The sequence below is a fragment of the Tannerella forsythia 92A2 genome (assembly GCF_000238215.1).
GTDB lineage: Bacteria > Bacteroidota > Bacteroidia > Bacteroidales > Tannerellaceae > Tannerella > Tannerella forsythia.
On sequence record NC_016610.1, the window covers coordinates 115,343 to 230,685 of the forward strand.

At 45.1% G+C, this 115,343-nt stretch carries 91 protein-coding genes, 1 tRNA gene and 4 pseudogenes (2 of these 96 running past the window's edge); 54 read left to right on the top strand and 42 right to left on the bottom strand.

The window, feature by feature from the left end:
* The 18 genes and pseudogenes from BFO_RS00465 to BFO_RS00550 form a co-directional block, all read left to right on the top strand.
* Positions 1 to 1,426 carry the 3' portion of a radical SAM peptide maturase gene (locus tag BFO_RS00465; protein ID WP_014223578.1) on the top strand. The gene continues 35 nt to the left of window position 1, outside the view, so only the last 1,426 of its 1,461 coding nucleotides appear in the window; its start codon lies beyond the left edge, outside the window; its stop codon occupies positions 1,424 to 1,426.
* Positions 1,427 to 1,438: 12 nt separating this feature from the next.
* Positions 1,439 to 2,614 (top strand): TIGR04150 pseudo-rSAM protein, encoded by a 1,176-nt coding sequence (locus BFO_RS00470; protein ID WP_014223579.1) that lies wholly within the window; start codon positions 1,439 to 1,441, stop codon positions 2,612 to 2,614.
* Between the two features lie 3 nt (positions 2,615 to 2,617).
* Positions 2,618 to 3,832 (top strand): annotated as a pseudogene (locus tag BFO_RS00475) (cysteine peptidase family C39 domain-containing protein); the annotation flags it as partial.
* Positions 3,833 to 3,961: 129 nt separating this feature from the next.
* Positions 3,962 to 4,597: a lanthionine synthetase LanC family protein gene (locus BFO_RS00480; protein ID WP_041590995.1), complete on the top strand. Its 636-nt coding sequence runs from the start codon at positions 3,962 to 3,964 to the stop codon at positions 4,595 to 4,597.
* Positions 4,594 to 5,838, top strand: a complete 1,245-nt coding sequence (locus BFO_RS00485) for a TIGR04157 family glycosyltransferase (protein ID WP_014223582.1) — start codon at positions 4,594 to 4,596, stop codon at positions 5,836 to 5,838. The genes BFO_RS00480 and BFO_RS00485 overlap by 4 nt, the downstream gene beginning before the upstream one ends.
* Before the next feature lie 47 nt (positions 5,839 to 5,885).
* Positions 5,886 to 6,206, top strand: coding sequence for a class I lanthipeptide (locus BFO_RS00490; RefSeq protein WP_041590503.1), 321 nt, complete (start codon positions 5,886 to 5,888; stop codon positions 6,204 to 6,206).
* Positions 6,207 to 6,268: 62 nt separating this feature from the next.
* Entirely contained in the window at positions 6,269 to 7,393 is a 1,125-nt protein-coding gene (locus BFO_RS00495; RefSeq protein ID WP_014223583.1) for a lanthionine synthetase C family protein, read from the top strand.
* 19 nt (positions 7,394 to 7,412) lie between these two features.
* The gene (locus tag BFO_RS00500) at positions 7,413 to 8,384 is read left to right on the top strand and encodes a TraB/GumN family protein (RefSeq protein ID WP_157755260.1); all 972 of its coding nucleotides are present in this window, start codon (positions 7,413 to 7,415) and stop codon (positions 8,382 to 8,384) included.
* Positions 8,385 to 8,393: 9 nt separating this feature from the next.
* On the top strand, positions 8,394 to 9,515 hold the full coding sequence (locus BFO_RS00505) for a quinone oxidoreductase family protein (protein ID WP_080561752.1): 1,122 nt from the start codon (positions 8,394 to 8,396) through the stop codon (positions 9,513 to 9,515).
* A gap of 216 nt (positions 9,516 to 9,731) precedes the next feature.
* The gene (locus BFO_RS00510; RefSeq protein ID WP_041590506.1) at positions 9,732 to 11,954 is read left to right on the top strand and encodes a lantibiotic dehydratase family protein; all 2,223 of its coding nucleotides are present in this window, start codon (positions 9,732 to 9,734) and stop codon (positions 11,952 to 11,954) included.
* The gene (locus BFO_RS00515) at positions 11,951 to 12,835 is read left to right on the top strand and encodes a thiopeptide-type bacteriocin biosynthesis protein (protein ID WP_041590507.1); all 885 of its coding nucleotides are present in this window, start codon (positions 11,951 to 11,953) and stop codon (positions 12,833 to 12,835) included. Before BFO_RS00510 ends, BFO_RS00515 begins: the two co-directional genes overlap by 4 nt.
* Positions 12,828 to 15,035 carry a peptidase domain-containing ABC transporter gene (locus BFO_RS00520; RefSeq protein ID WP_014223587.1) on the top strand — a complete coding sequence of 736 codons (2,208 nt, stop codon included), beginning with the start codon at positions 12,828 to 12,830 and terminating at the stop codon, positions 15,033 to 15,035. The genes BFO_RS00515 and BFO_RS00520 overlap by 8 nt, the downstream gene beginning before the upstream one ends.
* A gap of 10 nt (positions 15,036 to 15,045) precedes the next feature.
* A complete protein-coding gene (locus BFO_RS00525; protein WP_014223588.1) occupies positions 15,046 to 16,359 on the top strand; it encodes an HlyD family secretion protein in 1,314 nt (437 codons plus the stop codon).
* 1 nt (position 16,360) lies between these two features.
* Positions 16,361 to 17,062 carry a lanthionine synthetase LanC family protein gene (locus tag BFO_RS00530; protein ID WP_014223589.1) on the top strand — a complete coding sequence of 234 codons (702 nt, stop codon included), beginning with the start codon at positions 16,361 to 16,363 and terminating at the stop codon, positions 17,060 to 17,062.
* Positions 17,053 to 17,823, top strand: coding sequence for a galactosyltransferase-related protein (locus tag BFO_RS00535; RefSeq protein WP_014223590.1), 771 nt, complete (start codon positions 17,053 to 17,055; stop codon positions 17,821 to 17,823). The genes BFO_RS00530 and BFO_RS00535 overlap by 10 nt, the downstream gene beginning before the upstream one ends.
* The gene (locus BFO_RS00540) at positions 17,820 to 18,380 is read left to right on the top strand and encodes a hypothetical protein (RefSeq protein WP_014223591.1); all 561 of its coding nucleotides are present in this window, start codon (positions 17,820 to 17,822) and stop codon (positions 18,378 to 18,380) included. The genes BFO_RS00535 and BFO_RS00540 overlap by 4 nt, the downstream gene beginning before the upstream one ends.
* A gap of 433 nt (positions 18,381 to 18,813) precedes the next feature.
* Complete coding sequence (locus tag BFO_RS15415) at positions 18,814 to 19,038, top strand: hypothetical protein (RefSeq protein ID WP_141728938.1); 225 nt, start codon at positions 18,814 to 18,816, stop codon at positions 19,036 to 19,038.
* 36 nt (positions 19,039 to 19,074) lie between these two features.
* On the top strand, positions 19,075 to 19,755 hold the full coding sequence (locus BFO_RS00550) for a glycosyltransferase family 25 protein (RefSeq protein WP_014223593.1): 681 nt from the start codon (positions 19,075 to 19,077) through the stop codon (positions 19,753 to 19,755).
* A gap of 119 nt (positions 19,756 to 19,874) precedes the next feature.
* On the opposite strand, the gene asnS is transcribed toward BFO_RS00550, so the two are convergent.
* The 6 genes from asnS to BFO_RS00580 form a co-directional block, all read right to left on the bottom strand.
* A complete protein-coding gene (gene asnS, locus BFO_RS00555; RefSeq protein WP_014223594.1) occupies positions 19,875 to 21,272 on the bottom strand; it encodes an asparagine--tRNA ligase in 1,398 nt (465 codons plus the stop codon).
* A gap of 22 nt (positions 21,273 to 21,294) precedes the next feature.
* The gene (locus tag BFO_RS14690; protein WP_014223595.1) at positions 21,295 to 22,593 is read right to left on the bottom strand and encodes a pseudouridine synthase; all 1,299 of its coding nucleotides are present in this window, start codon (positions 22,591 to 22,593) and stop codon (positions 21,295 to 21,297) included.
* 85 nt (positions 22,594 to 22,678) lie between these two features.
* Entirely contained in the window at positions 22,679 to 24,022 is a 1,344-nt protein-coding gene (gene purB / locus BFO_RS00565) for an adenylosuccinate lyase (protein ID WP_014223596.1), read from the bottom strand.
* A gap of 264 nt (positions 24,023 to 24,286) precedes the next feature.
* Positions 24,287 to 25,267 (bottom strand): helix-turn-helix domain-containing protein, encoded by a 981-nt coding sequence (locus BFO_RS00570; protein ID WP_041590510.1) that lies wholly within the window; start codon positions 25,265 to 25,267, stop codon positions 24,287 to 24,289.
* A gap of 136 nt (positions 25,268 to 25,403) precedes the next feature.
* The gene (locus BFO_RS00575; RefSeq protein WP_014223598.1) at positions 25,404 to 26,618 is read right to left on the bottom strand and encodes a YncE family protein; all 1,215 of its coding nucleotides are present in this window, start codon (positions 26,616 to 26,618) and stop codon (positions 25,404 to 25,406) included.
* A gap of 20 nt (positions 26,619 to 26,638) precedes the next feature.
* Positions 26,639 to 29,014 (bottom strand): TonB-dependent receptor, encoded by a 2,376-nt coding sequence (locus BFO_RS00580; RefSeq protein WP_014223599.1) that lies wholly within the window; start codon positions 29,012 to 29,014, stop codon positions 26,639 to 26,641.
* Between the two features lie 199 nt (positions 29,015 to 29,213).
* Between BFO_RS00580 and BFO_RS00585 the strand changes: the two genes are divergently transcribed.
* A complete protein-coding gene (locus tag BFO_RS00585) occupies positions 29,214 to 30,959 on the top strand; it encodes an ABC transporter ATP-binding protein (RefSeq protein WP_014223600.1) in 1,746 nt (581 codons plus the stop codon).
* 2 nt (positions 30,960 to 30,961) lie between these two features.
* A complete protein-coding gene (locus BFO_RS00590) occupies positions 30,962 to 32,659 on the top strand; it encodes an ABC transporter ATP-binding protein (RefSeq protein ID WP_014223601.1) in 1,698 nt (565 codons plus the stop codon).
* 200 nt (positions 32,660 to 32,859) lie between these two features.
* Here the strand turns inward: BFO_RS00590 and BFO_RS00595 are convergent.
* Positions 32,860 to 32,932, bottom strand: a tRNA-Phe gene (locus tag BFO_RS00595).
* A gap of 301 nt (positions 32,933 to 33,233) precedes the next feature.
* On the opposite strand from BFO_RS00595, the gene BFO_RS00600 reads away from it, so the two are divergent.
* Positions 33,234 to 34,538: an anaerobic C4-dicarboxylate transporter family protein gene (locus BFO_RS00600; protein WP_014223602.1), complete on the top strand. Its 1,305-nt coding sequence runs from the start codon at positions 33,234 to 33,236 to the stop codon at positions 34,536 to 34,538.
* Positions 34,539 to 34,593: 55 nt separating this feature from the next.
* Here BFO_RS00600 and BFO_RS00605 read toward each other — a convergent pair whose 3' ends face one another.
* Complete coding sequence (locus BFO_RS00605; RefSeq protein ID WP_014223603.1) at positions 34,594 to 34,992, bottom strand: ketopantoate reductase family protein; 399 nt, start codon at positions 34,990 to 34,992, stop codon at positions 34,594 to 34,596.
* Positions 34,993 to 35,004: 12 nt separating this feature from the next.
* Positions 35,005 to 35,595 (bottom strand): anthranilate synthase component II, encoded by a 591-nt coding sequence (locus BFO_RS00610; RefSeq protein ID WP_014223604.1) that lies wholly within the window; start codon positions 35,593 to 35,595, stop codon positions 35,005 to 35,007.
* A 58-nt stretch (positions 35,596 to 35,653) separates the two neighbouring features.
* Between BFO_RS00610 and BFO_RS00615 the strand changes: the two genes are divergently transcribed.
* The 12 genes from BFO_RS00615 to BFO_RS00670 all read left to right on the top strand — a co-directional run bounded on the left by BFO_RS00615 (position 35,654) and on the right by BFO_RS00670 (position 48,366).
* Positions 35,654 to 36,625 carry an aminodeoxychorismate synthase component I gene (locus BFO_RS00615; RefSeq protein WP_014223605.1) on the top strand — a complete coding sequence of 324 codons (972 nt, stop codon included), beginning with the start codon at positions 35,654 to 35,656 and terminating at the stop codon, positions 36,623 to 36,625.
* 27 nt (positions 36,626 to 36,652) lie between these two features.
* Positions 36,653 to 37,285, top strand: coding sequence for an aminotransferase class IV (locus BFO_RS00620; RefSeq protein WP_014223606.1), 633 nt, complete (start codon positions 36,653 to 36,655; stop codon positions 37,283 to 37,285).
* Between the two features lie 313 nt (positions 37,286 to 37,598).
* On the top strand, positions 37,599 to 40,310 hold the full coding sequence (hpdB, locus tag BFO_RS00625) for a 4-hydroxyphenylacetate decarboxylase large subunit (RefSeq protein WP_014223608.1): 2,712 nt from the start codon (positions 37,599 to 37,601) through the stop codon (positions 40,308 to 40,310).
* 46 nt (positions 40,311 to 40,356) lie between these two features.
* Positions 40,357 to 40,620: a 4-hydroxyphenylacetate decarboxylase small subunit gene (gene hpdC, locus BFO_RS00630; RefSeq protein WP_014223609.1), complete on the top strand. Its 264-nt coding sequence runs from the start codon at positions 40,357 to 40,359 to the stop codon at positions 40,618 to 40,620.
* 81 nt (positions 40,621 to 40,701) lie between these two features.
* Positions 40,702 to 41,976: an MFS transporter gene (locus BFO_RS00635; protein WP_014223610.1), complete on the top strand. Its 1,275-nt coding sequence runs from the start codon at positions 40,702 to 40,704 to the stop codon at positions 41,974 to 41,976.
* Between the two features lie 107 nt (positions 41,977 to 42,083).
* Entirely contained in the window at positions 42,084 to 43,031 is a 948-nt protein-coding gene (locus BFO_RS00640; protein WP_041591001.1) for a glycyl-radical enzyme activating protein, read from the top strand.
* 219 nt (positions 43,032 to 43,250) lie between these two features.
* A complete protein-coding gene (locus BFO_RS00645; RefSeq protein WP_041590511.1) occupies positions 43,251 to 44,180 on the top strand; it encodes an RluA family pseudouridine synthase in 930 nt (309 codons plus the stop codon).
* Between the two features lie 58 nt (positions 44,181 to 44,238).
* The gene (locus tag BFO_RS00650) at positions 44,239 to 44,622 is read left to right on the top strand and encodes a co-chaperone GroES (protein ID WP_041590512.1); all 384 of its coding nucleotides are present in this window, start codon (positions 44,239 to 44,241) and stop codon (positions 44,620 to 44,622) included.
* Positions 44,623 to 44,637: 15 nt separating this feature from the next.
* Entirely contained in the window at positions 44,638 to 45,450 is an 813-nt protein-coding gene (locus tag BFO_RS00655; protein WP_041590513.1) for a sulfide/dihydroorotate dehydrogenase-like FAD/NAD-binding protein, read from the top strand.
* On the top strand, positions 45,447 to 46,946 hold the full coding sequence (gene gltA / locus BFO_RS00660; protein WP_046472569.1) for an NADPH-dependent glutamate synthase: 1,500 nt from the start codon (positions 45,447 to 45,449) through the stop codon (positions 46,944 to 46,946). Before BFO_RS00655 ends, gltA begins: the two co-directional genes overlap by 4 nt.
* A 106-nt stretch (positions 46,947 to 47,052) precedes the next feature.
* Entirely contained in the window at positions 47,053 to 47,487 is a 435-nt protein-coding gene (locus BFO_RS00665) for a copper resistance protein NlpE (RefSeq protein WP_014223614.1), read from the top strand.
* A gap of 252 nt (positions 47,488 to 47,739) precedes the next feature.
* The gene (locus BFO_RS00670) at positions 47,740 to 48,366 is read left to right on the top strand and encodes an NUDIX hydrolase N-terminal domain-containing protein (protein ID WP_014223616.1); all 627 of its coding nucleotides are present in this window, start codon (positions 47,740 to 47,742) and stop codon (positions 48,364 to 48,366) included.
* On the opposite strand, the gene mscL is transcribed toward BFO_RS00670, so the two are convergent.
* The 4 genes from mscL to BFO_RS00690 all read right to left on the bottom strand — a co-directional run bounded on the left by mscL (position 48,363) and on the right by BFO_RS00690 (position 52,133).
* Complete coding sequence (gene mscL / locus BFO_RS00675; RefSeq protein WP_014223617.1) at positions 48,363 to 48,779, bottom strand: large-conductance mechanosensitive channel protein MscL; 417 nt, start codon at positions 48,777 to 48,779, stop codon at positions 48,363 to 48,365. The two genes, BFO_RS00670 and mscL, sit on opposite strands and share 4 nt — an antisense overlap.
* Positions 48,780 to 48,839: 60 nt before the next feature.
* Positions 48,840 to 50,198 (bottom strand): Na+/H+ antiporter NhaA, encoded by a 1,359-nt coding sequence (gene nhaA, locus BFO_RS00680; protein ID WP_014223618.1) that lies wholly within the window; start codon positions 50,196 to 50,198, stop codon positions 48,840 to 48,842.
* Between the two features lie 178 nt (positions 50,199 to 50,376).
* A complete protein-coding gene (locus tag BFO_RS00685; RefSeq protein ID WP_014223619.1) occupies positions 50,377 to 51,126 on the bottom strand; it encodes a LytR/AlgR family response regulator transcription factor in 750 nt (249 codons plus the stop codon).
* On the bottom strand, positions 51,114 to 52,133 hold the full coding sequence (locus BFO_RS00690) for a sensor histidine kinase (protein WP_014223620.1): 1,020 nt from the start codon (positions 52,131 to 52,133) through the stop codon (positions 51,114 to 51,116). Before BFO_RS00690 ends, BFO_RS00685 begins: the two co-directional genes overlap by 13 nt.
* 174 nt (positions 52,134 to 52,307) lie before the next feature.
* Here BFO_RS00690 and BFO_RS00695 point away from each other — a divergent pair, with 174 nt between their 5' ends.
* Positions 52,308 to 53,279, top strand: coding sequence for a hypothetical protein (locus BFO_RS00695; protein ID WP_041590514.1), 972 nt, complete (start codon positions 52,308 to 52,310; stop codon positions 53,277 to 53,279).
* A gap of 306 nt (positions 53,280 to 53,585) precedes the next feature.
* On the opposite strand, the gene BFO_RS00700 is transcribed toward BFO_RS00695, so the two are convergent.
* The 9 genes from BFO_RS00700 to BFO_RS00740 form a co-directional block, all read right to left on the bottom strand.
* On the bottom strand, positions 53,586 to 55,958 hold the full coding sequence (locus BFO_RS00700; protein ID WP_014223622.1) for an ABC transporter permease: 2,373 nt from the start codon (positions 55,956 to 55,958) through the stop codon (positions 53,586 to 53,588).
* 228 nt (positions 55,959 to 56,186) lie between these two features.
* Positions 56,187 to 56,423 (bottom strand): hypothetical protein, encoded by a 237-nt coding sequence (locus tag BFO_RS15420; RefSeq protein WP_041590516.1) that lies wholly within the window; start codon positions 56,421 to 56,423, stop codon positions 56,187 to 56,189.
* A gap of 144 nt (positions 56,424 to 56,567) precedes the next feature.
* Entirely contained in the window at positions 56,568 to 58,928 is a 2,361-nt protein-coding gene (locus BFO_RS00715) for an ABC transporter permease (RefSeq protein WP_014223624.1), read from the bottom strand.
* Positions 58,929 to 59,281: 353 nt separating this feature from the next.
* Entirely contained in the window at positions 59,282 to 59,956 is a 675-nt protein-coding gene (locus BFO_RS00720) for an ABC transporter ATP-binding protein (protein ID WP_014223625.1), read from the bottom strand.
* Between the two features lie 281 nt (positions 59,957 to 60,237).
* Positions 60,238 to 62,568: an ABC transporter permease gene (locus BFO_RS00725; protein ID WP_014223626.1), complete on the bottom strand. Its 2,331-nt coding sequence runs from the start codon at positions 62,566 to 62,568 to the stop codon at positions 60,238 to 60,240.
* Between the two features lie 307 nt (positions 62,569 to 62,875).
* Complete coding sequence (locus BFO_RS15980; protein WP_244262930.1) at positions 62,876 to 63,931, bottom strand: ABC transporter permease; 1,056 nt, start codon at positions 63,929 to 63,931, stop codon at positions 62,876 to 62,878.
* A gap of 84 nt (positions 63,932 to 64,015) precedes the next feature.
* Positions 64,016 to 65,251 carry an ABC transporter permease gene (locus BFO_RS15985; RefSeq protein ID WP_244262931.1) on the bottom strand — a complete coding sequence of 412 codons (1,236 nt, stop codon included), beginning with the start codon at positions 65,249 to 65,251 and terminating at the stop codon, positions 64,016 to 64,018.
* Between the two features lie 320 nt (positions 65,252 to 65,571).
* Positions 65,572 to 66,825, bottom strand: a complete 1,254-nt coding sequence (locus BFO_RS00735; protein WP_014223627.1) for an efflux RND transporter periplasmic adaptor subunit — start codon at positions 66,823 to 66,825, stop codon at positions 65,572 to 65,574.
* Positions 66,826 to 66,986: 161 nt separating this feature from the next.
* On the bottom strand, positions 66,987 to 68,330 hold the full coding sequence (locus tag BFO_RS00740) for a TolC family protein (protein ID WP_041591003.1): 1,344 nt from the start codon (positions 68,328 to 68,330) through the stop codon (positions 66,987 to 66,989).
* 279 nt (positions 68,331 to 68,609) lie between these two features.
* Here BFO_RS00740 and BFO_RS00745 point away from each other — a divergent pair, with 279 nt between their 5' ends.
* From BFO_RS00745 to BFO_RS00760, 5 genes and pseudogenes are all read left to right on the top strand, one after another.
* On the top strand, positions 68,610 to 72,131 hold the full coding sequence (locus tag BFO_RS00745) for an RNA-binding domain-containing protein (protein WP_014223630.1): 3,522 nt from the start codon (positions 68,610 to 68,612) through the stop codon (positions 72,129 to 72,131).
* Entirely contained in the window at positions 72,128 to 73,486 is a 1,359-nt protein-coding gene (locus BFO_RS00750; RefSeq protein ID WP_014223631.1) for a sigma-54-dependent transcriptional regulator, read from the top strand. Before BFO_RS00745 ends, BFO_RS00750 begins: the two co-directional genes overlap by 4 nt.
* Positions 73,487 to 73,491: 5 nt before the next feature.
* Positions 73,492 to 74,805 (top strand): sensor histidine kinase, encoded by a 1,314-nt coding sequence (locus BFO_RS00755; protein ID WP_014223632.1) that lies wholly within the window; start codon positions 73,492 to 73,494, stop codon positions 74,803 to 74,805.
* 151 nt (positions 74,806 to 74,956) lie between these two features.
* Positions 74,957 to 75,004, top strand: a pseudogene (locus tag BFO_RS16510) (hypothetical protein); the annotation flags it as partial.
* Between the two features lie 9 nt (positions 75,005 to 75,013).
* The gene (locus BFO_RS00760) at positions 75,014 to 75,349 is read left to right on the top strand and encodes a methylated-DNA--[protein]-cysteine S-methyltransferase (RefSeq protein ID WP_014223633.1); all 336 of its coding nucleotides are present in this window, start codon (positions 75,014 to 75,016) and stop codon (positions 75,347 to 75,349) included.
* 473 nt (positions 75,350 to 75,822) lie between these two features.
* Here BFO_RS00760 and BFO_RS15910 read toward each other — a convergent pair whose 3' ends face one another.
* The 3 genes from BFO_RS15910 to BFO_RS15915 form a co-directional block, all read right to left on the bottom strand.
* Positions 75,823 to 76,083 carry a hypothetical protein gene (locus tag BFO_RS15910; RefSeq protein ID WP_244262932.1) on the bottom strand — a complete coding sequence of 87 codons (261 nt, stop codon included), beginning with the start codon at positions 76,081 to 76,083 and terminating at the stop codon, positions 75,823 to 75,825.
* A gap of 352 nt (positions 76,084 to 76,435) precedes the next feature.
* The gene (locus BFO_RS15780; protein ID WP_167536494.1) at positions 76,436 to 76,666 is read right to left on the bottom strand and encodes a hypothetical protein; all 231 of its coding nucleotides are present in this window, start codon (positions 76,664 to 76,666) and stop codon (positions 76,436 to 76,438) included.
* A gap of 356 nt (positions 76,667 to 77,022) precedes the next feature.
* On the bottom strand, positions 77,023 to 77,253 hold the full coding sequence (locus BFO_RS15915; protein WP_208854693.1) for a hypothetical protein: 231 nt from the start codon (positions 77,251 to 77,253) through the stop codon (positions 77,023 to 77,025).
* 337 nt (positions 77,254 to 77,590) lie between these two features.
* Between BFO_RS15915 and BFO_RS00770 the strand changes: the two genes are divergently transcribed.
* The 4 genes from BFO_RS00770 to BFO_RS00785 are packed head-to-tail and all read left to right on the top strand — an operon-like array spanning position 77,591 to position 81,337.
* Entirely contained in the window at positions 77,591 to 77,992 is a 402-nt protein-coding gene (locus BFO_RS00770; RefSeq protein WP_014223636.1) for a DUF2141 domain-containing protein, read from the top strand.
* A gap of 28 nt (positions 77,993 to 78,020) precedes the next feature.
* A complete protein-coding gene (locus tag BFO_RS00775) occupies positions 78,021 to 80,411 on the top strand; it encodes an outer membrane beta-barrel family protein (protein ID WP_014223637.1) in 2,391 nt (796 codons plus the stop codon).
* A 42-nt stretch (positions 80,412 to 80,453) separates the two neighbouring features.
* On the top strand, positions 80,454 to 81,065 hold the full coding sequence (locus tag BFO_RS00780) for a hypothetical protein (RefSeq protein WP_041590519.1): 612 nt from the start codon (positions 80,454 to 80,456) through the stop codon (positions 81,063 to 81,065).
* Positions 81,050 to 81,337, top strand: a complete 288-nt coding sequence (locus BFO_RS00785) for a winged helix-turn-helix domain-containing protein (protein ID WP_014223639.1) — start codon at positions 81,050 to 81,052, stop codon at positions 81,335 to 81,337. The genes BFO_RS00780 and BFO_RS00785 overlap by 16 nt, the downstream gene beginning before the upstream one ends.
* A gap of 101 nt (positions 81,338 to 81,438) precedes the next feature.
* Here BFO_RS00785 and BFO_RS00790 read toward each other — a convergent pair whose 3' ends face one another.
* The 11 genes and pseudogenes from BFO_RS00790 to BFO_RS00840 form a co-directional block, all read right to left on the bottom strand.
* Complete coding sequence (locus BFO_RS00790; protein WP_041591006.1) at positions 81,439 to 82,761, bottom strand: glycoside hydrolase family 57 protein; 1,323 nt, start codon at positions 82,759 to 82,761, stop codon at positions 81,439 to 81,441.
* 13 nt (positions 82,762 to 82,774) lie between these two features.
* Positions 82,775 to 84,043, bottom strand: coding sequence for a glycosyltransferase (locus tag BFO_RS00795; RefSeq protein WP_014223641.1), 1,269 nt, complete (start codon positions 84,041 to 84,043; stop codon positions 82,775 to 82,777).
* 15 nt (positions 84,044 to 84,058) lie between these two features.
* Positions 84,059 to 85,993: a glycogen debranching enzyme N-terminal domain-containing protein gene (locus tag BFO_RS00800; protein WP_014223642.1), complete on the bottom strand. Its 1,935-nt coding sequence runs from the start codon at positions 85,991 to 85,993 to the stop codon at positions 84,059 to 84,061.
* 502 nt (positions 85,994 to 86,495) lie between these two features.
* Positions 86,496 to 88,169, bottom strand: coding sequence for an AMP-binding protein (locus BFO_RS00805; protein WP_014223646.1), 1,674 nt, complete (start codon positions 88,167 to 88,169; stop codon positions 86,496 to 86,498).
* Between the two features lie 42 nt (positions 88,170 to 88,211).
* Positions 88,212 to 88,766 (bottom strand): helix-turn-helix domain-containing protein, encoded by a 555-nt coding sequence (locus tag BFO_RS00810; RefSeq protein WP_014223647.1) that lies wholly within the window; start codon positions 88,764 to 88,766, stop codon positions 88,212 to 88,214.
* Positions 88,767 to 89,042: 276 nt separating this feature from the next.
* A pseudogene (locus BFO_RS13940) lies at positions 89,043 to 89,471 on the bottom strand (DUF5606 family protein); the annotation flags it as partial.
* 96 nt (positions 89,472 to 89,567) lie between these two features.
* The gene (gene coaE, locus BFO_RS00820; RefSeq protein ID WP_014223650.1) at positions 89,568 to 90,152 is read right to left on the bottom strand and encodes a dephospho-CoA kinase; all 585 of its coding nucleotides are present in this window, start codon (positions 90,150 to 90,152) and stop codon (positions 89,568 to 89,570) included.
* Positions 90,149 to 91,153: a CdaR family protein gene (locus tag BFO_RS00825; protein ID WP_014223651.1), complete on the bottom strand. Its 1,005-nt coding sequence runs from the start codon at positions 91,151 to 91,153 to the stop codon at positions 90,149 to 90,151. The genes coaE and BFO_RS00825 overlap by 4 nt, the downstream gene beginning before the upstream one ends.
* 10 nt (positions 91,154 to 91,163) lie before the next feature.
* Positions 91,164 to 91,502 (bottom strand): preprotein translocase subunit YajC, encoded by a 339-nt coding sequence (gene yajC / locus BFO_RS00830; protein WP_014223652.1) that lies wholly within the window; start codon positions 91,500 to 91,502, stop codon positions 91,164 to 91,166.
* Between the two features lie 81 nt (positions 91,503 to 91,583).
* Positions 91,584 to 92,510 (bottom strand): transcription antitermination factor NusB, encoded by a 927-nt coding sequence (nusB, locus tag BFO_RS00835; protein WP_041590520.1) that lies wholly within the window; start codon positions 92,508 to 92,510, stop codon positions 91,584 to 91,586.
* 153 nt (positions 92,511 to 92,663) lie between these two features.
* On the bottom strand, positions 92,664 to 93,704 hold the full coding sequence (locus BFO_RS00840; protein WP_014223655.1) for an asparaginase: 1,041 nt from the start codon (positions 93,702 to 93,704) through the stop codon (positions 92,664 to 92,666).
* A 161-nt stretch (positions 93,705 to 93,865) separates the two neighbouring features.
* Here BFO_RS00840 and BFO_RS00845 point away from each other — a divergent pair, with 161 nt between their 5' ends.
* Positions 93,866 to 94,819 (top strand): CPBP family intramembrane glutamic endopeptidase, encoded by a 954-nt coding sequence (locus BFO_RS00845; RefSeq protein WP_080561753.1) that lies wholly within the window; start codon positions 93,866 to 93,868, stop codon positions 94,817 to 94,819.
* A gap of 168 nt (positions 94,820 to 94,987) precedes the next feature.
* Here BFO_RS00845 and BFO_RS00850 read toward each other — a convergent pair whose 3' ends face one another.
* From BFO_RS00850 to BFO_RS00870, 6 genes and pseudogenes are all read right to left on the bottom strand, one after another.
* Positions 94,988 to 95,863, bottom strand: a complete 876-nt coding sequence (locus BFO_RS00850; RefSeq protein WP_014223657.1) for a glycoside hydrolase family 16 protein — start codon at positions 95,861 to 95,863, stop codon at positions 94,988 to 94,990.
* An 83-nt stretch (positions 95,864 to 95,946) separates the two neighbouring features.
* Entirely contained in the window at positions 95,947 to 97,479 is a 1,533-nt protein-coding gene (locus BFO_RS00855) for a SusD/RagB family nutrient-binding outer membrane lipoprotein (RefSeq protein ID WP_157755261.1), read from the bottom strand.
* A 14-nt stretch (positions 97,480 to 97,493) separates the two neighbouring features.
* Positions 97,494 to 100,649: a SusC/RagA family TonB-linked outer membrane protein gene (locus BFO_RS00860; protein ID WP_244262933.1), complete on the bottom strand. Its 3,156-nt coding sequence runs from the start codon at positions 100,647 to 100,649 to the stop codon at positions 97,494 to 97,496.
* 12 nt (positions 100,650 to 100,661) lie between these two features.
* Positions 100,662 to 100,901 (bottom strand): annotated as a pseudogene (locus tag BFO_RS16515) (hypothetical protein); the annotation flags it as partial.
* A 126-nt stretch (positions 100,902 to 101,027) separates the two neighbouring features.
* Positions 101,028 to 102,005, bottom strand: coding sequence for a FecR family protein (locus BFO_RS00865; RefSeq protein ID WP_041591008.1), 978 nt, complete (start codon positions 102,003 to 102,005; stop codon positions 101,028 to 101,030).
* A gap of 67 nt (positions 102,006 to 102,072) precedes the next feature.
* A complete protein-coding gene (locus BFO_RS00870; RefSeq protein WP_041590522.1) occupies positions 102,073 to 102,654 on the bottom strand; it encodes an RNA polymerase sigma-70 factor in 582 nt (193 codons plus the stop codon).
* A 475-nt stretch (positions 102,655 to 103,129) separates the two neighbouring features.
* Here BFO_RS00870 and BFO_RS00875 point away from each other — a divergent pair, with 475 nt between their 5' ends.
* From BFO_RS00875 to BFO_RS00930, 10 genes are all read left to right on the top strand, one after another.
* Positions 103,130 to 106,009 (top strand): PD-(D/E)XK nuclease family protein, encoded by a 2,880-nt coding sequence (locus tag BFO_RS00875; RefSeq protein ID WP_041591009.1) that lies wholly within the window; start codon positions 103,130 to 103,132, stop codon positions 106,007 to 106,009.
* A 125-nt stretch (positions 106,010 to 106,134) separates the two neighbouring features.
* The gene (gene serC / locus BFO_RS00880; protein WP_041590523.1) at positions 106,135 to 107,205 is read left to right on the top strand and encodes a 3-phosphoserine/phosphohydroxythreonine transaminase; all 1,071 of its coding nucleotides are present in this window, start codon (positions 106,135 to 106,137) and stop codon (positions 107,203 to 107,205) included.
* A gap of 27 nt (positions 107,206 to 107,232) precedes the next feature.
* Entirely contained in the window at positions 107,233 to 107,607 is a 375-nt protein-coding gene (locus BFO_RS00885; protein WP_014223665.1) for a four helix bundle protein, read from the top strand.
* Positions 107,608 to 107,633: 26 nt separating this feature from the next.
* Positions 107,634 to 108,554: a 3-phosphoglycerate dehydrogenase gene (locus BFO_RS00890; RefSeq protein WP_014223666.1), complete on the top strand. Its 921-nt coding sequence runs from the start codon at positions 107,634 to 107,636 to the stop codon at positions 108,552 to 108,554.
* Positions 108,555 to 108,647: 93 nt separating this feature from the next.
* Entirely contained in the window at positions 108,648 to 109,892 is a 1,245-nt protein-coding gene (locus BFO_RS00895; RefSeq protein WP_014223667.1) for a DUF1015 domain-containing protein, read from the top strand.
* A gap of 58 nt (positions 109,893 to 109,950) precedes the next feature.
* The gene (locus BFO_RS00900; protein WP_157755262.1) at positions 109,951 to 110,574 is read left to right on the top strand and encodes an HAD family hydrolase; all 624 of its coding nucleotides are present in this window, start codon (positions 109,951 to 109,953) and stop codon (positions 110,572 to 110,574) included.
* Between the two features lie 137 nt (positions 110,575 to 110,711).
* Positions 110,712 to 111,260, top strand: a complete 549-nt coding sequence (locus tag BFO_RS00905) for an RNA polymerase sigma factor (protein WP_014223670.1) — start codon at positions 110,712 to 110,714, stop codon at positions 111,258 to 111,260.
* 683 nt (positions 111,261 to 111,943) lie between these two features.
* On the top strand, positions 111,944 to 113,164 hold the full coding sequence (locus tag BFO_RS00920; RefSeq protein WP_231964389.1) for a spondin domain-containing protein: 1,221 nt from the start codon (positions 111,944 to 111,946) through the stop codon (positions 113,162 to 113,164).
* Between the two features lie 428 nt (positions 113,165 to 113,592).
* The gene (locus BFO_RS00925; RefSeq protein ID WP_014223674.1) at positions 113,593 to 115,155 is read left to right on the top strand and encodes a Cas10/Cmr2 second palm domain-containing protein; all 1,563 of its coding nucleotides are present in this window, start codon (positions 113,593 to 113,595) and stop codon (positions 115,153 to 115,155) included.
* A gap of 2 nt (positions 115,156 to 115,157) precedes the next feature.
* Positions 115,158 to 115,343 carry the 5' end (the start) of an RAMP superfamily CRISPR-associated protein gene (locus BFO_RS00930; RefSeq protein WP_041590526.1) on the top strand. It continues 378 nt past the right edge of the window, so the window shows 186 of its 564 coding nt (coding positions 1-186); it begins with the start codon at positions 115,158 to 115,160; its stop codon lies off the right edge, out of view.

Below are 115,343 nucleotides of genomic sequence, written 5' to 3' on the forward strand. Positions count from 1 at the left end.
GAATACGTATTTGTTTGTTAACAGGGGTGATTTTAAATATGTTATGGCTGTTCATCCCAAGATGATAAGATATCTCTTCGGAGATGAAATAAAAACTAAAGGATGTGCCGATACATCTGATGATATTTATTATAAAAGAAAGGCAGAGTACATAAAATCAAAATTACCTGATGAGAATCATTCATTCTCAGGAAGAATACATCCGAGTCAAGTAGAAGAAGCGTTCTTGAATGTAAATCAAATTGTGTTTGAGGTTACTGATAGATGCAATTTAAATTGTACATATTGTGGATATGGAGGGTTATATGGAAATTATGATAAAAGAGAGAGCGGCCTTTTGAAAATAGAAGATATAGCTCCTCTATTCTCTTTTCTTGATAATTTACAACAAAAAAAGAATAAATCCATAAATGATATAATCTATATTAGTTTTTATGGGGGAGAGCCTCTGCTTAATATGACATTTATCAAGAATGTAGTTTCATATATACGAAATCACAGGAAGGATGAGCATAAATATGAGTTCAGTATGACAACAAATGCTGTCTTACTACATAAATACATGGATTATTTAGCTGCAAACAAAGTGCATCTTCTTATTAGTTTGGATGGTGATGAAAAAAATAATTCATATAGGGTAACGAAAAGTGGACTAAATTCTTTCAAAAGTATAGTTGAAAATATTGATTTATTACAGAGCAACCATCCTGAGTACTTTAAAGACTTTGTGAATTTTAATGCTGTTTTGCATAACCGTAATTCAGTGGAAGACATCTATAATTATATTTATACTCGGTATAAGAAAATATCAAGGATTGGTGAACTTAACAATACAGGAATCCTGCCGGAAAAAAGAGAAGAGTTTGAAAGAATGTATCGAAATACTTCTGAAAGTCTTTATCAATCGGAGAATTATACAAGATTGGAGCATGAGTTTTTCACCTTGGTTCCTTCATATTATAATGCTTGTAATTTCTTACACACCTATAATCTTGGAGTAATAAATACATATAATGATTTTTTTTCAAGTCATAAGAAGAAGAATTTTATTCCGACAGGGACATGTATGCCTTTTTCAAAGAAAATTTTTGTAACAGTTAATGGAAAAATACTGCCTTGTGAGCGCATAGGACATAATTATACATTGGGACAATTGTCTAAAGCAGGTGTTGATATTGACTTTGAGAAAATAGCATTAAAATATAACTCTTATTATGATAAACTAAATAAACAATGTTCTAAATGTTATCAATTAGGAGCTTGTTATCAATGCATCTTTAATATTGATGACATGGAAAATAATCCTATTTGTCATGGGTTTATGAATAAGAAAAACTTTGTGAGTTTTTTGGCGACTAATATGATTTTCTTTGAATCTCACCCTCTTGATTACTATAGAATCATGGAAGAGGTTGTCTTAAAATAATAATTTCCCATAATGAATATAGATATTAATCAAAATTATTGGCTGACTGTTGAGCCTTACGTATATATAAATTTTGCTCATTCATCTGTACTTCTATATAATACCTTGGATGCACAATACATTGAATCCACCAATCCATTAATAGTTCGATTGGTGCATAAAATTTCAGAGAAGAAAAATTGCGGAGTATGTCTATTGACGAGAAGAGACCTCAAGATTGATGAAGTAAGAGAGTTTGTTATAGATATTCGTCAAAAATTCATTGGAGATATTATTCCCGTTAAATTTTCCGAAAGCAAACCGGTTCAGCTTATTCCGTTTTTGAATTTTCAACAAGATAGAACAAGATTGAGTCTGCAGCCTAATATATCAATTGGAGATAATGTATTGGATTATCTTCATGAGATCAATTTTCTTTTTGATAAGCATAATGAGTTAAAAATAGAAAGACTTAATGATGTTATAGAGCAGGTCGAAAATGTTCCAGTGGTTAATCTATGTGGTAATATTTGGAAGTACTCCTCTTTTTCCAAGTTGCTTCAATTATTAAATAAGATAAGTGGTAGAAAGATTATTATCAATAATTATGAAGAAATAAATGTTGATAATGTTTTGTCATCTAATATAGGAGAAGAGTATACTTTTCTTATAAATATTCGCTTCCCAATCAATAAGGAAAAATGGAAGTCACTTGTTTCTTTGATGACGTTGTCCAAATGGAAAATTAAATTTGTTTTTGGTGTAGAGAGCGAAAAGCACTTAAAAGACGCTGAGAGACTAATTAATGAGTATAAAATAGAAAACTATCAACTTTTACCGGTATATAACAATAAAAATATTGCTTTTTTTAAAAAAAGTGTTTATTTGAATAGGGAGGATATCTTTTCAGCCCCTTTGTCTATGAGAGAAATATTTGCTAATAAAACACTGAATATATATAACTTTGGGAAGCTTTTTGTAAAATCTAATGGAGATGTCTTTGTTAAGGGAAGTAGCGAAATAATAGGGAATGTGGAGAAAGATACAATAAAAGAAATTATCTATAATGAAATTTCTAATGGAGAATCATGGTTAAGTATACGAAATAAACAACCCTGTACAATGTGTCTTTATCAATGGTTATGTCCCTCACCATCTGATTTTGAGCTGTCTATTGGAAGACCGAATCTATGCCATGTTCACCCATAGCGAATGAATTCTTTCCTAATATTCACTCAGCTTGACTCCATGGACTGCGGTCCTAGCTGTTTGCGCATGGTTGCCAAGCATTACGGAAAGCATTACAGTCTGGAAACGCTCCGTCAACATTCGTTTATTACACGTGAAGGAGTTTCCATGTTGGGTATAAGCGATGCGGCAGAATATATCGGGTTTCGCACATCGGGGGTCATGATTTCGTTTGAACAGTTAGTCGAAGAAGCACCGTTGCCCTGCATTGTCCACTGGAAGCAGAATCACTTTGTGGTGGTTTATCATATCAAAAAAGATAAAAAAAACAGGCACCGCATTTACGTGGCAGACCCCGCCTTAGGATTGGTAACTTACGATGAAGCCGATTTCAAAAAATGCTGGCTGAGTACGAAGCAAGAAAATGAAGACAAAGGAGCAGCTCTGCTTCTGCAACCCGGACCGGAGTTTTACGATCGCGAGGATGAAAAAGAAAACCGCAATCGCAGTCTCCGGTATTTCCTTCGATACTTGACACCTTATAAGAGTGAGCTTGTCCAACTAATATTGGGAATGGTTGTAGTGAGCATCCTTCAACTGATCTTCCCGTTTTTGACCCAGTCGCTGGTGGATATCGGCATCCGTGACGGGAACCTGAGTTTTATCACGCTGATTCTGATTGCTCAACTCATTATTTTTATCGCCCGCCTTTCCGTGGAGTTTATCCGCAGCTGGATATTGCTGCATATGAATACACGGATAAACATCGCCTTGATTTCGGATTTTTTAGCCAAATTGATGAAATTGCCTCTTCGCTATTTCGATACGAAAATGACAGGAGATATCATGCAACGCATCGGCGACCACGGACGCATTGAGTCGTTCCTTACCGGCAATTCCATCAGCACACTTTTTTCGTTCGTCAATTTCTTTGTGTTCGCTTTTGTATTGGCTTATTATAAATTAGTTGTTCTTGGTATTTTTCTTGTCGGTAATGCTTTGTATGTGGCATGGATACTCTCTTTTATGAGGTATCGCCGCGAGTTGGATCACAGACGTTTTGCCCAATCCGCCGGAGAACAGAGTAATATCATACAGCTAATCACCGGCATGCAGGAAATCAAACTCAACAACTGTGAAAAACAAAAACGCTGGCAATGGGAACGTATCCAGGTAAAGCTGTTTAAGATTGGGGTGAAAGGATTGGCCGTGGGACAAGTGCAACAGGTCGGCTCGGTGATATTGTTCGAGAAGTGCATATTAAAAAGTTAAATAAAGTTACTATGAGGCGTTTTTTCACTTGGGGAATTTGCATGTGTGGAAAATATATTCTAAATTTGCAACCAGATGTTTTATGGTAATTATGCTATGCAATTACAACATGAAAAAGTACATTTACTTGAAAGAATTGCTAACCACTTGATAATAAATAGCAGTTTTTTGGATGACCTTGGATTATTCCACGGGAAGATGGGTATTGTGATTTTCTTTTACCATTATTCACGCTATACAAATGAACCTATGTACGAACTATTAGGTGAAAATCTGATCGAGAATATTTATGAAAATATTCATGAAAATATGCCTGTGACGATGGATAAAGGGCTTTGTGGCATTGCTTGGGGACTATGTTCTTTGTTGGAGGATAATTTTTTGGAAGGTGACGTAGATGAAATATTAAGTGATATTGACAATAAAATCATGGAGCGAGATCCTATTCGCATTACTGATTTGTCATTTAACACTGGTCTTGAGGGGATTTGGTGCTATGTGCAGAAGCGAATTGCTTATGCGAAAAAAACTCAAAGAGTTCTTCCTTTTGATGAAAAATATAGAGATAAGATTGGAAAAAGTATTCAAAAAACGGGGGTATCATTGAAGGCCTCTTCACCTTTAGATGTTATTACAATAGCGAATGTTGACTCAACAATGAACTTTTTGAAATTTCCATTGGGCTTGGATAATGGTTGTGCTGGAGTTTTATTAAAACATATATTGAAATGAAGCACATATATATATTTAATACAGATAGTCAAGCCGGAGATTATGGAATTGGTACCTATTTGAGAGAACTCAAGGCCTGTTTACGTTCTGATCCTGAGATAATTCTTACACTTGTTGAGTTGCAATCTACTCAAAAAGAATTTTCAGTGGTAGAAATAGTAGGAGTGAGGTGTATTAAAATCCCTTCTCCTCAAGCACACCCATCTTGGCAGTTTCACACAAAAAAGATGAAAACTTACAATTTGGCAGTTTGTATTTTGCTGAAAAAATATGTGAATACGGAGGAAGAGAATGTATTTCATTTAAATTATTTACAGCATGACTCGTTAGTGCCGTATTTGCGTGAGATGGTTCCTCTGTGTAAAATTATTTACACAATTCATTATTTAAGTTGGTTCCCAAATAATGAAAATGCTTATCATAATAAAATTAGTAAACAGATATATGATCAGGTAGATTCTGCCGAAAAGTTTGTGTATGACAGTTACTCCAGAATGAAGGCAATGTGCCAATCAGTAGACAAAGTAATTTGTTTGTCATTACATACTTTCAATCTATTGCAAACTGAGTATGGACTATCTCAGAATAAGCTGTTTTTTATCTCAAATGGATTGCAGGATGAAGCGCGAATGTTGGATGAAGAACAGAAGCGAGCCATTAAAAAGGAATTGTCTTTTGTTGTCAATGAGAAAGTTGTTCTTTTTGTAGGAAGGTTGGACGCAGCAAAAGGACTTTTGTTACTTATAAGAGCTTTTAAGAAAGTAGTTGCTCATTTACACGATGCTCGTTTAATTATTGTAGGAGATGGCAGGTATGATGAACTGTTAAAAGAATGTTCATCGTTTTATGGTAAAGTTACATTTACCGGCAGGGTTGATAAGGATTTCTTATATCGATTATATCAAATAACCGATGTGGGAGTTCATCCATCTCTTAATGAACAATGTAGCTATGTGGCAATTGAGATGATGATGCATGGAATTCCCTTAATAGGATTCGATGTAATAGGAGTCGGAGAAATGATAAAATCAGGGTATAATGGATATAAAGTGCATATTGATGATAAAATTCTTCCTATTTCTGAAAACACTTTATTGGTAGAGCAATTGGGGAATTGTATAATAAAAGTGTTACAAAATGGTAAGCTGCGAAGAGAATTAGGTAAAAATAGCAGGGAGGCTTATCTGAATCGATATGACGAAGCGAGAATGAAAAATAAAATATTGGAGGTCTATCATTGATAGATCCCTTTAGATTAAATAATTATTAATTTAAAACAAGTGAGATTATGAATGAGAAAAAAAAGCTTAAGAAGTTAGTTCTTAAAAAAGAGGAGATCGTGAATCTGAATGATTATCAGATGGGACAAATGAAAGGAGGATCATCAGTGCCTTGTTCATCAGTGGGGTGTGCTATAGCCTCTGCTATTTCTATTTATGAAATAGGAAAAGACATATACAATGCTGGAAAAGATGCCAGCAAATGGCATTGTCCTTACTCAAAGCAAGCAAACTGCATGACTAATGTATCGGATAAATGGGTACATTTTCCTGATGGCAGTAAATCATGCGAAATTCCAGAAGTCGATATTTATGGACATCGACCATAAGGCAATTGGTAGGCTATGTGCATATCGAAAGATGTCACATAGCTTACGCTATGAGGTGAATTATGAAAAATTCTGCGTTGCTGGAAAGTTTTGATCTATGTGCCCAATACAGAAAGGGTAATTCGACATATAAAAGTATTGGGTTAGTTTCCGGAAGTAGTGCTTATCTTTTGTATTTCTACTATTTGCATGAAATAGCAAATGATCATAAGTATAAGGAACAATTGCTTCAATTGATAGAAGAACAATTGGAAGGTGTAAATAGTAACTTCAGTTTAAGCTCCGGATTGTCTGCATTGTGTTTAGTGCTTTATTGGATAAAACACGATCACTTATTAAGCGAACAAATGGAAGAAATAGATTGGCTAATTGAAAAGGAGTATAATTTGTCACTAAGCAAGAATGATATGGACTATTTTCAGGGTGCTTCCGGATACATGTTCTATTTCATGATGACAAAAAGGTGTAAACGAATTGATCGATTGATTGCACAATACATTCAACAGGTTAACGAGAACTTTGAGAAAAATGATTGGTACACGCCTTTTTATCTGAAAGATGCTAATCCTGTTATGGTTGTAAATATGGGTACTCCGCATGGAATGACCGGAATTTTATTATTGCTTTTAATCGTGTTTGAAAACGGATATCGAATAGTTGCTCCTACTATATTGAAAGTTTGTAAATTTCTGTTAGAGAATCGCTTCACCAAAAGGGAAACATCTTTTTTTCCTTCGGTTATGAAGCGTGACGGGGAAAAGATAGATAGTGGAATTGCCTGGTGTTATGGGGACTTAATGGCTTCGTATGCAATATTAAAAGCGGGTATTCTCTTAAAACACTCTTATTACAGGGAGGTAGGATATCAAATGTTGCTTCAGTTGAATGAGCGTACTGACTATGTAAAGAATGATTTGTGTTTGTGCCATGGACACTCTTCACTGATATTGATATATAAAAGAATCTACGAACTTACTTGTGACAAATCGTTTCAGCAACGTCATCTCTTTTGGCAGGAGAAAACAAAAATGTTACTTGAAGCGAAGCTCACAGAATATAGACAAGGAATATATTCGGATTTGTTTTTAGAGAATCTTTCGCTGTTTACAGGTTTTCCCGGAAGTTTTTTATCCCTGTTTGCTTCCGATATAGAAAATGACAGGTGGTCTAAAATCCTTTTGTTATAATGATAAAAATATAGAAAAAATGAAGAGAATCATAATTGCCCTATTTTTACTTTCGTCCTTTTCAACAGGGATTTGTTCGGCTCAATCGACACAAGAGGCCGAATTGGATAACAATGAAAACAGCTTACTTTGGAGAATTTCGGGCAACGGTTTACAACATGATTCATATCTTTTGGGAACGATGCACAATGTTGGTCGCACGTTCTTGGATAGTATTTCGGGATTCAGAAAAGCTTTTAAGGCGGCTAAACAGGTGGCAATTGAATGTGATGCTTATGCTTTGGATAATCAGGGAATGGATCTTGCTGAATATGTTTACATGCCCCAAGACAGTACTTATGCAACATTATATAGCGATAGTGACTTTCAGTTTGTCGATTCAATACTAAGAGAAGGGAATCCTCAATATTTCAAATACAAACCAATGTTCTGGTGTTCGTTCTTCACGAGTATGATAGCCTTTCAAAATATTAGAGGGAAAGAGACGGGTATGGATCGATTTATTTTACTAATCGGGGAGCAAAATTACAAAAAGACACTCTTTATGGAAACCTTAGAGGAAGTAAATAAGAGAACCGTTTATTTGGATTCTCTTAGATATTCGATCAATCTGAAATACCAAGCCGCCTCTTTAAAAGCAATATTGCAATATCCTGAAACGTTTTCTGCTTCGATGAATCTTGCATCCAAATTATATAAAGAGCAAAGCATGAGCAGCTTGATGGCTATTGATTCGCTGAATAAACAAAACATGAATTTTTCAGAGCTCGAAAACATTCAAAATGAAGAGAAACAACATTTCAAAAAAATGATGGAACACTTTTTTGAAATATTAGGCTCCAGACGCAATGAACAATGGATGAAAAATATTATTCCGATGATTCATGAAGATTCTTCGCTAATCGCGGTCGGAGTGGCACATCTGATTGGCCCCGACGGATTAATTGCCAAGTTAAGAGATCGTGGATACAAGGTTGAACCGATGAGATAATGCTAAGTTATGAAAACAGTTGCGATATGTAATTCCTGTATGCAAGATGTTGCTTGTGATAGTTTCTTTGATAAATTTCTCATCGATGAACATAAACTTACTGTATCTTTATTAGAAGTGCCTGATCCGGATTTTACGTCTTTATTCACCTCACACTCTGTTGTGGTTAAAGTACAAGCTTTTTCGTGTAATTACCGTGATCGTTCATTAATGCATTATTTTGGAGAACAATGTATGGCTTTGAGTGGCAATCAGAAATATTTTTATTCACCAGTCGGGTCGGAATTTGTAGGCCAAGTGGTAAAAGTCGGCTCCGAGGTTCGTTCGTTACATCCCGGTGATCGTGTTATGTCAGATAATAGCTATCCATTTAAACCGGATGGGAGTATCGGTGGCGTAAGTACAAACTTTGCATCGCAAAGATTTTTACTGCTTTTGGAACATCAACTAATAAAAGTTCCGGATACAATGTCGGATGAAGTTGCAGCGGCTTTCTCTCTTTCTGCACAAACAGCATATAGCATGGTAAGAAAGGCTGATCTGAAAGATGGTGATAATGTTTTGATTACTGCATTAACTTCTAATACATCATTAGCAATAGTTGAAAGGCTCAAGTCGTGCAATGCGAATATAAATATATATGGGATGTCTTCTAAAGCCATATCACTGAGAAAATATATAAAAGAATGGGGATTAAAGGATATCTATCTCCCTCCTTTTTTACAAGACAGTCAATTCGGTGAGAATGATTGTATCGATAAGAAATTTGATGTTATCTTTGATCCATTCATTGATTTGTATTTCACGGATTTATTAAATCACATCAATTTTAACTCCAAATACATATTCTGCGGTTTTTACCAGCAACATCCTTCATACAAAGGAATGAAGGTATTGCCCCGGAACTCTCTTTCAACAATGTATGGATCATGTATAATACATAATATGTCCTTAATAGGCAACTGTTTGGGAGGTAGAGAAGACTTGGAAAAGGCCCTTTCTGATTTTTCAGACGGCAGATTTTGTATGAATATAGATTCTGTGTACACAGGCAATCAGTTGGTAGAATTCTTTCAGAAATCTTTTCTTAAAGAAAGAATCGGGAAGGTAGTATATAAGTATATGGATTGATAAGTTGTTGATTGAATTAATTTATTGTTATGTTCACTTTGCATATGATGTATGGAAAGTATTTGCGGATTAAAAAAATGGAAGAATGAAATAAAATATATTGCTCCATGATACGAACGATTTATCTACTTATACATCTTTATTGACTCTAATCGGCAGTGGATAAATGCTGTTCTGCTGTTATCTACCCGATGTCATTTACATAAGAAACCCAAAATGGAATATAATGACCTTTTACAAAAAAAAGATATGATATTTCGGCCTTTTGATAGATTTATTTACCGATTGCCTACATTTCCTTTAACTTATTTAAGAAACATTCTTGAGGGGAAAAAAAGTATGTCTGCATGTTTCTCTGATAACCGTGTCAAAGAAGCTGTTTATATAGGTTCTTCTGATTTATATAAGGAGTTGGAAAAATTATTTAGCAGTAAAGTAAAGGACGAGGATCGGAAAAATGGTATTGAAATTTCTTTTATGAAGTATTTGAGTAGAATGTCAACTCGTTGTACCCCATTCGGACTATTTGCCACTTCTTCTGTAGGCAATATAGGAGAGGTTACTCAATTTTCTTTAGACGATGAGATAAGCAGGTGCACTCGATTGGACATGTACTATCTGTGTGCATTGGTACAGAATATATTAAGTTTACCGGATGTGAAAAGAGGAGTATTATATTATCCGAATAATACACTTTACAAAGTGGGCAAGTACATGCGCTATATCGAATATAAATATTCAGATAAGAGACGAATGCATACTATTTCGTCTGTTGAACGATCGAAATATTTAGATACAATATTGAAGAATGCGGCTAAAGGAGTAATGATTGGGGAATTATTAAGTTATTTCAGTGAACAAGGAATAGATGAAGAGGAAAGTTTATGTTTTATTGATGAGCTGATAAAATCTCAATTGTTAGTCAGTGAATTGGATGTAATGGTAGTGGGTGAAGAATATTTGAAAAAGTTCATAATGACTTTATGTAAGATGCGTTTAGAAGATAGCACCCGAGAATTAGTCGATTCTCTATGTTGTATAAATAGCTGGTTGGAAGAGATGGATACGGGAAAACTTAATCCGTTGCATGGTTATCACCAAATAAGGCAAATGGTTAATCAAATGCCCGCTACTTATACTGAAAATTTTCTTTTTCAGGTAGATGCAACAAGAAAAAATACAGTAGCAACATTAGGAGAATCAGTAATTGCTGAATTAAAATCAGTTATCTCTTTTTTTAGTAAGCTGGGAAGTACAGAGGTATCACCATTGGATAGTTTTAAAACGGCTTTCTACAATAGATATGAGGAACGTGAGGTTCCTTTGGCAATAGCATTAGACTCCGAATTAGGAATTGGTTATCCGTTGGGGCACGGAATAGGAGACATTTCTCCTATTGTGGACAACCTGATTTTGCCTCCTCAAAAGAAACAAGTTGCGAATATTGCCAATGTGCAAACGGTGTTGTTGGAAAGACTGATAAAAGCTGAAAGAGAAGGAGCAAGCGAGATTGTGTTTTATCCTGAAGAGTTTAAATCGGTGCCGGAAAACTGGAATGGATATCCCGAAACCTTATATGCATTATTTCAAATAATCAGTGTAAAGAATGATAAACCTCTATTAAATATAAGAACCATAGGAGTATCTGCCGCTAACCTGCTGTCGCGCTTTGCTCATTTAGAACCTGAAATAGATAAGTTGGTAAAAGATATTTCAAGGAAAGAGAGTGAATTAGTGGCAGACGGCATATTGGCGGAAATTGTACATTTGCCCGGATCACGAGTTGGCAATATTCTGTCACGACCACATTTGCGAGAATATGAGATCGTGTATCTTGCTAATTCGGATTTGGTAGAAGAAAAGAAAATATATATTGATGATCTGATGCTTTCGTATAGAGGAGGAGAATTAGTTCTGCGTTCTAAGAGATTGAATTGTCGCATAATACCGAGGTTAACAAGTGCGCATAATTATTACAATGACACATTGCCTGTTTATCGCTTTCTATGCGATATGCAACATCAGGGTAAGCGCACTTTTTTGGGGTTTGATTGGGGGGGCTTGGCTGATAAACTTTCTTATAGACCAAGGGTACGATATGGAAACTCCATCCTGTCTTTAGCCGCATGGAATATTAAGCAAGAAGAGATTGCAGCGTTTTATCAAGTCTTTGATAATGAATTGGTAATTAAGGTGTTGAATTGGCGCAAAAAAAGGAATATTCCGGTATATGTGCTATTATCTGAAGGTGATAACGAACTTTATATAGATTTTGAGAGCCCGATTAGTATTCGTGCTTTCTTGTCTACGGTCAAAAAACGTACGACCTTTCAACTATTGGAGTTCATTTTCCCTCCAGATAATCTAATCGTTGAAGGAAGAGATGGAAAGTATTTGAATGAATGTATTGTTGGATTTTATAGAGATTCAAAAAAATGAAAGAGGTTCAAAGAACATTTATACCCGGGAGTGAATGGGTATATATAAAGGTATATACTGGCAGTAATACGGCAGATAAAATGTTGGTTAATGAATTGTCGAAGTTCATTTCGGCGTTGAGTAGGAAAAAATATATTGAAAAATGGTTCTTTATTCGATATTCAGATCCGGATTTCCATCTGCGTGTTAGAATAAAAGTGAGAGATTGTATGTTTATAGGAGAGGTTATTCGATTATTTTATCATTATTTTAAAAAAAGAGTAACTGACGAAAGTGTTTGGAAAGTTCAGTTGGATACATATAATCGTGAATTGGAAAGGTATAAAAAGCATTTAATGGAGTTGACCGAAACAATGTTTTGCATTGATAGTAATTATATGCTGAAAATATTGAAAATATTGGATGGAATGCCTCAGTCTACCAGATGGCTAATCGCTGTAAAGATGATTGATGTTTTACTTATAGATTTCGGTTATGACTTACAACAAAAAAAAGAACTGTTGGAGCGAATGGATAAATCATATAAAATGGAATTTGGCTTTACTGAGTTTAACTCCAAACAATTTAATGTGATGTATCGAGAACATTCTCATGAATTAGAAGAAGTACTTTGGAATAAAAAAAAAGATGAAAACTATCAAACATTGTATGAGATAATAGAATTTCGCTCAAAAGAACTGAAAAAGATCGCGTTGCAACTAATGAAAGAGGATAAGAATAGAGAGATGGCAACACTGATTGGCAGCTATATTCATATGATGTTAGTTCGTTTGTTTTGTTCGAAAAACAGGATATATGAATTGATCGTGTATAATTTTATGCATAGGCTTTATGCAAGCCATATGGCTCGTATGAAATGTTTAGTCAATGCTCATGATTAAGAAGTTCCCTCATTATCTTCAACCTGACTCCATGGACTGTGGCCCCACATGTTTGCGTATGATTGCCAAACATTACGGGAAGAACTTTTCATTACAAACACTTCGGGCTCGCTCATTTATTACTCGCGAAGGAGTATCTATGCTTGGTATTAGCGATGCTGCGGAATTTATTGGTTTTCGTACAACAGGCGTACGAATATCTTTTGCTCAATTGCTTGAAGACGTTCCGTTGCCCTGCATATTACACTGGAATCAGAATCATTTTGTAGTATGTTATGCTATAAAAAAAGTGCAAAAGGAATATAAAATTAGTGTTGCAGATCCAGCAAACCAATTGATTACTTATACAGAACAAGAGTTTAAAAAGTGTTGGTTAATGACTAAAGAAGGCGGTGAGGATAAAGGAGCCGCTTTGCTTCTTGAGCCTGGTCCCGAATTCTATGAGCAAGAAGATGAGAAGCAAGAAGGTATGAAGGGATTGTTATTTTTTGCAAAATATCTGACTCCTTATAAGAAGCAATGGATTCAACTGCTGTTGGCAATGATAACAGTAAGCGGATTACAGCTTATTTTCCCATTTTTGACCCAATCCTTGGTTGATATTGGAATACGAAATAGCAATTTGAACTTTATTACATTGATTTTGATTGCTCAAGTGGTAATATCAATATCTCAATTATCAGTGGAATTCATCCGTAGTTGGATACTGCTGCACATGAACACGCGTATTAATATCGCTTTGATTTCCGACTTCTTAGCTAAATTGATGAAGTTGCCACTCCATTTTTTTGATACGAAAATGATTGGAGATATCATGCAAAGGATAGGTGATCATAATCGGATCAAGTCATTTCTAATGGGTTCATCCATTGGTACTCTTTTTTCTTTTGTTAATTTTTTTATTTTTGCTTTCATTCTTGCTTATTATAACCTGGTGATACTCCTTATTTTCTTAGCTGGTAACACCCTCTATGTTTGTTGGATTCTTGCTTTTATGAAGTTTCGCAGGGAGCTTGATGTTCGCCGCTTCGCACAAGCTGCTAGTGAACAAAGTAGCTTGATTCAATTGATTACTGCCATGCAGGAAATCAAATTAAATAATTGTGAAAAACAAAAGCGCTGGCAGTGGGAGCGGATTCAAGTGAAGTTATTTAAAATAAGTGTTAAGGGATTGGCCGTGGGACAAGTGCAACAGGTCGGCTCGATCTTCTTTAATCAAACCACTAATATTGTTATCTCGTTTTTGGCAGCTAAATCTGTCGTAGAAGGGCAGATGACACTCGGTATGATGATGTCTTTGACTTACATCATAGGGCAGTTGAGTGGCCCGATTGGTTCGTTTATCGGTTTTGCACAACAGTCGCAAGATGCCAAAATTAGTTTGGAGCGGTTGAACGAAGTGCACGGCAAGGAAGATGAAGAAAAAGCGATTGAAAATAAACTGGCCCTTCTGCCCGACAAACGAGACATTACATTGGAAAACGTGTCGTTCAGTTACGACGGTGCCGACCGTGATTATGTATTGGACGACATCAGTCTGCATATTCCACAGAACAAAGTTACGGCTATTGTGGGGGCCAGCGGCAGCGGGAAAACGACCCTCATTAAGCTCTTGCTGGGTTTCTATGAACCCAATAAAGGGAGCATTAAAATCGGTGAGACCCCGCTGACCGTTATCAATCCGCACCTCTGGCGCAGTAAATCGGGCTCGGTGATGCAAGACGGATTTATATTTTCCGACACCATCGCACAGAATATCGGTGTGGGCGACGATTATGTGGATATTGAGAAACTGCGTCATGCGGTTACCGTGGCCAATATCCGGGACTTTATCGACTCTCTGCCGTTGGGATACAACACTAAAATCGGGATGGAAGGAAACGGCATCAGTCAAGGACAGCGTCAACGTATCCTGATCGCCCGCGCCGTGTATAAGAACCCCGAATTTATCTTTCTCGATGAAGCCACCAACGCGTTGGATGCCAATAATGAAAAAGAAATCATGAAACACCTGCACGAGTTTTACAGGGGTAAGACGGTTGTGGTGGTTGCGCATCGATTAAGTACCGTAAAAGATGCGGATAAGATCGTGGTGCTTGATCAAGGTAAAGTAGCTGAAGAAGGTACACACGAAACATTGACGGCATTGAAAGGGAAGTATTATGAATTGGTGAGAAATCAGTTGGAGCTGGGGAGATAACGAATGGAGTATGGAAAAGGAAGAGAAGAAATACAAAGAGATCGAGCTTCGTAGCGAGGAGGTGCAGGAAGTTATGGGCGAAATTCCACCGTGGATTCTCCGATGGGGGATTACCACACTTTTTGCTATCGTGATGGCTCTGTTGACCGGCAGTTGGTTTTTCAAATACCCCGACACCATAAAAGCAGAAATAACGGTAACCTCGTCCGACCCGCCCGTCAGCATTATTGCTCGCTCTTCGGGGAAAATAGATGATATCTTTATCAAAAACAATGAGGCGGTTGAATGTCAGGCGATATTGGCAGTGATCCAAAATCCGGCAAAAACCGAAGACATGCTGGAACTGATAAGTAGGATGAATGCATGGAATATCTACGGATATTCGGAAGAAACCGTGCGAAGATTCTTTAACGGCCCCTCCTTGTCATTAGGGAATATTCAGGCTGCTTACGCCTCTTTTTTAAGCAGTTTAAATGATTATCGAAACTACAAAACGCTGAACTATTATCCTCAAAAGATCGCATCCCAAAAAGAGCAGTTGGTTACTCAAAGAGAATATTATAATCGCATTCTCAAACAGGCGCCTGTCATGAGCGAACAGTTTCGGACATCAAGGAATATCTTTGACAGGGATTCTATTCTTTTGGCTAAAAACGTTATTTCGGAGAATGAATATGACGTCTCCAAAAACAGTTTCCTGCAAAACAAACAGTCTTATCTCTCCTTCAGCGCTTCATTGAAACAGTCGGAAGTTCAATTGATGAAGGGAGAAGAGAATTTGCTCGATTTGCAGCAACAGGCAACCGAATTGGAACGGAAATACCGGCTATCGCTCCAAAATGCCGTAGAAGCATTGAGTGCGCAAATCAAAACGTGGGAGCAGAATTATTTATTGGTAAGCCCCATTGCAGGTACTGTTAATCAAATGGGTGTGTGGAGCAACAACCAGAACGTAAATACGGGAGAAACCGTTTTCACGGTTATTCCCGTACGACAAGACCAACCCAAAGGTAAAGCGTTGCTACCCGTTCAGGGAGCAGGGAAAGTAAAAGTCGGTCAACGGGTCAATGTGCGCATCAACAATTTTCCCGACCAGGAGTTCGGTTATCTTATCGGGAGAGTGGAGAGTGTTTCAAATGTCCCTACGGCAGAGGGGTTTTATGTGGTGGAAATAGATTTTCCGAAAGGAATGGATACGAATTACGGAAAGACGCTGCCCATCACCCGCCAGATGTTGGGAAGTGCGGATATTATTACCGAAGATTTGCGGTTAATCGAACGCCTCCTTATGCCGATAAAGAAATTATTAAAAAATCAACAATAACATGGAAAAACAACGTGGGTTCTTAAAGAATTATACCGATCGTCTGATAGAGAAAGGAAAATGTTTCCCCAATATCGGCCTTTGGGACGGTAAAATGGGGATTGCCGTTTATCTGCTGCATCTTGCCCGGATAACGGGAGAGGAGAATTACGAACATCAGGCAGATGAATTTATGGATACGGTTTACGAACAACTGGCCGAACGAATTTCTATCTTTTACGGTGACGGATTGTTGGGGATCGGATGCGGTATCGAATATATGATCGAACACGGATTCATCGAAGGAGACAGTGATGAAATTCTTGCGGAGATAGATATTGTCGCACGAAATATCGTCGACAGAAGACCGATAGAATCCCTCCCTTTGCAAGACGGCGTTTGCGGTGTGGGATATTATTTATACCGGCGGCTGAAAAAGAAACCGGACAATGATGAGAGCATGATAACACTTAAACTCAAAGAATATTTGATTTATCTGATTGATTGGGTAGAGGAATTATTGCTGAAAACGAAAGATAAAAATGACTACAACGATGTTTATTTCTTGTTGTGCCGATTGCATAAGTTGGATGTGTTTAACCATAAGATAAAGAGGATGATGAGTTTTTGTCTCCGGAAGTTTGTCGATTTTAACATTCCCGTATCCGATCGCTATGAATTATTGGGAATAGAATCATTGAAAATTTTAAAGCCATGGATATAACCTCGGAACTTACGATTGTCATTCCCGTACGTGTTGATTCCTATGAGCGGAAAGAAAATCTGGATATGGTTTTATTGTCTTTGCTTGAGATGACAGAGGCGTCCATAATTATTTTGGAAGCGGATATGGAAAAAAGATATTTTTTCGATGAATGGAAAGAGAGAGTAAAATTTATTTTTATTCATGATAAAAATATTGTTTTCCATAGGACACATTATCTGAATAAACTCATACAAATGTCCGGAACAGATATTGTCGGAGTGTGGGATGCGGATGTTATTTTGCATCCATCACAAATAAAAGAAGGGACAACGGTGGTTAAAAATGGTACAACATTATGTTATCCATATGATGGACGTTTTCTTTTTTTAGATATAGAACAAAGCAATAATGTTAGAAATAACATTCTCTCTTTTTCTTATGACAAAAATAAAGAAAGTATGACGGTACCTGTTTGGGGCCGTCCCTCTGTCGGAGGAGTATTTATCATAAATAAACAGCGTTACCTGCAGGCCGGCGGTGAGAATGAAAACATTTACGGATGGGGGCCTGAAGATGTCGAACGTGTCAAACGCATGGAGATTCTGGAGGAACCTGTGGAACGGGTCTCCGGTCCTCTGTTTCATCTATATCATCCGAGAGGGATCAATTCGACCTTTGGACACGATGAGAGGGATAGGAACAATCTGAAAGAACTCATAAAAGTGTGCAAAATGAATACCGAAGAGCTTCGTAAATATATCAAAACATGGAAGTCATGAAAAAGACACTCATCTTAGTGGGAAATAAGCCTCCGTATAGAATCGGATTGCATACATTGATCGATTCTTTCGATTATGTACTCCGGATAGGACGGATGAATAACCTGGGTGTAGCCGGCCGTAAGATCAACGGCATATACATAGAGGCAAATAATGTGTTTAAATACATTTTTCATGGTGGAGAAAACAAGGATGAAATCAAAAAAGCTCAAAATATCTTTATGCATAAATATTGGTATGAGCATTTTCGGGAATGGGACACTTTCTTGACAAAAAGGCAATACGAATCGGTTGAAATTATAAATGATGAAGATGCGATTAAAGCAATCGGTTTTGAACGCCCGACGAGTGCCGTCTTTATGTTGGCTTACCTGCTGAATTCACGATGGAAGGAATATTATGACATTCATATTACTTGTCTCGATGTAGAAGGTCGGGCTGAACTAATCGATCATAATCCGTATTGGAATTGGCACAAGGGAGCGGGAGTATATGAAGAAAATTACCTGAAGAAATTAATCGATCATGGAATTATTACACGAGTCAGAGATGAATAATATTCCGATATTGATTCCTGTAAAAGGAATCAGCCGGAGATGTCCCGGTAAAAATCGAAAACTTCTTCCGTATACAGCCGATTATCTGTTACGACAAAATTTAATAAAAAATGCTGTTGTTATATCTGATGATCAAGAATTGGGTGATTTTGCTTCGAGATTGGGATTCAAGACGAATGTAGAGATAAGGAAAGAGGGACAAGACGAGTTGAGTTCCTGCCGTAACGTTATTAAAAATTCGGATTATGAGGCATTTATTCTTCTTCCCGTTACACAGCCATTCAGGGAAATAGATTTGATTCGGAAGTGTTGTTCGTTATATGCCCAAGTGAAAAATGAGATTGATTTTGTTACGTCTTTTGTCGAAGTCCCTGACAGGGAACGGTTTTATTTGGAGTTTGCCGGAAGCGTTCCGGCATTCAGAAATAAAGACATGAAGAGAAAAGGAGCCTTATGCGAAACCATTCCCATGATAGACGGAGCGATATATCTGATTAAGTCGGCTTTTATTTGTGAGGTCGCTATGTCGACAGATCCGAACAAAGCCTTTTGGACAGGGCGTTTCCGTTGCATAAAGAATAATGTTCCGTTCATGGATATCGATACCCCGGATGATATGGCAAAGTTCCAATTCCTTAAAGAATATTTTACCTATTGAGTATTACACAAATCGTACATGTTAATAAAGAATGCTATGGAGGCAATGAAAAAAGGATCGGATTTCTATATTCCGACTTATGTCATTAATATGAAAGAGCGTCTCGACCGCAAAAAACATATCATAGGCGAATTCAAAGGGCGGGATGAATTTGACGTGACATATATCGATGCATGTACGCATACGATCGGAGCGGTCGGACTTTGGAACAGTATTGTGAGGATTATCAGGCTTGCTATAGAAAACGAAGATGATGTAATCGTTATCTGTGAGGATGATCATTATTTTACTGAAGATTACTCTAAGAACTTTTTAATTGAAAATATTCTTGAAGCACATGAACAAGGAGCTGATGTTCTCTCCGGCGGTATCGGAGGTTTCGGCTATGCTGTTCCCATCGCAAGAAACCGTTACTGGGTAGACTGGTTTTGGTGTACGCAGTTTATCGTTGTGTATAAAAAGTTCTTCCGGAAAATTCTGGATTATGCGTTTAAAGAAAATGATACGGCGGATGGAGTGATCTCGCAAATCTCAAACAATAAAATGGTGCTTTATCCGTTTATATCCAGACAAAAAGAGTTTGGGTATTCTGATATCACACAGAATAATAAAGATAATCCCGGTTTAATCACGCAGCTTTTTCAACAAGCAGATGCTTATCTTTCTGCCATTCATAAGGTTTCGAACTTCTATAATTACTCGAATTCTTTTGAATGATAAGATTTAAAGGTTGGGAGCACTGAATGAATGTATTAGCTAAAAGATAAATTTCTCTCCCCCCTTATTTTATTCGTGTTCTTCCGAACACAAGAAGAGAATAAGGGAGGGGGATTTTCTTAAAACTCTGCGTTCTTCGGGGTGCGTGGGAACGGCATTACATCGCGGATGTTAGACATTCCGGTGACGAACAGTAATAACCGCTCGAAGCCCAGTCCAAATCCGGCATGAGGACAAGTTCCGAATTTACGGGTGTCGAGATACCACCACATATCCTTCATCGGGATGTGGAGCTCTTCGATGCGTTGGAGCAGTTTGTCGTAGTCTGCTTCACGCTCCGACCCTCCGATGATTTCGCCGATCTTCGGAAACAGTACATCCATGGCACGAACTGTCTTCCCATCTTCGTTCTGTTTCATATAGAACGCCTTGATCTCTTTCGGATAATCGGTCAGAATGACGGGACGTTTGAAATGCTCTTCCACGAGATAGCGTTCATGCTCCGAGGCCAGATCGGCTCCCCAATACACGGGGAATTCGAATTGATGTCCTTTGGCCACAGCGTCTTCGAGGATGCGTACCCCTTCCGTGTAAGCCAGACGTACGAAATCGTCTGTCAACACGCTTTCCAGTCGGTTGATAAGTCCCTTGTCGAACATATCGTTGAGGAATTGAATATCGTCGCGGCAATGGTCTAAAGCCCATTGCACACAATATTTGATAAACTCTTCCGCAAGGTTCATGTTCTCTTCAATTTCGTTAAAAGCCACTTCCGGCTCAATCATCCAGAACTCGGCCAAGTGGCGCGGAGTGTTCGAATTTTCAGCACGGAACGTAGGCCCGAACGTGTAGATGGCTCCTAATCCCATGGCCGCTAATTCACCTTCCAACTGTCCGGAAACCGTTAAGCTCGCCTGCTTGCCGAAGAAATCGTCGTCGTAATTGACAGACCCGTCTTCGTCCTTTTTTACCTGCTTCAGGTCTTGTGTCGTAACCTGAAACATTTGCCCTGCGCCCTCGGCGTCGGAGGCCGTGATAATAGGCGTATGGAAGTAGAAGAAGCCTTTCTGATGGAAGAACGTGTGAATGGCCATGGCCATGTGGTGGCGGATGCGGAATACGGCGCCGAAGGTGTTGGTGCGGGGACGCAAGTGAGCGATCTCCCGCAGGAATTCGAGTGAATGTCCTTTCTTCTGCAACGGGTATGAGTTCGGGTCGGCAGCGCCGAGCAGTTCGATCCGATCGGCCTGCACCTCGACATGCTGTCCTTGTCCCTGCGACGGCACGAGTTTTCCGCTGACACGGATACATGATCCGGTCGTGACCTGCTTCAGGTTTTCTTCACCCAGCTTCTCGATATCTGCAACCACTTGCAGGTTATGGATCGTCGTGCCGTCATTCAGTGCGATAAAAGTCACCTGCTTACTGCCTCTTCGCGTACGTACCCAGCCGCAGACATCTACGTCTGCGCCGCACGCATCGCTTTTTAATAAGTCTGTAATCTTTGTTCGTTTCATTGTTAGTTACCTCCTGTAATACTTATTCAAATGCTCCCATACGCAGAGCATTTACTTCCTGTTCGTTCAGATAGCGCCATTTGCCGCGGCCCAGATTCTTCTTCGTCAGCCCGGCAAAATACACGCGGTCAAGTTTGGTCACGTGATAGCCGAGTGCCTCGAACATACGACGAACGATACGGTTTCGTCCCGAGTGAATCTCGACCCCGACCTGTTTTCTGTCGGTCTCGCTGGCGTAGCTGATCGCATCGGCATGGATTTCACCGTCTTCCAGCTCTAATCCGGTGGCCAGCTTTTCCATGTCTTCTACGGCCACTTCCTTATCTAACCACACGTGGTAGATTTTCTTCTTCTTGAACGACGGGTGCGTCAGTTTCGAAGCCAGATTGCCATCGTTCGTCAACAGCAGTACACCGGTCGTGTTACGATCCAGACGGCCGACGGGGTAGATACGTTCATGGCAGGCATTTTTGACAAGGTCCATGACCGTTCGGCGATTTTGCGGGTCATCGACGGTGGTCATGCAGTTTTTCGGCTTGTTGAGTAAAAGGTAGATTTTACTTTCGATGCGTACCGGCTGGTCGTGGAACATGACCTGGTCTTTCCGTGTAATCTTTGTGCCGAGTTCTTTCACTGCTTCACCGTTTACTTTTACGACGCCGGCCTGGATAAATGCATCTGCTTCGCGGCGTGAACATACACCGGCATTGGCCAGAAATTTGTTCAAACGGATCGGTTCGTTCGGATCGGTCAGTTCTTCTTCATATTTCACCTGTTTCTGGAAGTTGAACTTCATGTTCGGGCGTGCACCTTTCTTCGTTTGTTTCTTCGGCTTGCCTCCCGGTCGGTTGTTGCTTCCGGGTACTCCGGGACGCCGTTCGTTATTTTTCGGTGCACGGAAATGCCCGCCTTCATTCCCTGTATTCGGCACATAGGGACGATGTGGCCGGCCTTCGGGCGACTGCGAATAGGACGGCATATAAGGATGGCGTTCGTTCCCCTCCGTATCGGCGCTGTGAAGCGGCCGTTCTTCTTCCTGCGAATAAAGGTCGGCCTGCCGATAAGAAGTTCTTTCCGTGAAAGGGCTACCGTACGAAGGTCGGTTATAATCAGCCATACGACTGTCTCTGATACGCGGACGGCGTTTAGCGACCGGGCGGTTTGCTCCCTCCATCTGATAGCCTCCGCCATCTCTCGTAGCGCGGTAAGCAGGCCTCCGTTCTTCCTTTTCGTTACGCGAAACACTGTCCCGTTGATTTTGATTTTCCGGGTTTTCACTTTCTGGACGAGGTTGGCGTCCGTCTTTTTCTTCTAAATCCATACTAAATAGTAATAATTGATTGTTAAACGTATTTGTACAGTCTCCCGACTGTTTTTTAATGGTTATTCTGTTTTTTGTTTCTGTTTTATATTCCTGTATAATTATGTGGAGTCACAGCTCTCAACTCTTGTTTTACGGTCTCACTCAGATCGAGCGAGTCGATAAACTGTGCAATCGATGAGGCGGTGATCGTTTCGTTGGTGCGTGTCAATGCTTTCAGTGCTTCATACGGTCGGGGGTACCCCTCACGGCGCAGAAGGGTTTGAAGGGCTTCGGCCACGACGGCCCACTGCGTATCCAGCTCGCGCGATATGGCCGGTTCGTTCAGCAGCAATTTGCCGAGTCCTTTCATCAAGCTCTTGAGTGCGATCTCGATATGAGCCAGCGGCACGCCGATGTTACGCAATACGGTCGAGTCTGTCAAGTCTCTCTGTTGCCGAGAGATCGGCAGCTTCATACTCAGATGTGTAAGTATGGCATCGGCCATGCCGAGATTTCCTTCGGCATTTTCGAAATCGATCGGATTGACCTTGTGCGGCATCGCCGACGAGCCGACCTCACCCTCTTGGATCTTCTGCCTGAAATATTCCATCGAGATGTACTGCCACATGTCTCGACAAAGATCGATCAGGATCGTATCAATGCGTCGCAAGCCGTCGCAAAGTGCTGCCAGATTGTCGTAGTTCGATATTTGGGTTGTCCATGCTTCGCGCTTCAGTCCGAGTGTTTCTTCTACAAACCGATGTCCGAATTTCTGCCAATCATACTGCGGATAAGCCACATGATGCGCGTTGAAGTTGCCCGTTGCTCCGCCGAACTTGGCCGAGATGGGTACGGCCTTGAGCAGCGTCAATTGCTGCTCCAACCGATAGACAAACACTTGAATCTCTTTCCCCAGACGGGTAGGAGAAGCGGGTTGTCCGTGCGTTTTCGCGAGCATCGGAATGTCTTTCCATGCTTCAGCATAGTTTTTCAGCTTGGCGATCACTGCTTCGATACCGGGGAAATAGACCGCCGTCAACGCCTCTTTCAACGAAAGAGGAACGGCGGTATTATTTATATCCTGTGAAGTCAGTCCGAAATGAATAAATTCTTTATATGCCTGTAACGAGAGCGTATCGAATTGTTCTTTGATAAAATATTCGACGGCTTTCACATCATGGTTTGTCGTCTGCTCAATTTCTTTCACCCGTCGCGCATCGTCGTACGAGAAATCAAGATAAATCCTCCGCAAGGCCGTTTTGACATGGTCCTTATTCAAAGCTTGTACAGGTGGCAGAACCTCCGCCAACAAACAGAGGTATTCGATTTCTACGCGTACACGATACCGAATCAGCGCAAACTCCGAAAAATAGGCAGCCAGCGCTTCTACCTTGTTCCGATAGCGTCCATCTATCGGAGATATAGCTGTCAAAGCAGAAAGAGTCATTCCTTATGAATAAAATTAAGGTACAAAGATAGTGCTTTTCTGTAAATAACAACGACCGTATGCCATAAAAATCGGGGGCGGCACGGTCGATTTTCAGTGGTCCAATCAATATTTTGTGGCATGAGACTTTTTCGAGACTATACGCATTGCATGATTGCCGTAGCACGCGAAATGTCGGATGAACCTTTTTGCAGGCAAAGTTTGGAAGACTGTTTAGGGTAAAATAACCATTAAATGGCAAGCAATATCCCTATTACATTAAACTCACAGGGAATCGAGATATTGCTTGGGTTTTATTCTGTGATATTTGTGGAAAGCCTCCGTGAAGTGGCTGAGATTGGCATATCCAATCTTATAACCGACTTCAGATACAGAGTAAAGACGAGTGGAAAGCAATCGTTTTGCCCATTCCATCTTTTCGGATAGGGCATACTCGGCAATCGCCTTTCCGATAACCTGCTTGAAGCATTTTTGTAGTTTGGAACTGCTCATGGCAGCTTCACGTGCCAACTCGGGAATACTCGGTACGTTGCTCAAGCTTTGTAAAATCTGACGACGGACACGGAAGACAGCCTCCACATCGTTCAAATTTAAGTTGGAAAGAGATTTTACTTCCGAACGCTTTTCGAGTTTTTCAAGGAATATCGTCAGCAGTTCTATTGCCTTTCCGTGCAGATGGAGGGGAGAGAAAGGTGCATCGCTTTTGGCTATCGCCTTGATGCCATACAATACTCGTTGCATCGCAGGTGTGATAGTCTCGAAGAGATAAAAAGACTTGTCCGACTGGAGCAATCGCCCTATGTAGGTTCCGTGAGCTGTATCCATTTGCTCTATCCAATCCTTGTTAAAAGTCAATGTGATATTTTCATACTGTCGTTTGGGTGCGAAAGTCCACTCCGTGGGGATATTACTTGAAGGCATAAAGATACCATCGAGTGTATCCACCCCGACCGTCTTCGTGCTTGTCCCGATAATCTGCTCGTGTTTATGCTCGTTGATATAGAACATCACAGGAATCCATTTCGAGTTTTCCACGGAGCGACGCACCATTGTCATCGATTCGTATGATAGGAAACTAATGTAGGTCAATGTGAGCCACGGCAACGGATAGTATTGTTTGAAAAAACCGCTGCCCACCGAAGATGGAACGGTAAAACCGTTATCCGTTACCGATGTGCCGAATTGTTCAGCAACCATCTCAATCCAATCTTCAGGTTTATTGATCGCACAAAATTCTATTGTCATATGTTTTTTTTGCAAAGATAATGATCAATCAGGATAAAAGATGAAGAATTTGCTGATTTTTACCCGTACTGATAATATAAAGATAAAACAAAGAGGGAGATAGAACCACTAAGCAACAATCTCCCTCTTTTGTTCATTATTCGAATACGAGTAGACTTGACGGTACACCAACAGTCGTAACCACAGGTTTAGGTGAGCATGCGCCTGTTGTTGGATTATAGGTATAGTAACCTGTTCCTTCCTTGCAAGTCATGCCAAAAACTATTTCATCTTTCCATTTACCATAAGTAAAGCATCCCATACTTGTAGTTAGAGGAAGATTGATTTTCTCAATGGTTTTATTCCGTACATCAATTTTGACAGGTTGATAATTAAAGTCAAGAATAGATGATTGCATAGGGTCGTCGTGCGTTGTAAGAGAAGGGATATTAACACATGCGTACACAATCCCATTACCTGCATAGTGATAATAGAGTATCCAACTGTGTGGTTTGTCAATACCTGTTGCAGGGGTTTTTGAAAGTTGGAAGTGGTAATCCTTATCCCATTCATCTGTTCCATTCTTGATACGTACAAAACCATCCTTCAAAGGATTATTGCCTTCCATGCCGAGGCTGTAGAAATATATATCTCCCAATTCGTCAGTGAAAGCAATCGTGTGTCGGAACAAACCAACAAATCCTACACGGTCGTCTTTTATAACTTTCTCTACTTGATTAGTTTTCAAATTGATGATGGCTACTTCCGCTCCAATGCCCGGATAGGCAGTATATCGCGTTTGCTTCTGTTGAAGTGCCACATAGAGTTTATCCTTTGATTTGGAGAGAACTGCACAGCCAGGATCTGGATTATTATCTTTATAAGCATACTCAGAGAGATCGATTTCTGCCGTTTGCTTCATCGTTTGGATGTCGAGAATGCTGATTTTACCACGTTGGCTGAGTACGACATAAGCTTTCCCATCATTAGAAAAGGTGATTTCTCCGGGAGCTGACCCCTGTCCGAAAGTCACGGATTCTCCCCTCATGAGATAACCATTAGCATCACGTGTGAATTTATGAACTTTATCACCTCCGTTTCCATCAGCGACAAGCACCGTATTTCCTTGTGCAAAAGGGTAGGCGCCGAAAGCAAATTCAAAAGCTTTTTTGTTGTCCACTGCCTTTTGAGTAAGGTCTGCAAATGTACCTAAGTAATCGATTTTCTGATCGACCGTGTTGAAACAAACAAAATGCTGTTTCGTTTCTTCAGGTTTTGGGGTTGGCTCATCATTCTTATCGCATGATGTTAAACCGAATGCTCCGATAAACATAGCCCACAAAGCTATGTGCTGAAATGTTGTTGTTTTCATTGACTTTATTATTTATTGAGTTAAAAAATCCCTTTTGAAAATACATATCTAAATTTGATGTGAAAGGTGCGTCCTGCCAATGGACGCCGGAACTGATCCCACACTTCTTTGTCTGCGATATTATGGCATTCCAAGGCAATGGAATATCTATTCTTATAGGTCATTAAAACACCGATGTCATTGGTGAAACTACGAGGAATACGACGCTTCTGTTGTTCAGTCAGTTCCCAGAAATAGAAGAATTCTTCAGTGAATTTTCCATCCCAAAAAGCTTTGACATGCCAATTTTTCAACAAGTTATCACTGTGATACTCTGCTCCGAAATTGGCAAATAAATAGGGAATGTTTGGCACACGCATCCCCTTTGTTGGATTCGGAGTAGTGCTATGAGGCAAATAGTCAAGCACGTCACGTACGTCCTGATAGGTAAAGTTGGCATAAGCGTATACTGATGGAGTAATATCTGCTTTCAATTCTGTTTCAAAGCCTTTAATACGGACTTTTTCTGCATTGACGTATCCTGCTGCCATGTGCTGATGTATGAGTTTTATCATATCGCTAACTTGCATATAAAAACCGTTTACTTCGAATTGAAGTCTTGACATCCCAAAAACCTCGTTTTTATCTATCAGGAATCCCAAGTTAAAGTTGTGGCTTTTTTCAGGTTTCAATCCCGCAGCAGGGAATGTAATAATACCATCCCCGAATAACTCTTTTGAATTGGGAAGGCGTATTGCCCGTTGGTAAGATGCTTTTAGATGAAATCCGTTGAAAGGTTCGTATTTCATCGCCTCAATCCAGCCGAACTGCAAAGCTGTGTTCTCTTTTTGTTTTGGAGGTGTTGAAATTTCATATGAAGTCAAATCGTCTATTTTCGAATGCAAATAATAATGTTTTGCAGATAACATGTTAGTTAGTTTACTATTGAATAGTTTTGCTTCATAAGTAAGCCCAGACACAACACTTGTTTTCTTTCTTGGAAAGCCAGCCACTTCAAATCCTGCATGTTTGCTGGCAAGGTCATCCTTCGGTTTTTCATGTGCGTAATTGAGCAAGACATTGAGGTTGAGATTGTGATTGGACGAAATTCTGTAATCGAAATTGATACGTTCATTGAGTTCAAAAAACTTATCGTCTGAAGCATGAGGAACACTTCCCGTCTCTCCTTGACCGTTGGGAGCGGGATAAACATTCCCTTCGAAGTCATGATTTACCCGTGCAGTATCCACAAAATTGTTCGTCGTATGCGAGAGGGAGAAATGCGATTCGAAGTTAAGACGATTGTTCAGCATTCCACTTTTTATCAGCTTGTTTTCGAGCATAAACATACCAGATTTGTTTTCAGCGTGCTGGATATTCTTCAATACTCCTTGTATCTCATTGAAACGGTTGTAATACCCGAACTCGGTACTAATCTCATCGAACCAAAGTTTTGTGAAAGCGACTTTCCCTTTCAGCATATACGAACGAAAACGGTCGTGGTCTCGCTTCACCAACAGGTTCTCTCTTTCAGGAACTCTAAATGAGTAATCATTCTTTGCCGATGTATAATAACCTCCCGCACCGAGCAGAATACCGCTCTTCGGAAAGTTCTTGCGCGAGAAAACACTTCCTTTGTGTGTCTGGTAAGAACCCTGTTCGTACGAAGTATCCAAATAGTCCGTACTGAACTCTTTCGTAACGATATTGACCGCACCACCTAATCCATCGCAACCGAAACGTGCAGGGATAATGCTTTTATATACCTCTATCCGTTCGATAATGTCTATTGGAATCTCATCAAGAGAAAAGACTCCGTCCGAAGTATTCATCGGAATACCATCCCAAAGAATCTGAATGCGGTTTCCCTCCAAACCGTGAACGATAATCCTCGAACTGCTTCCCAATCCACCTGTCTGCCCGACTTTCAAACCAATGGTCTTGTTCAAGATGGTTTCTAAAGAAACAGAGCGACCTTGCAATTCCTTAGCGTTTATCACTGAAACCGCTTCGGGCGACTCTCTGATAACCTGTACTTTCGTTTTTCCGAAGACCTCCACATTTGCCAACTCTGTTGCATTTGGGTAAAGTTTTATGATGTAACGTTCCCCATTTGCCGTAATCGTTTCGGTAATTGTCTGATAACCTACATAACTCACTCTTAGTACAAGTTTTTGATGGGCAGGGATATTTAGTCTCGCCACTCCTTTTCTGTTGGTGGTTGTACCGTTCTTGTACGAAGGGTCGTTCAGACCTTTCCATTGCACCGTGGCAAATTCTATACTGTTTCCATTCTCTGCATCAATAACTTTTATTTCGATGGAATGCTGTTGTGCGAACATCGGATAAGCCCACAGCAATAGGATGCTGACGATGAGCACTTTTTTGTATAAATGAACTATTGAGTCGATTGACATATCTTATCTGTTTATGAAAACCCGTGCAAAATTACCCACCTATAAAACAGATAAATAACCCTACTATTCACACCTATACCCCTATTGAGTCATTCTGCTTTCAATATGTCGTTTTCGGGCAGTATTGTATTCATTCGGGGTATTTTACCCATGTATGTCTCCGTACTTTTGCTCCTCAGAAAATCAAAACGACAGATATATGGATAAACAAAAAATCAAACCTCTCGAAGAGGAACGGGAGAGCCGCAGTCTGCTCTCCAATGCTGTGGTCGTACTGCATCTTGTCTTCGGTACGCTGCCTTTACTGCTTGTGGTGTGGGCGGTGGATAGTCTGATGGATGGTACGCTCACTTCTACAATGATTTTGGGTGTCGGAGCAACAATGGTACTGTTTGCCTTGTTTCATGGCATCTTCTACGGAACTTCGATTTGGAGGGCGCATCGTTCGGCTTATAACGCGCTCACCCGATTAAGAATGCGCATCGTGAGCCATCTCGGACGGCTGCCTCTCGGTTTCTTTCAGGAACGGAAAGTGGGTGATTTGGTGAACATTATCAATCATGACGTGGAGCAAATCGAGATTTATTTGGCACATGGACTGCCTGAAATCCTCTCGGCAACGCTTTTTCCCGCCTTACTTTGGGTGATTGTCATGGTATTGGATTGGCGGCTGGGACTATCACTCGTATCACTTCTTCCATTGGCGTTTCTCTTACAGATAGCGGTCAAGAGTCTGTGGAGTAAAAGCTTTCACCATTTCATGGAAAGCACGAAAAAGATGTCAGAAGACCTTTTGGAATATGTGGCTACAATACCGGTCGTCAAGGCATTCAGCCACGAGGAGACCCGAACAGAGCGAGTTCTCGGTGGTATGCGCGACTATATCCGCTGGGTGAAGCGGAGTATGTTCAGCGTTACCATGCCGATGACGCTCATCACGATGTTTTTAGAGGGCGGTATTGTGATGATGACGCTTGTCGGTCTATGGCTGATGAGTTCGGGCGAACTGACCGTGGCACGTTTTATTCTCGCCCTGATATTGGGCGGACTGTTCTCGTCTTCCTTTGCCAAACTAGCTACGTTCCAGCATTTCAGGATTGTCTATGGGCAATCTTTGGCAAGGGTGGAGACGATTACAGAAAGACAAGCAAAAGATATGGTAGACAGGGATACGGACTTCATGCATACCGATGTCAGTTTCGAACACGTTACATTCGCCTACCCGAATAAGAAAGACAGAGCCTTGTGTGATATAAGTCTGCAGTTTCCCAAAGGAAGCCATACGGCTATTGTGGGCGAATCGGGTTCAGGCAAAAGCACATTGGCAAGTCTAATGATGGGTTTTTGGCAACCACAGTCGGGAACCGTTCGACTGGGCGGAGAAAATCTCGCAGAACTCTCCGAGCGCAACATTGCGGATTCCTTCTCAATGGTACAGCAGGAAGTCTTTCTTTTCAATACGAGCATTCGGGACAATATCCGTATCGGCAAACCCTCCGCCACGCAAGAGGAGGTGGAAACAGCGGCGCGAAGGGCACGCATACACGACTTTATCGTGGGACTGCCCAATGGTTACGATACGTCGGCAGGTGAAGCGGGTGTAAAATTCTCCGGTGGAGAGAAACAGCGCATTTCCATTGCCCGAATGCTGCTCAAAGACTCGCCGATTGTCATTCTCGACGAAGCCACCGCTGCCTTAGATGGAGAGAATGAAAAACTCATCCAAGAGGCTTTGGGCGAGTTGCAACATAACAAAACCGTCATCACTATTGCCCATCGTCTCAATACGATTCAGGATATGGAGCGTATTGTTGTGATGGACAAAGGGCAGGTTGTCTCAAAAGGAACACACCAAGAACTGATGAAAGACTGTTCTCTGTATCGTGACATGACGGAAACGCAGGAACGAGTAAGCAAATGGCAATTGAAAGAAGAGGAGGAATAAGAATGATACGCAATATACTGAATGAATTGACCGCCTGCGGAGTGCGGCATCTGATAATCTCCGCACTGTTTTTCGTGGTTTATGCTCTTTGTGGCACGGCAATTATGCTTACCGTCCTATTTCTTATCGACCGCCATATTTCGGGCGAAAGCGTTTCCCTCGTTTCGGCAGCGTGGATACTTGGTAGTCTTCTGGTTTTGAAAACCATATCCAATGCCGTAGCCGATATGAACAAGCACTTTGCCGGCTTCGACCTCGTGGAGCGTATTCGCGAGAAAATCATATTGAAACTGAAAATGTTCTCGCTTGGTTTCTACACCAATGAACGATTGGGTGAAATAAGTACCATCATCCATAAAGACGTGGATAATATGGAAATGGTAGTGGGACACCTATGGACACGAATGTCCGCCGATTTCATCGTGGCACTGATACTCGGCATTGGGCTGTTCTGTGTGGACTGGCACATGGGGTTGGCGATGATTGCCATCCTTCCTGTTGCCCTCTTCTCCTTGTATCGGGGCATCCGTTCGGGAATGAAAGCGCAACAGGAGGCACAAGACGGTCTGGCGGATATGGTAAGCCTTTTTGTTGAATACGTCAAGGGTATACCTGTACTGAAAATATTCGGAGGAAAAGGAATGTTCAGGGACAGGCTTGACCATTCCGTCAGCGAGTTCGGTGAATGCAGCAAGAAGACTTCACGTTTAGCGGCTGTAAGTGTGGGCAGATATGTCTTTCTCATTGAGCTGGCTTTCGCACTGATGGCTACACTCGGTCTTTGGTGGGCTTGGCGCGGCGAACTTTCCCTTTTCGCTTACCTGATGTTCGTCATCGTCTCGAAGGAATTCTACAAACCTTTTGTCAATATGGAGAGCCATTGGCTGAATTACATCAAGGTTAAGGACAGCTACGGACGTATTTCCCATCTTTTGGAGGCTTCTGTCATTGCCAATCCCGATCAACAGAAAATGGTGGAACGCTTCGATCTCTCGTTTGAAGGTGTCGCTTTCCATTATGAGAAAGAAGGGTTTGAGATGAAAGACCTTTCTTTCAGTGTCCCCGAACGGACAGTAACTGCACTTGTTGGTTCTTCAGGGTCGGGAAAAACCACCATTACCAATCTGCTGCTCCGTTTCTGGGAACCTATGGCTGGCTGTATCCGTATCGGCGGTGTGGGCATTCGGGAGATGGACTACGATTATCTGCTCGGCAAAATCAGCGTAGTGATGCAGAATGTCATCCTCTTCTCCGATACTATTTCTAATAATATCAAGGTGGGCAATCGCGATGCCACACAGGAAGAAGTTGAGAAAGCTGCACGTCAAGCTATGATACACGATTTCATCGTCAGTTTGCCCGATGGTTACGAAACGAAAATTGGGGAGAACGGTTTGGGACTCTCGGGTGGACAGAAACAACGCCTCTCCATCGCTCGCGCCTTCCTCAAAGACGCTCCCATCCTCCTGTTGGACGAGATAACAAGCAATGTCGATCCCGTCAATGAGTACAAAATACAGCAGGCGATGTCCGCCCTTATCCGAAACCGCACGGTCTTAGTCATTGCCCATCACCTGCAAACCATCCGCAATGCCCATCAGATTATCGTGATGGACAAGGGACTGCTCTCGGAAAAGGGTACGCATGCTGAACTCGAGGCAATAGGTGGGATGTATTGCAAACTGCTGGCAATGCAGTAAGCTCGTAACAAACAACAGGCAGTAAGAAAAATACTCTTTACTGCCTGCTTTTTCTTGTTCGAACGAATTGTCTTTAATTTGCTCTCCAAACCACCTAAGCTTTTTCTTGATTACTCCTAATTTTGCGTAAACGAAGAAAACAAAAACTCCCGACTTCGTTTAGAAATCAGGAGTCTACACCATTTTGCTTTTCTTCAAAGTGGTGCCACCAGGAATCGAACCGGGGACACAAGGATTTTCAGTCCTTTGCTCTACCAACTGAGCTATGGCACCTTGTCTTTTGACGGGTGCAAAGATAAGACAAATTTTAATTTCCACAAACTTTTTATCAAGAAATGTTAGATCATAAAGTTAAAAATTCTACGAATATCAAGATTTCGTGAATATTATACACATTTCCAAGAAAACGCTCTCTCTTGTTAGGACACCGATTGAGTCGAACAGACCGTTTCTTACCACCCCTAAAGGAAGAATAGCCATCTCGGACCGGAGGCATAGAAAATACCCATTCAACAGACGTACGCACAAACAAAATATCATGTACATTTGCACTTTCGAATAGAAAAAGCAAACTATGATTTTCCAGTTACTTATTGTATTGGCGGCAATTGTCATAGGAGCGCGCAAAGGAGGGATCGGCCTCGGAGTTGCCGGCGGTCTCGGATTGGCAGTACTCACGTTTGGATTCGGGCTTCGTCCTACCTCCCCCCCTATCGACGTGATGCTGATGATTGCTGCAGTCATTGCGGCTGCAAGCTGCATGCAGGCGGCGGGCGGGTTAGATCTGATGGTGAAATGGGCGGAACGTCTGCTGCGACGTCATCCGCAACATATCACGCTGCTAAGTCCTCTTGTGACCTACCTGTTCACACTTCTTGCAGGAACAGGCCACGTCGCCTATTCCATACTGCCGGTGATTGCCGAAGTGGCCACAGAGACTAAAGTTCGTCCGGAGCGTCCGCTTAGCATTGCCGTTATCGCCTCACAGCAAGCCATCACAGCCAGCCCCATCTCAGCGGCAACAGTTGTTCTGCTGAGTATGCTGGCAGGATATGATATCACCTTGATCGACATCATGAAAATCGCCATACCTTGCACCATGGCAGGGGTACTGCTCGGCGCACTCTATTCGATGAAGATCGGGAAAGAACTTGCGGACGATCCGGAATACCGACGGCGACTTGCCGAAGGCGCTTTCGAAAGCAAGCATCGTCATACACGCGAGGTGGAGAATCCTCGTGGAGCCTTACTTTCAGTCGTTCTGTTCCTGGTCGCCACCGTCGGCATCGTCATCTTCGGTTCGTCGGAAGCACTGCGTCCCGTATTTCATACCAACGAAGGAACAGTCCCGATGCAGATGTCCCATATCATTGAGATTCTGATGCTTTCGGCAGCCGCCCTGATGCTTATCGGCACCCGCACCAACGGTATCCGGGCCGTGCAAGGGTCTGTCTTTTCGGCCGGTATGCAAGCCGTTATTGCCATATTTGGTATCGCATGGATGGGCGACACGTTTATTTCGGGCAATATGGCTGCACTGAAAGGCGGCATCGAACAATATGTGACGACAATGCCGTGGCTGTTCGGGCTGGCATTGTTTATGATGTCCGTTCTGCTATTCAGTCAGGCGGCCACCGTTCGCACCATGCTCCCGCTCGGTATCGCACTGGGCTTATCGCCGTGGATGCTGATCGCATTGTTTCCGGCCGTCAACGGTTACTTCCTTATCCCCAATTATCCGACAGTGGTGGCAGCCATCAATTTCGATCGCACCGGCACGACGCATATCGGCAAATACATCCTGAACCATTCGTTTATGATGCCTGGACTGATTGCCACCGGAGTATCCGTCGGACTCGGCCTGTTGTTAGTCCTCTGACAAAACCGGAAAGTATCTGAACTTAAAAAATATTTATCACCTGTTAACCATACAGTTATTTCAAAAGAAGCACCTGATAAACCATGCGATATGTCGGCACCGGAATGCCCAGTCGGGCACTCTCTCTAACGAGGTATCCGCAAAGACTCTCGAGTTCCGTCTTCCCCCCCGCCATAAAATCGCGGTGCATCGAGGTCGTCGTCGTCAAGTCATTTTTCCAGAAACGGTCGAGTACCTGCCGACATATCTCCTCCGAGACATCAATACCATTCGCTTGAGCTACAGCAATAGCCTCTCTCAGAAGCACAAGAAACATCCCGGCCTCGGTCTCGATAACCACCCGTGTAGGTTTGTCGAAAATGGAAACATCTTTGCTATCAGCATATGCCAAAGCTAATTTGGCACCATAATAACCACCCACGCCTCCTAATCCTGAAATCAATATATTTGTCATAGAATAAGTGTATTATAAAGATGTTATCCAGTTTTCGATCATTTTTATTCCTGCTACGGTCATGATCGATTCGGGATGAAACTGAAGGCCTCGAACAGGATAACAGCGGTGACGGATAGCCATGATCAAACCCTTGTCATCTACGGCTGTCGTCAGCAATTCTTCGGGACAACTCTCCCGATCAATGATCCAGGAATGGTAGTGTCCGATCGGACTTCCATCCTCGACATCTCGGAACAGCACCTCCTCTGGGTCGGTAATAAAGAGAGGTGACCTATGCCCGTGAAGCGGTTGAGTAAGCCTTGTCAGCCGCGCACCGAACACTTCGGCAATGGCCTGATGTCCGAGACAAATACCGAGTATCGGCGTATGCCTGTATGTTTCCTCAATCAGCCGACAGAGTTTACCGGCCTCTCCGGGAAGTCCCGGACCTGGCGAAAGCAGGATACCCTTATAGCCGGTGATATACTCCGGAATAATGCAATCGTTCCGGACAATATCGTACATGCAATGCCCGTTTTCTTCGACCATTTGCACAAGATTATACACAAACGAATCGTGATTGTCGACAATCAACAGATGTTTCGGTTCTATCGCTTCCACTGTGCAAAAGTAAAACCAAAACGTCTACAAGTCCAAGTTTTTTCGATATTTTTGCAACATGAAAAAAGAAGCGAAAGAAGTCATTCGGATGATGAATCAGGCAGGGGCTGAAGGAAGCCCATTTGTTTTCGGGCTGGACTTTGAGCTGTGCCGGGGGTTCTTTATCCCCAACCCATTCGAACAGCAGGAAGTACTCTTCGATTTTCACGGCTTCTCCAACTGCCGACCGAGAGCAACAACCTCCTCCAGCTATCGGTTTAATAAATATCCCGAAACGCAAGCTGAATACGCTCGCCGCTTCTCCATCATACGTGAAGGTTTACTTCGGGGCGATTCCTTTCTGACTAATCTGACAGTCCAAACGCCCATCGAGACCGATCTATCTCCCGAGGAAATTTTTCATCGCTCCGATACATTATATAAGGTATATGTTCCCGGCACTTTTGTCTGCTTTTCTCCCGAGCGGTTTGTGAAAATAGAAAAAAGCGTCATCTCATCCAACCCGATGAAAGGTACGATCGACGCACATATCCCCGACGCGGAGACAAAAATATTAAGTGATTACAAAGAACTTTCCGAACATTATACCATTGTTGACCTGATACGGAACGATCTCTCGATGGTAGCCTCTCTGGTGCGGGTAGAACGATTCCGCTATATCGACCGTATAGAAACGTCGAATGGTCCTATCCTCGAAGTCAGCTCCGAGATAAAAGGAGACCTACCGAGCGATTGGAAAAATCGTTTAGGAGAGATCATTCGAACGCTCTTGCCTGCCGGTTCCATCTCCGGTGCACCCAAAGAAGCAACTCTCAAGCTGATTCGGAAAGCCGAGGCAGCTCCTCGTGGGTTTTACACCGGCGTATCCGGCTATTTCGATGGCAAAAGTTTTGACTCTGCCGTGCTTATCCGTTTTATCGACCTGGAGAGTTCGCCGTATGTGTACCACAGTGGAGGAGGAATAACAGTCAACAGCAGCTTGAAAGACGAGTACGACGAAGTGGTGAAAAAAGTATATCTACCGTTTTAAACAACGCAACCCCACAAAACGAATACGATGGAATTTATTGAAACAATCGCTATCCGAGACGGTCGTGTGATCAACCGGGACGGCCATCTGACACGAATGCAAGAAACAGCCGCACACTTCGGATTCCCTCTACCCGATTTCCCTAACCTTACACGCATCATACCGACTTCACTGAAATCAGGTCTGGTAAAGTGCAGACTGCTTTACGACCGTCTTATCCGCGATATTACTTTCGAGGTTTATACCCCCAGAAAGATATCCTCCCTGATTGCCGTCCATGCCGACAAGCTCGATTACGCTTTCAAATACGCCGACAGAAAAACTCTGGAATATGAGGAGTGGAAGCACAAAGGCTTCGATGAGGTCATCTTTTTAAAAGACGGTTTCCTCACCGACAGTTCCTTTTCCAATATCGTACTCAGAAGAGAAAATGAATACATCACCCCGAAAACATATCTTTTGAACGGCACCCAACGGCTACTTCTGTTAAAGACCGGATGCATCAAAGAAGTTCCGGTTCATATCACATCCCTCAAAGAGTACGACGAACTGATCTTGATTAACGCCATGCTCGACCTGAAGGATGGTTTGCGTATCCCTACCCATGCCGTTCATCTGACAGATAAAGAAGAAAGCGGGGACTATTACGCAAACACATAAAACGACCACCCTGTTATTTTATAAATTATGTATACCATCTATAATATATCATAATTACACGCTCAATATTTGCTTTTGCGATTTATTTTCGATTATTTTGCGATCGGAATACCAATTCTTTGAAATAGTCATACAATTTGACTTTTTTCTTAACAGGTTTTTAAGAATTGAATATTCATGGGTGGCCATACTGCTTTTTGCGGTGTATTTCTAATAATCATTTTTGAATGAAGTATATTTGACTTATTTCTTTATCTAAAATTGACGTTACAACATTGTTGTGTACTAATTTATTCATTAAAATCTAATTATTATGGCTAAGAGTTTCAAAGAAATGCTGGTCGAATCAGGCCAGGAGTTAGAGTTTCAGTCAGGTGGAAAAGCTCCGGACCATCTGGTTGACAGAGAAATTAAGTGGGAGCCTCATCCCAGAATAGCGAAATTAAAAGGAATTTACATGGACTCGTTGTCATCAACGAACAATGAATTTCCTTACTGGTACACCCGGGAGTATTTTCAGGGCGACAATGAAATACCGGTTATCCGACGGGCAAAAGCACTGAAATGCGCTTTCTCACATCTGACACCGGTTATTTTCCCGGGAGAATTGTTGACCATGCGTAAAGGCGCTTTTATGCGCGCTTCTTTTCCAATGCCGTGGTTATCCGAAGGATTTTACATGGCGAACGAATCTAAATTCTATCAGGAAGCCTTGAAGAGAGGATCGGCCAGTGTGGATGAACACTCTACATTTGGTCAAGGCGGAGGGAACGTCACGAAGAGTTTCGGTAAAGTCATCTCGATTGCCGGAAAATTCGGGATGCGCCAGGAAGAAGTTCCGATGTTGCTGGAACTTGCCAGGATGTGGGAAGGAAAATCCGTCGATGATCTGGGGAACAAATACGAAAAGATGGTTCCCGATTACGACGTGAAAGAAGCCATCATGCGTTCGGTGGTTTGTATGTTCGACTCCGGTTTCACGCTACCTCAGGGGCGTGAAGTCATCAATTATTACTATCCGCTGGAGTATGGTTTCGAAGGAATTAAGGAGATAGCTCGCGAAAAGATCGAAGAAGTAGCCGGCCGTGCTGACGGAGACGGCATGGTAGGCATGAATCGTTTGTATAACTATCAGGCGATTATCTTAGTTATTGAAGGTATTCAGGCATGGATTCACAACTATGGAAAGCATGCGACATGGCTGGCTGAACGCGAAAAAGATCCGGCACAAAAGAAAGAATATGAAGACATTGCCGAAAGATTATTCTGGATCGAAAAGTATCAACCAAGAACATTTATTGAAGCTTTTCAGATGATCGAGACCTTGCATTTCGCAGTATTGAATGAAGATGCCATATCCGGACTTTCTCCCGGCAGAATCGGTCAGGTACTTTATCCTTGGTTCGAACAGGATATTGAAGCCGGCAGAATCACGGAAGATCAGGTATTGGAATTATGCGAACAAGACCGCGTAATCAAGACGGCAATCGACTGTTTTGCCTCTGTAGGTGTGGTCGGAGGCGTACTTTCCGGAAATACATTTAATACCCTTTCCATCGGAGGAGTCAACCGCAAAGGAAAGACGGCGGTTAACCGCCTTGAATATCTGATTCTGAAAGCGGGAGGTACGAATGCGATGCCTCAGTCCACCCTGGCGCTACTCTATGATGAGACGACGCCGAAAGATTTCCTTGCCTTAGCTGCAGATGTGATTAAAATCGGAAGCGGATATCCGGCATTTATGAACAACCAAATTGCAGAAAAGTTTATTTTAAGTCAGTATGGAGCAGAAGGCATGACCGTCGAGGAAGCTCGCGCATGGGCGATCGGAGGCTGTTTGGAAACATCGCCGGGCTGCTGGAAGCCTCTTCACTTGAATAACAAAGAGTATTGGATTCCGGGAGGATGCGGCCAGCCTACGTCCGTAGGAGTTCACTTTATTTCTCAGCCTAAAGTACTGGAGCTTGTATTATTCAACGGAGTCGATCAACGTACGGGGAATCGGGTTTATCCGGCACACGATAAAAAACTCGAGACATACGAAGAACTTGTTGAACAATATAAAGCATACTGGCAAAAGACCGTCGATATTCTTTGCCTGTGTAACAATATCCAACATGACATCTGGCGGAAGAATAACATGAGTATCGTCAACTCCCTGCTTAAACCGGACTGTCTGGATAAGGGACATCTGATTAATGAGCTGGGATACCGGTATAATGCCACATTCAATGTGGAGAGTGCCGGCAATATCACCTTTATTAACAGCATGGCCGCTTTGAAGAAGCTCGTATATGATGATAAAAAATATACGCTGGACGAAATGAGGGATGCCTTTATCCATAATTTCGGGTTTAAGACGGCTCAGGAAATCGGTAAATTCTCTCTTATGGAACAGGAAAAAGCGAGTGACTCCACGAAGTACGATCGGATGCACTTCGATTGCTTGAATGCGCCGAAGTATGGAAATGATATTCCTTACGTCGACAATATTCTGCTCGGCTGGGAAGACTGGTTCTGCAACGACTGTCGGAAGCACGAATCGCTGTACGGACATCCGTTGTACGCGTGTCAGATTTCCGTATCTACCCATGGTGCGATGGGCTCAGCCACCATGGCTTCCGCTGACGGACGTTTGCAAGGGACAACTTTCGCCGATGCTTCCATGTCGGCTTATCCGGGAACGGATAAGAACGGACCGTTCGCATTGATGAACTCTGCTACCATTTGGGACCATTCCATGTCACAAAATTCGCAGTTGAATATCAAAATTCATCCTTCGGCCATTCAAGGACAGGAAGGTGCGAAAAAACTGATTGACATGTCAAGCAGTTATATGCGAGAAGGAGGATTTCACGTACAATATAACATTGTTGACTCCAAGGTACTAAAAGACGCTCAGGCTCATCCGGAAAACTACCGCGATTTGATGGTGCGCGTTGCCGGATTCACACAATATTGGGTGGAAATCGGAAAACAGGTTCAGGACGAATTGATTGCCAGAACCGAATATGAATCTTTATAATCGATTCGTCAAATTTTTTCATTGGTGTAATTAAAAAATAAAAATCATGGAAGAAAGAATTTATAAAAACAGTCTGAATTATATTCCTATTGATGTAGCGAAAGGAATTGATCGGCGTACCGGTAAGCGTGTCAATGCGGATGATGTAGATCCCAATTACGAACGAATGCCCAAGTGCATGCATTGCGTGAATTTCACCCTCAATCAAGAAAAAATAGGATTGGGAATCTGTCGGATGGGTAAGGAATTTATTGCTTATCCCGATATGGCAGCAGTTACTTGTACGGGATACAAGGAGCGGGGAGCATAACAGACCAAGATATAGGGAGAACCAAACTCTCCCTATATTTTTTACCTGTTCAATAATTTATTAACTTTAAATAAATCAACTATGGAATTATCAAATAAATCCAAAAGGTATGGTTTGATGGTTGTAGGCGCTTCGTGGTTAGCCGTATTCTGCCTGTTCGGATACAGAGCGACGTTTGCCATGCTGAAAGAGCCTATGGCTGCAGAATTAGGATGGACACAGGCCGAGGTGACCCTCGGATATTCTCTCATGATGACAGTCTATGCTATTGTGGCATTCTTCGCCGGAATGATCTTAGACAAATGGGGTACCAAGCCGGTATATGCCATTGCTGCGATATTCGGAGGATTAGGGTTTTATCTAACCAGCTTGATAAGCATTCATTGGGCCTATCTTTTTACGTTTGGTGTTCTTGCCGGTATAGCAACCGGTATGCTTTGGGTTACGTCTACCGTTTCGGTACGGAAATGGTATGTCGGAAAAACGTACGGTACGATGTGGGGGATCGCATTTGCCGGAGCCCCGATGGCACAATGGTTACTTGCCGAAGTGGTGAAAGCCTCGACAAGCAATAACTATACATGGCGCGCGACGATGGTGATACTTGCTGTGATTATTTTCGCCTTACTTGTATTAGCCGTAATACTGGCCAAAAGGAATCCGGAACATTATGGTCTTAAGCCCCACGGGGAATTGCCGGCTTCAGCCGCAGGAAACGTACCTGTCGAAAAAGACTGGACGGTAAAAGACGCCTACTCCAAATATCCGATTTGGGGAGCTATTCTGATGTTTCTCACCAGTATGATGGCCGAATTTCTGATCTGGACACAAGTCGTCAGTTTCTGGGTAAAAGATAAAGGATGGAGTGATGCCAGCGCTATTAATGTTTATAAAACAATCGGTATCATCGGCATCTTCAGCATGCCGTTGTTGGGTATTTTCGGAGACAAGATCGTAGAGAAAGTAAAAAACGAAGTCAAAGGACGAAAAATCATGCTTATTATAGGTCCGCTGGTAGGTCTGATTGCCTGCTTGTTCTTATTGGCATGCGAAAGCAAAATAACGTTTGTCGCCTACTTGGCCGCTGCCATTTTCGCCATTTACTGGGCCATCGTGCCAGGAGGTGTCGTCGGGTATACCGGATCGATCTACGGACGGAAGACGCTCGGCAAAATATGGGGGTTGGCAACGTTAATCGTCATGGGAATAGGCCCATTCCTCGGGTCTTTTATCGGCGGATGGCTGAAAGATTTGAGTGGTAGTTATACGTATTCGATATACTATGCTATCGGCTCATTTGTGCTATCTGCCATATTGGCCGTTTCGTTGCCGATGACCGTTAAACCGCCTAAATAACAAATCAAAACAGGAGGTCATTCAGGATTGCGGTTGTTCCACAACAGTAACAGCCGCAATTCAATATTGAAAGTATCATAAACACAAACAATTCATATCTAATGCTGATGGAGAATAAAGAAAAAGAAGTAAAAGGGTTAATTTTTAGCATTCAGTCATATTCGGTTCACGATGGTCCGGGAACAAGAACTACGGTGTTCTTAAACGGTTGCCCATTGATGTGTAAATGGTGTTGCAATCCGGAGGGTTTATTCAGGTATCCGGTCATGTTACATAGCCATGCGAAATGTAAAAAATGCGGAGCCTGTATTCAGGTGTGTCCTTATCATGCCATATCAATCGGTGAAGACCACGAGCCGATCTTTGATCGTTCGATATGCGACACCTGCACGACGATCGAATGTGTGGAAGCCTGTCTGCATGAAGGAAATTCTATTTCAGGCAAATATTATACGATTGATGAGCTGATTCATCGTTTGGATCGCGACCGTCCTTATTGGGGCGACCATGGCGGTGTGACATTTAGCGGCGGAGAACCTTTGCTGCAAAAAGATTTTATCCTTCCCATGTTAATGGCATGTAAAGAACACTATATGCATGTCTGTATTGAAACCACGGCATGTGTCAACTCGGCTCATTGGCTTGAGGTGATCCGGTACGTCGATTGGATTTTCACAGACATCAAGCACATGAATCCGGAGAAACATAAACAAATGGTAGGAGTGGAGAATCAGCAGATATTAAAAAACATCGAACTGTTAGCTATGCAACAGGAGTGGCAAGGTATTGTTGTTCCACGTATCCCCGTCATACCCGATTTTAACGATGATGATGAAAATATCATCCGGACAGCAGAATTTGTCCGCGACATCGGGTTGGAAGTCATTAACATTCTACCTTTTCACCGATGGGGAGAATCCAAATATCGGCAGTTGGGCAAAAAATATCTCTTCGATGAACAGGAAAGTCCTGCCGAAGAACGAATGGAACATCTCAGGTCATTGATTGAAAACAAAGGTTTACTTTGTTATATTGGCTATAAGACCCCTTTCTAACGAACATAAGCAATTGTTCGATAATCAATTATATCCATGCCATAAAGCAGCAAGGCAGTTAAAGCATAAAAAAAGAATACAAAGCACGATACTTATACGACCCTGCTACATTACAACATATTACATATCAAACCATCCAATCTCATGATAAAAAGACCCGATCTCCACTTCATTCACGGATAAATGTATAACTTTGGCGGCTCTAAAAAGAAAGTAAAAATGACATCACAGTGGAAATACGGTCGTGGCGACCGCCCGTCGTCCAACAACAAAACACTGCCGCGCGGGCAACGTGCAACGGTCAGACAAGACGCCGCCTTGCTTTCTTACCTCTTCGACCTGCTCAAAGACCGCAGCAAAAGCTCGGTTAAAAGTCTGCTCAAACACGGGCGAATATGGGTCAACGGTAACGTTAAAACACACTTCGACACGCCTTTGCATCCGGGTGATGAGGTGTTGATCAGCCATGAGCGCGCCAAGACGACATTCAATAATCCTTATCTCCGCATTGTTTGGGAGGACGAATCGCTCATCGTGGTTGAGAAGAAAGACGGGTTGTTGTCTGTCTCCGAATCGCAGGCACAGGAGCGTACAGCTTACGCTTTCCTGTCGAGATATGTGCGCGAGCAGGATCCGCGCAATCGGATTTTCGTGCTTCATCGTTTAGACCGGGGGACGTCGGGACTGATGATGTTTGCACGTAACAAAGGCGTACAGGAGAAACTGCGCAACGACTGGTCGACCATGATTACACGCCGCTCGTACGTAGCCGTGGTCGAAGGCAGACCTGACCCTGTGCAGGGCAGGCTTGTCTCCTACTTGGCCGAAAACAGCCGTATGAAAGTGTTCTGCACCGATGCTTCGCGGGGCAAGGAGGCCGTGATGCATTATCGCGTATTGCAGAGCAACAACCGTTACTCGCTTGTGGAGTTCGAGTTGGAGACGGGCCGCAAGAATCAGATACGCGCCCAAATGGAAGAGGCCGGCTATCCGGTCGCAGGCGACCCGAAATACGGAGCAATGACCGATCCGGCCGAACGGCTCTTGCTGCATGCTTTCAGACTCTCGTTCATCCATCCGGTAACAGGACGTGAGATTGCTTTCGAAACGCCCATCCCATCGGCCTTTCGCGCATTGGTAAAGGATTAATTTGGCGTCTTTGCATATATATATTACTTTTGCATCTGTTATAAAATAAAGAAAAGAAATGCAACTGTCAATAGACCATAAAGCGTTTGACAAGTTTTTGATGGTAGGAGATAAGGTATTGGTCAAGCCCACTAACCCGCAGGTAAAAACCAGATCGGGTTTGTTACTTCCTCCCTTGGTACAGGAAGGAGAAAAGTTACAGACAGGCTACGTTATTCGTATTGGCCCGGGTTATCCTCTACCCTTGCCTACCGACGAAGATGAGCCATGGAAAAAGAAAGACGAGAAAAACACTTACCTGCCTTTGCAAGCCAAAGAAGGAGATTTAGCCGTTTATCTGCAAAGTTCGGCTTACGAAGTCCGTCTGAACGACGAGAAATACCTGATCCTGCCGCATTCGGCCATTCTGATGTTAGTCAGAGACAAAGAACTATTTGAATAACAAACGGAAAATATCATGAACAAAATTGTAAGTAAAGAGTATTTTTCTCCTCACGTGGTGAAGCTGGAGGTAGAAGCTCCACTGATTGCACGTTCGCGTAAGGCAGGACATTTTGTAATTGTCCGCGTAGGCGAAAAGGGAGAACGCATTCCACTGACGATTGCAGCCTCCGACACATCAAAAGGTACGATTACGCTGGTCGTTCAAGCCGTCGGCCGTTCGTCAAAAAAACTGTGCGAGCTGAATGCCGGCGAATCGATTACAGACTTAGTCGGTCCATTGGGACAGGCCACGCATATCGAAAAGGTCGGGACCGTGGTCTGTGCCGGCGGAGGAGTTGGGGTTGCCCCCTTGCTTCCTATCGTCGAAGCTTTTCATCGTGCCGGAAACCGCGTGATCGTCGTCTTGGCTGCACGAACAAAAGAGTTGGTTATTCTGGAAAAACAGATGCGCGCCTGTTCCGACGAAGTCCTGATCATGACCGATGACGGATCATACGGAACGAAAGGATTGGTGACAAACGGCGTCGAATCGGTAATCAACCGTGAACCGGTCAATTTGTGTGTGACCATCGGCCCGGCCATCATGATGAAATTTGTCTCCGAGCTGACTAAGAAATATCAGGTACCGACGGTGGCCTCACTGAATACGATCATGGTAGACGGAACAGGCATGTGCGGTGCCTGCCGTGTGACCGTCGGCGGACAGACAAAGTTCGTCTGTGTCGACGGGCCTGAATTCGACGCACATCAAGTCGATTTCGACGAAATGATGATGCGTTTAAATGCTTATAAAGGAATCGATAAGAAACAACCGGAATCCGTATGACAACAGAAGAACTCATAGCTCTGCGGCGTGCCGAGCCCTGGAGAGAAGCTTTGCGCAAAACGAAGAAAAGCAAAGAACGCACCGATATTTCGCGTGTACGGATGAATGAGCTTAATGCCGACTACCGTAGCGGCAATCATGAAGAAGTCAACCTCGGACTTACTGCCGGCCAAGCCATGCAGGAAGCACAGCGATGTCTCGACTGCCCCAATCCCACATGCATGAGCGGATGTCCGGTCAGCATCAACATCCCTACATTTATTAAATATATCGAAGCGGGCGACTTCTTGAAGGCAGCCCAAACGCTGAAAGAAACGAGCAGCCTGCCGGCTGTCTGCGGTCGTGTCTGCCCGCAAGAAAAACAGTGTGAGGCACAGTGTGTACATCTGAAGATGAAAAAAGAACCCGTAGCCATCGGTTATCTTGAACGCTTCGCGGCGGATTACGAACGAGAGAGCGGTCAGGCGTCGATTCCGGAGATGATGCCGGCCAACGGAATACGCATCGCCGTCGTCGGTTCCGGGCCTGCCGGACTCTCGTTTGCCGGCGACATGGCCAAGCGCGGATATGAAGTTACCGTGTTCGAAGCATTGCACGAGATCGGCGGCGTATTGAAATACGGAATTCCGGAGTTCCGTCTTCCTAACCGAATCGTCGAATTTGAAATCGACGGTCTGCGGCGCATGGGCGTTCACTTCATCACAAACTGCATCGTAGGAAAAACTATCAGCTACGATGATCTCCATGCCGACGGTTTCAAAGGCATTTTTGTGGCCAGTGGCGCCGGCTTGCCGAATTTTATGAATATCCCGGGCGAGAACCTGATCGGGGTTATGTCATCGAACGAGTATCTGACGCGCGTCAATCTGATGCATGCGGCATCCGAAGATTCCGATACGCCGGTATTGCAGGGTAAACGCGTAGCGGTGATCGGCGGAGGAAATACGGCGATGGACTCGGTACGTACGGCACGTCGTTTAGGTGCTTCGCGTGCCATGATCGTCTACCGTCGCAGCGAAGAAGAAATGCCTGCCCGACTGGAAGAAGTAAAGCATGCCAAAGAAGAAGGAATCGAATTTCTGACACTGCACAACCCGATTGAATATCTGGGCGACGAAAACGGGCGAGTGAAACAGATGCGCCTGCAGAAGATGGAGCTGGGAGAACCCGATGCCTCCGGACGCCGCCGCCCCGTAGCGATCGAAGGCGCTGTAGAAACGCTTGAAGTCGACGAGGTTATTGTCAGTGTAGGTGTATCTCCTAATCCATTAATCCCAAGAGCATTCGGAGGTTTGGAAATTTCGTCGAAAGGCACTATCATCGTTCATGAAGACGATATGCGTTCTTCTCTACCCGATGTATATGCCGGAGGCGATATTGTTCGCGGCGGAGCCACCGTCATCCTTGCCATGGGCGACGGGCGCAGGGCTGCGGACGCCATGGACCGGAAACTCCAAGCACCGGGAACATCCATCAACGCCCCAACGAATACATAGAAATATTAAAAAAATGCAAAAGATGTTCAATTTTAAAAATTCTGCAACCATTTTACCGATCCATCTGTTTATTGTTTTGAATTAACTCAATTGAATATTACATCGTATGAAAAAGAATTTGTTTTTTTGGGGAGTCGCAGCACTCCTGCTTGGACTCGTATCTTGCAAATCCGGTAACAAAAATACGGAAGCCGGCGAGGAAGATCAGACGGTTGAAACCGTACAGGCGCCCGTTTTTGACAAGGCCGGCGTATATTACGGCGTTCTTCCGTGTGCCGATTGCAGCGGTATTGAAACGACCCTTGAACTCATGGGCGATCAGACGTACAAGCTGACGCAAGTTTATCAGGAAAAGGAAGATGGTCGCTTCGAATCATCCGGTACCTTAGCATGGGATGCGGAAAACAGCATCATCACGTTAGGACAGGGAGAAGAAATGACAAAGTGGCTAATCGAAGGCGACAAGGTTACCATGCTTGATAAAGAAGGGAACAGGCCGGCCGGCGAATTAGCCGATCAATACGTGCTTACAAAAAGGTAAGAAAAGAGCATTGATTGAAGTGACTTTTGCACAATGGTTCGCTCTTAATTAGTACCTCAGATGTTTACAAAAGAAAGAGATTTTGTTTTTACATCTCAAATTAATTTTCTTTGTTTTGGTGAACTGTCTCCGGTGAAAAGAGCAACCGTTCTGTGCAAAAGTACTGTTTGCATGAAAAAGCCTGCTTATACTCAATACAAGATATCTTCATAATTCTTTATACCTGACTTCGTCATTGCATATCCTCCAAATATGGAAAAAGGAAAAGAACTGATTACACTTGCACAACGTATTCGGGCGCTTTCACAAACGGGCTTGGCTTATTCTGCCAATGAATACGAAATCGACCGTTGTCAGGAGTTGATCAAGATAAGCAACCGTATCACCGGCATCGCCGGCGGTATTAAGGAAGAAGAGATTGACGCCTGCTATCTTCCCGCAAAAGAATACGTAACCCCCAAAGTTGACGTCAGAGCTGTCATTTTCAATGAAAAGAATGAGATTTTGCTGGTACGCGAGAAAGCAGACGGTCGTTGGGCTATGCCCGGAGGATGGTCCGACGTAGGTTATACCCCTAAAGAGGTAGCCGTAAAGGAGACAAGGGAAGAAACGGGACTTGATGTACGTGCCGAACGTTTGCTGGCCGTCATAGACAAACGGTGCCATCCGTATCCGGCCGGGCCGTTTTATGTCTATAAAATGTTTATTCTTTGTGAGGTGTTAGGAGGAGTACTGTCCGGTTCGTTCGATATTCTCGATCAAGGCTTTTTCGCATTGGATAACCTGCCGCCGTTATCCTTGGACCGAACGATACCGGAAGACATCCGGATGATGGACGAACTCCGCCATCACCCGGATGCACCGGTATACATGGATTAATTCTTCTTCAACAAATCACGGATTTCCGTCAGAAGTTGTACATCGGCAGGAGGAGCTGCCGGGACTTCCGATGCTTCCTCCTTTTTCTTCTTGAACTTATTCACGGCTTTCAACAGTATAAATATAGCCAACGCAATAATCAAAAAGTCAAAAATAACCTGAATAAAGTTCCCATAGCTGAATGCCACCTCCGGCGAAATCACTTCTTCACCCTGCATGACAGCCTGTTTCAGCACAATCTTCAGATCGGAAAAATTTACTCCCCCGACAAGCAAGCCTAATAACGGCGTCATTAAGTCTGCAACAAAAGAAGAAACTATCTTTCCAAAGGCACCGCCGATCACGATACCCACTGCCATGTCCAACACATTGCCGCGCATGGCAAACTCTTTAAATTCTTTAACAAATCCCATGTTCAATACTAATTTAAATTGAATATATACATTGATCGACTTTCGATAAATGTTTCTTTTTTAATCTTCCAAAACCTCTTCCGATCGCTCCTCATGAGGCAAAACACGTTTCAAATACAGGTATCCGCACAATCCCGAGACCAACGATCCGGCAAATATCCCCAGTTTGGCTTCGTTCAGCAATACCGGTCCGATCTCGGGCAATGATGCGAACGAAAGATTCGCAATAAACAAGGAAACGGTAAAACCGATCCCCCCCAGCATTGAAACGCCCAACATTCCTTTTTTGGTGAGGCCTTGCGAAACCGAAACAAGTCTCGTTTTCACCGACACATAAACAAACAGGAAAATTCCGACGGTTTTGCCCACAAACAACCCCAGAAAAATTGCAAAAGGTATCCCTAATAAGGCCGAAAGCTCAAATCCTTCGAAATGTACACCCGCATTGACAAATGCAAACAATGGGAGAATAAAATAGCTCACCATCGGATTGAGCCGGTGTACGATTCGTTGTAGCGGACTGACCGTATTGCTGGAAATGCGATGTATATTACTTAAGAGCAATACCTGACCGGAACTCAACACCGAGGATCGACGTGAGTGCTTGACTTGAGAAAAATCCAACAATGCCAGATTTTCCTTCATCTCTCCGGCAAACTCGTCCAGTTTAATCTTTGGTCTGGCCGGTACGGTAAAGGCAACCATCACTCCCGCGATGGAGGGATGAATACCCGATTCTAAGAACAGCAACCAGACGATAAAACCGCCGACATAGTAAAACAATACATTATTAATATGGAATCGTCCGCCAAGATATAAGCCGCCCAGCAAAACGACCGAGATCAATAAAGGAGACACGGCAATATGACCGCTGTAAAAAAGCGCAATCACAATAATCCCGCCGATATCGTCGACAATGGCCAGCGCAGTCAGGAATATCTTGAGACTTAACGGAACACGTTTCCCGAAAAGTCCCAATGCCGCAAGGGCAAATGCAATATCGGTAGCCATCGGAATGGCTGCTCCATGCGACTCGGGATGTTGATGGCAAACCGCGAAATAAACGAGCACCGGCATAATCATGCCTCCGCAGGCAGCGATCACCGGGAGCAGTGCTTTTCTGAAAGAGCTTAATTCACCTACCAAGATTTCTTCTTTGATTTCCAACCCTACGACAAAGAAGAAGATGGCCATCAAGGCATCGTTCACAAAAGCCAACAAGGTCATCGGTTCGCCATGATGTGCAAAAAACACAAAATCACCAAACCGGAAATTGATGGGGAAATCGAGAAGACGGTAATATGCTTCGCCCCACGGCGTATTAGCCAATATAACGGCTGCAAGGGTGGAAAGAAACAGCAACAAGCTCGCATTCGGCTTTTGCACGACAATATGGCTTAACGGTTTTAATTTTATCACGGCTAAATTCTTTTTTTTCGTTAGTAATCAAACAGCTATATAATTTCTGTGCCAAAAATACAAATTTTATTTTAATTACCATTCGTTTAACATAGAAAAAAATCGTATCAAACAGCATCTGTGAGAACCTTGAATACAATGGTGTCCTTTGAAAAGAGATCGATTCTCCGGCCACGGGTCATTTACTCAAAAGTTTGGTATGTATCATACGCACGAACTCTTCCTTACGCGACAATGCGACAGGCAATTCTTTCCCATGAATAAAAAGTCTGTTACCCGACATTTTCTCAACATGAGCAAGGTTCACCAGAAAAGAACGGTGGATGCGAAAAAACGAATGATCGGGAAGAATTGTTTGCAAAGAGGCCATCGTCTGATGAATGATAATAGTCTTGTCTTCAAAATGCAGTTTCAAATAATTCTGCATCCCTTCGATATACAGAATGTCTTCCAACCGAATCCGTCGGAATGAGTCCCCCTGACGAACAAAAGCGTCGGCGTCTGTCTGTCGTTCGCCATATTGCAACATACAACGCGATCGATAGAGTTCCCGAGCTTTCGATGCGGCCTGAAAAAAACGATGAAACGCCACCGGCTTGAGCAGATAATCGACGACGTTCAGCCGATAGCCTTCCAACGCATACTCAGAGTAAGCCGTTGTCAAGATCGTCATTGGAGGATGTTCGAGTGCCTCCAGAAATTCGAGCCCCGAAAGATGAGGCATGTTGACATCGAGAAAGAGCAGATCGATTTCCTTTTCTTTAAGCATTGTTACCGCTTCGATAGCTGAAGAACAAGTACCGGAAATTTGTAGAAAACCGAGCTTGTCGATATAAAGTGCAATACCTTTAATCGCGAGTGCTTCATCGTCGACGATGAGGCATCTCAAAGGAGGATATTCTGCCTTATGAATCGTTATTTCTGCCATAATTCAAGTCGGGAATGATAAACCGTGTCCGTTTCTCTGACCGAGAGGTGGTAATTTCGATGATAAAGAATATCCAGCCTGCGTTTCATATTCTCCAGCCCGAGACCAGAAGTCTTGTTTTTATCGTGCATATCCAATTTTGAGTTTTCCACATCGAGCAAAACGTAATCTCCTTTTTGGGTAAAACAAATTCGGATGTAATTCGGTTTCGAAACAGAACGTGATACATATTTAAACGCGTTTTCAATCAGAACGAATAAGAGCAACGGCGGAATCTGCTTGTCGTTATTCTCTACTTCCCAAACACAGGATACGTGAACCTTATCGCTCCACCGTATTTTTTCGACGGCTACGAAGTTCTTCAGAAAACGTATTTCCTGATCCATCCGTATCCATGTGTTTTGACTGTTATAGAGCTGATAACGGAGTATTTCGGCATACTGAAGCAGTAATGAGGAAGCCAACTCTACATCGGTTTGAATCAGCGTATGGATATGATTCAATATATTGAACATGAAATGCGGGTTAATCTGCGACTGTAAAACATGCAATTGTGTTTCGAGATGAGTCTTCTGCAAGTGGATATGATCGTAAAGAAGCCTCAATCCGCAAAAGCCGAAGTTGATGACCAACACCGAAGGGATGGCGAAAAGAAAATCGACCGTAAAAGAAATATGATTCGTCAGAAGTCGGGAACGGGGGAAGTATCCATGGGTTTCGGCCCATCTCATCCATTGAAAGTTGGCAGCCAGCAGGAAAGCGATAAACAACGTGACAGCGGCAAAATGAAGCATAAACCGTTTCAGTTTTTTTCCGTGCATCGCCCTCGAAAACCATCGATTGGTCAGGATAACAGACAAATAAACCGAAGGGATATGTACAAGGAGTAGCAGTGTGGCTGTCAAAAAGGATGACAGATAAACATATTGTATCCAAAGCAGTACGATGATGACCGTCCACGAGATAAAAACAACCTGCCGGTAGTTATTGACGTAGTATTTTTTCATGGCGCAAAGTTAACGATATAACGGACGGGAAAAAGAGAAGAAGAGTGCCATTCGTCAAAAGCAGATAGGGGGTTCGTCAAATAGATTGTACAAAAAGTCTTGCGGTCGATACATTTGCTTGCTCGAAAAGAAAAATATGATTCATGATTGTCAAACAAATAAAAACATAGAAAGATGAAAACAATATGCTCTATCATGCTTGCCTTCGCGTTGATGTGCGGACAAGCTTTCTCCCAGGTCGAAACGGAACGAAAAGCAGGATTTCAGTTCGGTCTTTTCCCGCCGTTGAGTACGAACGGACTGCACTCATATCGTTATACGAATGACGTTTCTCTGAATCTGCTTGTCGGTCTTTCGAAGAATGAAAACGTCCTTACAGTTGGCGGACTGGCCAACGTCGTCACGAACGAGGCGAACGGATTTCAGCTGGCCGGGCTGGTCAATATCGCGGGCAAGGAGAGCCGTGGCGTGCAGTTCGCCGGACTGGCGAACACGTCGAAGCATCACGCAGGCTTTCAGTTTGCAGGAGTAATCAATGTATCAGGCGACGTCAAAGGGATGCAATGGGCGGGACTAGTCAACAAGGCCCGAAACGTAATAGGTGTACAATGGGCAGGATTGATCAACATCGCCGAAAACAGCGATTATCCGATCGGACTGATCAATCTGATCCGCCACGGTGAGAAAAGCATTGCCATCACGTACAACGAAACAGGAAGTGTAGTAACCACTTTCCGTTCGGGGGGCAGATTCCTCTACGGCATTGTCGGAATAGGATATAATCATAAAACATCGGGACGTTCGTATGTGACGGAGGCTGGCTTCGGTGCGCATATCTACTGTCTGTCACGGATAAGAATCCACAACGAGTTGAAACTTTCCTGCTTCGGATATTCCAACAATCCCTTGATTATCGAAAACGATCACCTGCGTCATACAGTCTTCCATATCAGTTATTCAGTGCTTCCAGCCATTCGTTTATCTCCGCACTTCGAGCTCTTCGGAGGGCCGAGCCTTTGCTATATGAATGCAGGAAAAACGAACGAAAGACTCGTTTCCTATCGCAATCTCTGGCAACACACCGGCATCTCCCGCTCACAACAGATTTATATCGGTTATCAGGCAGGAATACATTATATTTTTTAGCAAATAGCGACTGTGCATTCAGCGGTCAGCCATCAGTTTTCAGGCCAGGACACAGCGTTCGGTATGCCGCGTAGGAGCGAACCTCTGTGTTCGCCCGTGATAACAACCTTCGCGCCCTTTGCGGTTTCCATTGCGTGCTTTGCGGTAAAATAAACCGCAAGATTCACAAAGGATTCCGCAAGGTTCGCAAGTTTTCATTTGCGGTTATTCACGTCATTCGTCATTGTTCCATTCAACCGTCAAACAACTCAACAGTTAAACACCCGAAAAACTTTTCACTTTTCGTTCTTCATTATTCACTTTTAACTATTCACTTCTCAGACTTTTCACCGGATTGGCATTCGCCGCACGCCAGTTTTGAAAGGTCACTGTGGCGAACGTCACGAAGGCCACCACTGCGAACGACAGGGCGAACACCCACCAGTAAAGCGGGGTTTTGTAAGCAAAGTTTTCGAGCCACTTCACTACCGCATAATACGCCGCAGGGGCGGCAAAGACGAAACAAACGACGACGATCTTCAGATAGGTCTTGTTGAACATCACCAGAATCTGCTGTGTCGTTGAACCGAATACTTTGCGAATGCCGATTTCTTTCTTCCGATACTCGCTGTCGAACACCACCAAACCGAAGACACCGACAAGCGATAAAATAACGGCCAATAAACCGAACAAGGTAATCATACTGCGTAAATTCGTCTCTTTCCGATAAAGCTGGTCGAAAATGGAGTCGTAAAATTCGATATCGACCGGATACGACGGATCGAGGCCCGCGATAGTCTTGCGAATATGCTCTACCGCGGCACGGATGTCCGTTCCCGCTTTCAGGCGAATATATGAAACCGGCAAAGGCCGCCCATTTGTCATTGCTAGACAAAGGATCTGATTCTCGTGGCGAAGCGAGGTGATTTGCACGTTCTCGGCAAACCCAACAATTTCGCCGGTATAATCAGCCCAATACTTAAATAACCCCAATTCCATATTTAAATGTTGTTTGGCATAGTCGTTAAAGATGAAAACAGGTCGTTCGCCTCGCAAGTCCGATTCTGAAAAATCACGTCCTTCTTCTACGGAAATACCCATTACACGCAGAAAATTCCACGAAACTTTAATCATAAGATACGAAAAATCTTCTCCTTTATATACAGCTCCTTGTGTAGCATATTCGTCCTGAGCGCCTATTTTCTCGGAAGAAAAAGCTACTTCTTCAATACCCGCAAACCCCTTCAGACGGTTCGTATATTCATCGCTACGTTGCAATATGCTCTGCCCCAACTCAACAACAGCAATTTGTTCTTTGTCAAAGCCGGTAGAATACGTTCGCAAAAAATGATTTTGAAGCTGAATAAATCCGGCGGCAATAATCAGTCCCATCGAGATCACAAACTGAAAGCCGACGAGCGCCGTACGTAACTGCCGGCCTTTGGGTGAAAGTCCGAAACTCCCTTTGAGCACCATAGCGGGCGGAAAAGAGGTCATGTAGAACGACGGATACAGTCCGGCGGCGATCCCCGTTAGCAGAGCAACGGCACCCGTCAGCCCGATGAGCGGTATATTGTGTAAAGGAGCGATATCGGCGTCAATGAACGAGAGCATCATGCCGTCGGTCAAGCCCGCAACAATCAGAATCGCGACAGCCCATGAAAGCAGACAAATGATGACCGCCTCTGCCAAAAGCGACAGGCGCAGCATCGCCGTTGAGCTGCCAAGCACCTTCTGCGTATTGATGCTTTTCATCCTCACAGGTGTCATGGCTGTGCTAAAGTTGGTATAATTGACTGCCGCCACAATCAAAATAAGTAAGGCAATAGCAAAAAGGATACGTGTCACATCGGCATTGCCGCTACGGAAGATACGGCCATCGCCGCCTTCGTTCAAATAATAAATATCCGTAAGCGGAACAAGTTTAATCGATTCATTCGGCCGGTCGATATTCGCAAAATCGAAATGGCTGTTAAATGTCTGTTCCACATCATTGGCCGAAGCCGCATCATCAAGCCGAAGGTAACAGATAAAATTGCTCGCTCCGAAATCCGTTTTCATACAATCATTGTCGATAGCCGTATAAATCGCGTTGCGTAACTGAGTGTTACCGGGGAAATCACGGTAAACGGCTCCGACCGTTAAATCGGGCGACTCCTTCGTTCCTTCTCTGCTTTTGCTCCAAATACCGGCCTCGGCATGCAAAGCCTTACCGACGGCCGACTCGTGGCCGAACAGGCGTCGTGCCATGCTTTCGGGAATGATCACTTTGTCCGGCTGATGCAGACATGTCGGGCTTCCTTCGATAATCGGAAAGCCGAATGTCTGCACGATTTCCGGGTGACACGTCTGCACGACTTCACGAAAACCATGTTTCTCCCCATTCGTCGTAACCGTGAAATACACCTCTCCAATAAACGGATTGAGCAACGTACCGGCTTCAATATGCGGTGACGATTTCAGCACTTCTTCAATAAATCCGCGCGGCAAAATGGTTGAGAACAGATCTGGTCCGGATAAATCGACACGAAACACACGTTCGGCTCCCGGATGACAGCGGTCGAAGCTACGCTCGTAATCTACCTGCATCATAATCACCATAAACGCGGCGAAGGCGACTGACAACCCCGCCACGTTTAACAATGTCGCCATTTTAGAACGGCGAATCACACTCAATAGATTTCTGTATATCGTTTTCATTTCTGTTTCTTTTATTTGTTAGCGATCAGTAGTCAGCGGTCTGCTCTGCATTCCCCCTTTGAAGGGATAACATCCCCCCTTTCGCTTCGCTCTTCCCCCCTTTGAAGGGGGGACGGGGGATGTACCTCTGCGTTCGGTCTTTTGTCATTCAGAGCGAAGCGAAGAATCTTCTTTTTGTCACTTTTGGCTTGACCCAAAAGTAACCAAAAGGTCAAGGCTTCGTGCGCTTCACACATCGTCGCGACGCTTGCAGGCCGGAAAATCAGGTAACTCGCTTTGCTCGGACAGCCTGATTTTCTTTCGCCCTGCTCGCTGCTCCGTCGGCTCACCGCCCGAGGCCCAAGGACGAACGCCTCTGCGTTCGCCTGTTTCCCTAACGCGCTTCGCTTCTGCGTTCCCCCTTTGAAGGGATAACATCCCCCCTTCGCTCTTCCCCCCTTTGAAGGGGAGACGGGGAATGTTCATATCGGCGTTATGACGGGCGAACACTGAGGTTCGCCCCTACATTAACTGCTTTACTACTTTTTTCACTTTTCATTATTCACTTTTCATTATTCATTTTTCATTATTCATTTTTAACTATTCACTTTTCACTTCTCAGACTTTTCATTATTCACTTCTCAGACTTTTCACCGGATTGGCATTCGCCGCACGCCAGTTTTGAAAGGTCACTGTGGCGAACGTCACGAAGGCCACCACTGCGAACGACAGGGCGAACACCCACCAGTAAAGCGGGGTCTTGTAGGCAAAGTTCTCGAGCCACTTCACTACCGCGTAATACGCCGCAGGGGCGGCAAAGACGAAACAAACGACGACGATCTTCAGATAGGTCTTGTTGAACATCACCAGAATCTGCTGTGTCGTTGAACCGAATACTTTGCGAATGCCGATTTCTTTCTTCCGATACTCGCTGTCGAACACCACCAAACCGAAGACACCGACGATAGAGATAAAAATAGCAATCATACTGAACAGCGTAATCAGCATGCTAAGCGTTCCCTCCTTTTCATACAACTGCTGCAAAACATCGTCAAAGAATCGGACGTTGAACGGATATTCGGGGTCGAACTCAGCCAGCACGGTGCGTACATGCTCCATTGCCGCCCGCATGTCCGATCCGGCCTTTACCTTGACATAGGCATGATTCGGCCAATGACCCCAGTTTTGGGTGCCCCAGACGAAGAATGCCATCGGAGTTACTTCGGTACGGAACGAAGCAAACTTCACGTCGGGCATAAAGCCAACGACCTCCGTGCTGTCGATCATCGTACCTAACTCCAATCCGAACTCTCGGCGTGCACGTTCGTTAAAGACATACGCACCGTAACGGGTATTCGTATCTTCGATACGGAAATCGCGTCCTTCCGTAACTGGAATACCCATCACTTCCAAAAAGGAATAATTGACAGGAAGCACTTGATATCGGATTTCCTTATCTTGGTAATCCCGTCCCCAACTCATATAAAAGTCGGTGCTGGACAACAACTGCTCGGCATACGTAACGTCTTCGACTCCCGCAAATTCTTTCATACGGTTCGTAAAAGCGTCCAGACTTTTATTAATTTGCGAATTGATATTCGTGACGATCAGCGCATCTTTTTCGTATCCCAACGGTGTGTGCTGCATAAAATGATTTTGCAAATACATAAACGACGCACCGATCAGCAATGCAAACGAAGCGATAAACTGCACGCTGATAAGCGCGTTGCGCAGCGCTCGGCCTTTCGGCGACAATCCGAAGCTCCCTTTCAATACCAGCGCAGGAGGGAACGAGGTCATGTAGAACGACGGATACAGTCCGGCCAGTAGCCCCGTCAACAACGCGATCAGTGCTGTTCCTCCCACGATCAGCGGCTGCGAAGCGACCGACAAGTCCGCATCGACAAGCGACGAGAGCTCCGTACGGGCAAACAACATCACTAACCCGATGGCTATCACATACGAAAATAAACTGATCAGCATCGCCTCCAAGACCAATGACCGCCGAATGGCACCCTGACTCCCTCCCAGCACTTTTTGCGTATTGATGCTTTTGATCCGCACAGGTGTCAGCGCCGTGCTGAAATTCGTAAAATTAATCCCCGCAATTACAATCACGACAATGGCTATGGCAAACAAGACCCGCAAGGTCTGCCGGCTAGCTTTGGGAGTAAAATCAAAGATCGCATCGGTTACATAATGCACCTCGGTCAAAGGAGTAAAACGCAAGGCTGCATTTAGTTTTTCCCAATCGAATTCGTCCGTTTGTCCGATCATCTGCGGATTGGCTTTGTTATTCTTTTTAAAGTTTTCATAGACAGAGAGCATATTGTCTGGATCGTCCATCCGAACAAACATCTGATAGTTCCAATTTCCCCAATTCGTTTTGTTCTCGTTCGGGGGGATCGTAGCGTACACAATATTCCGTACAAGGGTATTAGCCGGGAAGTCCCGGTACACCGCACCGACGGTCATATTACTGTGCCGACCGGTCAATTGTCTGCCTACGGCCGGTTGATTGCCAAACAGTTTCTGTGCCATACTAAGCGGTATCATCACATGATCCGGCTGCTTTAATACTTCCTTCGTTCCTTCGACAAAATCGAACGTGAACACTTCCGTATATTCGGGAGAAACCTGTATGCATTTCTCTTCATAAAACTGTTTGATACCATTATTTTCGACGGAGAAAAACCGATCGGTACTATAAGGAGAAGACAGCGCACCGGCAACAATATGCGGTGAAGAAGCAAAAAAAGCCTCGGCCAACGGTCGATTGATGACTACCTGCGCGTTCTCCTGATACATAAACTCGACGCGGAAGATGCGGTCGTGGTTGGGATCGGAGGTGTCGAATGTCCGATCGTAATTGACCTGCATCATAATCACCATAAACGCGGCGAAGGCGACCGACAACCCCGCCACGTTTAACAACGTCGCCATTTTAAAACGGCGAATCACACTCAATAGATTTCTGTAAATCGTTTTCATTTCTGTTTCTTTTATTTGTTAGCGATCAGTAGTCAGCGGTCTGCTCTGCATTCCCCCTTTGAAGGGGGGGGGCTGGGGGATGTACCTCTGCGTTCGGGACACCGTTTTTTGTCATTCAGAGCGTGAGCGAAGAATCTCCTACCGGCAGGGCTGAAAGCCTGATATAATTTTTCTGTCACTTTTGGCTTGACCCAAAAGTAACCAAAAGGTCAAGGCTTCGTGCGCTTCGCTTTTGCATTCCCCCTTTGAAGGGGGGATGTTCATAATCGGCGTTATGACGGGCGAACACTGAGGGTCGCCCGTCTACATTAACTGCTTTGACTACTTAAGAAAATACGCTTTTCGTTTATCTCCTACAGTCTTGTCGTATGCACGATTTGTCCGTCGAAGAGGTTGACGATGCGGTCGGCAAAGCCTGCGTCGTGCTGCGAGTGAGTAACCATGACGATCGTTGTACCCTCATTGTGCAGCTCGGTCAGCAGTTGAATCACTTCGAGACCGTTTTTCGAGTCGAGATTACCTGTCGGCTCGTCGGCGAGGATCAGCTTCGGGTTAGCGACCACGGCACGTGCGATGGCCACACGCTGCTGTTGTCCGCCCGAGAGCTGTTGCGGGAAATGCTTTTCCCGATGGCCGATGCTCATCCGCTTCAGGATGGCGGCTACACGTTCCTTACGTTCGGCGGATTTGATGCCGAGATACGTCAGCGGCAGTTCTACGTTCTCGAACACGTTCAGTTCGTCGATCAGGTTGAAACTCTGGAACACGAACCCGATATTGCCTTTGCGCACCTGTGTACGCTCTTTCTCTTTGAGATGGCCGACTTCATGTTCGCCGAGGAAATAATTCCCTTCGGTCGGGTTATCCAACAGTCCGAGGATGTTCAGCAGGGTCGATTTGCCGCAGCCCGAAGGGCCCATAATCGCGACAAATTCGCCATCTTTCACTTCCATCGATACCTTGTTCAGCGCAATCGTCTGCACTTCTTCCGTCTCAAAATACTTCGTCAAATTTTCTACTTTAATCATGATTGTTATTTTTTATTTAGTTTTCAGTATTCAGTAATCAGCAAACAACTCAACAATTACACCAACATTAATTCAGGCTTACAGCCCTCTGACGAGGGGTTGCTTTTTTCTCCCAACGCTACGCATTGGGCTGAATTAACGCGCCCTTTCAGGGCTTTTTCCCAAATTGTCAATGGTCATTTAGTTTTCAGCGATCAGTAACAAACAACTCAACAATTCAACAACTCAACGCCCGAAGGGCATCACTCTTCACTTTTCACTTTTCGTTTTTCACTTTTCATCTATTCACTCCTCAAACTTTTCACAGGGTTCGTACGTGCTGCACGCAGCGCTTGCCAGAAGACTGTAAGAAACGAGATGATCAGGCAAAATACAAAGGCTGTAAGATAAATCCACACCGAGAGCGATATGCGATACGCATAATCCGACAGCCACCCGCTCATAAAATACCAGATCAACGGTACGGCAACTACGAATGCCATCCCCACATACGAAAGGAATGTTCGTACTAACCTTCTCATCACTTCATTCGTTGTCGAACCGAACACTTTGCGCACCGCCACTTCTTTCAGCCGCTGACGGATAAAATACGTCGACATGGCCAACAATCCAAGCAGCGAAATCAACACGGCAATCCCCGCAAAAAGCGTAACGATCTTTGCCGTCCGTCGCTGCGAATCGAACGAGTCCATCACCTGCTGATCAATATATTTTCCTTCGAACTCGCGGCCGGTAATACGTTGATAAACACTCGCAATTTCACGATAAGCCTCGTAAGGATCACCCTGCACCTCGATCAGGATATTCCACGCATTTATGTCTGCTTCTTTTTGCACTTTCATAAAAACAGGTTCTTTGACATGTGTAATGTTTGCCATCTGGAAGTCCCTGATCACGCCGGCTATTTTGATCTCGCGGTCATAATAATGAAAACACGGAGCCTCTTCCGAAAGACCGGTCTGGCGTAGAAATTCTTCGTTCACGAAAGTGCCTTCGCCCGGTGCAAGGCGGTTGTTGCGGATGATCTCCAGACCGAGCATACTGAAAAAAGTTGAATCGCCATTGATATTTTGCGAACTGATATTCTTCCCCTCGTAGCTTCCGCTGTAATTATTACCTCGGTTGAAAGGTGTACCCTGCGACACCGCCACACGATGCACGCACGCCAACTGCCGCACCTCATTCCGAAACACGCTCGACTGCTCCGGATTATCAAAATTATTCCACATATCGATAATATTCTCCGTCCGGTATCCTAACGGTGCATCGATGAGATGGCGTATTTGCAGGTACATTGTCAGGGCACACGCGATCATCACGATCGTTACGACATTTTGCAGCGTGATAAACACCTTGCTGAAGGTCATCTTCGTGCGGCGACGGAACGTACCACGCACCACCTCGATCGATTTCGTGTTCGATATCATGACGGCCGGAAGCAATCCCGATAAGACGCTTAACACGGCAATAACAGCTGCCATAGCTCCGATACCTGCCGGCGTAAGTAAGATGCGCAAAGAGATATTGGTCTGCAGAAGGTCATTCACGAAAGGCACGAAACCGCCCGCAAGCAATATCCCCACACCAAACGACACCAGCACCATCACGAACGACTCGAACAACAACCGCATGAAAAGCATCGTACGTTCCGAACCGAGCAACCGCCGCAGCGCCATCTCCTTGGCACGGAAACCCGATTGCGCCATTGTCAGGTTGATGTAATTGATGATGGAGAAAATAAGAATCACTAATCCGACCGATGTCAGAATCAGGACAAACCGTTTATCACCGCCTTTCAAAGGCCAACCGGCCTGAGAGAAATACACATCGGGCAGCTTTGTCAAAGTCGGTTGTTCGGAATAGCCTTTCGCATACATCCAATAGAACGTTTTGAACCAGTCGCGCATATCGTCGAGCTTGACAGACAGGTCAGCACCGGCTTTCAATTTCAGGAAAGCCACCGTACTGCCTGCATTGTTATAATTTGTCAAACCGACCGAACTGTTGAATGTCGGTAGATGCTCGACACGGATGACGATATCGGATGAAGGGATGACGGACGGTTTCATATCTTCCATCACGCCACTGACGATCACCGACACTGTATCGTTCAACCAAATACTCCTGCCCATCGGGCTTTCATTGCCGAATGCACGCTGCGCAAACGATTCCGATACAACGGCCGACTGCATCGACTCCAAGACACGATGCTCCAGCCCTTTTTTCAAGCCGAACGAAAAGAAGGAGAAGAATGAAGAATCCGCCATGAGCAGAGTGGTCTTCAAACTTTCGTCCGCTCCCTTCTGCAATTTAACATGTTGAGGCATGGTTTCTATCACCACGGGACAGGCAGCTTCTACCTCCGGATAACGGTCCTGCACGCGCCATGCTACGGGCAAAGCATTCAGATAGTCTCTGCTGCCATCTTTATTCACATCTCCCAAGATGTAGATGCGGTCGCCATCCTGCTGAAACTGATCGACCGACAGCTCCTGTACGACATAAATACCGATCAGTATCACAAACATCAGCGATACGGAAAGACCGACGACATTAATCACCGTATACAATTTGTTTCTGGAAAGAAACTTCAAAAAAGATTTTAAGTTCATATTTTTTATTTTTTAGCAGTCAGCGTTCAGCATTCAGTAATCAGCAAACAATTCAATAATTCAACAGTTATACCAATATTAATTCAGGCTTACAGCCCTCTGACGTGGGGTTGCTTTTTCTCCCAACGCTGTGCATTGGGCTGAATTAACATGCCCTTTCAGGGCTTTTTCTCAAATTGTCAATGGTTATTTAGTTTTCAGCGATCAGTAACAAACAACTCAACAATTCAACAACTCAACAATTCGACAACTCAACGCCCGAAGGGCATCACTCTTCACTTTTCACTTTTCGTTCTTCACTTTTCATCTATTCACTCCTCAAACTTTTCACCGGGTTATCGTTCGCCGCACTCCGTACATGGAATGCCACCACGGTTATGATTACTCCCAGCATCATCAGGCCGCATATCGCGAACAGGTACCATGCCAGCGAAACCTTTTCGGAGAAGCCCGAAAGCCATCCGGCGGCCGAATACGCCGCCAGAGCACAGCCGCCGATCAATGCGGGAACGGCTATACGGATAATGTCACGCTCGAAGAGCAACAAGACTTCTTTAAAGGTTGCCCCGTTGATTTTACGGATCGCTATTTCTTTCCGGCGACGGTTGATCTCATCGCGCGTATATCCGATCAATCCGGTCAACGCAATAATCAACGTGATGATACATCCGATCATCACCGAATCGCGAAACAGCCGCGAAGAACGGTATAAATTCGTCATCTCCGCACGCCAGTCGTTTATCGCCACATTCTGATCGGGCAGCAGCGCCTGTATCGTTTCCTGCACATGCGTCATACCTTCCGGCGTCAAGGTATGAAACTTAACCAGCAGCATACGCGTCCATTGCACATCGGGAGCATAGAACATCACCGAAGGGCGCGTATCTTCGTTCTCGATGCTGTTGATGCGGATATCTTCGTATACGCCGCAAATGGTAAAAGGCTGTTTCATACTCTGACTGTGTTCCGTAATCAGAATTTCTTTGCCAATCGCCCCGTCGCTCCAGTCGGCAAAGTTCTTCATTTTCTCCACAAACCGGCGGCTGACCATTACTTCGTGCGACGATGAGACGTTTTCCGTAAACGAACGTCCTCCCACGACCGGGATTTCCATCGTTTCCAGATAACGGTTACCCACCCAGTACAGGTCTGCAATATTAAACATTTCACGATCATTGCCCGGAAGGTAGACGTTATTTCCAGACTGTTTTTCGAAAGGAAGCTCCGAAAACGTGGTGACGGCGGCCACTTCGGGAAGACGTCCCACCTCGTCGACGATTTTGGAGCGCAGCGTAGAATCTGTGCCCCCCATATTGAAGTAGGCGAGCTGCTCATAGTTATATCCGGGATTGTCGTTCGTCATGCGTCTATGCTGAAGAGTAATGATCACAAGGAAAGAGAACAGGAAGCCTACACCGATAAATTGTACGAACAGCAACGCAAGTTTCTAGTAACGGCGCGATTCGCGATAATTCCGGAAAGCCGCCCCGACGGGGATACGCGCGAAAAGATGACCGGGGAGCAGCCCCGTCACGAGAAACACGACCATACACACGGCCACAAGGATTGTAATGCTCTGTGACGAGAAAAGTGCCCGAAGCGACGCGGCCAGCAACTCCTCTACCGTGCCGCGAAACGCAAAGATAAGCAACAGCGCCAGCGCAATCGAAATCAACAGATGAAGAAACGTTTCGGAAACAATCATCCCGCCGATGTTTCTGCCCGACGCTCCGTAACATTTATGTACGGCTACTTCTTTCGTTCGGCTGACAAACGACGAAATGACGACTAACACATAGTTCATCACCGCCGCGAAGATCAGTACGAAAGCGAGCATGATCAGCAACGAGGTCATCGATTTTACCTCAGGTGTCTTTCGGTGCAGATCGGTCAGCCGGGTAAGCGTATAACTCAGATCGACACCGGCCTTTTTCAAGACCTCAAAATCCTGATATTTCTTCTGCATCGCCCGCATCGGTTCGGCCAGACTATCGGGCTCGACACCGGGATAGAGCTTCACATAGCCGCGATAACGGTCATTCCCTAACCAGTTCATGGTACCGTCGTAATCGGGTGAAACCATCACCTGAAGGGTTATGACTGCATCGTAACGCTGATGAGCATTCTCCGGTACGGTTTCGAAGACGCCGCCGATAGGGATTTTATTCTTATTCTTGCTTCCGAGGCAAAGTGTTTTTCCCATGACGTCGCCCCCGATCTTCCGAGCCAGCTCTTCCGAAATCAAAACGGCGCCTTTTTTCGATAAGACGGCTTTCGCATCTCCCTGCAATATCTTGCGAGGAAACACATCGAAGAAGTATTCGTCGGCGGCAATCACGGATACCGTATATCCTTTTCCATCGTCGGTATAGGCTTCGCCGTCGTAAATTCCGGTGCATCGCGTAGCCATTTCCACGCCCGGCACCTCTTCCCTCATCCCGACAGCCACGCCGCCGCTCACTTGAGGATATTCTTTCAGCTCATTATTCTGAATGATTTTCTGGTTCAGCCGGAAAATACGTTCCGAATCGGGATAGAACGCATCGTACGACTGCTCAAAGTAGATTTTGGCAATCAGCACCAATCCCATCGCAAGCCCTGCGGCCAGCGAGATAATCTTAATTCCGTTGTTCCGTCCGCGTTTGGTCAACGAACGAAGCGCAATGATCATTTCCCGTTTCATTTTTTTTTTAGTTTTCAGTCCTTCGGATGTTGAGTTGTTTAGATGTTTAGTTGTTTAGTTGCTTAAACAATTCAACAATCAAACAATTCAACAAATCAACAATTCAACAAATCAACAGTTCAACAATTACACCAACATTAATTCAGGCTTACAGCCCTCCGATGTGGGGTTGCTTTTTTCTCCCAACGCTGCGCATTGGGCTGAATTAACGCGCCCTTTCAGGGCTTTTTCCCAAATTGTCAATGGTTATTTAGTTTTCGGTTTTCAGCAAACAATTCAACAACTCAACAATTCAACAACTCAACAACCTAACCAACGATTCACTTTGACAGGATCAGTATTTCACTGTTTTTATAGCTTTCGTAGCTTGAGATCACGACGCGTTCGCCGGCTTCGAGGCCTTCAAGCACTTCGTAATACTGCGGATTCTGCCGGCCGATCCTGATTTTGCGGCGGTAAGCCTTTTTCCCGTCCTTATCGAGCACAAAAATCCAGTTTCCGCCCGTACTCTGAAAGAACGTACCCTTCGGGATGATGATGCTTTCGGTGGGTTGTCCGAGCTGAAGATTGATGTAGTATGTTTGCCCGCTTCGGATATTGTCGGGGCGTTCGCCGGTAAAGACAAAGTCCGTGCGGAATTTACCGTCTCGCACTTCGGGATAGACTTTGCGGACGGACAGTTCGAAATTCCCGCCTTGACGCTCGAACGTGGCGGCCAGCCCGGCTTTTACACGGTCGATGTAATGCTCGTCGATCAAGGCTTCGATCTTGTAGTCCGACAAATCGTTGATCTGCCCGATTTTTTGTCCGGGTGAAACATTCTGTCCGAGCACGACGTCCAACAGTCCGAGCTCGCCGTCGATCTGGGAGCGCACGTTCAGGTTTTCCTTGCGTTCGCGGATAAGCAGCACGTTACGCCGCATGTTCGCGAGGTTATCTTCCATCTGATCCATCTGAATGGATCGATAGATCGAGTCTTGATGCAGCCGCTCGATGATGAGTGCATGTTTTTGCTGCACCAGTTCGTAGTCTTCTTTCGCTTGCAGGAAATCCTCGCGGGCGATCAGCTTCTCGTCGTAGAGTTTTTCCTGCTGACGGTACGTCCGCTGTCGCCGTGTGATGTCGAGGTCGAGTTGCAGCTTCTCCGTCTTGTTCCGGAGGCGGTCCTGTTCCATTGTCACCTGTGTATTGCGCAGCAGATTCTGCTTTTCGGCCAGTTCGGCTTCGGCATTCAGGATTTGCAGGTCGAGGTTCGAGTTGCTCAGCCGGACGATGATATCTCCTCTGCGTACCTGCGCCCCTTCTTCTACGACTTTTTCCTGCACGATTCCGCCCTCTTCGGGGCTGAGCTGCACGACCGTGATCGGCTGTACCTGCCCGTCTACACGCACAAAATCATTGAACTGTTCATGTGTTACATGGCCGATGCTGATGCCTCGCGCGTCTACACGCAGCGTCGACGCATGATTGCCGAAAATCATCCATCCGACAAGCAATAAAAAAGCAATCCCCCCGACAATATAGGGAAGATGTTTTTTTCGTATCCCTTTCTTTTTTTCCAATTGTATATCCATTGCAGTAAGTATTTATATTCTATTCCATGTTATAAATATAAGTCTGACAGTATATTTTTCTCTTCTGACGTCGCATTTTTCCGTTCTGACGATATATTTTTTCGATCTGACATCGCATTTACCTTTCCGGCATTGCATTTTACCCTTTTGACATGCCGTGATTATTCTTCGGATTTCCCGATAATTCCTTCTCCTTTATAATATGCCACCAATCTGCTTTTAAGCATATACGACAATCGTTTCTGCAACAGGTTGGCACGCGCCTCGATCAGTGTATTGGCTGCCGTTTGCAGATCGATCGGACTCATCAGGCCTTCTTCGTATTTGCGCAGGGTAAGATGATAGGAGATTTCGTCTGCTTCTACTTTTTTTTCCATCTGTACGGTTTCTTTTGCAAATCCGTCTCGGTCTAAAACGGCCTGTTCGACAGCTGTCTGTAACTGTCGCATCACTTCATCGCGCTGTTCGTTGGCAATCCGCATGGCGTTACGCGCACGACGCGCTTCGCTATATCGTCTCAGTCCGTCGAACAAGGGGATACGGAGCACCATGGCAAGGTATTCGCCGCGGTTATTGTCGAAAAACTGCTTTCCGAACGAAACGGTTTCTCCGCTCGACAGATTTTTGAAATAGTTGGTTGATACGCCGGCTTCGAACGACAGTCGAGGGAACATGGCTCCTTTGGCCATGCGGTATTCGTAGCGGGCGGCCTTGGATTGGTATTGGGCCGAGAGTGCGACGGGGTTATGCGTGCCGGCATACGCGTAAATATCGCTGACCGACTCGGGGAAGGAGAGCGTTTCGGGCACGTAGACGGCCGTATCGATGCGTAACGAGTCGGCCCCGCCGTAATTCATGTTCTCCCGGAGTTTCAAGAAGGCCGACGCGTAGAGGTTTTGTTGGCGGGTCAGGTTATAATCGTCGGCCGCTACCTGAGCCTCGAACTGCGCCACATCGGCTTTGCCCTTCATGCCCAACTCTTCCATCCGGCGTGTTTTGTAGAGGGTATGCCTGCTTTCATTCAACTTGTCGGAAGCCAGTTTCACCGTCCCCCGATAGTAGATCATGTTGATAAACGCCTCCATCACGGCCAGCGCCACATCGTCTTTGGCACGTTGTTCTTCCTGAAGACCGTACAAACGGCGGATATGCGTCATCTTCCGGTTGTTGATCAGCTGTCCGCCGTCAAAGAGAGGCAGAGAAGCGCTGATTCCGTAGGAATTATTAAACGTCGAGATGTTGTTATACGTATTCGTTTTCGGGTCGATAGACCGTCCGAAGCTGAACTGCCCGCCTACATTTGCACCGATCGACGGGAAGAAGCTCGCTACCGCCGAATGGTGCGCCGCCCTGTACGAGTCGTTCAAATGCTGCTTCTGTCGCACCTTCGGACTATTTTCCACCGCATAGCGCATGCAGTCGTCCATCGTCCAGTATCGTTCCTGAGCTATCCCGCCCGACGTAATCGCGATACTTAAAAACATATTCCAAAAAATCTTCCTCATCATTTCAAAATTAGTTCACGATATATATAAGATGCCAAAACCATGCCAAAACACTCAAATCACTAACATCAAAAAATTTATAAAATCATTCAAGAACAGCCTGTGTCCAAAAATTGGACGTCTGTGTCCAATTTTTGGACATAAACAGACGAGCCAACAATAAAAGACATGCCCCAGACAGTTCATTTTTTTTCCTAACTTTGCGAAGCATTATGTATATGCGTTATTATTATATATGTATTATATTTCTATATTATCATTAATTTTATTTTATACAATATGGATATTCTATATGAGGACTATACGAATGGAAGGGCATTTATGCGAATGATCAACGCGACAGAAGAACAAGTAGCCCTCTTTGAAGAACTGTCGAAAAAGGCTGTCTATAAATCCTCGGATTCCGATTTTATGTCTTTGTTGAAAACGGGTTCGCCTTTTTGGATATTCGCTTTCTTAAAAGCATTGGACCGTCTTTACGAAAAATGTCGGGAAGATACCGATAGAACGCAAACCATACTGAGTCTTTATATTCGTATCGAAGAACATCTTCTGGAAAACAGACGCTTTTTAAACCTTTATCCGGAAAACAAACATTCTTCCATCCTTTTCCGTGCCGAACAGATGTTGCACAAAGCTTACGCACATCAGGAAGCGTTGTCCATCATTCAAGAAAACAAAGTCAGTTTGTTTATTTCTGACTTGTCCGCTAAAACGGAGATACCGGACATCCATATTTATAATCTGGAGAAAAAAATAAACATACTCATGTATTTATTCCTGTACGATCCGCAAGCGCTTACGGGCAGGACGATCGCCTATCTTCGTTTATTCAGATTTTTTATCGAATACGCATCTTCTCTTTTTTCCTATAGTTTTTGGATAAACAACCTCGAATCGTTGATAAAAAAAGAATGTGACCGGATAGATACGATATTACTCACAGGAGAAATCACGGCAGAAATTCGGCAAAAAGCAGAGAGCTTGATCCAAATTGCCGGTGCCGAATTTTTGATTAGCAGAGCAGCAGACAGCGAGATCAATATCGTACACCGGTTGATGTTTTACCGCTATTTATACCTATTAGACGAACGCCGTACACCAGCCCTGAAAAATCTTATGCTAAGTACTTTTTTAAAACGGAACAGTCGTCCCCCGGAATATACATGGGAGGAATTGATTCTTTTTTCATTTCCGCTGTTCGTCGATAAAATCTCATATTTCATTGAAGATATACTTGAAAACAAAAATTCATTTTCTTTCGAAGGAAACGGTGTCATTAACTTATCCGACCAGCGGATTACCCTGTCTCCCCATCCGAATCCTCTTATCCGAAAACGGAATCATAAATTACTTTCTTTATGGGAGGATACGATTAAAATAAATACGTTCCACCCCTCCCCTACCGATCTGAATTCCTGTACGGATATCCATCTGCTGTACAAAGCCTGGAATACTGCGTTCGATGATTTTAAAGCGAAACCGGTCTTCGAACAGCATCATATGAAAGAAACACCCCCTGCAGGCACCTCGCTAAAAGTCAGAATCACCAAAATGAATCCGGCTTACCCGCTGCTTGCTTTCGCCAGTATCGAAGATGATCGGTATGAGGGGTATGGCGTCCTGCATGCCAGTCAGGTTTCACGTATCAAGCTCAATACATTATCCGATATTTTCGTAGTCGGTGATCTTGTAACTGCACATGTACTCGAAACGTCGGATAACCGGCTTTCTTTTTCCATCTTAGAAGAAATCGGTTTTTCCATCAGTGCCCGGTTTCATAAAGACGATTACACATATGCCAAGCTGCTTGCCCAAAAAGAAAATCTGGATATATGGGTCAGTGAAAAAGGATATCCGCTCTATACGCTTCCGTCTCCCGATACTTCTTCGGAACTTGAGATTGACGATATTTATATGCTGAGGCTAACGAGTGTATACAAAAACGGTTACGTTAAGGCGGAAATTGAAGAAGCGGCACCGGAAGATGTTACGATAGACACCTCGAAAGCCGTAGCCGATCTAATAAGTTACTATATCGATGAGAGAACAGAAGATTATGATGCCGACGAAAGCAAGATGGACAATAGCATAAACAATTTTTATCTGGAGAGCGACTATGTACGCCAACTGATTTACATCATCGACCTTCATGCCGAATCGACCCAAGACCATATTCTACGTTTCAATCTGTTCAACACGACTCGGCTTTTGGCAAAAATCGTAAACTCCTCGTCCCTTGAATCTTATTATACCTATCGTATTCTGTATTTGAAAGAGTTGCACAAATTCCTGCATAAAAAAACAATGGACGACGCTATCATCGATGACGCAGCCGTACAACAATATCCGCGACTGTCCAAGCCCTTGCGTATTCTTTCCATGCTCTCGGCAAAGAACGATTCCATCGATTGTGTTGCGACCTTGCAAACACAAATCCTTTCCAACGAAAAACAAATCTCCGACTTGGCTCGCCTGCTTCTCATACAACACTTTGCCCGCACGGCTTTTCCGGACATCGCTAAATCCGTCAATGCAAAAATCTTGGCTCTGCTTGCTATCGAAGAGGGAAAAGCCCCTGCTCCCCAAACAGAAAATATCAATTTCGGACGAGAAGGGAATACCAAAGAGTTCAAATCGACAATCGTCTACCCACCCGAAAGTAATCACGAAGCGGATATCGATAAGCAGATGGAACATATCCTTACAACGATTTGCGGCTTTCTGAATGCCGATGGCGGTATCTTGTATATCGGCGTAAATGATATCGGTTATCCGCGCGGCATCGAAACGGATTTAAACTACTTACGTTGTAATGAAGACAAATATCAACTGCTGATACGAAAATACATTGTAAAAGACTTAGGAAAAGATATAAACAGTCTGATTTTAATCGACTTTCATTCATTCAACGAAAAAACGGTTTGTGCCGTATCCGTACCTTCGTACCATCAGGCAGTCTCCTACAAAGGCATCGTATGGCAACGGCAAGGTAACTCCACCCGGCCGTTGGATACGCCGGAAATCCGACTGTTGAAAGAACGCCGAAGTGCGCTTATCCTGTCGAAAAAAAATACAGAAACACCTTTCAAAGAATTGGAAAATACTTCTGCCGATCAAGCAGATAATATCTTTCCGGTAAACATACCGACCTATAAACTACCTGTCGAATCGGCGCATCCTTTACCTCAAACAGAGGTTCCTCCCATTTACACTTCCGTTTTAAAAACGAATAAAGAACAAGAGGCCATTGCATTTTTCTCCATCCTCGAATCAGGAAAATTCATGCTCTCCAAAGAATTCCCCTACCAACATAACACACGAATCGCATTGCCGTTATACGACGAATATCTATCCGGATACTTGCTGTATATCTATGAAAACGGCTTTGTCAACCGTATTGCAGTATCTACCTTAATGTCAAAAAAACAAAATTACGAATATACAAACGCACTGTTCGATAAGTCATCTTTATTTTTTACCTCCTTTGCCAAACCCGATGATTCGATTTTTGTGAAGATCGCCTACAAAGGAAACGAATACATTCGTGTTCTTTCACAAAAAAACATCAAAATCAATACTGATTTATCCCTCAAGGGTACTCCTCTCTATACAATCCCCTTTGGGAAAATTATCCAAACGGAGGTGTTGAATAAAGAACAGGCACAAGAGGTTGAAAAGATACACAGTGAGCTGTCTACCACCTTAGGTACTCCCGTTTCTTCCATCTCAGCGATCAAAGAAATCTACTATTTAAATAATCTTTTAAGCGGCAAATCGACTTTCAAAGAAAACGCATGAACAAGACGAAACGACAAGGTACCATTCTCGTGGTCGACGACAACAAGGGCATCCTTGCGGCCGTGGAATTGCTGCTGCGACCACAGTTTGCCCGGGTAATCACAACCTCCGCGCCCGACCGCATCCGAACGATTCTGCACGACGAACCGGTGGATGTGGTATTGCTCGATATGAACTTCAGTGCAGGGATCAACAGCGGGAATGAAGGTCTTTTCTGGCTCTCCCGGATCAAGAAGATCGACGCCTCGGTACAGGTTGTACTCTTTACGGCATACGCCGATATCGAACTGGCCGTGCGAGGCATCAAAGAAGGCGCTTCGGACTTCGTTGTCAAACCCTGGGACAACGACAAACTGACCGAAGCCTTGCAGACGGCTCTCCGGGCCCGCACGCTGCAAGACAAACGAATAGCGGCCACCTCCACCGCCGAGACAAGCCGCATGTTTTGGGGCGACTGCGAAGCGATGCAGCAACTGCGCATGCTCACGGAAAAAGTGGCGTATACCGATGCCAATATTCTGATCACGGGCGAGAACGGCACGGGAAAAGAAATGATTGCACGCGAGATTCACCGGCTGTCGGCACGTAATCGTCATCCGATGGTGGCCGTCGATATGGGCGCCGTTACCGAAACACTCTTTGAAAGCGAGCTTTTCGGCCATGTCAAAGGCGCATTCACCGGCGCTCACTCCGACCGTCCCGGCAAGTTTGAAGCAGCCGATAACGGTACGCTCTTTCTCGACGAGATCGGCAACCTCTCCTATCATTTGCAGGCCAAGCTGCTCACAGCCCTGCAACAGCGCAGCATCGTGCGCGTCGGAAGCAATACGCCCATACCGGTCAATATTCGCCTCCTGTGCGCCACGAACCGCGACCTCGACACCATGGTCAGAAAAGAACTTTTCCGGGAAGACCTGCTCTATCGCATCAACACCATTCACCTGCATATCCCGCCGCTGCGCGAACGGACGGACGACATCGCGCCGCTGGCACATATCTTTCTCCGTAAACAGGCACAGTTGTACGGCAAACCGGAACTGATCCTCACGCCTGCCGCGTGTGACAAACTGAAGGCGCAACCCTGGTACGGCAATATCCGCGAACTTGAACATGCCATCGAGAAAGCCGTTATCATCAGCGACGGAAAGATGCTCGATGCGGAGGATTTCGATTTTCCGTCCGCCGCCCCTCCGTCCGAATCTCCGCCGAACGATGCGACCACACTCGAAGAGATGGAGTGCCGCATGATTCGCCGCACGATGGATAAGCACCGCGGCAATCTCTCGCTCGTGGCTTCCGAACTCGGCATCTCGCGACAGACGCTCTACAATAAAATCAAACGTTACGGACTCTGACCTCGATGGACAAGCGATTGTACAACAGCCTGACGTTTCGACTGATTGTTCTTGCAGCACTCGTTGCCGCAAGCACGGTATTCGTGATGCAGCATCGCTGGATCGCCGCTACCGCAAGCCTGCTGTCCGTCGCTTTTGCCTTCGGATGGAGCGTACAGCTCTATCGTCGCAACCTCCGCAAGGTCTCCTTTATGTTCGACGCCGTGGATAACAACGATTACGCTTTTCATTACGCTACAGCACGGCATGCTACCGAAGAGCGCATCATCAACGAGTCGCTGAACCGTATCCTCCAGATTCTCCTGCAGGCAAAAGCCGACGCGAAAGAACGGGAGAAATATTATGAGATGATTATGAACTCAGTCAACACAGGGATCGTCGTCATCAACGAGAAAGGATTCGTACTCCAACAAAACAGCGAGTCGCTCCGACTGCTCGGACTGCCCGTATTTACTCACATCAGACAGCTCGAACGGATTGATGAGAAACTTGCCGAACGTTTTACCGATCTTCAGCCCGGCGAGAAATATCACCTCTCGTTCCGTAACGAACGCGGAGCGGTCAACCTCTCTATCCGCGTGTCTGAAACCGTTTTGAAAGGCGAACGCGTGAAACTTATCGCGATGAACGACATTCACGGCGAAATGGAAGATAAGGAAGTCGATACATGGATTCGTCTGACGCGCGTATTGACACACGAGATCATGAACTCCGTCACCCCCATCACCTCGATCAGCAGCACGCTCCTCTCGCGACACGACGAAATGAAGGAAGAGCTCCGCAACGGCCTCGAACTGATCAGCGATACCGGCAAAGGACTGATCTCCTTCGTCGAATCGTACCGCCGGTTTACACATATCCCGACTCCGCAGCCAACCCTCTTCTATGTCGGCAGGTTTATCGAACGGATGACACAGCTCGCCAGCCACCACCATGCTTCCCATATCGCCATACAGACCGATATCCGCCCGGACGACCTGATTCTGTATGCCGACGAAGACCTGATCGGACAAGTCGTACTCAACCTGCTGAAAAATGCCATACAGGCCATCGGCCCCGACCATCCCGACGGACAGATCATGGTGCGGGCTTCGTGCAACAGCAATGAATCCATCGTGATCGAGATCAGCAATAACGGTCCTGCCATCCCGCCCGAAGAAGCCGAACATATTTTCACGCCATTCTTTACGACCAAAGAAGGAGGCAGCGGCATCGGGCTGTCCGTTGCACGCCAGATCATGCGTCTTTCGGGAGGTTCCATCTCACTGAAATCGAACGACCCCAATCATCGAACGACCTTTGTGTTGCTGTTTCCATAAACTTCATCCCTTTTTTTGATGTATCTTCGCACACGTCAAAATTACCCGTTATGAATTATTTTACAGATTACGCATCGCCGGTCGGCATGTTACGCATCGTGAAAACGGTCGAGGGATTACGGCCATCAAATACGTCAGGAACGAGCATGTTCTGCCTGCCGGTGCATGCAAAAAAGAAACCCCTCTGCTGAAACAGGCAGTAACGGAATTGAAAGAATATTTTGCAGGGCGACGCAGACATTTCGACCTTCCGCTCGACGAACAGGGCACAGACTTTCAAAAGCGCGTTTGGGCGACGCTCCGTGAAATTCCATACGGACAGACACGCTCTTACAAACAGATAGCCGAAGCTGCCGGATCACCGCATGGATATCGCGCTACAGGAATGGCCAACAACCGCAACCCCATTTCGATTGTTACACCGTGCCATCGCGTCATCGGTGCAGACGGAACGCTTACCGGTTACGGAGGCGGGCTCGACATCAAAAAGAAACTGCTGGAACTCGAAGCGTCGACTGTTGTGCAAAAAGATCGCTACCTCTAAATATCCTCCCCCCAACAAAGAGCGCACTTCTCCGGCTTTTCGCATCCCGTAAAGAGAAAACGGCCTTCGCTTATCGGAAGATTCCCCAAAATCGTCCGAGCAAAAAATCATTTTAACCGTTCATTCTAATCTTTTTACGAATCCAACTGTCATCAAATTTTCTTTTTATCCCGGATTCCGCAATAGAAGAAATAAGAATGAATTTAATTCAGGCCTTCAGCCCTTGTGCTCCGTGCGGGCTAACCCCTTCGGGGCGTTGAGGGGTTGGGTTGTTGAAATGTTTAGTTGTTGAAATGTTTAGTCGTTGAGGTGTTTAGCCGTTGAGGTATTTAGTTGTTGAAATGTTTAGTTGTTGATCTGTTTACTGACCACTGTAAAAGCCCTGAAAGGGCGCATTAATTCAGCCCAATGCGAAGCGTTGGGGAAAAAGGCATCGCATCTCGGCGAAGGGCTGTTAATTCAATTGTTAATTGTCAATGGTTAATGGTTATGCCGGGTACACGGTATCCGAACACAAATTTCGCAAATTTCGCGAATGGGCGCAAATCCCCCCCCTTTGTCATTCCGAACGTAGTGAGGAATCTCGCCTCGAACGCCCTCGGCGTTCGTCCATGGGCCTCGGGCGGTGAGCCGACGGAGCAGCGAGCAGGGTGAAAGAAAATCAGGCTGTCCGAAGCGAAGCGAGTTACCTGATTTTCCGACCTGCGAGCGTCGCGACGACGTGCGAAGCGCACGAAGCCTTGATCTTTTGGTTACTTTTGGATCAAGCCAAAAGTAACGGAAAAGAGATTCATCGCTTCGCTCTGAATGACAAATTAATGGTTAATTGTTATGCCGGGTACACGGTATCCGAATGCAGAGGGACATCCCCCCTCCCCCCTTCAAAGGGGGGAAGAGCGAAGCGAAGGGGGATGTTATCCCTTCAAAGGGGGAATTTGCAGGGCTGACTGCTGACCGCTGTAACAGCCCTGAAAGGGCGAGATAATTCAGCCCAATGCGAAGCGTTTGGGAAAAAGGCATCGCATCTCGGCGAAGGGCTGTAAGCCTGACGTAATTCAATTGTTAATTGTCAATTGTTATGCAGGGTTATCCGAACGCGAATTTCGCAAATGGGCGCGAATCAACGCAAATAACCGCGTTTGTCATTCCGAACGTAGTGAGGAATCTCGCCTCGAACGCCCTCGGCGTTCGTCCATAGGCCTCGGGCGGTGAGCCGACGGAGCAGCGAGCAGGGCGAAAGAAAATCAGGCTGTCCGAAGCGAAGCGAGTTACCTGATTTTCCGACCTGCGAGCGTCGCGACGACGTGCGAAGCGCACGAAGCCTTGATCTTTTCGTTACTTTTGGATCAAGCCAAAAGTAACGGAAAAGAGATTCATCGCTTCGCTCTGAATGACAAATTAATGGTTAATTGTTATGCCGGGTACACGGTATCCGAATGCAGAGGGACATCCCCCCTCCCCCCCTTCAAAGGGGGGAAGAGCGAAGCGAAAAGGGGGGATGTTATCCCTTCAAAGGGGGAATTTGCAGGGCTGACTGCTGACCACTGTAAAAGCCCTGAAAGGGCGAGATAATTCAGCCCAATGCGAAGCGTTGGGGAAAAAGGCATCGCATCTCGGCGAAGGGCTGTAAGCCTGACGTAATTCAATTGTTAATTGTCAATTGTTATGCAGGGTTATCCGAACGCGAATTTCACAAATGGGCGCGAATCAACGCAAATAACCGCGTTTGTCATTCCGAACGTAGTGAGGAATCTCGCCTCGAACGCCCTCGGCGTTCGTCCATGGGCCTCGGGCGGTGAGCCGACGGAGCAGCGAGCAGGGTGAAAGAAAATCAGGCTGTCCGAAGCGAAGCGAGTTACCTGATTTTCCGACCTGCAAGCCTCGCGAAGGCGTGTGAAGCGCACGAAGCCTTGACCTTTTGGTTACTTTTGGGTCAAGCCAAAAGTAACGGAAAAGAGATTCATCGCTTACGCTCTGAATGACAAATTAATGGTTAATGGTTAATTGTTATGCCGGGTACACGCCGAATCATGTATTTAGAAAATAACCATTGATAATTAACCATTGTCGTACATTCGCATGTCCATTACTAACGGTAAATGCCGAACAGTGTATCGCGTAATTTGGGTTTGTAAAAATAATTCATTAAATAATTTGGTTTACAAAATAAACTACATTATTTTTGCGATGTGAATCGATTCAAAAAAAGGAATTATTTAGTAACAAGTAAAAAAAACAGTTATGAAAACATTGAGAATGATTGGACTGTTCGCTGCTTTGGGACTGAGTGTATCTCTTTATGGACAGTCTGCGGATGTAACGGTAGTGGTAAAAGGCGTCAGGGAAGCGAAAGGCAAAGTAATGGTTGCGGCGGGAGATAAAGCGAAACCGCAAGAGATGATCGGAGAAATGGTAGCGGTTACTTCGACAGGCGATGTGGTCTGCGTACTGAAAAACGTACCGGTCGGCAAAACGAATATTTACGTATATCAGGATCTGAATGAGAATTTCCAGCTCGATATGGATGAGCAACATATCCCGATCGAACCGTGCAATACGAAAGAGAAGGTAACGATCAAAGACGGAGAAAACAAGTTCGAGATCAAACTGATCAACGTAAAGGAAATGATGGAAAAACGCTGAACCTCATTGTGTCGAAAAACAGACAGCCATGAAGCGGTTTCTTATTGTATTTATTGCAAGTGTCATCTATGCCGGCTTCGCTTCGGCGCAGGAGCGAAGCGGCAAGGTGACGGATAACAACGGCCGGCCCGTCGAGTTTGCGACGGTTGCCTTGCTGACGGAAGACGGGCAAGCGGCCGTGACGGTCACCGATACGCTCGGACGCTTCTCGCTTACCGCTGTCGGGGGCAAGTACCGGATCAACATCCGGCATCTTGCTTATCAGCCGTTGGAGCAGAGCATTTATCTTTCGGACGCGGCATCGAAGGCAGGCGATTTTTGCCTGAAGGAGCTCGAGACGAACCTGAACGAAGTAACCGTTACGGCTTCAGCGATCACACGCGAGGCCGACCGCTTCGTGATGAGGATGAACAATATGCCGCTGACCCTGAATAAAGACGCGATCGAAGTCTTGCAACTGGCTCCGGGCGTATGGGTCGATGGGAACGGTATTTCCATCAACGGGGCAAGGGGTACCAAAGTCTTTATCAACGAACGCGAATTGAAGATCAAAGGCAAAGAACTGATGGATTATCTGCGTAATTTCCGTTCGGCCGACATTGTGCGCGTCGAGATTATCCCTCAGGCCGGAGCGGAATACAGCGCCGATTCGTTCGGCGGAGTGATTAAACTGACACTTCGCAAACAATTGGAGAACGGTATCAGCGGGCATGTGAAAGCCGGCACAGCACAGAGCCAAACGTTGACCGATTATCAGCCGTCGGCCTCTTTCAACGCCCGTGCCGGACGCTGGACATTCAATACGTTTGTATCGGCGAAGATACTGCCTGAAGGAAAAACAAACTCGGTGGAAACGCGTAATTTCCGGACAGGAGACAACCATGATTACTTTTCGGTTTCGGACGTCAATCGCACGCTGCATTCGGGGTTGGGGAGGCTGGGTATCGTGTATGAGCCGGACAAACGAAACAGCTTCGGAGTTGAAGCGGAGTATTCGGCCATAAGCGCCCGCAGTCCGTCGAGCGTCACGACGCGAACGAAGCCCAACGGTATCCTCGTCAACTCCGAAAGCGACTACCGGCAAAAAGAGACAGACCGTACCTGCTCGATGACCTTGAACTATGTGCATGCGCTCGATACGCTCGGATCAACCTTCAAAGTGATTGCCGACTGCACAAACAAACATGTGGAGGGTGACAACGACTATCATACCTCGTTTATCCGGAACGGAAAGACATCGGATTCGGTATACCGGAACAACACATCGTCGCATTACAGGATTTATACGGCCGACGGGGTGTTGAGCAAGCAGCTTTCGCCACGTACAAAACTTGTTGCGGGTGTGAAATACACACATAACGATATGTCGGACACGGTACGGTACGAAAGTCTTCTTCCTTCAGGCTGGCATCCGCTTCCGGCGTATCATTATTCACTCGGTTACACGGAACATATCGGAGCGGTCTATGGCACTTTTTCGACCGAATACAATCGTCTCAGTCTCGTGGCCGGTCTGCGTGGCGAATATACGCATGCGAACGGGCATCATCACCGTATCCGTCAGTCGTACTTCGATCTGTTTCCGAACCTGAACGTAACGTATTCGTTCGATCCGATGCGGACGTTTATGCTGATCGGACAGTATTCACGGAATATCGAACGTCCTAATTTCAGGCGTCTCCATCCGAACCGGATACAATATTCGGAGTATTCGTATTACATCGGCAATCCGGCATTACGTCCGACGTATATCCATAAGATCGGTCTGACGGCCGTTTACCGCTATCGTTATGTGCTTTCGATCGGCGCCAACCTGCACCGCGATCTGGTGAGGGAAGTGCGGAAGACGGAGACGTCCGACCCGAACGTTACGTACATCATCCCCGAAAATCATCATACGGAAAATCATTATTATGCAGTGCTGAGCGCCCCTTTCCGTCTGACGAGATGGTGGGACATGAATGTTAATCTGGTAGGGGTAAAACAGGATATCCGAGGTACGGAAAGTGACCGCCGTGTGTCGCATTACCTTTATTTCGCTAATCTGACAACGGGCTTCTCGTTGCCGGCGAAGTTTCACCTCGAACTGACCTACAGCGGCACGAGCCGTCTGTATTCGGCCAATTCCGGTATCGAACCTCGCCATCTGTTTCATCTCTCGGTGAAGAGGCAGCTGTTGAATGATCGCCTCACGGCTTCATTAGGCATAAACAATGTGTTTGACCGTAAGATCGTTTATTTCTCGGAGATGAAACACCTGACAACACGAACGGAAGTATATAATCCGCAAGATGCCCGTTACCTCAAGTTCAGTCTGAACTATACGTTCAGCGCAGGAAAGCATTTTAAAAGTCGTACACTTGAGAATGGCTCGGAAGCGGAAAAGAATCGTTTAAAACGAACTTCCGATACAAGATAATTCATGATAAATTCATATTTTTACACTCATTTTTTTACAGCTATGGAAGAAAAAGAATTAAAGGACAAATCGCTCAACGAAAAAGAAAGTCTGGAACTCATCACACGGATGATCCAAAACACACAGCACCGACTGGAGCGCCATACTGGCATGCCGATGTTGATCTGGGGCTATGCCACGACTGTCACAACCTTACTGGTATGGTGGGCAGTAAACTATACTGGCGACTACCGGACACAATTTTTGTGGTTTCTTATTCCGCTCACGGGAGGCATCGGGTTATTCCTTTGGAAGAAAAAGCCCGCAGGAGTCCGTACATACGTAGACCGAGTTGTTGGATATATCTGGTTAGTTTTGGGCCTGACCGGTTTTCTGCTGTCGTGCCTGTCGATATTCAGCGTGATGTGGAAGCTGCCGATTCTGTTTATCATCATACTGATCATGGGTATGGGAACGATCCTGACCGGGTTGGTTGTACAGTTCAGGCCGCTGGTCATCGGAGGCGTGGCGGCGATGGGGATCGGAGTAGCCCATTACCTGTTGCCGGGCTGGGATATAAAGATGCTGACATTTGCGTTAGCCTTTGTTGTCATGATGATTATTCCGGGATATATTTTAAACCATCGAGCTAAAAAAGTATGTTCAAAGAGCTGAATCCGCTATTGCACGGTGAGCTTCGACTGGGTATTATGTCGATACTGCTCAGTGTCGAAAGCGCGGAATTCAAATATATCCGCGAGCAGACCGGAGCTACGGCAGGCAACTTGAGCGTGCAGCTCGATAAATTGTCACAAGCCGGTTATATAACCATAGAAAAAGGATACCGCGGAAAAGTTCCCTGCACGACGTGCCGCATCACAGAGGCCGGGATTACAGCCTTCCGCGAATACGTCGAGGCGTTGAAAACGTATATCAACATCAAGTAAAACACACCGAGGTTGCGGTATAAAAAAGAGAAGCCGGAAGTTTTTATCGATATTTTTCGACGAAAAACTTCCGGCTTATTATTATGCTCTACATAGCGCCGTTATTTACCGGCAACTTTCTTGGTGACGGCGCTTTTCTTCTTCGTTTCCGATGATTTCTGAATCGTTTCCAGCTTTTTCTCAAGCCGGTTAATTTCATTCGCCTGATTGCGGATGGTCGTGAGCAACGAGTTCAGCTCCTCGTTTTCGATCGAAGAGGGGAACTCCGCTTCGACACGCAGCATGAAATCGGAAAGTACGTTCATGTAGTTATTGAACGCATCGTACGGATTATCATACGGACTGAACAGGTTATAATGCTTCGTGTTCATGTAATAAAAGTGGTCGCTGCTCTGCAAATAGATCCAATCCTGCTTGATGCGACGATTACCCGACAGGCGCACCCGTTCTCCGATTTCGTTGATTTTCTGGAACGCTTCATGCTGCAATACATTACCTAACCACGAACTGCAGTCTTTTTCTTCATCGACCCATGACATCGGATAGGGGACGGAAACCACATCGACCGGTTTCATGTTTTCAAACACTTCGGAGGGCAGTGAGAACGAGAGGTTATTTCTTTCGGCGTACTGCGGTAACGCCTTGAAGAACTCGAAGATTCCCGTGTCGGCCGCATGCATGGAGCCCAGTACTTCGTAGTTCATAAAGGCGTTGATCACCTTTTCCGGCTCGGCCGTCGAAGCAATCGCCGAGATATATTTATCGGCTGTCAGCGGGTATTCTTTCCATGTATAATCGTTGAAGCGGAGCGAGAGGTCTTCACTGAAACGGTCGTTCTTCAGCAGCAATTTCAGCTGCGGACGAACAGCCGACGCATAGACGTAGTTCGGACTTTTCCATCCCAATACATGCTTGGCTCCTTCGGTCAGCATGCCTTCGAAGCCGAGGTTATAGACGAGTTCGGAGATATCATCCGAATAAATCAGTTCCGTATTCCGGAACACTTTGGGACGAACGCCAAAGAGCGACTGTATTTTCTCCTTATGCATCTTGACTTGTGCCCTGAACTCCTCAGCATCGCCGAGCGAGGAGAGCGAGTGGGCATACGTTTCGGCCAGAAACTCCACACAACCGAGCTGTGCGAGTTCGCGAAAGCTGTCGATCACTTCGGGCGCATAAATTTCCATCTGTTCAAGCGCTGTCCCCGAGATCGAAAAGGCCACTTTAAACTTACCGCCGCTCTTACGTATCATTTCCATGATGGTACGGTTAGCCGGCAAGTAACACTTTTCGGAAATCCGACGAAAGATTTCCTCATTTTGGAAATCGTCATAATAATAATGATTGTTTCCGATGTCGAAAAAACGATACCTTCTCAAACGAAAAGGCTGATGGATTTGAAAGTAAAAGCAAATTGTTTTCATATCTTCTGTTGTTTTAATTTTTTCCATACAAGACCCGATCATAAATCCGGCGCACTTTCTGCCCGGCATATTCCCATTTGATGTTATTAACTTCTTTCAATCCTTCCTCTTTCAAGAAAGCGTGCAGTTTCGGATAAGTGATAAGCCCGTAGATCGCATCGGCCAGGGCTTCGATATCCCAATAGTCTACCTTGATGGCATAATCAAGTATCTCAGCGCATCCCGACTGTTTCGAGATGATCGAGGGCACACCGCACTGCATCGCCTCGAGCGGTGAGATACCGAACGGCTCCGAAACGGAAGGCATCACGTACACATCACTGGCTTTAAAGATTTCATACACCTGCTTTCCTTTCATGAAACCGGTGAAATGGAAACGGTCGGACAAGTTACGCGATGCGGCCAGACGGATCATCTTATCCATCATATCGCCGCTACCGGCCATGACGAAGCGCACGTTATCCGTCTTCGACAATACGCGTGCTGCGGCTTCGACAAAGTATTCCGGCCCTTTCTGCATGGTGATGCGTCCGAGAAACGTCACGATCTTATCCTTCACTCCGCGTTTGTCGGAGATGGAGAGGATATCGGGGCTGAGAGGCTCCACGGCATTGTGTACCGTTGTGACTTTGGCCGGATCCTGATGATACTTTTCGATCACCGTCCGGCGCGTCAGGTTACTGACCGTAATGATATGGTCGGCATGATCCATGCCGTTCTTCTCGATGCCGTAGACATCGGGGTTGACGTTTCCGCGGCTGCGGTCGTAGTCCGTGGCATGTACGTGAATGACGAGCGGTTTACCGCTGACCGTCTTGGCATGAATACCGGCAGGATACGTCAGCCAGTCATGTGCATGAATCACATCGTACCCTTCGGCGCGTGCAATGACTCCCGCCACGATCGAATAATTATTAATCTCCTCCAACAGGTTATCGGGGTAACGACCGGAAAACTCAAAACATCCCAGATCGTTGACATGCCGGTAACTGAAATCGGCGTAGATATGGTCGCGCAGCTTGAAATATTCCTGCGGATCCATATATTTCGACAGCCGTGCGGCTACCTGATCGTATTGTACCTCCTTCCACACGATAGGGGTATTGCATGCCCCGATAATCTTCAGGAAGCTCTGATCTTCATCGCCCCACGGTTTAGGCATCACGAACGTGATATCCATATCGGATTGCAGCGACATGCCTTTGATCAAACCGAAGCTCGCCGTTCCCAGTCCTCCGAGGATATGCGGCGGAAATTCCCATCCAAACATTAACGCTTTCATCTCTTGCCATCTTTTTTATTCGTCATACTCTTTCAATTTCTCAATCACCGCCAGGATGGAAGCGATACTCATCAGGAACGATATGGCTCCACGCCCTGCAAACGGAGGATTACCGTCGAACAGTTCGGAGATCGTTCCGATACAATGCAGCGATATTTCTTCTTCCATACTGATGAGCGTACGCTCGGCGAACGAGACGCCTCCGCGGCCGAACAGGTCCAGGTAAGCCTTCAGATACATTCCCGTCAGCCAAGGCCATACGGGGCCTTGATGATACGCCAGATCGCGTTCGTACTGCGGCCCGATGTAGTTCGGACAATAGCCTTCGCTTTTGGGACTAAGCGAGCGCAGACCTTTAGGTGTCAACAGTTCTTTCGTCACAATATCGAGCACGCCGCGTTTTTGTACCCGTGTCAACGGTGAATAGGGACAAGCCAACGCAATAACCATATTCGGTCGTACGCTCCAGTCCTGATTCGGGCTGCTGTCTACATAGTCGAACAAGTAGTTGTATTGGTTCACGAACGTAGCAGGAAAAGACAACTCTAAAGCCGTGATCAGTCGATCGACTTCGGGCGATACGCTTTCGTCAAGTTCTTTATAAAAACAAAGCGCATTATACCAAAGCGCATTAAATTCGACGATGTATCCCGTGCGCGGCACGACGGGACGTCCGTTGACAACGGAGTTCATCCACGTCACCGGTTTCTGCCGTCCGTCGGAATATAGCAGCCCGTTATCGGTCACCTTCAGGTTGGGATGCTTCTGTGCCATGATATAAGCTATGATTTCGCCGACCAGCTCGCCATACAGTCGTTTGGCTTCGTCACGTCCTTCTCTCAAGCTGAAACTCTGTATACACCAGATGACCCATAACAATACATCCGGTTGTTCCATTTCATGAATAATCGGATCGGTTTTTCCCTCGCGCATAAATGTACGGAGAGCGGGAACGGCAGTCCTCATGAGTCGTTCGTACCGTTCTCGCTCGTCGAGATAAAGCGTACAGGCAGCCATTGAGATAAACATGTCGCGCGCACGAACTTTGAACCAAGGGTACCCTGCCAGCAGATATACATCTTCGCCTTTCGGATTGTAAAATAACTGATGCGCTGAGTTTTTCAGACAGTTATAAAAACTGGAACGTGGGGTACGCGCCTCTACTTCTTCATTGAAGTGTGTCGGAAGGTCCGGCAAATGGTCACGCAACATATCGCCGGCACAGAACACGATCGATTCTCCTTTTTCAATCGACAGCTCAAAATATCCGGGAACAAACAAATCTTCCTTGTACGGATAACCTCGCTCCTGCTCTTTCTGATACTCGATGCCGTGATACCAATACGGTTCATACACAAATTCCGGTTTTTTATTGAACTGCATGAAAAGCTCCGGATAACCGGGATACATACAGGCTTTGATACCGTTCGGCACTTCTTCATACGATTGATTGGCATTACCGTTGACATGTGTGAGCTCCCTGACGCTGCGGAAAGCCATAAACGGGCGAAAACGCAGCAGAGTAGCCGAATGCGCCTCTATCAAGGTATATCTGATCATGATCCGGTTGTGCTTCCGAGAGAAAATGATTTCTTTCGAAAGTACCACACCTCCCACCCGGTAAACCGTGCGCGGCACCGTTTCCATCGTATATTCGCGAATGTATTTGTGACCGTTCGGGCTGAAACTCCCGCCCTCGTACTTGTGCAATCCCAGATTGAATTCGGCACCGTGTTGAATCACCGTCTCGTCGAACGAAGAGAGCAGGACATGATTATCGTCATCCAGCTCCGGCACGGGCATAACGAGCAAACCGTGATATTTCCGCGTGTTGCAGTCAACGATGGTCGTGCAATGATATGCGCCTTTCCGGTTGGTACGTAGCACCTCGCGTGATAAGGATTCTTCGAGGTTAATTATTAACGTTTTGTCGAATTTAAGGTAATTCATGTTTTTCTTCTTTTAAACCATTTTTAATCTCACTTATTTTGTTGAACTCTCAAAAATAGATACTATTTCAGACATAAACAATTTTTTTATCGAAAAGTTTGATGACAGGCTGTTTTTTTCAACTTGGCCGAACAGGAAAAAAGAAAGAAGAGAGGCCGCCATATTTCCGATACCAATTTCTTTCCGAAAAAAAAGCCGATTCAACATCTTCCGTCATAGCATATACAGACAACAAATGACCAACGGAGGTGAAGTTGATTTCTGTTTTTGCAAAAAATCTTTATCACAAAATTCGGAATGAATCAATTTCCATTATCGGGGAAACCCGAAAGGAAAAATTAAACAGATTTGCCTATCGGGAAAACCCCGAAAGGTAAAATCAAACGGATTTACCCGTCGGGAAAAGCCCGAAAGGCAAAATCAAACGGATTGGGCCATCGGGAAAACCCCGAATATGGAATTGAAATAAAGGTATAGGTCAGGAGAGGTAACACGATACCATTTATGATTTCGCAGAAGATTTCTCACTGTCGTTGGCACGGATTTCGACGCGCCTGATTTTGCCGCTGATGGTTTTGGGCAGCTCATCAACGAACTCGACGATGCGCGGATATTTATACGGAGCGGTCACCCGTTTTACATGGTTCTGAATTTCCTTCACCAGCTCCTCTCCTGCCCTGTCTTTATATTCTTTCGAGAGCACGATGGTGGCCTTGACTACCTGACCGCGTATTTCGTCCGGTACGCCCGTAATGGCACATTCCACTACCGAAGGGTGCGTCATCAGAGCGCTTTCCACCTCGAACGGCCCGATACGGTAGCCCGAGCTTTTGATCACATCGTCCGAACGCCCCACAAACCAGTAATAACCGTCCTCATCGCGCCATGCCACATCGCCGGTATAGTAAATACCGTTGTGCCATGCTTCGCGTGTACGTTCGGGATCGCGATAATATGCCCGAAAGAGTCCGACAGGTTTTGCATCGCCTGTTCGCACAACGATTTGCCCCTGTTCACCATCTTCGGCCTTTGTTCCATCGGGACGAAGCAGATCGATGTCGTATTGCGGATTAGGCAGCCCCATAGAACCGGGCTTCGGCGCTGTCCAAGGAAAAGTACAGATGGTCAGTGTGGTTTCCGTCTGGCCGAATCCTTCCATGAGTTTGATACCCGTGAGTTTGTAAAACGTATCGAACACGGCGGGGTTCAATGCTTCGCCGGCGATGGTACAATATTGCAGCGAAGAAAGGTCGTATTTCGTGAGGTCTTCACGAATCAGAAAACGAAAAATGGTGGGTGGTGCACAGAGCGACGTGATTTTATGCCTCTGAATCATCTGTAACATATCGGCGGGTGTAAACTTCTCATGGTCATAAACGAATACGGTTGCTCCGGCAATCCACTGACCGTAGAGTTTACCCCATACGGCTTTTCCCCAGCCTGTATCGGCAATCGTAAGATGTAAGCTGTTTTCGTCCAGATTATGCCAATAGCAGGCCGTCGCGATATGACCGAGCGGGTAGAGAAAATCGTGGGCGACCATCTTCGGCTCGCCCGACGTGCCTGAGGTAAAGTACATCAGCGATATATCATCGTTCGTATTAACCTGCGCAGGACGTATAAACGGTTTCGCCTGCTTAATCCCCCGGCTGAAATCTTCGAAGCCTGAAGGGATTTCCGGTCCCACGGAGACGAGCGTCCGCACAGTCGGCGAATCGGGCATGGCCTCGCGGATATGCGTCAGGATTTCATTTTCGCCGGCACAGACAATCATTTTTATATCAGCCGCATTAGCCCGATACACAATGTCTTTCTTCGTCAACAGATGTGTGGCGGGAATCACCACGGCACCGAGTTTATGAAGGGCAATGATCGAGAACCAGAACTCATAACGGCGTTTAAGGATAAGCATCACCTTATCACCGCGCCCGATACCGAGCGATTGGAAATAAGATGCCGTTTGGTCGCTGTATTGCTTCATGTCGGCAAAGGTGAAGTCAAGGTGTTCACCCCGGTCGTTCGTCCAGCACAGAGCTCTCTTCTGCGGAGCCTCATCTGCCCATGCGTCGACCACATCGTAGCCGTAATTAAAATGTTCCGGGATCGTGATATGAAAATTCTTTTTAAAATCTTCCTGTGACGAAAACGTCGTCTGCGTTACAAAGCGTTCTAACATTTACAATATAGTTTCCCAACTGTTCTAGTTTTCAAAAATAAATTACACAATCACCGCCAGAAATTGGACGATTTCACCGTCAAGCGCCTTCATGCCGTGCGGCAATTCGGAATTGAAATAGATGCTGTCTCCTGCACCGAGAATCAAGTCTTTGCCATTAATTTGCAACAGCATGCGTCCATGGATCACGTAGTTGAACTCCTGTCCGGAATGTGTGTTGAGGTAGATCGGTTCACTCTCCGGCTTGGGATGTACGGTGACCATGAACGGATACGCTCTACGCTTCGAGAAGCCTGCGGCAAGCGACTGGTATTTATATGCTTTCGTACGCTCAACCGATACGCCTTTGCCGTTACGCGTCACGAAATAGGCACTCATCTTCGGTTCATCACCGAACATGAGTGTCGTTAATTCCACACCGCAGGCATGTGCAATACTGTGCAACACGCTGACAGAGATATCCGCTGTCCCGCTTTCGAGACGCAGGTATTCATCAGGTGACATCTTACAGACCTTCGCCATCTCTTCCACCGGAATATCCAATGCATCCCGAAGTCCTTTCAGACGTTCGGCAATTTGTTTGATTTCTTCGTTCATCACACCATGTATTCTACCTGTTTGAAAAGGTCGCCCTTGCGTCTGCGACTGCCGGAAGACCTTGTATGTTTCATCGAGCCTGCAGGGACAAATTCCTGCCCTTCGTCAAAGAGTTCCACCGGAAGGCAATTATTTCTGCCGTGTGCGCTGCGTCGTTTTGGCTGCAGTCGCTTTCTTCGGTGTCGCCTGTTTTTTTGCCGTTGTCGAAGCTGCAGCTGTCGATTTCGCACGCACAGTCTTTTGGGGCGCTGCTTTCTTCGGTTCTTCGACAGCAGTTTCAGCCGTCTCTTCTTTCTTTTCCTGTTTTTCCTCCTGCGGCTCATACTCCGTAATACCGGCTTCCAACAAGAGATTGTACCAAGTCAGCAAACGCTTGATGTCCGTCGGATAGACACGCTCGCGGTCGAAATCGGGAAGTAGTTCGGCCAGATAGGCACGAAGTTCGTCCGGAGAAGCCTTGCTTAACTCAATCGACACTTTTTGGCCGTTCTCTTTCTGTTTCACACTGCTCAGCACTTCGTAGAGCGGCACTTCTTTCTCGTTCGTATAAATCGCAATGTCTCCCAACGAAATGACTTTATCTCTCGCATATGCCGGAATCCGCTTTTTATCCGTCAGAGATTCAATAATCAACATATTCTTTCCTTGAGAAACCATCTGATACAAACCGGGTTTTCCCGATACCGACAGGATTTTTTTCAGCATAACTCTTTCTTTTTACATTTTTATTATGATGGACAAAGATAATGCAACTCTTCCGAATTCGACAAAAATAAATATATTTTTAGCATACTGTCTTTTTCATCCGATTCCCCCTAATTCAGCCATAAGTGCCTCCATTTGGGGAATCAGAGGTGTGTGCTCATCGTTCAGCACGACTTTATCGGCCAGGGCTTTCTTGCGTTCATCCGGCCATTGATAGCTCATGCGCCGCCGCACATCGGCTTCCGACACACCATCGCGAACCGTGACGCGACTGAGGCGCACCTCTTCCGGTGCATCTACCATAAGCGTCCAATCCACTTTTCTGTTAAAACCCGATTCAAACAGAATGGCAGATTCGAGTCCACAGACCTCCGTTTGCAAACCGGCCTTCCAGCAGTCAAAATCTTTCGACACTTCGGGGTGAATAATGGCATTGACTTGTTCGAGCAGGACCGTGTCGCGAAAGATTCGTTCGGCCATTAATGCACGATTCAGGCCTTCGGAGGTGTAGATGTCTGCACTCAGCAATGCCGTCAGACGCTCTCGAAGAACAGGTGACGAGACCGTCAAACGTTTACTTTCCCTGTCCGCATTATATACGGGCACACCATATGTTTCCAGCAGACGCGAAACGACCGATTTACCGCTCCCGATGCCTCCCGTGATTCCGATTACCGTCATTTCTGCTCCAGAATAAATTCAATCTTTTCCGGAGTCAGTATCGGATTCGACAGCCGTGCGGGCCGTTTTGTCAAACGAATAGGCAATTCGCCGGCCTCACGATGGGTCTCAAACTCATGAAAAGGAATCCGTATCTCAAAGTCCGCCTCAGAAACTTCCTTGAAGCGCGAAAGCGGGAGTTTGAAAAGCAACTCGACCGAAGACGGGAACATGCGCAAGATGTAGTTTCCCGGCACACTGTCGCACTGTATCGGCAGAGCCAGCCGTTTCTCGGTATATTCTTCAACCGGAATGCTTACCTTCACTTCTTCCGGTTCGTAGTGCACTCCTTCGATCGGTTGAAGACCGACGGTAAGTTCTTTCGTTTTGTTGAGATTCTCAACATTCAGAGAGACAGTCTTCACCGTGAGCAGGGTATCCAGCATGGCACGATCAGCATACGCCTCCACCTTCGATGGGGTAATCGTTATCGTATCGGAAATCTGGAAGCCGGGCTCGAGTGAAACCAGTAGATCAAGGACTACCGGCACGTTTTTCTTCAACAAGTCATCGTATTCGATCTGTATGGACGACGGTTCGAAGCTTAGCAGTGAGGTCGACAAGATCAGTTGTTTCGATATACTCGTTTCGATCATGCGACGGGTTACCGTGCCTTTGTGCCCTCCGGCCTTTTGAAGAGCTTTGACATCTATCTCAAGCGGAGCAAACGTCCTAAACCACGAATAATTGATCAGTACTGTTCCACGGTCTCTCACCCTCGCAATAATCTCCTGCGGATTGTCGCCCGTCAAAACTTTACCAGTCGGTACATTTTTATATTTCACCGGGATGACAATCTCTATTTCGTATTCGTCCTGCAAGGTCTGCAGGTACCAGAATCCCAGCGAAAGCAACAGAAAGATCATAAAAGTAAAGACCTCCTGCCATTTCCGTCGACGAATGAGGGTCTTTACTTTTCGAGTCTCGGACTTGAACGAGGGTGATTTTCCAAGTCGCGACATATGATGTTTTTTATTTGGTTTGCTGCTGCACATCTTCCGACGAGGCGAACACCGAATTTTTCTCGATCCGGACCCGCACGCCTTCCGAAATTTCTATCAACATGGACGTCTCGCCCAAATCCTTGATCTTTCCATGAATTCCTCCGGAAGTGATCACCTTATCTCCCACCTTCATCGCTTCACGTGCTTTCTGAATATCTTTCTGGCGTTTCTGCTGCGGACGGATCATCATAAAATAAAAGATCGCCACCAAAGCCACCAATAACAAAATATTTATGTAGCCCGCATTTCCACCTGCAGGCGATGCGCCGGCCGGCGCCTGTAACAATAATACGTTGAACAAATTCATATCTCTTTATACATTAAAAAAATAATTGTTTCGGGCAAAGATAAAGCAAGTCGGACAGAAAAACAAGCAGCGTATCAAAAATCAGGCTTTGAACAACAGTTTCTCCTGGGCCAACTCTTGCACAATCGAATCAAGAATACCATTGATAAACGTTCCGCTCTTCGGCGTACTGTACGCCTTAGCCGCATCGATGTATTCGTTGAGGGTCACATTCACAGGGATATTCGGAAAATGCAGCAACTCGGCCAGGGCCATCTGCATAATATACAAGTCCATGTTCGCCACACGTTCAGACTCCCAGTTTCTCAGATGCCGGTCGATACGCTCGCGATATTCCTCGCCATACAGCAATGTTTTACGGAAGAGTTGAATGGCAAAATCCCGATCTTCCTCATCCTTAAACATCGGCAGCAACTCCTGCCTGCTCCCATGAGCTTCCTCGAAACGTTTGATGGTCTTTATCACAAACGTCTGAATAATCTCGATGTCATCGTTCCAGTAGATACTGATATCTTCGAGTGCATTTTCCAACTCCTCATTCCGGCAAATCAGTTTCCGGAATACGGCGCGCCAGAATTCACGATCGGTTTCATACGAATCGTCCTCACTGTCCTTGTATTCGGCATAAAGCTCGGAATTCAGAATCAGTTCCAGCACCCTTTTCACAAAGTCCGTCTCGTTAACCCATGAGACACCGTGCTCCTTAACGTATGCCTGCAACTTCTCATTGGCTTCGATCTGCCGTGCCAGACGATTATTGACCAGCCGCATGTTCGGATTTAGCTCATCAGAGGTAGGAAGATATTTATGCTTTCGCGTATCCAACTGCCGTTCGTGCAGACGGGTTACCTCGACGATCAGCAACAGGAAATAATAGTATAAATCATACGATCTGCGCAGACTCAAAAGAAGCTCATTTTCAGCCATTTTCAAATCATCACTCCCATTCTGATAGTAAGCAAACACGATTTGCAACACTTTGATGCGGATCAAAACCCTGTTTATCATTGTATGAAAGATCTTCTAAACCTATTTTTAGACCGCAAAGATATACATTCTTTCAATATCTGTTTTCTTTTTTACGACTATAATTAATGAAACAGGCGACAAAGATAATCAATCTCACGCGAGATTTCATCCGTTTCACTGCCGGCGCCCGGTTCAGACCGTCACCTCGCCGATGAGCGAGTATTGCATATAGTCACGCACCTCTTTCGGAGTGAGTCCCTGCCCGAAAAGAAACATCAGCTTGGTGACGGCGCTCTCCGTCGTACTGTCGTAACCGCTCAACACGCCACATTCGAGGAGCGTACGACCTGCCCCGTAACGGTGCATCTCCACACGTCCGCCCGCGCACTGCGTCACATTCACGATCGTAATGCCGCGTTCTACGGCTTCGCGCAACTGCTTGAGAAACCACTCGTCGGTCGGAGCATTGCCGCTTCCAAATGTTTCGAGTACGACGCCTCTCAGGTTCGGGATGTGCAGGACGGATCGAACGACATCTTCCGATATTCCCGGGAAAAGTTTCAGGACCACTACATGCTTATCCATCTCGTAATGCGGTTTGAGTGGTTTAACGAGCTGAGGGTGATAGATCAGGTTCGTCTCGTAGCGGATTGTCACGCCGGCGCGAGCGAGTGCCGGGTAATTGGAGGAATGGAAAGCATTGAAATCGTCGGCATCGATTTTTGTTGTACGATTGCCCCGCATCAACAAGTTCTCAAAAAAGATACAGACTTCGGGCACGACCGGCTTCCCGTTCACCTTCGCAGCAGCGATCTCTACAGCCGTGATTAAATTTTCCTTTCCATCGGTACGCAGCATATTGATGGGTAACTGCGAACCGGTCAGAATAACGGGTTTATTCAGGTTTTCGAGCATAAAACTCAGTGCTGACGCGGTGAATGCCATCGTATCCGTTCCGTGAAGAATCACGAAACCGTCGTATTTATCGTAGTTTTCGACAATCGTCCGCACCATCTTTGCCCACGATTCCGGTCCGATGTCTGACGAATCTAACGGCGGATCGAAAGGAATAAACGATACCGCATGTCCGAGCTTTTTGAGTTCCGGGATATTTTCGCGGATATGGCGGAAATCGAATGCTTCGAGCGAGCCGGTCTCAGAATTCTCTACCATGCCGATGGTTCCTCCCGTATAAATCAACAAAACAGATGCTTTATCAAGTTGTGTCATCATTCAAAAAATTAGATTGCAAAAGTAGAAAAAAACCGGACAAAACATGCTGTTGTTCTGAAATATGATTTATATTTGTCCCCAAACTGCGATTGATCGGCCGAAGCATTGCGGATGTCCGCCGAAAAAGCGCACCGAGGTTGAATAATTTAACTTTATATTACATGACTAATCATTTAGAATGCGTCACCGCACAAAAGAGCCAGTGGTACTGGTATTTACTTGTGATATTTATCTGTTTTATGGCAACGAACACCGTTGGAGCCATCCCTCTATTCATTATATTAATAACCCAATGGATACAAAACCCGAAGCCGCTCACCGACATAAACAGCTTTTCGCAAGAAAGTATGATGTCCGGTATCGACTCGAACCTGTATTTAGCTTCTATGGCGTTTTCGTTTGTCGTATTTCTGGCTGTTGCAATATGGATCATCAAAATGTTTCACGGACGGTCATGGACAGAGGTCATTAACGGCACGAAGCGTGTCCGCTGGTCGCGTTTCTTTGTCGGCCTCGCCGTATGGGGCGTTTTGCAGGTTGGGTCGTTTGCGATCAACTATATGACAGACCCCAATAATTTCGAGTTCCGCTTCGAGCCTGTACGGTTTATCTTTCTAACGATCATTACCTTGACGATGATCCCTATTCAGTCTTCGTGCGAAGAATTTGTATTCCGCGGGTATCTGGCGCAAGGCGTCGCTTCATGGACAGGCAGCCGCCTGTGGGCGCTCCTGATTCCCTCCGTACTGTTTGCACTCCTGCATTCGGCCAATCCTGAAGTAACCAAATACGGCTTCGGAGTGATGATGGCAAACTATTTTCTTATCGGACTGACATTCGGGCTGATTTCACTGCTCGACGATGGTATCGAACTGGCCATGGGTGCTCATTCAATCAATAATATTCTGGGATCCATGTTGATGACGTATGAAGGATCAGCACTCCGAACCGATGCACTGTTTAAAGCCAAGATCATCAACCCCGGCGAAGATTTGTTCATCGCCGTTATTTCCAGCATCGTGTTTATCGGCATCCTCGCATTCATCTACAAATGGAAATTCGGCATCCTGACACGCCGCGTCCCTCCTCCCCCTCCCTCTCCCGTCCTTTCGTAAAGCCCGATACGGATTACCGTCAAAAGTGAAAAACGAAGAGTGAAGAGTGAAAAGCCCTTCGAGAGTTTAATTGTTGAATTGGTTAGCTGACTGTTAATCCAAAGACTGAGATACTGTCCGCCCTGTTAACGTAAAATTCATTCGATTTTTCGTCCAAAACATTTCAGATTATTTCGAAGAAGAGACGGAATTAGCTTGCTTTTGATAGACCCGCACATAATCGATATAGAAATGGTGAGGAAATAACGCGTCATCAATTCCTTGCTGTCCTCCCCAATTCCCTCCGATGGCCAAATTCAGTATAAGGTGAAACTTTTTGTCGAAAGGCCACTCCGCAAATCCGGTATTTTCGTTCACAAAGGTAAAATAATATTTGTCATCCACATACAGCCGGTATTCTTTTTCTTCCCACTCAAGAGCATACACATGAAAAGCGGTCGAATTCGTTGGGATAAGAAGCGTCGCGCTTTTCTGTGTCCCCTTAGTATGATTATAACGTTGCGTATGCGCTGTACCCACAATATGATCCGGATCGTAACCTACGTTTTCCATGATATCGATTTCGCCACTGGCAGGCCATTTTCCGTACTCCGATTGAGTCGGGAGCATCCAGATAGCCGGCCACGTGCCTTTTCCTCGAGGCAACTTAGCACATATTTCAAAACGTCCGTAGAGCCAGTCTCCTTTTTCTTTCGTGATTAAACGAGCTGACGTATATCGTTTGTTCTCGATGGTTTCCATCCGGGCCGTAATCGTAAGGATACCATTCTTCACACACGCATTATCGGGGTCGGCCGCCGTATAGTATTGCGCTTCGTTGTTTCCCCAACCCCATGCATTACCTTGCGTATCGTAGCTCCATTTCGTCGTATCAGGCAGTCCTTCGTAGTCGAATTCTTCATCCCACACCAGATTCCATGTCCCGGTCGGAGTAATAATACACTGAAAATCTTCATTCGGTCGTTTTTCCTCTTTCTGTTTGTTACAAGCAAACAAGATGAGAAAGGTTATCGTAAACAGATATATTTTATAAGTCATCATCATAAATAAGCGTAAAAAGACGTGCCGGAAGCAGATCCGAAAAACGGAAATACGCTTTCCGACACGACCACACATCTAATCTATCTTCATTTTAAATACCATGGAACCTGATTAATTCCGTCATACCCTCCATACTGCTCATCGATTGCTTTGTGATAGTTTTCGGGGTTAGCCGTTTGTTCACTGGTCGGATACATCCATCGTTTGGGATAAGTCGTTTTATCATCGGGATTCATACAAGTCGACGCATCAAGCGGATAAACCGGATAGCCGGTACGTAAAAACTGCGGATAGTTTCCCCCGTTCCCCTGAAAGAAGTCGATCAGCCACCGTTGTATCCAAATTTGTTGGAGACGCTCTTGCTTCGATCCGGATACGGCATAAGCAGCAGCTCCTGTAAAGTAGTTTTTGATGTAATCTTTATCGATAGCCATCCCGTGTACATGTTCTTTCGTATGCGGAAGATTCATATAATACTCCAGCATGGCTCGAACCCCTTTCTCGTAATAATCTTTGGCATCGCCTTTCACCCATCCTTCTTCAATCGCTTCGGCAATGATAAAGCATTGCTCCGAATAAGTAAAGATCAGCATCGGCTCTCCGTCAAGGTACAACGGATAACGCTTATTTATTAGCGAATACATTCCAGCGCTATTGTTGACCGCCAATTTCTCGGCCGATAACTCGGTAGGCGCACCTTCGTACGCATCAAACTCCGACTCCTTCTTTCCTTCTTTGATCAGTTTCTCGGCCGGCTCGGCAAAGTAAAAGAGACGCCGATCGTTCAACTGCTTTAACGCGTCGACACACAACTTAGAGATAGCCGTATATGAACGATGTGTTTCACCATTCCAGAACGGATAGCCGGCATTGGGGTTATCGCTGTAAATAAGTCTGAGATTATCGTCATTACCCTGCATCAGATGACCGGCTTCGACAATTGAGGCGAAGCGTGTTTTCTGTTCGTCGGTAATCTTTCGGCTCAACGTCTGCAAAACTTTCAACTGCATCGCATTGGAGAGTCTTCTCCATTTCTCCGCATCGCCGTTAAACATCATATCGCCATCAAATTTCTCACCGCGGGCGAAAAACTCTTCCGCTTTCCGGAAATCTTCCAGCACTTGTTTAAAAACGTCTTCCTGCTTGTCGTATTTCGGTTTAGTAATCCCTTCATGCGCTTTCCCCGCTTCGGAGTAGGGGACATCTCCCATGTTTAAGGTAGCCGAAAACCCAAACGAAGCTTTTAGAAATAGCTCTAATCCGTTATATGACGGTTCCTGTTTCGTGCCTTTCGAATATTTCGACATCAAGCGCAGATCGGTCAGCCCCGCGTACGCTCCGAAGCTGCCGTAAGGATAGTAAGAGTAGAAATATTGTGCCGGATTCGGATTGGTGCGCAACAGCGCGATATGCTTATTCATAAGATTCGTACCCTGCTGAAAGTCGTCCGGAACAGGATTCCAGAAGCGATACGTATTTTTCAATATTTGCGTTGCGAGCATCTCCGGAGAAACCTTGTTCGGCTGATCCGGATTCTGGTTCATGTCTTCAAAGTTATCGCACGAAGCAATTATGCATGAAGCGATCATGATCACAACGATAGAAATCCGATTTTTCATTGTCATATTCATGTTTAAAAGGTTAGTTTTATGTTTGCTCCCAGGTATCGGACAGATGGATCGGCAAAATCTTCGTTTCCACCGTCCGGATCTGAATATTTAAAATCTTTAGCCCATAAGAATACATTCTGTCCGATGAAACTTATCGACGCATTTTTCACAGGTCCCCACTTCTCAAGGAATAATCGTGGCACATGATAAGTGAGGGAGACCTCTCGCAGCTTAATAAACGTCTTTGAATAGATATCGGCCGGGCTTGCAGAGCCTCCCCACGCGCTACTGGCGTGTAAATCCTGCATTGCCTGCTTATAAGTCGTATAAACATCGTTCGGGGCATACGTCCGCGTGTCACTTGTAATGTTCCCGTCCGTATCAAAAGTAACTTTACCGGATACGACTTTCACACCTTGTCCCAAATAGTTCAATGACCCCGGATTTTCTACATCTTTAGCTCTTTCGGGAGTGACAGATTGGGGATGTACTCCCATCTGCCACATATAACTTTCGGTTCGTGTGCCCATCAATCCTCCGACGACTCCATCGAACGAGAGGAACAGCGAAAAATCTTTATATCTCAACGTCGTATGAAAGCCCCATAGCCAATCCGGATCGGAATATCCCATAACGGATTGATATTTGCTTTTTTGAAGACGTCCGTTATGATAAATATAATCATTCGTTCCCGGAACTTTCATAAAATCATTGGCAACGTAAGCATCTACACGTTCTCCTTTTTTGATCCATGGTTTTTTAGTCGAATAGACTGAATCCAGCTGAGTATAAACACGCTTATAAGTAGACCAGTTGAATGCCATATCCCATTGCCATTCAGGTGTTTTTATGGGAGTAGCCGTTACGGAAACCTCCCATCCCCGACGTGAGATTCGTTCATCAAGATTAACAAATATATTCGTCATTCCGGAAGCCGGAGAGATACTTGCATTTTTCAAAAAGTCATACATATTCTTGTCGTAATAGGAAACATCGACCGACAATCTGTTTTTAAGGAAGATACCTTGCACCCCGACTTCATACGTTTGCGACGCATTGGGACGGACAGAGGCCGGATAAATGGTATGAGGTGCCGAAGCTCCATTCATGTTATTCCAGGTACCCGTGGTTACGGAAAATCCCTGATTGATGGCGTAAATAGCGGCCGGAGTTTTGGATTGAGTCCAAGAGCTTCTGATTTTTAATAAATCCAACCATGTTCGGGCAGATTCGGGCAATAATTCGGAGACTACGAAACTTCCCGATACCGAAGGATAGAAATAAGACATATCGGACTTCGGTACGTGAGGACCGGCCAATGTGGAACTCCAGTCGTTTCGTCCGGTTACTTCGGCATAGATCATCTTATTCCAGGCCAGTGCAAGCCGGCCAAAGAGAGAGTTTACCTGTTGTTCGTGCATGCTTTCTCCTATTTTGGGTGGCTTTACCGATGCTTTGAGCGAGAAAAAGCCCGGAGCGAAAATCCCTCCATCCGTTTGAGCATTGATGTTATCGTCTCTTCTGTAGAATATCGTTCCGCCGGCCAGATAATCGACTTCAAGTCGGTCGAAAACCGTTCGATTTCCCGTAAGCAGAAAATCATTGTTCATACTGAATCCCTGTGTTCGTCCGGTCAGATAAGCTCCCGTTTTCGTTCCGTTCCATGTATAAGGATTTCCCGGAATACCGGTATCGCCTGTCGATACGAACGACCCTCGTGATACTCGAAGTTTTCCGCGGTCGATATAAAAATCCAGTCCCGATCTTACGGTAGCCTTGAGCCATTCCGCGATTTGATAGCTCGCGGACAAATCGGCGTTGAATATATCTCTGGAGACCTCGTTTGTTTTTTCATAACTGTCGAAATACGGATTATTAACCTGACTTCTGTACGTATAATTCTGTATTTCTCCTTCTTTTAGCCAGTAATTATTTTTATAATCCAGAATATTAAAATCGGCCGAAGAGTTGATGAGTAGAGAATACATCGGGTCATATCCTTTATACGAATTAAAGCCCATATTAGGCGACTCTCTTTTCGCATACGACATGTTGGAGGATAATTGAAATTTCCCGAGCTGAATATCGCCTCCTAATGTATAAGAATACTTATTCAGCCGGGAATTAGGATACAGTCCTTTATTTTGAGTCCAGTTAACAGAGCTTCGCAAAGCGATTTCTTTTCCTTTAAAAGAGACGTTTACGTTATTATTGGTTATGTATCCTTTTTCAAGAAAATTCTTGAAGTTATTTTTTCCGACGGGGAGATATTCATAATCGCGATATTCTTTCAGGAACGGGTCCCATTGATTCTTGATCGATCCGTCCATAAACGTGCCCCATGATTCGGTCGAATTTTTATCGTATGCATTATCTTTTCCACGTCCGTATACGCTTTGTTTTTCGGGAACAGCCAAATAACCCGACGAAAATAACGTATTAGTCGTGAAATCGACTGTTACACCGATCTTCCCCGAACTTCCGTTCTTGGTTGTAATCAAAATAGCTCCGTTCGAACCTCTGAAACCATAAAGAGCCGAAGCCGTAGCTCCTTTAAGCACGTTAATGGATTCGATATCTTCGGACGAAATATCGCGTAACGTCTTATTGGCATACGCCACTCCGTCGATGACTAAGAGAGGTTCCTCGCCACGAATCGTGATGGATTGAACAACGTTGAAATCAGTCGGATTTCGTACTAAAAGTCCCGCGATTTTTCCGGTAAGCGAGGTGCTGACATCTACTCCCGATACTTTTTGCAAGCTTTCACCATCGATCTTTTGTACAGCATATCCCAAGGCTTTTTCTTCCCGTTTAATGCCTAAGGCTGTTACAACCACTTCACCCAATGCCTTTGTATCTTCTTCCAGAACAACCTCGAATGAGGTCTTTCCTGTCGTACGAAGTATCACATCACGGTATCCAAGGTACGATATTTTCAAAATAGCTCCCTGATTTACTTCCAAAGTAAACGCACCGTCCGCGTTACTGATCGTTCCGTTGCCGGATGCGCCCTCTTCTATAATATTGGCTCCGACAATAGGTTCGTTTTGCGTGTCAGTAATACGTCCACGTACAACTACTTTACTTTTTTGATTTTTAATTCCTTTTTCAATCAGAGCGATAATCAGATTATTCTTCTCGTAGGTAACATTTGTACCGGCAAGTAATTCACGCATTACGGCATCGATGCTCGCATCTGTAACTCGTAAGGAACATTTGTGATTCAATACGGTTAATGATTCGCTGTAAAAAAAACGATAATCACTGACTTTTTCTATTTCGCCAAGCGCTTGTCGCAAAGGTACATTTTGTATGTTTACAGTAATTTGCGAATAGACCGGCAAAACCAAAAACAACGGTACAAGAAAAACAAAGAGTCTTTTCAAACTCCATGTTTCGTTTTTCTTTTGTAATAGATTCTCATTCATAGACAAAAAGTTAAATTAATATGATACAAACTGCCTCAAACGTATAAACTTTGTAAAAACATGTATATAGAATACAGTTTGCTCAAAATTTTACGCTATCGGATTGTTGTATTTAATATTCTTTAACTATCCGCCTTTATGATAGAGGATAATAACAGTATCTTTTACGTCATACCGCATTGGCGAGGTTAGCGATAATATATCAAGCGCGCTCTTAATTCCGTTACTTCCGAGTGTTCCTGTAAAACGCATCGGACGAAGTTCTTCCGAAGCTACCCGGATATTTACATTATAAATCCTCGATAACGTCGCAGCTATGTCATAATACGTCTGATTATGAAAATAAAGGCTTCCTTTTTTCCATTCGACAAAATGGGAAGCCTGCACCCGGTCCGTAATAAATTGTTGTGTTTTTTTATCGAAAAGGATACGCTGATTTACTTGCAGCATTTTTTCCTGTCCCGAAGCCACTACTCTTATTTTTCCTTCGAGCAGAATGGCCGAAGCCTCTTGATCCGCCTCATACGAGCGCACATTAAACGATGTCCCTAAGGCTTGAATATCTATAGAGGGTGTTTTTACCGTAAAAGGACAGTCGGCATCGGGTTTGACCTCAAAATATCCTTCGCCTTCCAAATAAACGACCCGTTCATTGCGGTTAAACCGATCATCGTACCGGAGAGTAGAAGCGGAGTTGATCCAAACTTTACTTCCATCGGGAAGTATCACTTCCGCTTTCTCGCCTTTTTGCGTTGTAAAAACGGTAGGAGCCGCGTGCCGACCGTCTTCCGACATGAAATAATAAACTGTTATTCCGGAAATCAAAGGCAGTAAAAGAATAGCCGCCCATTGTAATATTTTTTTGCGGTAGGACAGAAGAAAAGAATGTTTTGTTTTTTGCTCGATATCCTGTATAATCGCATGGAATACTTTCTGTTGCAAATGAGGGTGAATAGCATGTTCGGTTTCGGTAAGCCGGTCTTCAAAATAATGTTGTATATCTTTATTGATATACATAATAGCCTGTAATTCCTCAATTTCTTCTTCCGATATCTCGTTACGAAGAAACTTTTCAAAAATATCTATATAATGTTGATCGATCATTTTTCGTTTTCTCTTTTTATTATAGTACAGTTTAAAAACCATATTCCGCTAAGAGACCCTCTTCTTCTTATAAAAAAGACAACATCCAGAAAAAGAAGAACAGTTTATCATAATCTTTTTCGCATTGTTTTCGTACGAATTTAGTAGCTAACGTAAGTTGAGTCTCTACCGTACTGACCGAGATCTGCATCATCTCAGCAATCTGTTTTGTCGATAAATCTTTTAACCGGCTTAAAATAAAAATCTTTTTTCGCGCCGGAGGCAATTTATCCGCTACTTGATGTAAATACTCTTCAAACCATTTTCGATCGATTTCTTTTTCCATATCACTGTCGCAGAAAGATTTTTCACGAGCTAAATTTTCCTGATAAAGAAATTCGATCGTTTGCCGTTGATATCGATTAAAAAGCATATTCTTCGCGATAGAAGACAAATAGAAAAGAATTGATTTTTGCGGATTTACTTGCGGATGTATTTCCCATAGCTTAACAAATGTGGCTTGAAGAATCTCTTCCGCCATATATTGATTACCATGCGAAAGCGTGATAATAAAATGATACAGTTTTCCCGCATATTGTTTATAAATGACTTCAAAGGCTTCCTTCGAACCATTTTTCAGGGCCTCAAGGATGTCGGTATCGTTAACCATTAAATTTATAATAGAATATCCCCAATAATAATATGACAACTGTTTTTCACTCGTTGGGTTTTGCGCAATTTTGCCCCCCAACCGATTTCCGGACAGTTTGCCATCGTTTTTTTTCTAAATCTGCATATCTAACAAATAATCAACTGTTTTTAATCCCAAAAATAATACATTACGGTCAAGAAAAATCACCCATGGATAACTTTTAAATATATTTAACCCTTTTGGGATCGTATCCTATCTACAGAAAAAGTGATTGTGCTTTATCCGCAAAAGAGTTTGATCGGTGCATCATGCAAATAATCGAGTCATTGGTATTCTTTTCAATCATCTGCTGTGTAAAGAATATAAAAAAAGCCATTCTCGACTAGTTTTTTCCCCAGTCTGTCAAGAAAAAAAAGCAATGTATCGATATGATCGCTCCCATGATTGGGAGGAACAAAAAAATTGTACCTTTGCGCAGGTAAAGAATATTCGGATGACTCCTTTTCTACAACAGATCGCAACATTGTTTTACGAGACGTACGGCACCGACGTACAGCAGATGGCTTTCGTGTTTCCCAACCGTCGCGCCGGACTGTTTTTCCGCAAATACCTCTCGCAAGCAGCCGGTCGACCGATTTTTTCACCCACCATACGAACCATCAGCGAACTGTTCGCACAATTGAGCGACAAGCAACCGGCCGACCGGTTGCAAATGCTCTTCCTCCTTTATCATATCTACATCCGCCACAGCGGTGCGAAGGAGACGTTCGACGATTTCGTGTTCTGGGGTGAGATGCTACTCAACGATTTCGACGATGTGGACAAATATATGGCCGACGCACGCCAGTTGTTTACGAACGTGACCGACTTGCATGAAGTAGAGAAAGATTGGAGCTACCTGCAAACGCATCAGATCGAGGCTATCCGCGCGTTCTGGTCGTCGTTCCGTCCCGGCGAAGAGGGGGCGAGTCGCCGCTACTTCCTAAGCGTCTGGCAGATGCTCTATGCCGTCTACTGCGAGCTGCGCGACACGCTGGCCGCGCAAGGCAAAGGGTACGAAGGGATGATCAGCCGTGAGGTCGTCGAACGTATCGAGCGTGAAGGCGACTGCCGGCTGCCTTACTCGAAGGTGATTTTCGTTGGGTTAAGCGCCCTCTCGAAAACGGAACACACCCTGCTGCAACTCCTGAAGCAACAAGAGATTGCCGACTTTTACTGGGATACCGGTACGGGCGACAAGGTTCTGGACCCGGACAACCGGGCGTCGTACTTCGTACGCGAATACGTGAAGCAGTTCCCCTCGTCGCTGAGGCTTCCTCCGGAGCCGCCGCACACGCCCGACATTACGCTGATCGGCATCCCTTCACGCATCGGGCAGGCCAAACAGGTGCATGCCCTGCTCGAAGAAGCACTGGGCGGACGCGACGAGATGAGCGCCGACGAAGCCTTACGCACGGCCGTGGTACTGCCCGACGAACAACTGCTCATCCCCGTGCTTCATTCCGTGCCCGAAGCCATTCGGCACATCAACGTCACGCTGGGCTATCCGCTTTCCGGCACGCCCGTAGCCTCCTTGATGGAAGCCGTGCTCGCATTGCGAAAAAACATGCGCGTTATCGACGGAAAGCCCTGCTTTTATCATCGCGAAGTCTTGCCCGTGCTTAATCACCGGTATATTCAGGCTACGTCGCCCGCCGAGATCGTCGCCATCGTCAGGCAGATTACCGACAACAACCGCATCTACATCGCCGCAGCCGACCTGCAACAGACGCCTCTGCTCACGCTGATCTTCGACCCCGCGCCAACGACCGCCGACGTCTCATCCTACCTCATCGCCGTGCTTCAAGAGCTGAACCGCATACTCTCCGCCCAACGCATCGAGCGAGATGCCGACGACGAAGATGAACCCACCGGCATGGACGAGCTGGAGCAGGAATTCGTTTACCATTATTTCACGACGGTCAACCGGATGAGAGACCTTATCGGAGCGTCGCGCATCGAAATGTCGGTCGATACGTACACGCGACTGCTCGAACGGCTCACCGAAACGATCACGATCCCTTTCCACGGCGAACCGTTGTCGGGACTTCAGGTCATGGGAGTGCTCGAAACGCGCGTGCTTGATTTTGGAAGGCTGATCGTGCTCTCCGTGAACGAAGGCTTTTTCCCCGCCCGCAAAGCCGCCGCCTCCTTCATCCCCTATAACCTGAGGCGCGGCTTCGGACTGCCCACCTACGAACATCAGGACAGCATCTGGGCTTATCATTTCTACCGGATGATCGCGCGCGCCAAACATGTCACGCTGCTCTATGACACGCGTACCGACGGATTAAACACGGGTGAAGTAAGCCGCTATGTGCATCAGCTGCGTTACCATTACGAAACGCCGCTGCGTGAAAAGTTAGTCGTTTACAACATCGCCTCCTCAAGGCCCCCGGCCTTGCAAGTGGTCAAAACCGAAGAGACCCTCCGCCACCTCGACGACTTTTTGCAAAGCGGCACGCGGGCGCTCTCGGCCAGCACCATCAACATGTACTTAGACTGCCCGTTGAAATTCTACTTCTCTTCGGTCGAAAAACTCAAGGAGGAAGAAGAAGTAGTGGAGAACGTCGATAATCGTGTGTTCGGAAATATCCTGCATCAAGTTATGGAAGAATCGTACCGTCCCTACTGCGGAGCGCAAGTAACGGCCGATCTGTTGCGACTCGCGGCCGACGAAAAGGGACTCACCGAAAAAATCCGGCGCGCATTCGCCGAACTCTTTTTCCATACTGCCGAGCCGCACCCCCTGAACGGACAGAGTTACCTGACCGGCGAGATGATCCGAAAATATGTACGTAAAATCTTTGAACGCGACCGCCGTCTCACCCCCTTTCGTTACGTAGCCTCGGAGATGGAAATTCGCCATCCGTTCACTCTTACCGACGGACGAACGGTGAACCTCAAAGGCTTTATCGACCGTCTCGACGAAGTGCGCGGCGCCATCCGCGTAGTGGACTACAAGACCGGCACGAAGAAAGACATGCGCTTCAAAACCGTAGAGAACCTCTTTGATCGCACCGACGAGAAACGTCAATCCGCCATCATGCAGGTCTTCACCTATGCATGGATGTACGGCGATCGAAGCAACGGCATGCCCATACAACCCTCGATCTACTACGTACGCCACCTCTTTGCCCACGAATTCGACCCGTCCGTCTACCGAGGCAAAGAAAAAGAGCCGATCACCGACTTTGCCGTCCTCCGCGATGAGTTCGAAGACAACCTACGCCATTGCCTTGACGAGGTGTTCGATCCCTCCGTTCCCTTCGGACAAACAATCCACACCAAAAAATGTTCTTATTGCCCTTTTACCGACATCTGCGGAAGATAAATCGTTCATGATCAACCACTCTTTTTTACCTTGTGTTAATTCCTCTCACAGATGGCTTGTTCCTTGATTTTATTTCTATCTTTGCCCCAACGTATTTATTAATTAACAACATAATTAAAAGAGCTATGAGAAAGCACAATTTTTATGCTGGGCCCTCGATTTTGAGCGAGTACACGATTAAGAACACGGCTGACGCCGTATTGAATTTTGCAGGCACGGGATTGTCACTGTTGGAAGTATCCCATCGCGGGAAAGAATTTGTGGCCGTCAACGATGAAGCACGCGCATTAGTTAAAGAGCTGCTTCATGTGCCGGAGACACACGAAGTCGTCTTCCTCGGCGGTGGCGCGAGCCTCCAATTCTGCATGGTACCCTACAACCTGTTGAAGAAAAAAGCCTCCTACCTCGACACCGGTACATGGGCATCGAAAGCCATCAAAGAAGCGAAGTTCTTCGGCGAAGTAGACCTTGTAGCCTCGTCGAAAGACAAAAACTACACGTACATCCCCAAGAACTACACTCTTGCACCGGATACGGAGTATTTCCACATCACGACGAACAACACCATCTACGGAACAGAGATTCATGACATCCCACAGGTGAACGTACCTCTCGTGGCCGACATGTCGTCCGACATTTTCTCCCGTCCGGTCGATGTTTCCAAATATGACGTCATCTATGCCGGAGCACAGAAAAACCTCGCACCCGCCGGCGTGACGATCATCATCGTTCGCAAAGACGCACTCGGAAAAGTGGAACGTCCCATCCCGACCATGCTGAACTACCAGACGCATATCGATAAAGATTCGATGTTCAACACTCCGCCCGTATTGCCGATCTTCGCCGCACTGCAAACGCTGAAATGGTATAAGGAACAAGGAGGCGTCAAGGTGTTACAGAAGAAGAATCAGGAAAAAGCGGCCGTGCTGTACGACGAAATCGACCGCAACAAACTCTTCCGCGGTACGGCAGTGCCCGAAGACCGTTCGTTGATGAATGTCTGCTTCGTCATGAACGACGAATACAAAGAACTTGAAAGCTCGTTCGCCGAATTTGCCGCTGCTGCCGGAATGGTCGGTATCAAGGGACATCGTTCGGTAGGCGGCTTCCGCGCATCGCTCTACAACGCTATGCCCCTCGAGAGCGTAAAAGCATTAGTCGAAACAATGAAGGAATTTGAGAAAAAGAAAGGCTAATGGTCAATTGTTAATGGTCAATTGTCAATGAAGAAAGGCAATGTGCTGGAGAGTAAAAGCTTCGCTTTTTCGATTCGTATCGTGAAATTATACACCTATTTATGTGATGAGAAAAAGGAGTTTTGTATGTCGAAACAATTGTTACGCTCCGGGACATCGATCGGAGCCAACATTGCCGAAAGCACACAGGCCGAGTCTGATTTGGATTTTATCCATAAATTGGCAATTGCACAAAAAGAATGTTCGGAGTCTATGTATTGGCTTCGTTTACTCGAAGCAACCGATTATCTGAATTCGCGTGAATCGGGATCTTTACTGGCAGATTGTACTGAGCTGATTAAACTCTTGACAAGCATTATCAAAACAAAGAAAAAACAGATTGTTGAAAAGAATAACCATTAACAATTAACAACTGACAATTAATTATCATGAAAGTCTTAATTGCAACAGAAAAACCGTTTGCCGCTGTGGCAGTGAAAGGAATCCGTGACGCTGTAGAACAAGCCGGAATGGAATGTGTGCTGTTGGAAAAATATACCGATAAAGCCCAACTGCTCGATGCCGTGAAAGATGCGGACGCGCTTATCGTCCGCAGCGATAAGGTCGACAGCGAAGTGCTGGATGCGGCCAAGCAACTGAAAATTGTCGTGCGCGCCGGCGCAGGCTATGACAACGTAGACCTCGAGGCCGCGACAGCGCACAACGTATGCGTGATGAATACGCCGGGGCAAAACTCGAACGCCGTGGCCGAGCTGGCATTAGGCTTGATGGTGTACGGCGTACGCGGCCTGTTCAACGGTTCTTCCGGCACCGAACTGTTAGGTAAGAAACTCGGAATCCATGCGTATGGAAACATCGGACGCCTCGTCGCACGCATCGCCAAAGGGTTCGGGATGGAGGTCTACGCCTACCATCACTCACGCCCCGCCAGCATCATCGAGGCTGACGGTGTGAAAGCCGTTTCATCGGCCGAAGAATTGTACAAAACGTGCCAGTTCATCTCCTTGCATGTTCCGTCCAGACCCGAAACGAAAAACCTGATCGGTTACGATCTGCTTTCCGGCATGCCCAAGGGAGCCATGCTCATCAACACGGCACGCAAGGAAGTGGTTAACGAGGCCGATCTGGTCAAGGTGATGGAAGAACGCCCCGACTTCAAGTACCTCACGGACATCATGCCGGGCAATCATGCCGAACTGACCGAGAAGTTTGCCGGACGCTACTTCAGTACTCCCAAGAAAATGGGTGCACAAACGGCCGAAGCCAACATCAACGCCGGCATCGCCGCAGCCAACCAGATTGTGGACTTCCTGAAGAACGGTAATCGAACATTTCAGGTAAACAAGTAATGAACCGGAAAGACCTCCCGCAGATCATGCACACAATCGTTATTATCGTGTTTGCGATTACGATTTCGGGAGGTCTTTTAATATGAATCCAACATGAAAATCAAACCTTTCAAAGGCATACGTCCGCCGAAGGACGTAGTGGAACAGGTACAGTCCCGCCCGTACGACGTATTGAATTCCGAAGAAGCGCGTGCTGAAGCGCAGGGTAACGAAAAGTCGCTCTATCGCATCATCAAACCCGAGATAGACTTCCCTGTCGGCACCGACGAGCATGACCCGAAAGTCTATGAGAAAGCGGCGGAGAACTTCAAAATGTTTCAAGACAAAGGGTGGCTGGTACAAGACGACAAAGAACAGTACTACATCTACGCCCAGACGATGGATGGAAAGACTCAGTATGGGTTAGTGGTTTGCGCTTATGTCGAAGACTATATGACCGGCAAAATCAAGAAGCACGAACTCACGCGCCGCGACAAGGAAGAGGACCGCATGAAACACGTGCGGGTGAACAACGCCAATATCGAGCCCGTATTCTTCGCTTATCCCGAAAACGGAGAGATCGACGCACTTGTTGCCCAATATACGGCCGGGCAGCCCGAATATGATTTTACGGCCGCGTTAGACGGTTTTCGTCATACGTTCTGGGTGATTAACGATGAGGCCGATATCCGGCGCATCACCGAACTGTTTGCAGCCATGCCGGCCATGTATATTGCCGACGGGCATCACCGTTCGGCCGCGGCCGCGCTCGTCGGCGCCGAGAAAGCGCAGCAAAACCCGAACCATCGCGGCGATGAGGAATATAACTACTTCATGGCTGTTTGTTTTCCGGCCAACCAATTGACGATTATCGATTACAACCGCGTCGTGAAAGACCTGAACGGACTGTCGGACGAGGCTTTTCTGGACAGACTCTCCAAACACTTTACCGTCGAAAAGAAAGGTCCGGAGATTTTCAAACCGACACGTCTGCACGAGTTCTCGCTCTACCTCAGCGGAAACTGGTATTCGCTCACGGCCAAACCGGGAACGTATGACGACAATGACCCGATCGGCGTGCTCGACGTAACGATCTCATCGAACCTAATTCTCGACGAAATTCTTGGAATCAAAGATTTGCGTAGTGATAAACGGATCGACTTCGTCGGCGGTATCCGTGGATTAGGCGAGTTGAAAAAACGGGTCGACAGCGGCGAAATGAAAGTGGCGCTTGCGCTCTACCCCGTCTCGATGAAGCAATTGATCGACATCGCCGATACAGGCAATATCATGCCGCCCAAAACGACATGGTTCGAACCGAAACTGCGTTCGGGACTGGTAATCCATAAACTGACTTAAAAAAAACGACGGAGCGCGGAGGATCAAGAGATACCTCGCGCTTCGTTTTTTTATGACTATGATAAAAAACATTGTATTCGATATGGGAGGCGTGCTGGTAGACCTCTCGCGTGAGCGTTCCGTCCGTCAGTTCAAGGCCTTGGGAGTCAGCGACGCGTCCGACCTCATCAATCCTTACAGCCACAACGGACTGTTCGGTTCGCTTGAAAACGGTGACATCACAACGCTCGAATTCTGCCGACTATTATCCGATCATTGCGGAAAAGAACTTCACCCCGATGCCATCCGTGAAGCATGGAAGAGCATGGTCAATCCTGCGCCCGTCTATAAGCTCGATTATATTCTGGAACTCCGTAAACAATACAAATGCTACGTGCTGAGCAATAACAACGATATGATCGTGGAATGGGCAAAAACGAGCGACTTCTCCGAGGCCCGCCGCCCGATTTCCGACTATTTCGACCGGATGTATTTCTCGTACGAACTGAAATGCATGAAACCCCATCCCGAAATTTTCCGGAAAATGATCGCCGACAGTGGCATCATCCCCTCCGATTCTTTATACATTGACGATGGCATACAGCATCTCGAAACGGCAAGGTCGTTAGGATTCGTAACCTTGCTTGCCGAAAACGGCAAAGACTGGCGAGCCGATGTCGACCGATGCCTGAAACAACTTTGATCTCGGCACTCGTTGTACCTTCTCACCGTATCTGCAGAAAGCAAAAAATCTATGCAAATCATTTGCATATTCAGGATTTTTTCACGAATATTGCATGTTTAAATCGGATGAGGTGAGATGATGAATGAAGATGCATTATGAATCTGAAAGATAGAGAATTAAATAAATGGATAGAACGATACTCCCGGCCACTTCTTGAAAGGGCGCGATATTTACTTTCAGACAAAGAGGATGCGATGGATATGGTTCAGGAAGTTTTCATCACAGCGCATTCGGCATATCATACGTTTCAGGGTAAAAGTGATCCTCTCACGTGGTTGTACAATATCCTCCGTAACAAAACAGCAGATTTTTACAGGAAGAAATACAAAGCTCCATCCACCATAAGTCTGTCTCATTTTTTTGACGAAACAGGCTTTTGGAAAGATGGAAATGTGCTCAACTATTGGAATGATGACACCGATCATCTTACAGACAATACAGAATTTAACGACACTTTGGAAAACTGCATAGATCGCCTTCCGCCCAAATGGAAGCTTCTCGTAAAATTATATTACCTCCAGGAAAAGAAAGCCATCGAGATTTGTCAGGAAATTGGACTTACAACGACTAATTTATGGAAAGTATTGCAACGGAGTCGTTTGCAATTGAGAGAATGTTTGGAACGAAACTGGTTTGAACAATAATGAATGCAACATTAAATAAATGGATACACCTTCTCATTCTGCCATGTAGCAAAGCTACTTTGCTGATTGAGAGAGAGACTGCGGGAGAACTCTCATTTGTAAAAAGAATACGGTTATCGCTTCATCTGTATTTTTGTAAATGGTGTCGTGCCTATTACCGAAAAGTAAAACAGTTAGACCGTATTTTACGAAATAAACGGAAAGAATACACAAAAGAATCTTTTCATACTAATGAAATCCAACTATTTAAGGAGAACATAAAAAAAAAGATGCATTTTTAGTCTTTTCTTTTGTCAGGATTTTAAAGAATCGGCGACTAAAGTAACGAAACAAATTTCCAATAATGGTTATTTGAACTCTTTATAAAAACTGACAAATGAATAAAAGACATATTATCTTTATTACAATTGCTGTAACACGATTTCTCAAATCCATCGCGGACTCGTTGTTCCGAAATGGGAAATTCGTTCTTATTCAAGCAAAATATATCGACTGCATGGCTGTTCGTCCGGTTTACGATACCGTATTCTCGAAAAAAACGGAATCTATCGAAACAGCAATTTGCATTCCGATGAGGAATGCATGCTCAAGTCATGTTTTTACGGATAACTATATTCAATCATATATTAACCAAAACCCTAATTTTATTTATTAAATTCTTAGTTTATATGAAAAAAAATCAGATGAAAGCCATGATTTTGGCGGGTGGAATTGTATCCTCATGTTTGTTTGTTTCGTGCGATAAGGCTGACGACAAAATGGAAAAAGGTTCGGAAAAAAGGACCATTTCTTTTGAAAATGTCGTCGCAGTGAAAGATTTTGTAGAGAGCGGTTTTTTCAAAGGCGAAGGAGATGAAAAAGTAAAAGAACCGATCATTCTACCAGGGAGCTCCGTAAGTTTCAAATTTCATGCCGGTAAAACACAGGCTTTGATGTTTGCAACAATGTACGGTGCGTCAAAAGATTGGTTCTTTGCATCACAACAGCCAGGTATTAAGCTATATGATGAACAGGGAAAAGCAATGACCGGAGACGTATCCTCGTACGTGAAACTATGGGATAACGGCACGAAGAACGACCAAACAGGGGCCGTCGAGTCCAAGCCGGTTATGGAAGTAAACGGAGTGAATGCAGCCCAATTGATGAAACTCAGTTTGAATTACAATGAATCTTCATCCGAATTCACATTGACCATATCCAACATCTCGAAAGGTACGAAACATGAAACTCCTTTTTCCCCGGGCGTTTGGGCCGTTTCTAACTATAACGGAAAAAAATTATTGGCTGAAATGCCTTTTTTTACCCCCGGAAAAGTTTCCAATCCTGAAATTACGGCTATCGCTCAAATGGGGAAGATTGATAAGATGTTGGCAAAACTGAAGGCAAACACGGGGATTATGACCGGTATATCTCCTGCTTTGGTCGTTGTCTATTCCGGAACGAAGAACCCAATATATGAATTGGGGAAAAAAGATAACGGAATGGGATTGAAAGAGCTGTCTCAATCGGGAAATATGGAAAAAATCATGAATTCACTGAAAAAGACGGCCGGAGTCAAAAGGGTTTATGTTGCAGGTAATACCCCTGTAGCACCCGGACAAAAAATAATGACCGGTTTTGAAGCAATGAAAGGTGACAAGATTGCGTATGCTACCATGTTCGGTTTTTCCAATGACTGGTTTTATGCCAATGAAAAAGAAATATCAGCCTTATATAAAGGAAATGTTACTTTACAAACGGCTTTATTGGACTCGGGCACAGGGGTCGATCAGTATCCCGGAGCAGGAAATAAACAGGCTCTTTTCGGAGGGACTCCGGAACAAGAAAGCATGCCGATATCCATCGTTGGAAAGAAATTTCCCGTACCGGAAGTAAATCAGGTGCTTAAAATTACGATTGAATAGATTTTCTTACATTTATAAAAAGAATATGGACAAGAGGGTAATCGATTGAAGTTCACCCTCTTGTTTATTTTACTTCATACCTTGTCTTTATTCAAAACACCTTATAATACATAAACGTTCCATTTGAAGCAGGGCTAAATCCTTATCGGATATTCTGACCTCAATTTTTATCCGTTCGTATATAAAAAACAGTTTTCCCACCTCTAATTCACACAAAAATTACTACAATTTATTCTAAAACCACTTTAAAAGTGATATAAAGACACGAATCGATTGATAAAAGCCAAAGCCATAACAGACTAAAAAAATACCAACTTAATCAAAAAAGGCATATTTCTTTATTTTTTTTTGAAAAAAGTCGAATTTAATGATAAAAATAATAATTTTGCAAGCAGTATCAACAATCAAACAGAAAGGAGTCGATTAATATGGAAAAGAAAACAAAATACCTTTATGGAGCGGCAGTACAAGGTATCCAAGGATTTATCTTTCAGACCAACAAACTTCGCGAGATTGTTGGAGCCAGCGAGTTAGTTGAGGAAATTTGCACGGATATGTTCGTGGATTTATTCCCTAAGGTTGGCGTAAAATACGAGGATGAAAATTGCATTCTTCATGCCGCCGGAAATATCAAATACATCTTTGACAATGAAGACGAATGTAATAAGATCGTACGTGTCTTTCCTAAAATGGTTGCCGAATTTGCCCCGGGTATCACGGCAAGTCAGGCTGTGGTAAAGATGGAAAGAGAGTTTTCCGAATTTAAGGATGCTGTTGGGGAGTTGGAGAAACGTCTTCGTGTCCAGCGGAATAAGCTCATGCGTAGCGCCACGCTCGGATTGATGGGCATTCAGCGTAGTCGCCAAACCGGATTGCCTGTGGTGTTAAAGCCTAATGATAAAGGAAAAAATGACCTGATAGATGCGAGTACATGGGCGAAGCTTTATGAGATTGACAAAAAGAACAATCAAGTAAGAAAGAAAACGAACCTGTCTCTATGTAAGAAAGCTTTTTGCAAAACAGATGAAGAAAAAGAATTGTTGAAGCATGAGCAAGTAGCTTACGATATCGAAAAAATCACTAAAAACAATGACTGGATTGCCATTATTCATGCCGATGGTAATGGACTGGGACAGATTGTGCAAGCAATAGGAACAGATACACAGAAGTTTAAGAAATTTTCCGAGTCTTTAGATAAGGCAACGCAAGCGGCAGCTGTGAAGGCTTATGATTCGGTAAAAGGTAGATTTGATAAAAGTAAATTTATTCCCATTCGCCCCATCGTTCTTGGTGGCGATGACTTTACCGTAATTTGCCGTGCAGACCTCGCTTTGGACTATGCGACTGAATTTATTAAACAATTCGAGGAAAAAACAAAATTTGTTGCAGAGCACAAGGATAGATTAGGTTTTGACCATTTGACTGCTTGTGCCGGCATTGCCTACATAAAATCGTCTTTCCCGTTTTATTATGGTTATGCGTTGGCGGAAGTATTGTGTTCAAGGGCAAAAAAAGATGCAAAAAAAGATTTGAAAGAAGACGAGCTTCCAAAATCTTGCCTGATGTTCCACAAAGTGCAGGATTCTTTCACCGAGGATTGGGATGCGATCATTAGGCGGGAACTTTCTCCGCAAAAAGATATTAGTTTTGAGTTCGGTCCGTATTATGTGAAAGAGAAGAAAGATGAGACAAAATGGCTTGTTTCAGACTTGACTGAAAAAACAAAACAGTTTGAAGGAAAAGAAGGCAATGCCGTCAAATCGCATCTTCGCAATTGGATATCGCTACTGCACGACAACCCCGATATGGCCGTTCAGAAATTGGAGCGACTGAAGTCCATGATGCCGGATACAGAGACCGGGAAAAAACTATTGAATATGATAAAAGATGTAACCAATAATGATTGTGTCCGCGATAAAAACATAGTCTATCCCGTTTATGACATACTCACCATTCACACCATCAACACTCAGAAAACAAAGGAGGAATAATTATGGATTTACATTATCAAATACAATTTCATACCGATTGGCATTGCGGTAGCGGATTGGCGGCCGGTGCAGATTTGGATGCACTAGTAGTAAAAGACAAGGAAGATTTGCCGTTTATCCCCGGCAAGACCATCAAAGGGTTGGTTCGCGAAGCGGTTGAAGATATGCGAAGCATTCAGGGAAAGGGT

What these genes read in the sequence shown, in the direction of transcription:
- BFO_RS00470 (WP_014223579.1), top strand. Translation starts at nt 1,439, where the DNA reads ATGAATATAGATATTAATCAAAATTATTGGCTGACTGTTGAGCCTTAC.
- BFO_RS00480 (WP_041590995.1), top strand. Translation starts at nt 3,962, where the DNA reads ATGCAATTACAACATGAAAAAGTACATTTACTTGAAAGAATTGCTAAC.
- BFO_RS00485 (WP_014223582.1), top strand. Translation starts at nt 4,594, where the DNA reads ATGAAGCACATATATATATTTAATACAGATAGTCAAGCCGGAGATTAT.
- BFO_RS00490 (WP_041590503.1), top strand. Translation starts at nt 5,886, where the DNA reads ATGAATGAGAAAAAAAAGCTTAAGAAGTTAGTTCTTAAAAAAGAGGAG.
- BFO_RS00495 (WP_014223583.1), top strand. Translation starts at nt 6,269, where the DNA reads ATGAAAAATTCTGCGTTGCTGGAAAGTTTTGATCTATGTGCCCAATAC.
- BFO_RS00500 (WP_157755260.1), top strand. Translation starts at nt 7,413, where the DNA reads ATGAAGAGAATCATAATTGCCCTATTTTTACTTTCGTCCTTTTCAACA.
- BFO_RS00505 (WP_080561752.1), top strand. Translation starts at nt 8,394, where the DNA reads ATGAAAACAGTTGCGATATGTAATTCCTGTATGCAAGATGTTGCTTGT.
- BFO_RS00510 (WP_041590506.1), top strand. Translation starts at nt 9,732, where the DNA reads ATGGAATATAATGACCTTTTACAAAAAAAAGATATGATATTTCGGCCT.
- BFO_RS00515 (WP_041590507.1), top strand. Translation starts at nt 11,951, where the DNA reads ATGAAAGAGGTTCAAAGAACATTTATACCCGGGAGTGAATGGGTATAT.
- BFO_RS00520 (WP_014223587.1), top strand. Translation starts at nt 12,828, where the DNA reads ATGATTAAGAAGTTCCCTCATTATCTTCAACCTGACTCCATGGACTGT.
- BFO_RS00525 (WP_014223588.1), top strand. Translation starts at nt 15,046, where the DNA reads ATGGAAAAGGAAGAGAAGAAATACAAAGAGATCGAGCTTCGTAGCGAG.
- BFO_RS00530 (WP_014223589.1), top strand. Translation starts at nt 16,361, where the DNA reads ATGGAAAAACAACGTGGGTTCTTAAAGAATTATACCGATCGTCTGATA.
- BFO_RS00535 (WP_014223590.1), top strand. Translation starts at nt 17,053, where the DNA reads ATGGATATAACCTCGGAACTTACGATTGTCATTCCCGTACGTGTTGAT.
- BFO_RS00540 (WP_014223591.1), top strand. Translation starts at nt 17,820, where the DNA reads ATGAAAAAGACACTCATCTTAGTGGGAAATAAGCCTCCGTATAGAATC.
- BFO_RS15415 (WP_141728938.1), top strand. Translation starts at nt 18,814, where the DNA reads ATGAAGAGAAAAGGAGCCTTATGCGAAACCATTCCCATGATAGACGGA.
- BFO_RS00550 (WP_014223593.1), top strand. Translation starts at nt 19,075, where the DNA reads ATGGAGGCAATGAAAAAAGGATCGGATTTCTATATTCCGACTTATGTC.
- asnS (WP_014223594.1), bottom strand. Translation starts at nt 21,272, where the DNA reads ATGAAACGAACAAAGATTACAGACTTATTAAAAAGCGATGCGTGCGGC.
- BFO_RS14690 (WP_014223595.1), bottom strand. Translation starts at nt 22,593, where the DNA reads ATGGATTTAGAAGAAAAAGACGGACGCCAACCTCGTCCAGAAAGTGAA.
- purB (WP_014223596.1), bottom strand. Translation starts at nt 24,022, where the DNA reads ATGACTCTTTCTGCTTTGACAGCTATATCTCCGATAGATGGACGCTAT.
- BFO_RS00570 (WP_041590510.1), bottom strand. Translation starts at nt 25,267, where the DNA reads ATGACAATAGAATTTTGTGCGATCAATAAACCTGAAGATTGGATTGAG.
- BFO_RS00575 (WP_014223598.1), bottom strand. Translation starts at nt 26,618, where the DNA reads ATGAAAACAACAACATTTCAGCACATAGCTTTGTGGGCTATGTTTATC.
- BFO_RS00580 (WP_014223599.1), bottom strand. Translation starts at nt 29,014, where the DNA reads ATGTCAATCGACTCAATAGTTCATTTATACAAAAAAGTGCTCATCGTC.
- BFO_RS00585 (WP_014223600.1), top strand. Translation starts at nt 29,214, where the DNA reads ATGGATAAACAAAAAATCAAACCTCTCGAAGAGGAACGGGAGAGCCGC.
- BFO_RS00590 (WP_014223601.1), top strand. Translation starts at nt 30,962, where the DNA reads ATGATACGCAATATACTGAATGAATTGACCGCCTGCGGAGTGCGGCAT.
- BFO_RS00600 (WP_014223602.1), top strand. Translation starts at nt 33,234, where the DNA reads ATGATTTTCCAGTTACTTATTGTATTGGCGGCAATTGTCATAGGAGCG.
- BFO_RS00605 (WP_014223603.1), bottom strand. Translation starts at nt 34,992, where the DNA reads ATGACAAATATATTGATTTCAGGATTAGGAGGCGTGGGTGGTTATTAT.
- BFO_RS00615 (WP_014223605.1), top strand. Translation starts at nt 35,654, where the DNA reads ATGAAAAAAGAAGCGAAAGAAGTCATTCGGATGATGAATCAGGCAGGG.
- BFO_RS00620 (WP_014223606.1), top strand. Translation starts at nt 36,653, where the DNA reads ATGGAATTTATTGAAACAATCGCTATCCGAGACGGTCGTGTGATCAAC.
- hpdB (WP_014223608.1), top strand. Translation starts at nt 37,599, where the DNA reads ATGGCTAAGAGTTTCAAAGAAATGCTGGTCGAATCAGGCCAGGAGTTA.
- hpdC (WP_014223609.1), top strand. Translation starts at nt 40,357, where the DNA reads ATGGAAGAAAGAATTTATAAAAACAGTCTGAATTATATTCCTATTGAT.
- BFO_RS00635 (WP_014223610.1), top strand. Translation starts at nt 40,702, where the DNA reads ATGGAATTATCAAATAAATCCAAAAGGTATGGTTTGATGGTTGTAGGC.
- BFO_RS00640 (WP_041591001.1), top strand. Translation starts at nt 42,084, where the DNA reads ATGGAGAATAAAGAAAAAGAAGTAAAAGGGTTAATTTTTAGCATTCAG.
- BFO_RS00645 (WP_041590511.1), top strand. Translation starts at nt 43,251, where the DNA reads ATGACATCACAGTGGAAATACGGTCGTGGCGACCGCCCGTCGTCCAAC.
- BFO_RS00650 (WP_041590512.1), top strand. Translation starts at nt 44,239, where the DNA reads ATGCAACTGTCAATAGACCATAAAGCGTTTGACAAGTTTTTGATGGTA.
- BFO_RS00655 (WP_041590513.1), top strand. Translation starts at nt 44,638, where the DNA reads ATGAACAAAATTGTAAGTAAAGAGTATTTTTCTCCTCACGTGGTGAAG.
- gltA (WP_046472569.1), top strand. Translation starts at nt 45,447, where the DNA reads ATGACAACAGAAGAACTCATAGCTCTGCGGCGTGCCGAGCCCTGGAGA.
- BFO_RS00665 (WP_014223614.1), top strand. Translation starts at nt 47,053, where the DNA reads ATGAAAAAGAATTTGTTTTTTTGGGGAGTCGCAGCACTCCTGCTTGGA.
- BFO_RS00670 (WP_014223616.1), top strand. Translation starts at nt 47,740, where the DNA reads ATGGAAAAAGGAAAAGAACTGATTACACTTGCACAACGTATTCGGGCG.
- mscL (WP_014223617.1), bottom strand. Translation starts at nt 48,779, where the DNA reads ATGGGATTTGTTAAAGAATTTAAAGAGTTTGCCATGCGCGGCAATGTG.
- BFO_RS00685 (WP_014223619.1), bottom strand. Translation starts at nt 51,126, where the DNA reads ATGGCAGAAATAACGATTCATAAGGCAGAATATCCTCCTTTGAGATGC.
- BFO_RS00690 (WP_014223620.1), bottom strand. Translation starts at nt 52,133, where the DNA reads ATGAAAAAATACTACGTCAATAACTACCGGCAGGTTGTTTTTATCTCG.
- BFO_RS00695 (WP_041590514.1), top strand. Translation starts at nt 52,308, where the DNA reads ATGAAAACAATATGCTCTATCATGCTTGCCTTCGCGTTGATGTGCGGA.
- BFO_RS00700 (WP_014223622.1), bottom strand. Translation starts at nt 55,958, where the DNA reads ATGAAAACGATATACAGAAATCTATTGAGTGTGATTCGCCGTTCTAAA.
- BFO_RS15420 (WP_041590516.1), bottom strand. Translation starts at nt 56,423, where the DNA reads ATGAACATTCCCCGTCTCCCCTTCAAAGGGGGGAAGAGCGAAGGGGGG.
- BFO_RS00715 (WP_014223624.1), bottom strand. Translation starts at nt 58,928, where the DNA reads ATGAAAACGATTTACAGAAATCTATTGAGTGTGATTCGCCGTTTTAAA.
- BFO_RS00720 (WP_014223625.1), bottom strand. Translation starts at nt 59,956, where the DNA reads ATGATTAAAGTAGAAAATTTGACGAAGTATTTTGAGACGGAAGAAGTG.
- BFO_RS00725 (WP_014223626.1), bottom strand. Translation starts at nt 62,568, where the DNA reads ATGAACTTAAAATCTTTTTTGAAGTTTCTTTCCAGAAACAAATTGTAT.
- BFO_RS15980 (WP_244262930.1), bottom strand. Translation starts at nt 63,931, where the DNA reads ATGACGAACGACAATCCCGGATATAACTATGAGCAGCTCGCCTACTTC.
- BFO_RS15985 (WP_244262931.1), bottom strand. Translation starts at nt 65,251, where the DNA reads ATGAAACGGGAAATGATCATTGCGCTTCGTTCGTTGACCAAACGCGGA.
- BFO_RS00735 (WP_014223627.1), bottom strand. Translation starts at nt 66,825, where the DNA reads ATGGATATACAATTGGAAAAAAAGAAAGGGATACGAAAAAAACATCTT.
- BFO_RS00740 (WP_041591003.1), bottom strand. Translation starts at nt 68,330, where the DNA reads ATGAGGAAGATTTTTTGGAATATGTTTTTAAGTATCGCGATTACGTCG.
- BFO_RS00745 (WP_014223630.1), top strand. Translation starts at nt 68,610, where the DNA reads ATGGATATTCTATATGAGGACTATACGAATGGAAGGGCATTTATGCGA.
- BFO_RS00750 (WP_014223631.1), top strand. Translation starts at nt 72,128, where the DNA reads ATGAACAAGACGAAACGACAAGGTACCATTCTCGTGGTCGACGACAAC.
- BFO_RS00755 (WP_014223632.1), top strand. Translation starts at nt 73,492, where the DNA reads ATGGACAAGCGATTGTACAACAGCCTGACGTTTCGACTGATTGTTCTT.
- BFO_RS00770 (WP_014223636.1), top strand. Translation starts at nt 77,591, where the DNA reads ATGAAAACATTGAGAATGATTGGACTGTTCGCTGCTTTGGGACTGAGT.
- BFO_RS00775 (WP_014223637.1), top strand. Translation starts at nt 78,021, where the DNA reads ATGAAGCGGTTTCTTATTGTATTTATTGCAAGTGTCATCTATGCCGGC.
- BFO_RS00780 (WP_041590519.1), top strand. Translation starts at nt 80,454, where the DNA reads ATGGAAGAAAAAGAATTAAAGGACAAATCGCTCAACGAAAAAGAAAGT.
- BFO_RS00785 (WP_014223639.1), top strand. Translation starts at nt 81,050, where the DNA reads ATGTTCAAAGAGCTGAATCCGCTATTGCACGGTGAGCTTCGACTGGGT.
- BFO_RS00790 (WP_041591006.1), bottom strand. Translation starts at nt 82,761, where the DNA reads ATGAAAACAATTTGCTTTTACTTTCAAATCCATCAGCCTTTTCGTTTG.
- BFO_RS00795 (WP_014223641.1), bottom strand. Translation starts at nt 84,043, where the DNA reads ATGAAAGCGTTAATGTTTGGATGGGAATTTCCGCCGCATATCCTCGGA.
- BFO_RS00800 (WP_014223642.1), bottom strand. Translation starts at nt 85,993, where the DNA reads ATGAATTACCTTAAATTCGACAAAACGTTAATAATTAACCTCGAAGAA.
- BFO_RS00805 (WP_014223646.1), bottom strand. Translation starts at nt 88,169, where the DNA reads ATGTTAGAACGCTTTGTAACGCAGACGACGTTTTCGTCACAGGAAGAT.
- BFO_RS00810 (WP_014223647.1), bottom strand. Translation starts at nt 88,766, where the DNA reads ATGAACGAAGAAATCAAACAAATTGCCGAACGTCTGAAAGGACTTCGG.
- coaE (WP_014223650.1), bottom strand. Translation starts at nt 90,152, where the DNA reads ATGACGGTAATCGGAATCACGGGAGGCATCGGGAGCGGTAAATCGGTC.
- BFO_RS00825 (WP_014223651.1), bottom strand. Translation starts at nt 91,153, where the DNA reads ATGTCGCGACTTGGAAAATCACCCTCGTTCAAGTCCGAGACTCGAAAA.
- yajC (WP_014223652.1), bottom strand. Translation starts at nt 91,502, where the DNA reads ATGAATTTGTTCAACGTATTATTGTTACAGGCGCCGGCCGGCGCATCG.
- nusB (WP_041590520.1), bottom strand. Translation starts at nt 92,510, where the DNA reads ATGATAAACAGGGTTTTGATCCGCATCAAAGTGTTGCAAATCGTGTTT.
- BFO_RS00840 (WP_014223655.1), bottom strand. Translation starts at nt 93,704, where the DNA reads ATGATGACACAACTTGATAAAGCATCTGTTTTGTTGATTTATACGGGA.
- BFO_RS00845 (WP_080561753.1), top strand. Translation starts at nt 93,866, where the DNA reads ATGACTAATCATTTAGAATGCGTCACCGCACAAAAGAGCCAGTGGTAC.
- BFO_RS00850 (WP_014223657.1), bottom strand. Translation starts at nt 95,863, where the DNA reads ATGATGATGACTTATAAAATATATCTGTTTACGATAACCTTTCTCATC.
- BFO_RS00855 (WP_157755261.1), bottom strand. Translation starts at nt 97,479, where the DNA reads ATGAAAAATCGGATTTCTATCGTTGTGATCATGATCGCTTCATGCATA.
- BFO_RS00860 (WP_244262933.1), bottom strand. Translation starts at nt 100,649, where the DNA reads ATGCGTGAATTACTTGCCGGTACAAATGTTACCTACGAGAAGAATAAT.
- BFO_RS00865 (WP_041591008.1), bottom strand. Translation starts at nt 102,005, where the DNA reads ATGATCGATCAACATTATATAGATATTTTTGAAAAGTTTCTTCGTAAC.
- BFO_RS00870 (WP_041590522.1), bottom strand. Translation starts at nt 102,654, where the DNA reads ATGGTTAACGATACCGACATCCTTGAGGCCCTGAAAAATGGTTCGAAG.
- BFO_RS00875 (WP_041591009.1), top strand. Translation starts at nt 103,130, where the DNA reads ATGACTCCTTTTCTACAACAGATCGCAACATTGTTTTACGAGACGTAC.
- serC (WP_041590523.1), top strand. Translation starts at nt 106,135, where the DNA reads ATGAGAAAGCACAATTTTTATGCTGGGCCCTCGATTTTGAGCGAGTAC.
- BFO_RS00885 (WP_014223665.1), top strand. Translation starts at nt 107,233, where the DNA reads ATGAAGAAAGGCAATGTGCTGGAGAGTAAAAGCTTCGCTTTTTCGATT.
- BFO_RS00890 (WP_014223666.1), top strand. Translation starts at nt 107,634, where the DNA reads ATGAAAGTCTTAATTGCAACAGAAAAACCGTTTGCCGCTGTGGCAGTG.
- BFO_RS00895 (WP_014223667.1), top strand. Translation starts at nt 108,648, where the DNA reads ATGAAAATCAAACCTTTCAAAGGCATACGTCCGCCGAAGGACGTAGTG.
- BFO_RS00900 (WP_157755262.1), top strand. Translation starts at nt 109,951, where the DNA reads ATGATAAAAAACATTGTATTCGATATGGGAGGCGTGCTGGTAGACCTC.
- BFO_RS00905 (WP_014223670.1), top strand. Translation starts at nt 110,712, where the DNA reads ATGAATCTGAAAGATAGAGAATTAAATAAATGGATAGAACGATACTCC.
- BFO_RS00920 (WP_231964389.1), top strand. Translation starts at nt 111,944, where the DNA reads ATGAAAGCCATGATTTTGGCGGGTGGAATTGTATCCTCATGTTTGTTT.
- BFO_RS00925 (WP_014223674.1), top strand. Translation starts at nt 113,593, where the DNA reads ATGGAAAAGAAAACAAAATACCTTTATGGAGCGGCAGTACAAGGTATC.